Origin of the sequence: Peptostreptococcus porci (assembly GCF_009695815.1) — a bacterium.
Classification (GTDB): Bacteria; Bacillota; Clostridia; order Peptostreptococcales; family Peptostreptococcaceae; genus Peptostreptococcus; species Peptostreptococcus porci.
In genome coordinates, this window is sequence record NZ_VUNE01000003.1 from 1 (window position 1) to 115343 (window position 115343).

96 protein-coding genes, 8 tRNA genes, 1 rRNA gene, 1 riboswitch and 1 other annotated feature (1 of these 107 running past the window's edge) are annotated in these 115343 nt (G+C 32.9%); of the genes, 8 read left to right on the forward strand and 97 right to left on the reverse strand.

Features of this window, described 5'->3' with window-relative positions:
* Window positions 1-165: 165 nt before the first annotated feature.
* The 35 genes from FYJ71_RS05725 to purR all read right to left on the reverse strand — a co-directional run bounded on the left by FYJ71_RS05725 (window position 166) and on the right by purR (window position 31169).
* Window positions 166-242: transfer RNA gene (locus tag FYJ71_RS05725), tRNA-Pro, on the reverse strand.
* 7 nt (window positions 243-249) lie between these two features.
* Window positions 250-340 (reverse strand) — tRNA-Ser (locus FYJ71_RS05730).
* A gap of 56 nt (window positions 341-396) precedes the next feature.
* Window positions 397-485, reverse strand: a tRNA-Ser gene (locus FYJ71_RS05735).
* A gap of 4 nt (window positions 486-489) precedes the next feature.
* A tRNA-Lys gene (locus tag FYJ71_RS05740) sits at window positions 490-562 on the reverse strand.
* 17 nt (window positions 563-579) lie between these two features.
* Window positions 580-654: transfer RNA gene (locus tag FYJ71_RS05745), tRNA-Thr, on the reverse strand.
* Window positions 655-660: 6 nt separating this feature from the next.
* A tRNA-Val gene (locus FYJ71_RS05750) sits at window positions 661-736 on the reverse strand.
* Window positions 737-739: 3 nt separating this feature from the next.
* Window positions 740-811, reverse strand: a tRNA-Glu gene (locus FYJ71_RS05755).
* Window positions 812-824: 13 nt separating this feature from the next.
* Window positions 825-896, reverse strand: a tRNA-Asn gene (locus tag FYJ71_RS05760).
* Between the two features lie 3 nt (window positions 897-899).
* Window positions 900-1016 (reverse strand): 5S ribosomal RNA (gene rrf / locus FYJ71_RS05765).
* 268 nt (window positions 1017-1284) lie between these two features.
* A complete protein-coding gene (locus tag FYJ71_RS05770) occupies window positions 1285-1995 on the reverse strand; it encodes a LytR/AlgR family response regulator transcription factor (protein WP_154537862.1) in 711 nt (236 codons plus the stop codon).
* 24 nt (window positions 1996-2019) lie between these two features.
* Window positions 2020-3417, reverse strand: a complete 1398-nt coding sequence (locus tag FYJ71_RS05775) for a sensor histidine kinase (protein WP_154537863.1) — start codon at window positions 3415-3417, stop codon at window positions 2020-2022.
* Between the two features lie 225 nt (window positions 3418-3642).
* Window positions 3643-4947 (reverse strand): phosphomethylpyrimidine synthase ThiC, encoded by a 1305-nt coding sequence (gene thiC, locus FYJ71_RS05780; RefSeq protein ID WP_154537864.1) that lies wholly within the window; start codon window positions 4945-4947, stop codon window positions 3643-3645.
* A gap of 58 nt (window positions 4948-5005) precedes the next feature.
* Window positions 5006-6445, reverse strand: coding sequence for a hydroxyethylthiazole kinase (gene thiM, locus FYJ71_RS05785; protein WP_154537865.1), 1440 nt, complete (start codon window positions 6443-6445; stop codon window positions 5006-5008).
* A gap of 16 nt (window positions 6446-6461) precedes the next feature.
* The gene (gene thiD / locus FYJ71_RS05790; protein ID WP_154537866.1) at window positions 6462-7307 is read right to left on the reverse strand and encodes a bifunctional hydroxymethylpyrimidine kinase/phosphomethylpyrimidine kinase; all 846 of its coding nucleotides are present in this window, start codon (window positions 7305-7307) and stop codon (window positions 6462-6464) included.
* Between the two features lie 56 nt (window positions 7308-7363).
* A riboswitch (TPP riboswitch) is annotated at window positions 7364-7471 on the reverse strand.
* Between the two features lie 176 nt (window positions 7472-7647).
* Complete coding sequence (locus tag FYJ71_RS05795; protein WP_154537867.1) at window positions 7648-8601, reverse strand: ribose-phosphate diphosphokinase; 954 nt, start codon at window positions 8599-8601, stop codon at window positions 7648-7650.
* 90 nt (window positions 8602-8691) lie between these two features.
* Window positions 8692-10065 (reverse strand): bifunctional UDP-N-acetylglucosamine diphosphorylase/glucosamine-1-phosphate N-acetyltransferase GlmU, encoded by a 1374-nt coding sequence (glmU, locus tag FYJ71_RS05800; RefSeq protein WP_154537868.1) that lies wholly within the window; start codon window positions 10063-10065, stop codon window positions 8692-8694.
* Window positions 10066-10162: 97 nt separating this feature from the next.
* Window positions 10163-10807 carry a C39 family peptidase gene (locus FYJ71_RS05805; RefSeq protein ID WP_154537869.1) on the reverse strand — a complete coding sequence of 215 codons (645 nt, stop codon included), beginning with the start codon at window positions 10805-10807 and terminating at the stop codon, window positions 10163-10165.
* 228 nt (window positions 10808-11035) lie between these two features.
* Entirely contained in the window at window positions 11036-12655 is a 1620-nt protein-coding gene (groL, locus tag FYJ71_RS05810; RefSeq protein ID WP_154537870.1) for a chaperonin GroEL, read from the reverse strand.
* Between the two features lie 177 nt (window positions 12656-12832).
* The gene (locus FYJ71_RS05815; RefSeq protein WP_154537871.1) at window positions 12833-13114 is read right to left on the reverse strand and encodes a co-chaperone GroES; all 282 of its coding nucleotides are present in this window, start codon (window positions 13112-13114) and stop codon (window positions 12833-12835) included.
* Window positions 13115-13292: 178 nt separating this feature from the next.
* The gene (locus FYJ71_RS05820) at window positions 13293-14159 is read right to left on the reverse strand and encodes a DNA-3-methyladenine glycosylase family protein (RefSeq protein ID WP_334296327.1); all 867 of its coding nucleotides are present in this window, start codon (window positions 14157-14159) and stop codon (window positions 13293-13295) included.
* Between the two features lie 201 nt (window positions 14160-14360).
* Window positions 14361-14744, reverse strand: coding sequence for an Asp23/Gls24 family envelope stress response protein (locus FYJ71_RS05825; RefSeq protein ID WP_154537872.1), 384 nt, complete (start codon window positions 14742-14744; stop codon window positions 14361-14363).
* An 11-nt stretch (window positions 14745-14755) separates the two neighbouring features.
* Window positions 14756-15256, reverse strand: coding sequence for a DUF2273 domain-containing protein (locus FYJ71_RS05830; RefSeq protein ID WP_154537873.1), 501 nt, complete (start codon window positions 15254-15256; stop codon window positions 14756-14758).
* Window positions 15257-15269: 13 nt separating this feature from the next.
* On the reverse strand, window positions 15270-15857 hold the full coding sequence (gene amaP / locus FYJ71_RS05835) for an alkaline shock response membrane anchor protein AmaP (protein ID WP_154537874.1): 588 nt from the start codon (window positions 15855-15857) through the stop codon (window positions 15270-15272).
* A 156-nt stretch (window positions 15858-16013) separates the two neighbouring features.
* The gene (locus FYJ71_RS05840) at window positions 16014-17900 is read right to left on the reverse strand and encodes a hypothetical protein (protein ID WP_154537875.1); all 1887 of its coding nucleotides are present in this window, start codon (window positions 17898-17900) and stop codon (window positions 16014-16016) included.
* Between the two features lie 398 nt (window positions 17901-18298).
* On the reverse strand, window positions 18299-19396 hold the full coding sequence (locus FYJ71_RS10100) for a peptidylprolyl isomerase (protein ID WP_154537876.1): 1098 nt from the start codon (window positions 19394-19396) through the stop codon (window positions 18299-18301).
* An 18-nt stretch (window positions 19397-19414) separates the two neighbouring features.
* The gene (gene mfd / locus FYJ71_RS05850; RefSeq protein ID WP_321055985.1) at window positions 19415-22804 is read right to left on the reverse strand and encodes a transcription-repair coupling factor; all 3390 of its coding nucleotides are present in this window, start codon (window positions 22802-22804) and stop codon (window positions 19415-19417) included.
* A 12-nt stretch (window positions 22805-22816) separates the two neighbouring features.
* Window positions 22817-23377: an aminoacyl-tRNA hydrolase gene (gene pth, locus FYJ71_RS05855; RefSeq protein WP_154537877.1), complete on the reverse strand. Its 561-nt coding sequence runs from the start codon at window positions 23375-23377 to the stop codon at window positions 22817-22819.
* A 16-nt stretch (window positions 23378-23393) separates the two neighbouring features.
* Complete coding sequence (locus FYJ71_RS05860; RefSeq protein WP_154537878.1) at window positions 23394-24008, reverse strand: prepilin peptidase; 615 nt, start codon at window positions 24006-24008, stop codon at window positions 23394-23396.
* Window positions 24009-24024: 16 nt separating this feature from the next.
* Complete coding sequence (locus FYJ71_RS05865) at window positions 24025-25194, reverse strand: type IV pilus twitching motility protein PilT (RefSeq protein WP_154537879.1); 1170 nt, start codon at window positions 25192-25194, stop codon at window positions 24025-24027.
* 249 nt (window positions 25195-25443) lie between these two features.
* Window positions 25444-26004, reverse strand: a complete 561-nt coding sequence (locus tag FYJ71_RS05870; protein ID WP_154537880.1) for a hypothetical protein — start codon at window positions 26002-26004, stop codon at window positions 25444-25446.
* A gap of 125 nt (window positions 26005-26129) precedes the next feature.
* Window positions 26130-26726, reverse strand: coding sequence for a hypothetical protein (locus FYJ71_RS05875; RefSeq protein ID WP_154537881.1), 597 nt, complete (start codon window positions 26724-26726; stop codon window positions 26130-26132).
* Between the two features lie 455 nt (window positions 26727-27181).
* Entirely contained in the window at window positions 27182-28675 is a 1494-nt protein-coding gene (locus tag FYJ71_RS05880; RefSeq protein ID WP_154537882.1) for a collagen-like domain-containing protein, read from the reverse strand.
* Window positions 28676-29041: 366 nt separating this feature from the next.
* On the reverse strand, window positions 29042-29410 hold the full coding sequence (gene crcB / locus FYJ71_RS05885) for a fluoride efflux transporter CrcB (RefSeq protein ID WP_154537883.1): 369 nt from the start codon (window positions 29408-29410) through the stop codon (window positions 29042-29044).
* Between the two features lie 42 nt (window positions 29411-29452).
* A complete protein-coding gene (locus tag FYJ71_RS05890; RefSeq protein ID WP_235899086.1) occupies window positions 29453-30163 on the reverse strand; it encodes a pentapeptide repeat-containing protein in 711 nt (236 codons plus the stop codon).
* Window positions 30164-30341: 178 nt separating this feature from the next.
* Window positions 30342-31169, reverse strand: coding sequence for a pur operon repressor (purR, locus tag FYJ71_RS05895; protein WP_154537884.1), 828 nt, complete (start codon window positions 31167-31169; stop codon window positions 30342-30344).
* Between the two features lie 358 nt (window positions 31170-31527).
* Between purR and murC the strand changes: the two genes are divergently transcribed.
* On the forward strand, window positions 31528-32877 hold the full coding sequence (murC, locus tag FYJ71_RS05900; protein ID WP_154537885.1) for a UDP-N-acetylmuramate--L-alanine ligase: 1350 nt from the start codon (window positions 31528-31530) through the stop codon (window positions 32875-32877).
* A 297-nt stretch (window positions 32878-33174) separates the two neighbouring features.
* On the forward strand, window positions 33175-33405 hold the full coding sequence (locus tag FYJ71_RS05905; protein ID WP_154537886.1) for a hypothetical protein: 231 nt from the start codon (window positions 33175-33177) through the stop codon (window positions 33403-33405).
* 27 nt (window positions 33406-33432) lie between these two features.
* Here the strand turns inward: FYJ71_RS05905 and FYJ71_RS05910 are convergent, their stop codons facing one another.
* The 8 genes from FYJ71_RS05910 to FYJ71_RS05945 form a co-directional block, all read right to left on the reverse strand.
* A complete protein-coding gene (locus FYJ71_RS05910; protein WP_154537887.1) occupies window positions 33433-34413 on the reverse strand; it encodes a Gfo/Idh/MocA family protein in 981 nt (326 codons plus the stop codon).
* 33 nt (window positions 34414-34446) lie between these two features.
* Complete coding sequence (locus tag FYJ71_RS05915; RefSeq protein ID WP_154537888.1) at window positions 34447-35052, reverse strand: DUF4256 domain-containing protein; 606 nt, start codon at window positions 35050-35052, stop codon at window positions 34447-34449.
* 201 nt (window positions 35053-35253) lie between these two features.
* Complete coding sequence (locus FYJ71_RS05920; protein ID WP_154537889.1) at window positions 35254-36657, reverse strand: alanine/glycine:cation symporter family protein; 1404 nt, start codon at window positions 36655-36657, stop codon at window positions 35254-35256.
* A 576-nt stretch (window positions 36658-37233) separates the two neighbouring features.
* A complete protein-coding gene (locus FYJ71_RS05925; RefSeq protein ID WP_154537890.1) occupies window positions 37234-38547 on the reverse strand; it encodes an SPFH domain-containing protein in 1314 nt (437 codons plus the stop codon).
* Between the two features lie 49 nt (window positions 38548-38596).
* Window positions 38597-39454, reverse strand: coding sequence for a TPM domain-containing protein (locus tag FYJ71_RS05930; protein WP_154537891.1), 858 nt, complete (start codon window positions 39452-39454; stop codon window positions 38597-38599).
* 12 nt (window positions 39455-39466) lie between these two features.
* Window positions 39467-40627 (reverse strand): hypothetical protein, encoded by a 1161-nt coding sequence (locus FYJ71_RS05935; protein WP_154537892.1) that lies wholly within the window; start codon window positions 40625-40627, stop codon window positions 39467-39469.
* Between the two features lie 49 nt (window positions 40628-40676).
* Entirely contained in the window at window positions 40677-41375 is a 699-nt protein-coding gene (locus FYJ71_RS05940) for a YdeI/OmpD-associated family protein (RefSeq protein WP_154537893.1), read from the reverse strand.
* Between the two features lie 25 nt (window positions 41376-41400).
* Window positions 41401-41841: an NUDIX hydrolase gene (locus FYJ71_RS05945; protein ID WP_235899087.1), complete on the reverse strand. Its 441-nt coding sequence runs from the start codon at window positions 41839-41841 to the stop codon at window positions 41401-41403.
* A gap of 151 nt (window positions 41842-41992) precedes the next feature.
* Between FYJ71_RS05945 and FYJ71_RS05950 the strand changes: the two genes are divergently transcribed.
* Window positions 41993-43354 (forward strand): MATE family efflux transporter, encoded by a 1362-nt coding sequence (locus tag FYJ71_RS05950; protein ID WP_154537895.1) that lies wholly within the window; start codon window positions 41993-41995, stop codon window positions 43352-43354.
* Window positions 43355-43424: 70 nt separating this feature from the next.
* On the opposite strand, the gene FYJ71_RS05955 is transcribed toward FYJ71_RS05950, so the two are convergent.
* The 8 genes from FYJ71_RS05955 to FYJ71_RS05990 form a co-directional block, all read right to left on the reverse strand.
* Window positions 43425-47207: a phosphoribosylformylglycinamidine synthase gene (locus tag FYJ71_RS05955; protein ID WP_154537896.1), complete on the reverse strand. Its 3783-nt coding sequence runs from the start codon at window positions 47205-47207 to the stop codon at window positions 43425-43427.
* Window positions 47200-48459 (reverse strand): phosphoribosylamine--glycine ligase, encoded by a 1260-nt coding sequence (purD, locus tag FYJ71_RS05960; protein ID WP_154537897.1) that lies wholly within the window; start codon window positions 48457-48459, stop codon window positions 47200-47202. The genes FYJ71_RS05955 and purD overlap by 8 nt, the downstream gene beginning before the upstream one ends.
* Before the next feature lie 71 nt (window positions 48460-48530).
* A complete protein-coding gene (purH, locus tag FYJ71_RS05965) occupies window positions 48531-50063 on the reverse strand; it encodes a bifunctional phosphoribosylaminoimidazolecarboxamide formyltransferase/IMP cyclohydrolase (protein WP_154537898.1) in 1533 nt (510 codons plus the stop codon).
* A 74-nt stretch (window positions 50064-50137) separates the two neighbouring features.
* On the reverse strand, window positions 50138-50731 hold the full coding sequence (purN, locus tag FYJ71_RS05970; RefSeq protein WP_154537899.1) for a phosphoribosylglycinamide formyltransferase: 594 nt from the start codon (window positions 50729-50731) through the stop codon (window positions 50138-50140).
* Window positions 50732-50748: 17 nt separating this feature from the next.
* Window positions 50749-51831, reverse strand: coding sequence for a phosphoribosylformylglycinamidine cyclo-ligase (purM, locus tag FYJ71_RS05975; RefSeq protein ID WP_154537900.1), 1083 nt, complete (start codon window positions 51829-51831; stop codon window positions 50749-50751).
* 60 nt (window positions 51832-51891) lie between these two features.
* Window positions 51892-52368, reverse strand: a complete 477-nt coding sequence (gene purE, locus FYJ71_RS05980) for a 5-(carboxyamino)imidazole ribonucleotide mutase (RefSeq protein WP_154537901.1) — start codon at window positions 52366-52368, stop codon at window positions 51892-51894.
* A 235-nt stretch (window positions 52369-52603) separates the two neighbouring features.
* Window positions 52604-53626, reverse strand: a complete 1023-nt coding sequence (locus tag FYJ71_RS05985; RefSeq protein ID WP_195836906.1) for a cell wall-binding repeat-containing protein — start codon at window positions 53624-53626, stop codon at window positions 52604-52606.
* A gap of 136 nt (window positions 53627-53762) precedes the next feature.
* Window positions 53763-54170 carry a MarR family winged helix-turn-helix transcriptional regulator gene (locus FYJ71_RS05990; protein ID WP_154537903.1) on the reverse strand — a complete coding sequence of 136 codons (408 nt, stop codon included), beginning with the start codon at window positions 54168-54170 and terminating at the stop codon, window positions 53763-53765.
* A gap of 168 nt (window positions 54171-54338) precedes the next feature.
* On the opposite strand from FYJ71_RS05990, the gene yaaA reads away from it, so the two are divergent.
* Entirely contained in the window at window positions 54339-55160 is an 822-nt protein-coding gene (gene yaaA, locus FYJ71_RS05995) for a peroxide stress protein YaaA (RefSeq protein ID WP_154537904.1), read from the forward strand.
* 585 nt (window positions 55161-55745) lie between these two features.
* Here yaaA and FYJ71_RS06000 read toward each other — a convergent pair.
* The 3 genes from FYJ71_RS06000 to FYJ71_RS06010 are packed head-to-tail and all read right to left on the reverse strand — an operon-like array spanning window position 55746 to window position 57407.
* The gene (locus tag FYJ71_RS06000) at window positions 55746-55922 is read right to left on the reverse strand and encodes a hypothetical protein (RefSeq protein ID WP_154537905.1); all 177 of its coding nucleotides are present in this window, start codon (window positions 55920-55922) and stop codon (window positions 55746-55748) included.
* A gap of 22 nt (window positions 55923-55944) precedes the next feature.
* Window positions 55945-56121, reverse strand: coding sequence for a hypothetical protein (locus FYJ71_RS06005; RefSeq protein WP_154537906.1), 177 nt, complete (start codon window positions 56119-56121; stop codon window positions 55945-55947).
* Between the two features lie 32 nt (window positions 56122-56153).
* Complete coding sequence (locus FYJ71_RS06010) at window positions 56154-57407, reverse strand: radical SAM/SPASM domain-containing protein (RefSeq protein ID WP_154537907.1); 1254 nt, start codon at window positions 57405-57407, stop codon at window positions 56154-56156.
* Between the two features lie 165 nt (window positions 57408-57572).
* Between FYJ71_RS06010 and FYJ71_RS06015 the strand changes: the two genes are divergently transcribed.
* Window positions 57573-59255 (forward strand): ATP-binding cassette domain-containing protein, encoded by a 1683-nt coding sequence (locus tag FYJ71_RS06015; protein WP_195836907.1) that lies wholly within the window; start codon window positions 57573-57575, stop codon window positions 59253-59255.
* A 278-nt stretch (window positions 59256-59533) separates the two neighbouring features.
* On the opposite strand, the gene FYJ71_RS06020 is transcribed toward FYJ71_RS06015, so the two are convergent.
* From FYJ71_RS06020 to FYJ71_RS06120, 21 genes are all read right to left on the reverse strand, one after another.
* Entirely contained in the window at window positions 59534-60928 is a 1395-nt protein-coding gene (locus FYJ71_RS06020) for an SH3 domain-containing protein (RefSeq protein WP_195836908.1), read from the reverse strand.
* Between the two features lie 256 nt (window positions 60929-61184).
* Window positions 61185-62564, reverse strand: a complete 1380-nt coding sequence (argH, locus tag FYJ71_RS06025; protein WP_154537910.1) for an argininosuccinate lyase — start codon at window positions 62562-62564, stop codon at window positions 61185-61187.
* A gap of 16 nt (window positions 62565-62580) precedes the next feature.
* A complete protein-coding gene (locus FYJ71_RS06030; protein WP_154537911.1) occupies window positions 62581-63795 on the reverse strand; it encodes an argininosuccinate synthase in 1215 nt (404 codons plus the stop codon).
* A 228-nt stretch (window positions 63796-64023) separates the two neighbouring features.
* Window positions 64024-64896, reverse strand: a complete 873-nt coding sequence (locus FYJ71_RS06035) for a transporter substrate-binding domain-containing protein (RefSeq protein ID WP_195836909.1) — start codon at window positions 64894-64896, stop codon at window positions 64024-64026.
* A 265-nt stretch (window positions 64897-65161) separates the two neighbouring features.
* Window positions 65162-65367: a binding site (T-box leader), on the reverse strand.
* A gap of 115 nt (window positions 65368-65482) precedes the next feature.
* Window positions 65483-66823: a redoxin domain-containing protein gene (locus FYJ71_RS06040; RefSeq protein WP_235899088.1), complete on the reverse strand. Its 1341-nt coding sequence runs from the start codon at window positions 66821-66823 to the stop codon at window positions 65483-65485.
* The gene (locus FYJ71_RS06045; protein WP_154537912.1) at window positions 66805-67938 is read right to left on the reverse strand and encodes a tetratricopeptide repeat protein; all 1134 of its coding nucleotides are present in this window, start codon (window positions 67936-67938) and stop codon (window positions 66805-66807) included. The genes FYJ71_RS06040 and FYJ71_RS06045 overlap by 19 nt, the downstream gene beginning before the upstream one ends.
* Window positions 67939-67966: 28 nt before the next feature.
* Window positions 67967-69775 carry a B12-binding domain-containing radical SAM protein gene (locus FYJ71_RS06050; protein ID WP_154537913.1) on the reverse strand — a complete coding sequence of 603 codons (1809 nt, stop codon included), beginning with the start codon at window positions 69773-69775 and terminating at the stop codon, window positions 67967-67969.
* Between the two features lies 1 nt (window position 69776).
* Complete coding sequence (locus FYJ71_RS06055; protein ID WP_154537914.1) at window positions 69777-70748, reverse strand: hypothetical protein; 972 nt, start codon at window positions 70746-70748, stop codon at window positions 69777-69779.
* A gap of 166 nt (window positions 70749-70914) precedes the next feature.
* Window positions 70915-71337, reverse strand: coding sequence for a 3-hydroxyacyl-ACP dehydratase FabZ (gene fabZ / locus FYJ71_RS06060; RefSeq protein ID WP_154537915.1), 423 nt, complete (start codon window positions 71335-71337; stop codon window positions 70915-70917).
* Between the two features lie 79 nt (window positions 71338-71416).
* Window positions 71417-72652, reverse strand: a complete 1236-nt coding sequence (gene fabF / locus FYJ71_RS06065) for a beta-ketoacyl-ACP synthase II (RefSeq protein ID WP_154537916.1) — start codon at window positions 72650-72652, stop codon at window positions 71417-71419.
* Between the two features lie 26 nt (window positions 72653-72678).
* Window positions 72679-73428 carry a 3-oxoacyl-[acyl-carrier-protein] reductase gene (gene fabG / locus FYJ71_RS06070; protein WP_154537917.1) on the reverse strand — a complete coding sequence of 250 codons (750 nt, stop codon included), beginning with the start codon at window positions 73426-73428 and terminating at the stop codon, window positions 72679-72681.
* 12 nt (window positions 73429-73440) lie between these two features.
* The gene (locus FYJ71_RS06075; protein ID WP_154537918.1) at window positions 73441-74391 is read right to left on the reverse strand and encodes an ACP S-malonyltransferase; all 951 of its coding nucleotides are present in this window, start codon (window positions 74389-74391) and stop codon (window positions 73441-73443) included.
* Between the two features lie 21 nt (window positions 74392-74412).
* Window positions 74413-75357: an enoyl-[acyl-carrier-protein] reductase FabK gene (gene fabK, locus FYJ71_RS06080; RefSeq protein WP_154537919.1), complete on the reverse strand. Its 945-nt coding sequence runs from the start codon at window positions 75355-75357 to the stop codon at window positions 74413-74415.
* A 4-nt stretch (window positions 75358-75361) separates the two neighbouring features.
* The gene (locus FYJ71_RS06085) at window positions 75362-75589 is read right to left on the reverse strand and encodes an acyl carrier protein (RefSeq protein ID WP_154537920.1); all 228 of its coding nucleotides are present in this window, start codon (window positions 75587-75589) and stop codon (window positions 75362-75364) included.
* Between the two features lie 137 nt (window positions 75590-75726).
* Window positions 75727-76815: a beta-ketoacyl-ACP synthase 3 gene (locus FYJ71_RS06090; protein WP_154537921.1), complete on the reverse strand. Its 1089-nt coding sequence runs from the start codon at window positions 76813-76815 to the stop codon at window positions 75727-75729.
* A complete protein-coding gene (locus FYJ71_RS06095; protein ID WP_154537922.1) occupies window positions 76815-77354 on the reverse strand; it encodes a MarR family winged helix-turn-helix transcriptional regulator in 540 nt (179 codons plus the stop codon). The genes FYJ71_RS06090 and FYJ71_RS06095 overlap by 1 nt, the downstream gene beginning before the upstream one ends.
* Complete coding sequence (locus tag FYJ71_RS06100) at window positions 77323-78087, reverse strand: carboxyl transferase domain-containing protein (protein ID WP_328597750.1); 765 nt, start codon at window positions 78085-78087, stop codon at window positions 77323-77325. The genes FYJ71_RS06095 and FYJ71_RS06100 overlap by 32 nt, the downstream gene beginning before the upstream one ends.
* Window positions 78068-78913: an acetyl-CoA carboxylase, carboxyltransferase subunit beta gene (accD, locus tag FYJ71_RS06105; protein WP_154537923.1), complete on the reverse strand. Its 846-nt coding sequence runs from the start codon at window positions 78911-78913 to the stop codon at window positions 78068-78070. Before accD ends, FYJ71_RS06100 begins: the two co-directional genes overlap by 20 nt.
* Window positions 78913-80286, reverse strand: coding sequence for an acetyl-CoA carboxylase biotin carboxylase subunit (accC, locus tag FYJ71_RS06110; RefSeq protein ID WP_154537924.1), 1374 nt, complete (start codon window positions 80284-80286; stop codon window positions 78913-78915). Before accC ends, accD begins: the two co-directional genes overlap by 1 nt.
* Window positions 80283-80762 (reverse strand): acetyl-CoA carboxylase biotin carboxyl carrier protein, encoded by a 480-nt coding sequence (locus FYJ71_RS06115; RefSeq protein ID WP_154537925.1) that lies wholly within the window; start codon window positions 80760-80762, stop codon window positions 80283-80285. The genes accC and FYJ71_RS06115 overlap by 4 nt, the downstream gene beginning before the upstream one ends.
* Window positions 80763-81088: 326 nt before the next feature.
* Entirely contained in the window at window positions 81089-86575 is a 5487-nt protein-coding gene (locus FYJ71_RS06120; RefSeq protein ID WP_154537926.1) for a SpaA isopeptide-forming pilin-related protein, read from the reverse strand.
* Window positions 86576-86858: 283 nt separating this feature from the next.
* Here FYJ71_RS06120 and FYJ71_RS06125 point away from each other — a divergent pair, with 283 nt between their 5' ends.
* The gene (locus tag FYJ71_RS06125) at window positions 86859-88211 is read left to right on the forward strand and encodes a peptide MFS transporter (RefSeq protein ID WP_154537927.1); all 1353 of its coding nucleotides are present in this window, start codon (window positions 86859-86861) and stop codon (window positions 88209-88211) included.
* Between the two features lie 500 nt (window positions 88212-88711).
* On the opposite strand, the gene msrB is transcribed toward FYJ71_RS06125, so the two are convergent.
* The 12 genes from msrB to FYJ71_RS06185 form a co-directional block, all read right to left on the reverse strand.
* Entirely contained in the window at window positions 88712-89809 is a 1098-nt protein-coding gene (gene msrB / locus FYJ71_RS06130) for a peptide-methionine (R)-S-oxide reductase MsrB (RefSeq protein ID WP_154537928.1), read from the reverse strand.
* A 177-nt stretch (window positions 89810-89986) separates the two neighbouring features.
* Window positions 89987-90724, reverse strand: coding sequence for a TlpA family protein disulfide reductase (locus FYJ71_RS06135; protein ID WP_154537929.1), 738 nt, complete (start codon window positions 90722-90724; stop codon window positions 89987-89989).
* 289 nt (window positions 90725-91013) lie between these two features.
* Window positions 91014-92717, reverse strand: a complete 1704-nt coding sequence (locus FYJ71_RS06140) for a cache domain-containing sensor histidine kinase (protein WP_154537930.1) — start codon at window positions 92715-92717, stop codon at window positions 91014-91016.
* Window positions 92718-93473, reverse strand: coding sequence for a response regulator transcription factor (locus tag FYJ71_RS06145; protein ID WP_154537931.1), 756 nt, complete (start codon window positions 93471-93473; stop codon window positions 92718-92720).
* 68 nt (window positions 93474-93541) lie between these two features.
* Entirely contained in the window at window positions 93542-95635 is a 2094-nt protein-coding gene (locus FYJ71_RS06150) for a cell wall-binding repeat-containing protein (RefSeq protein ID WP_154537932.1), read from the reverse strand.
* Between the two features lie 193 nt (window positions 95636-95828).
* Window positions 95829-96593: a formate/nitrite transporter family protein gene (locus FYJ71_RS06155; RefSeq protein WP_235899089.1), complete on the reverse strand. Its 765-nt coding sequence runs from the start codon at window positions 96591-96593 to the stop codon at window positions 95829-95831.
* 127 nt (window positions 96594-96720) lie between these two features.
* Window positions 96721-97242: an isoprenylcysteine carboxyl methyltransferase family protein gene (locus FYJ71_RS06160; RefSeq protein WP_154537933.1), complete on the reverse strand. Its 522-nt coding sequence runs from the start codon at window positions 97240-97242 to the stop codon at window positions 96721-96723.
* Window positions 97243-97473: 231 nt separating this feature from the next.
* Window positions 97474-98865 carry an ABC transporter ATP-binding protein gene (locus FYJ71_RS06165; RefSeq protein WP_321055974.1) on the reverse strand — a complete coding sequence of 464 codons (1392 nt, stop codon included), beginning with the start codon at window positions 98863-98865 and terminating at the stop codon, window positions 97474-97476.
* On the reverse strand, window positions 98853-99542 hold the full coding sequence (locus FYJ71_RS06170) for an energy-coupling factor transporter transmembrane component T (RefSeq protein WP_154537934.1): 690 nt from the start codon (window positions 99540-99542) through the stop codon (window positions 98853-98855). The genes FYJ71_RS06165 and FYJ71_RS06170 overlap by 13 nt, the downstream gene beginning before the upstream one ends.
* Entirely contained in the window at window positions 99542-100126 is a 585-nt protein-coding gene (locus tag FYJ71_RS06175) for an MptD family putative ECF transporter S component (protein ID WP_154537935.1), read from the reverse strand. Before FYJ71_RS06175 ends, FYJ71_RS06170 begins: the two co-directional genes overlap by 1 nt.
* Before the next feature lie 18 nt (window positions 100127-100144).
* Window positions 100145-101869 (reverse strand): ABC transporter ATP-binding protein, encoded by a 1725-nt coding sequence (locus FYJ71_RS06180; protein WP_154537936.1) that lies wholly within the window; start codon window positions 101867-101869, stop codon window positions 100145-100147.
* Window positions 101862-103634 carry an ABC transporter ATP-binding protein gene (locus FYJ71_RS06185; RefSeq protein WP_331468042.1) on the reverse strand — a complete coding sequence of 591 codons (1773 nt, stop codon included), beginning with the start codon at window positions 103632-103634 and terminating at the stop codon, window positions 101862-101864. The genes FYJ71_RS06180 and FYJ71_RS06185 overlap by 8 nt, the downstream gene beginning before the upstream one ends.
* Before the next feature lie 271 nt (window positions 103635-103905).
* On the opposite strand from FYJ71_RS06185, the gene FYJ71_RS06190 reads away from it, so the two are divergent.
* Window positions 103906-104892 (forward strand): helix-turn-helix domain-containing protein, encoded by a 987-nt coding sequence (locus FYJ71_RS06190; protein ID WP_154537937.1) that lies wholly within the window; start codon window positions 103906-103908, stop codon window positions 104890-104892.
* 314 nt (window positions 104893-105206) lie between these two features.
* Here FYJ71_RS06190 and FYJ71_RS06195 read toward each other — a convergent pair whose 3' ends face one another.
* Entirely contained in the window at window positions 105207-106439 is a 1233-nt protein-coding gene (locus FYJ71_RS06195) for an acyl-CoA thioesterase/BAAT N-terminal domain-containing protein (RefSeq protein ID WP_154537938.1), read from the reverse strand.
* Window positions 106429-106863 (reverse strand): MarR family transcriptional regulator, encoded by a 435-nt coding sequence (locus tag FYJ71_RS06200; RefSeq protein WP_154537939.1) that lies wholly within the window; start codon window positions 106861-106863, stop codon window positions 106429-106431. The genes FYJ71_RS06195 and FYJ71_RS06200 overlap by 11 nt, the downstream gene beginning before the upstream one ends.
* 349 nt (window positions 106864-107212) lie before the next feature.
* Between FYJ71_RS06200 and FYJ71_RS06205 the strand changes: the two genes are divergently transcribed.
* Window positions 107213-107830, forward strand: coding sequence for a hypothetical protein (locus FYJ71_RS06205; protein WP_154537940.1), 618 nt, complete (start codon window positions 107213-107215; stop codon window positions 107828-107830).
* A 74-nt stretch (window positions 107831-107904) separates the two neighbouring features.
* Here FYJ71_RS06205 and FYJ71_RS06210 read toward each other — a convergent pair whose 3' ends face one another.
* From FYJ71_RS06210 to FYJ71_RS06250, 8 genes are all read right to left on the reverse strand, one after another.
* A complete protein-coding gene (locus tag FYJ71_RS06210; RefSeq protein WP_154537941.1) occupies window positions 107905-108768 on the reverse strand; it encodes an aldo/keto reductase in 864 nt (287 codons plus the stop codon).
* A 28-nt stretch (window positions 108769-108796) separates the two neighbouring features.
* A complete protein-coding gene (locus tag FYJ71_RS06215) occupies window positions 108797-109327 on the reverse strand; it encodes a flavodoxin (protein ID WP_154537942.1) in 531 nt (176 codons plus the stop codon).
* A gap of 20 nt (window positions 109328-109347) precedes the next feature.
* Window positions 109348-109737 carry a MerR family transcriptional regulator gene (locus FYJ71_RS06220; RefSeq protein WP_154537943.1) on the reverse strand — a complete coding sequence of 130 codons (390 nt, stop codon included), beginning with the start codon at window positions 109735-109737 and terminating at the stop codon, window positions 109348-109350.
* Between the two features lie 193 nt (window positions 109738-109930).
* A complete protein-coding gene (locus tag FYJ71_RS06225; protein ID WP_154537944.1) occupies window positions 109931-110602 on the reverse strand; it encodes a DUF4357 domain-containing protein in 672 nt (223 codons plus the stop codon).
* A gap of 294 nt (window positions 110603-110896) precedes the next feature.
* Window positions 110897-111502 (reverse strand): protein adenylyltransferase Fic, encoded by a 606-nt coding sequence (gene fic, locus FYJ71_RS06235; RefSeq protein WP_154537946.1) that lies wholly within the window; start codon window positions 111500-111502, stop codon window positions 110897-110899.
* 444 nt (window positions 111503-111946) lie between these two features.
* Window positions 111947-113125, reverse strand: coding sequence for a hypothetical protein (locus FYJ71_RS06240; RefSeq protein WP_235899090.1), 1179 nt, complete (start codon window positions 113123-113125; stop codon window positions 111947-111949).
* Window positions 113100-113807 (reverse strand): hypothetical protein, encoded by a 708-nt coding sequence (locus tag FYJ71_RS06245; protein WP_277087976.1) that lies wholly within the window; start codon window positions 113805-113807, stop codon window positions 113100-113102. The genes FYJ71_RS06240 and FYJ71_RS06245 overlap by 26 nt, the downstream gene beginning before the upstream one ends.
* Before the next feature lie 402 nt (window positions 113808-114209).
* A protein-coding gene (locus tag FYJ71_RS06250) for a DEAD/DEAH box helicase (protein WP_154537947.1) crosses the window boundary here: on the reverse strand, window positions 114210-115343 show its end. The gene runs 1401 nt beyond the window's last position; only the last 1134 of its 2535 coding nucleotides appear in the window; its start codon lies off the right edge, out of view; the stop codon is at window positions 114210-114212.

Genomic DNA, 115343 nt, shown 5'->3' on the forward strand with positions numbered 1-115343 from the left:
CTTGGTTTGTTTGTGGTTTAAATTTCTAACAAAACTTACATAGTCTTATTATTATTTAAACGATTAATCAATTTGCTCTTTTGAGCTTATTGAATTAACCTGCTGTTCAATTTTCAAAGTTCATTTTAACTGTCTATCGTTAAGTCGATAGTCAATTACATTAAATGGTCGAGGTGGAGGGACTCGAACCCCCGGCCCCATGGTCCCAAACCACGTGCGCTACCAAACTGCGCTACACCTCGTCCAAAGTGGCGGAGAAGGAGGGATTCGAACCCTCGCACCGGTTACCCAGCCTAATCCCTTAGCAGGGGATCCTCTTGAGCCTCTTGAGTACTTCTCCATGTATTATTGACAACATAAAACTCTTCCTATGGCATTACCCTAGAAAAAGTAAAATGGCGGAGAGGGTGGGATTCGAACCCACGGTGCCTTTCAGCATCACTGGTTTTCAAGACCAGCTCCTTAAACCACTCGGACACCTCTCCAAAATGATCTATCCGCGACTCGAACGCGGGACACCTTGATTAAAAGTCAAGTGCTCTACCGACTGAGCTAATAGACCATATTATAAATTTTTAGTGGAGCTGGTGATAGGAATCGAACCTACAACCTGCTGATTACAAGTCAGCTGCTCTACCGTTGAGCCACACCAGCAAAATATGGTGGGAGTAACAGGGCTCGAACCTGTGACCCCCTGCTTGTAAGGCAGATGCTCTCCCAGCTGAGCTATACTCCCATATGACTCCTAGGGGAATCGAACCCCTGTTACCGCCGTGAAAGGGCGGTGTCTTAACCGCTTGACCAAGGAGCCAAGAAATCAAAAGCTCCAAGGGTGGGGCTCGAACCCACAGCCTACCGGTTAACAGCCGGTTGCTCCACCATTGAGCTACCTTGGAATAACGTGGCTATTTCTTATTCTCCCAGGCAGCTTCCCACCAAGTACCTTCAGCGCTAAAGAGCTTAACTTCTGTGTTCGGAATGGGAACAGGTGTATCCTCCTCGCTATAATAACCACATTATTTGCTTTTGTTTTTGTTTTCTTTTGTCCCTCATCAAGGACAAGTATTATATTATCATAGTTGAATTTATTCGTCAACACTTTTTCTATTTTTTTTTGTTATTTTTTTTATTTTTTTATTTTTTCGAACTAGAACCTATTATTTCGCAATAATAATATGCCTTATTCAGCGAACAATAGAATTATTATTTATTAAAAACAGTCATATAATTTATTTTTTTATTTTTTAATTGCACTCAAAATTATTCGGAAAATATGTAAAAAACCTATAACGATAGCATATATTTTTTATACATTTCCTTGAATTCCTTTTTCCTTCTTCTAGAAATCGGCAGTTCATCTCCATTTTTCATCATCACAGATTCATTCTTCACACATATAACGTGCGAATAATTAATCATCAATCCTCTGTATATTTCAAAAAAAATCTTATTATCAAACTCAAAAGGAAACTCTGTCATATACCTATATCTCGTATGATACAAATGCTTGTCAGTATGAATGTATAGATAACCACCGATCCTCTCGACATAATGAATATCATTTATAGTCATAGGTATATCACCATTATGAGTTTTAATAAGACGATTATCTGTATATATTTCGATAACATCCATCAACCTATTCATAACTACTGGTAGCTCCTTTTCTAGGTTTGATTTTCTTACAAAAGCAAAGGTATTAATGTCAAACACCTCATATACTCTTTCACTCTTATTAGTTACAAATATGAAAATCCCATTTTTATCCATTATTCTGACCTTTGTAGCCAACTCAATCCCATCATCAGCTCCCAACTCTATATCAAAAAAGTAAATACTATACTCATTATACTCTAGTGACTTTGTAAATTCTCTTGCTGATTCATATGAAAAAATCTCAATTTCCAAATTTTTTTTCGAAAAAAACAAATTCAGCTCACCAGCAATCAAATCAATAAAGTTTCTATCATCTTCACAAACGGCAATTTTAAGCATACCTCCACCACCATTAAAGAATTTCTATATATTAAAATACATTGATACCCTATACTCACTTCCATCCTTACTAACATCAATATCACCGAAATTTTTCTCCACTATCTCTTCGACTATTCGGCAACCATATCCTCTACGTATATTCTCCTTATTTGAGTAGTTTCTTTCGATACCATCAATATGTTTATTTTTTTCATCATATGTATTTACTATATTATACACCAAGCTACTCCCCTTTGGAAACATCTCAATATTAATATATGGATTATCAACATGCGAGCAAGCCTCAATTGAATTATCGATGGTATTAAACAATATTGCACTCAATTCGTATTGATCAATTTTTATCCTATTGGGAACAGTTGCTTTGATATCATATTTGATTCCAAATTTTTCCATATCATCAATTTTTTCATTTAGTATGATATCCACTATTTCGTTGCCACTTCTAATTTTAACAGGCAGAGTATTTCCAGTATTTTTAAGAGGTTTAATATATTCCCGAATTTTTGCAGAGCTACTACCGCTTCCATCTTCTTTTTTCGACAAAACATCGATTACCTTCATATGATTACTGATATCATGGCTTATCTTGGATACTTGCTCACTATGAGAAATTATTTTGTCCAAATAATTATCAGCATATTTCCTCATGTGATTTTCCACTTCTTTTTCATATAAATTCTTGTACAGATTATTTGCTTTCAGATAAAAATAAAAGTTCAAAAGCACTAAAAAGATTATACCTATTATAAGTATTATTCCATTATCGCTCATAGCATTATAAAATATCGAGTCCGCCTCGTCACCAATCTTTTTTAAACTAGAGTACGGAATTACATTTTTCAAGCTTTCAATCTTTCCTATCAATAATATGATAACAACATATATTGTTATCAGTATCTTTTCATCAATAGAGTCAAAATATAATCCATTACTATGTCTCCATTTGGATACATATCTATACATCAAATAAGTTACAGCCATAGGGATGATGGCAAATTCAACAAATAACTGTAAAACTGTGCACAAATCACTCTGAAAAGCTTTCAACCCAAATCTCACCGTCATTTTAATGCTACAAAAGACAACTATCATATAGGATACCTTTAAAACTAACGCATAGATTAAAGATAACAATTCACAATAGCTGACTCTATATCTCTTTTTCACGTAAAAATATATTAATGCCAAAAGCATAAAATCACTATATCCGAAAAAGCCATATATGTTTAATATCAATGAAATATGTATTTGACAAAAAACAGTATATATCATAAATATCAAAGAAAATGAAATAACATCTACAATTACATCCTTCTTTTTTCCTGCCTCACCTTTCAAGAAAAATATCATCATTAATCCTGTAATAATCTCTGATATATAAAAATGAATACCCTCAGAAATCAAATTGCCTATCATAATAATTCCACCTCACTGCCTTTACATTTCTTTTTTATATTTTCATATCAATATTTGCTTTGTATTTTCATAAAAACCCTTGTTTTATGCTTTCACTGCAATCTTTATTTTCTAATATACCATAGAATTGACGATATTTATATAAAGTGTGACAAAAGGTAGTAATATTGATATTAAAGGTACCACATTAGGTAATTTAACCTCTGTGATACCTTTGGCTGTAATCTAGTCTCTTAAAATATTTAAATCCTCTCCAGACATTATTTTTTTCATAGTTCTCATCGAGCACATTTTTCCACACATAGTACAAGTGTCTTCATGCTCTGGCGTAGATTCTTTTCTGTATCTTCTGGCTTTTTCCTCATCAATGGCTAGTGAAAACATAGTTTCCCAATCTATATCAGCCCTTGCCTTTGACATTTTGTCATCCCAATCTCTGGCATAAGGAACTTTCTTTGCAATATCGGCTGCATGGGCAGCAATTTTCGTAGCAATGATACCTTCCTTCATATCTTCCAAATCAGGTAGTCTTAGATGCTCTGCAGGTGTCACATAGCATAGAAAATCAACTCCTGCACTTGCAGCAATTGCACCACCAATCGCAGAGGTTATATGATCGTAACCAGGTGCAATATCAGTTACCAAAGGTCCTAACACATAAAATGGAGCCCCATGACAAAGTCTTTTCTGTAGCTTTACATTTGCCTCAATTTCATCAATAGCCATATGACCAGGACCTTCAATCATCACCTGTACATTTCTTTCCCAAGCTCTCAGAGTCAATTCTCCCAAAGTTATCAATTCTTTTATCTGTGCTGCATCAGTTGCATCTTTTGTACATCCTGGTCTCAAAGCATCTCCCAGACTTAAAGTTAAATCATATTCCTCACAGATATCCAAAAGCTCATCATATCTTTCATAGAATGGATTTTCTGCATTATTTAACTCCATCCATGCGTACATTAGAGACCCACCTCTTGAAACAATATTTGTCAATCTCTTATTTCTTTTGAAAACCTCCATCGCTTCCCTATTCATTCCGGCATGAATAGTTACGAAGTCCACCCCATCTTTTGCGTGCTTTCTGACAACCTCTAGGAATTCATCTGAAGTGATGTCTTTAAGCTCTTTATCATAGAAACCTATGGCATCATAAACGGGAACAGTTCCTATCATAGCAGTGGACATTGCTATCAGCTTCTTTCTAAATTCCTCTGTCTTACCAAAGGAACTCAAATCCATAATCGCTTCTACCTTCATATCAATAGCTTTTTTTACCTTTTCGAGTTCTTTATCCACATCTGGGCAATCTCTGGAAATCCCCAAATTCACATTGACTTTTGTACTCAATCCATTTCCTACGCCCTCCGCCATCAAGCTCTTATGATTGATATTTGCAGGAATTGCTATTTCCCCTTTTGCAACTCTCTCCATTAATATATCAGGATTCATGAACTCCTTTTCTGCCACCCTCTTCATTTCAGGTGTCAATATCCCTTTTTTCGCTGCTTCCATCTGTGTTTTATACATTTTCTATTCGTGCAAATAAAATTGCACTTCCTCCTTATTATTTATTTTAAGCTGGCATTTAGTAATTAGCCTTTATAATTTTTACAAACTCTTCCGTTCTCATCTTGCAATCGTCGTTATTCAAAATATCCGAAATTATGCAGACCCCATCAGCACCTTTTTTCAAAATTTTATCCACATTTTCCATATTTATTCCACCGATAGCCAAAACAGGAATATGAACATTTCCTATTATTTTTTCAACCTCTTCATCAGAAATGATCGAAGTATCCGATTTTGTGATAGTATTATAAACCGCACCCATACCAATATAATCAGCTCCTTTATCTTGAGCTATCTTTGCCTCTTCATATGACTTAGCCGAAATGCCTATGATTTTATTATGTCCAATCAGCCTTCTTGCGATTTCTATTGGCATATCACTCTGACCAATATGTATACCATCAGAATCAACTGCCAAAGCAATATCTATTCTGTCATTAACGATAAACAACGCATTGTACTTTTCGCATAGTCCTTTTATTCTCAACGCCCTCTCGTAGAATCTACCAGTATCCATTTCTTTTTCTCTTAACTGGACGACCTTTGCACCACCCTTAAGAGCATCTTCCACACAGCAATAAAAATCCTTACCCAAACACGCCTTTTCATCTGTTACAAGATACATACTATATTTTGACTCAATACACTGAAAATTAATCTTTCCATATTTTTCAACCTTCTGTGCATTCAGCTCGAAAATATTATCCATAAGCCTTTGCCTATATGTACCTATGGGAACACCATCCTCCAATGCCATCTCTCCACACAAGCTCATAGAAACAACTCCACAAATAGCACTTACCAGAGGATTTTTTGTCGCCCCCAAAAAGCTTCCGCATAAAGATGCAATCATACATCCAGTACCTGTAATATACGCCAATTTATCAGATTGATTTTCTACAGTGACCACTATACTTCCATCAGTGATAATATCGATCTTTCCAGTAACAGCACATACACAGTTATACTTATTTGCTACTTTTATGGCTGCATCTTTCGCCAATAAGCTATCCAGCTCCGAATCCACCCCTTTGGTTTTGACGTTTTCACCAGATAAATATAGTATTTCTGAAGCATTGCCCTTGATTATACTCGGATGAACCTCTTTTAAAAAATCAAACACCGAATCATTTCTGTATTTTGTAGCACCAGCTCCGACTGGGTCAAAGACAATTCCAATATTTTTTTCATTGGCTATCCTTCCTGCCTTTGTCATAGTTGCCAAGCTTTCTTTTCCAATCCCACCAAAGTTTATCACCAAAGAATCAGAAATAGATGTCATCTGATCAGCTTCCTCAAACGAATCACCCATCACAGGGGAAGCACCAATAGCAAGGGTAACATTTGCACAATCGTTGATAGTCACGTAGTTTGTGATCTGCTCAACTAACGGCTTTTTCATCCTGACTGACGAGAACGCTTCTAGAATATCCTTTTTCAACCTATCAATTTTCATTTCACACCTCCAAATATCAAATATTTGATTCTGAAACTAGCTCTAATTTCAGCAAATCATAAATTTCTCCCATCGGATTTGTAGGCCCATTTCCATGACCTATATTCAATGAGTGTTTTATAGCATTTGTAACAAAAACCTTAGACACAGCAACTGCCTCTTCAAGAGAAAAACCTTTTGCCAAATATGATGCAATTGCCGAAGACAACGTACAACCAGTTCCATGAGTATTCTTTGTTTCTATTCTTTGATTATCAAGCCTGATAACGCTCATATCTTTTTTTATGAGAACATCACATGGCTCATCGTCCAAGTGCCCCCCTTTTACTAAAACACTACATCCAAATCGCTTGACAATTTCTCTACCAATACATTCCATTCCCTCAACAGAATTGATATCAGCTATCTTGTTTCCAGTCATCATTTCGTAAATACACTTTGCTTCAGATAAATTTGGCGTTATCAACTCCGCCATATTAAACAGCTTCTCTTGTAATGATTTTTTTGCTTTATCATCTATCAAATCGTGTCCAGAGGTCGAAACCATTACAGGATCCACGACAATATGCTCAACACCCCATTTTTTTATGTTTTTATATACGGATTCGATAATTTCCAAGCTCGATAGCATACCAATTTTAATAGCATCCACTCTAATATCATCATAGATTGCATTCAATTGCTCGACGACCATCTTCTGTGAAACGTTTTCTACATAGTTCACACCCATCGTATTTTGAGCTGTCAGTGCTGTTATAACGCTCATACCATACACTCCACAAGAAGCAAATGTCTTTAAGTCTGTTTGAATACCGGCACCTCCACTACAATCAGAGCCGGCTATTGTAAGCACATTTTTCATCAGTTTTCTCCTCTTTTTTTAAATTGCATAAAAAAAATGTACCCTAAAATGGATACATAATATGCGCTATATAATTCCTACGCTGGCATTATCCAGATCAAGTCAAAAGGTCAAGGCTCAACATCCTTTTCTCAGCCGATTTATCAGCTCCCTTAAAATATTCAATTTCTATTTAGATTTCTATCTAAGTATATATTATCACAAATACGAATCTATATCTACATAAATTTGCGAATTTCGTATATTCATCAAATTTTCTTAGAAAAAAAGAAAGTCACCACACACATAAGGTGAGTGTAGCGACTCTCTATCTTTTTAATGGAAAGCATCTGTACTCAAATTAAAACAATTTGCTCACTGAATCACAAGTATAAATTCTATTGATTGCATCAGCAAAAATGTCTGCAACAGACATAACCTTTATTTTGTCTATTCTCTTTTCTTCAGGTAATTCGATAGTATCTAACACTATAAGCTCCTTAATATCAGAGCTTTCGATTCTCTCAATTGCAGGACCTGACAAAACGCCATGAGTACAACATGCATACACGTCCTTTGCACCGAATTTCTTTAGTGCAGAAGCGGCATTAACTATTGTTCCTGCAGTATCTATCATATCGTCAAGCAAGATTACATTCTTTCCTTCTACTTCACCAATGATATTCATGACTTCACTTACATTTGGCTTCGGTCTTCTCTTGTCGATTATTGCAATTGGAACTTCCTTGCTAATATTGTTTGCAAATTTTCTAGATCTAGTAACACTACCCAAATCAGGAGAAACTACTACCAAATCATCGATATCCAAATGCTTGAAATAATCAGCCAATATTTTTCCACCCAATAGGTGATCGACCGGAATATCAAAGTATCCCTGAATCTGACCAGCATGTAAATCCATTGTCAAAACTCTGTCTGCTCCAGCAGCCGTAATCAAGTTTGCAACCAATTTCGCAGTGATTGGATCTCTTGCCTTTGCCTTTCTATCTTGTCTTGCGTAACCATAGTACGGAATAACCGCTGCCACAGAACCAACAGAAGCTCTCTTCAAAGCATCAATTAATATCAACAATTCCATCAAATTATTGTTAACAGGGCTATTTGTAGACTGTATAACAAAAACATCGCAACCTCTTATTGTTTCATTGATAGTAACAGCTATCTCACCATCACTAAAAGTATCAACCTGACAGTCAACCAATTCTGTTCCTAAACGCTCTGCTATCTTTGTAGCCAACTCTTTTGAAGCGTTTCCAGCAATAAGCTTCATCTTATGGCTATTGTAACGAGTCATAAACACAAACCTCCTAAAATATATTAAAAATACAACTGTAGTAATTCATTTTTTGCATTTTAATTATACCACAAAATTTAGAATTAATCATTATTTTTCACTATCAATTTCCCTTTTTTTCTGCACCCAGCCTTCTTTGATAACCTGTCTTTGCCTTGCAATTCCAAGAGATCCAGCAGGTATATCATCGGTTATTGTAGAGCCGGTTGCTATAAAAGCATCCTTTTTCACAACTACAGGAGCTACCAAATTCGAATTAGAACCGATAAATGCATCATCCTCAACAACAGATTTGAACTTATTCTTTCCGTCGTAGTTTACGAACACCACACCACAACCGACATTTACTCTTTCACCTACTTGTGCATCTCCTATGTACGATAGATGTGATGCTTTTGAGCCATCCCCAAAACTTGCATTTTTGACTTCGACAAAGTCGCCAATCTTACATTCGTTACCAATATTTGAGTTCGGTCTTAAATACGCATAAGGTCCCACATTTGTATCTTCTCCTACAATTGATTTAATCACCTCAGATTTTTTTACGGTAGTCCTGTCGCCAATTGTCGAATCAGATATACCAGTTTGAGGTCCGATTACACAGTTCGACCCAATGACTGTTTTCCCAGAAATCATACATCCTGGAAGAATTACAGTATCAGCACCAATATCTACTCCCGCATCAATATATGTAGAATCTGTATCGATAATAGTTACACCATTTATCATATGCTGTTCATTGATCCTTCTTCTCATTATTCTTTCTGCATCAGAAAGCTGTACTCTCGAATTAACTCCCATCAATTCTTCAATAGTCGCTCCCAAATAGGCATCTGCTCTTCCTCCCATATTTCTAATAATTTCTATAGTATCTGGCAGGTAGTATTCGCCCTGTGCATTATTATTTCCGACATATTGTAGAGAATCTTTTAAAAACGCTCCATTAAAGCAATATATACCCGAATTTATTTCTCTGACAGATTTCTCTTGCTCTGAAGCATCTTTTTGCTCCACTATTTTCATAAATTCATTGCTCGAATCTCTGATTACTCTTCCGTATCCAGTTGGATCATCTACTTCAGTAGTAAGAACTGTTACAGCATTGTCGTTTTGATCATGATGCTTAAAAAACTCGACCAATGTTTCTTCACTTATCAATGGTGTATCTCCACAGAGAACAACCACTGTGTCTGCATCATCAATATAGTCATTCGCCATCATCACTGCATGAGCCGTTCCAAGCTGCTCCTCTTGGATTGCAATCTTAACATCATCGCTTAAAACCTCTTTGACAGCATCAATTCCATGTCCCAAAATAACTATCGTTTCATCAACACCAGCAGATTTTGATGTATCTATTACGTGATTTACCATTTCTTTACCACAAACCTTGTGTACAACCTTTGGATAAGTTGATTTCATTCTAGTTCCTTTTCCAGCCGCAAGTATTATAGACTTTTTCATATTTCCTCCAAAAAAGTATTATTATTTTATATATCAATATTAAACCTTTTAATTAAAACATTTGTATTAATCAATATACGCTATATCCTATATTATATCATATTACGACTGCTCTTTGCCCCATTTGATAATATAATTTTGTAAATTGAAGTACACTGATCTCTCTTTTACCTTTAATCGGATCTACAACTTTAACTTTTCCCATATTGGTACCCTCTACAACAATGCAATGAAGATTTGAATACAGTCTATTTTCCTTACCGTTTTGATCGATATATTTACCGCTTCCAAATTCCGGAGCCTTATCGTCCAAAGTGTACCAAACCGCTACCGGCTTTTTCCATATCACTACATTTGACAGCACTCCAAGTATTGACATTCCAGTTTTGTCTTTTGCATTTGTCGATACTCCCATCTTTTTGAAATATTCATTTGCTGCATCTGTAATCGGTGACGCATAGCAATAATATCCATTTTTATACGGACTTCCTATATATGCCTTGTTAGGATCTGCATTTGTAAATCCAGTTTTTTTCAAAAAACTGTCCATATTTTCTTTTGATACGTTATAACCATTGTAATTCATCAACATAGTGAGCGATGTTATCTCACAACCATTCGGCATATTTGGATATTGCCCTATGTAATTTACATTTAACTGTCTATTTGGAACTGTAAAATATATTGATATTGCTATCAACAAAACCAGTCCAATTTTTAAAATATTTCCTATAGTTTTCATAGTTCTTATCCTCTCTAGTATTTTCCATTATTATTATTGGATTTAATTCGAGTATTTCAACAGTATAGATTATTATCATTAATTAAAGCATAACAAAATAAGGACAGATACTACCTTAATTAGGTAAAATCTGTCCAAAAACAATCTATATTCAAATGCAATCACAATTTAAACGAAGCCACGAAATTCTACAACTTCACTTATCGATATATATACAGCTTCATTTGACTACATCATTCCAGGCATTCCACCAGGCATTGGCATATCATCATTTCCTGGTAAATCTGCTATCGCTGCTTCTGTAGTTAAGAATACACTAGCAATAGATGCCGCATTTTGTAAAGCACTTCTGCTCACCTTTGTAGGGTCGACAATTCCAGCCTCTATCATATCAACATATTTTTCATTTAGAGCATCAAATCCAACATTCGCTTCGGAATTAATCACGTTTTGTATTATTACAGATCCTTCCAAACCAGCATTATGAGCAATCTGTCTCAAAGGCTCTTCCAATGCTCTTCTGATAATCTTCGCTCCCAATTTTTCTTCACCATCTAGTGAATCGACCAAATCATCAACGGCTGGAATAACACTTACAAACGCAGTACCACCACCAGAAACAATACCTTCCTGAACAGCTGCTTTTGTCGCATTTAAAGCATCTTCAATTCTCAACTTTCTTTCCTTCATTTCCACTTCTGTAGCTGCACCAACTTTTACCACTGCAACCCCTCCAGAAAGCTTCGCCAATCTTTCAGAAAGTTTTTCTCTATCAAAATCTGAAGTTGTATCTTCAATTTGACGTCTAATTTGACTAATTCTATTCTTAATATCTAGCTTATTACCGAATCCACCAACTATTGTAGTAGTTTCTTTATTTACCTTTACTGTCTGTGCTCTACCCAACATTGTTAAATCGACATCTTTTAATTCAAATCCAAGCTCAGTTGATATAAATCTACCACCTGTCAGAATAGAAATATCCTCTAACATTGCTTTTCTTCTATCACCAAAAGCAGGTGCTTTAACAGCCACTACATCAAATGTACCTCTTAGCTTATTCACTACCAAAGTAGATAATGCTTCACCCTCAAGATCCTCAGATATTATAAGTAGCTTTCCACCAGACTGAACAAGCTCTTCAAGTAATGGCAGAATTTCCTGTATATTGCTTATCTTTTTATCAGTTATCAAAATATATGGATTTTCAAGAACTGCTTCCATCTTTTCCACGTCAGAAACCATATACGCAGACACAAATCCTCTGTCAAACTGCATACCTTCAACTGCTTCCAACTCAGTTACCATTGATTTTGACTCTTCAATTGTAATAACACCGTCTTTTCCAACGATTTCCATAGCTTCAGCTATCAATTTACCTACTTCTTCATCGCCAGCAGAAATAGAACCAACTTGAGAAATCTCTTCTCTTGTGTTAATTTCCTTTGAATTTTTCTTCAATTCATTTACTGCAACTTCAACAGCCTTATTTATTCCTTTTCTCAACAATATAGGGTTTGATCCAGCAGTTACATTTTTTAATCCTTCTCTAATAATAGCCTGAGCAAGAACTGTGGCAGTAGTAGTACCATCACCTGCAACATCATTTGTCTTTGTGGCAACTTCCTTTACAAGCTGAGCACCCATATTTTCAAATTTATCCTCAAGCTCTATCTCTCTTGCAATGGTAACACCGTCGTTCGTAATCAACGGAGCTCCGAATTTCTTATCAAGAATTACGTTTCTTCCCTTTGGTCCAAGAGTAACTTTAACAGTATCTGCCAATTTGTTTACACCATTCTCAAGTGCAAGTCTTGCATCCTTTGAAAACTTTATTTCCTTTGCCATTTATACCACTCCCTTTTTATCAAATTTGTTCTTAATTACATTATTTTACTGTATATTTTTAGTATATTTTTTATTTACTACACTTTTCATAATTAGTATAGTTGTACTATACATAATAAATCATTTTATCAGATTGTTCTTATATATTGTTCTCAGCATATTTTTCTCAATATATTTTTAGCAGATTACTCCTACTACATCTTCTTGTTTCAAAACAATGAACTCTTCATTATCTAATTTTACTTCTGTACCTGCATATTTATTGTATATTACCTTGTCACCAACGGACAATTCCATTTGAACTTCTTTTCCATCAACTATTCCTGATCCGACGGCTACTACCTCTGCAAACTGTGGAACCTCTTTAGCTGCACCAGTCAATATTATTCCGCTAGCAGTCTTTTCCTCTGCTTCGACCTTTTTCAAAACTACTCTGTCACCCAATGGCTTAATCTTCATAGCAATTTACCTCCAATTTCTAGATCGCAATACTTAAATCTCAACGACCATTTTAATGTGATATTTATACTTATTATTAATTTTTATTATTAGCACTCTATAACTTCAACTGCTAATAGTATATTCTTACAACCTTAACTTTTTCTTAAAATTTTGATATATATCAATATGTATTAATCTACTTTCCTAGGTCTAATTCCCTCATATAATAGAACAGATATTGCTGTGCAAATCCCGCATTTTCACCAAACAGATTCATACCATAGCTTCTCATTTTTGGCAAACTCATCTCATCAGCACCATAAAATTCCTGCATAACTCTTTTTACCCATACATCTACTGGAAAAGAGTTGTATTTTCTATATCCAAACAAGGCTATACAATCGGCAACCTTAGCTCCAACGCCTTTAAACTTCATCAACTCCTTGTGACATATATCTGACTCAAAATCATAAAACTCATTAATATCCACACCATTGACTACATCATTTGTAGTAGAAAAAATATACTTATCTCTAAATCCAGTCTTGCAATCTCTCAAATCATCAATGCTAGCCTTTGACAATTCTTCCGGAGTAGGGAACGCATAATATTTTTTCCCCCTAAATTCACCTATCTCCCTACCGTATCGCTCTGAAATATTGGCTATGGCTCTCTGAATCATCGGAATTCTATTGTTTGAAGAAATAATAAATGAAATCAACATTTCCCAACAGTCCTGCTGTAAAATTCTTATCCCCCAGCCAAAATCGACTGCCTTGTTTAAGTTTTCATCAAAACCAGACAATTCATATTTTAGCTTTGAGTAATCTCTTCCTAGATCAAAATAGTCAAACCAAATATTTTTAAAATCCTCTATATTAGTATTTTCAAATACAATATCATCACCAGCATTGCTTACATTAATTACTTTACCCTTTGCAACGCCCGTATATGATCCATCATCTTCTCTTATCCATCTAAAGCATTGACCGCAATCGAAAATATGCTGAGGTAAAAAATCTTTTACATCCTTCAAAATAATCTTATTTCCTTCAATTATCAGCTTATAATCGTCAAGTTTCAAATCATTTCCTCTTAAATCTGCGTTTATCTTAACCTCTGACTTATCTTTCAATTTTGACACAAAATCACCCCTATTTTAATATATTTGAACAAAGTTCTACATCTAAGTATATACCAATTTTAGCATAAACCAAAACAAAGCAACCATACAAATTTGCACAGTTGCTTTATTTTTTCAAAACTATTTATCAGATAATTCTTTGAACGTTTCAGAATTTACGACATCTTCAATTTTTGCATTTACTTCAACAACCTTCAAACCTGTCATAGTGAAAACTTGGTCTGTAATAAGTGCCTTTACCTCTGCATACTTTTCTCTGGCATTTTTACCAAATTCCAAAACCAATCTCAGATCTACAGCAACTTCAGTTTCCCCTACCTCAACGTTAATACCCAGACTTCCGCTAGATTTTCCTACAAGGGAAAATCCACCACCACTTTTGACTATCGCAACACCTTCGACATTTTTCACAGCCATATCAACTATCTTTGAAATAACCTGACCGTCAAAAGTCAATTTTCCATTGTCTATTACCTCAACTACAGTGTTCTCATTATTTTCCATAAATAATCCTCCTACCTAAACTTTCTCACCACAATTTCTATTAATCTCATCAATCTCGAATTTCCGTCAAAATATTGACCGACAATATTTGAAGCTAGAACGACTACAAAAATAAGTAAAGATTTCTTAAAACCAATCAACAATATCAATATTGAAAAAATAATTCCTATAAATGTCCACTTAAAGGTGTTTGGTTTTCCTCCGTATGACTTCATTACAAACTCGTCAATCACCCAATCTGAAATATCATCCTTATCATATTTCTTTCTATTAGAATTGTTTCTAAAGCTTTCTTCTCCAAAATCAGTGCTATAGCCAGAATCGAAATCTACATCATCTCTATCAATTTTTCTGTATACTTCCTCAAAATACTCATCATCTAAATCATTCGGATTCTCTATAGTATCCTTATTGTCAAAGGAAGTGTTACTGTTTTCAAAAATCACCTTACTCTTGAAAGTCGGCTTGGACGATTCGTCAAAATCAACAATATGATAGTTTTCATCAAACAATATTTTCACCCCCTTAATTTATAGTCCTACTCCTACCTTTATTATCAATGCCATTTTCAGCTTTGTTTTCAACCTCAAAAACCTTTATATTTACCTCATCGACTGCTATTCCAAGAAAGCTTTCCAGCTCATTGTTTACATCGTCCTGCAATACACTACAAAACTCCCCAAGATTAACGTCGACAAGCAAATTTTTATCTATACCGCAATTTACAGTGACATATATATTTTGCTTTCCATCCTTTGTTTTCAATTCTATTGTAGAATCTACTTGGAAAACCTCGTCATGTGAACCTACAGCTCCTTGCACGACGTTTTTCACAGCATCAACCGATACTTCAAGAGATGTATCGCCATCATTCAGTTGAATAAACTTTGCCAATTGTTTCTTTTTTATGGAACTCATCATTTTCACAATTATAAAAATTAATGAAATCACTGATAAAACCGTTACAATTCCATATAAATACTCACTTAACGTTGGAAAACTCTCATAAATCACGCCATAAACTGTATCAAATGAAACTACATTCAAAAGCAGTATTGTCAATATTATTATTAAATAACAAATTATATCAATAGCTCTCTTAAATCGTGTCATAAAACACCACCTATTCTTATTCAAATACACTAATTACAGTATAACACGATATCATTTGTATCGTAAAGAATTATATACGAAAAAAGCCATAGGAATTATCCTAAAGCTTTTTTCTTCTGTTAAATTAATATTATTTTATCTTTGTGTATTTTACGCTTATTTATCATTTTTCTTGAATAGTATAAGAGCTGCTCCCACTAAACTACTCAATCCCATTAATGACGTAGCAATTGAATGTTGAATACCCATCTGAGGAAGCATCTTCTTTTTAATATTCTTTGGTGCTTCGTTCGTCTTGTCCGACATTCTGTTTTTATTATTTTCCTTCTTTGGTGCTTCATTCATTTTATTCTTGTTTGAGTCACCTTTTTTGTTCATATCATCCTTTTGAGGAGACTTCATTTCAGGTTTCTTCATCTCAGGATTGTTATTTTCAGGTTTCTTGTTTTCTGTCTTTTCCTTGCTGTCAGACTTTGGTTCTATAACTCTAGGCTTTAGACTATCTTTATTAGCATTTGGTGCCATTACCTTTGGCTTTTCATTTTTCTTTTCCTCTATTTTTGGCTTATTTTCCTTTGGCATTTTTGCTTCTGGTTTCTTTTCTACCTTTGGCTTATTTGTCTCAGGCATTTTTGCTTCAGGCTTCTTTTCAATTTTCTTTTCTACCTCCGGCTTCTTTTCCTTTGGCGATTTTGGTTCTGCCTTTGGTTTCACAGGAGGTTTATCTTCCTTATCTTTCTTTGGTGCTTCTGGATTACTTGGCTTTTCAGGATCTTTTGGTTTTTCTGGTTCTACCATTGGACTCTGAGGATTATTTTTAATTCCATCCCATGAGAAAGGACCATCCTTATCAACTGAAAGTCCATCTAACAGCTCTCTAACTGTTTTATCATAATCAGCTTCAGAAAGATAATCAATACCGCTAATTAACAATTTAATAATGTTGTTCTTAGTTGTTTCATCAAGCCCATCTATTCTATCTCTAAGGATATTAGAAACTTCATCTCTATTATTTCTTACCTTGCTTATTTTTTCTTTGATTTCCATCCTATTTTTCCAGTATTTACCTCGTTCTTCTGGTGCAGATTCATCAGATTTTTCATTTTCCATTTCTTTATTAGACTTAGGATTATTATTCTTTTCTTTTTCTTTTCTTGCCAATTCATCTTGTTGTTTTGCTTTTTCTAATATTGAATTCAGATTTCTTTCAAGGTCTTCCAAATTAATTTTTCCCACTTTATCTCCTTCAATATTGTCTTTAACAGCTTGTCTTTTTTCCTCTGGCAAATCCTTAAGTTCTTCTAACTTTTTCAAAGCATCATCTATTAGTTTTTCTTTTTTTTCTTTTCTAGCTGATTCATCTTGTTGTTTTGCTAATTCTAATATCGAATTTAGATTGTTTTTAAGTTTTTCCAAGCTAATTGTTCCGACTCCATCACCTTCAATATTAGTTTTAACAGTTTTTCTTTTTTCCTCTGGCAAGTCCTTTAGTTCTTCTAACTTTTTCAAAGCATCATCTATTAGTTTTTTCTTTTCTTCGCTGTCATTAATCTTTTCACCTGTCATCTTTTCTTTCAAAGGTTCAAGTTTTATCTTATCTGTCTCTTTATCACTATTTATTGTTACACCACCATTACTCAATGGATTTCTTGAATCAAAAGTATTCCCTTGAATACTTAACTTATCTGAGCTATTATCTTCTGTTGTCGCTGAATTACTTTCTGAACCAGTATTGCTAGTAAGCGCCTCTGGTTTCGGACTTTCTTCCTTATTTCTCGAAAGTGAGCTTACAGTAATCGAATTTGTACTTATCGGACTTGTACTTACAGAACTACTTTCACCCACACTTGTAGAACCACCACTCATAGTTGTTGTATCTACACTATTACTACTTGTAATATTAACATCTTTTTCTTCCGCTCTCACTGAGTTTGTAATTCCAATGCTTCCTACTACCGCTGCTGTTATTATTACAGTTGTTGCAGTTCTCTTAATATTGTTACTTAATCTGCTCTCGTTGCTCTTTCTTTCCTTTCTAGTCATAATCATTACCCCACTTCAAAATCATAATTACATTTGCATTTCAATTTAAAAAATCATTAAATTATTTCGTTACCATTATTATCTTATACTAGAGTAATAGTAAACTAAATTAAAGTCAAGCGATTTAAGAGAACCTTACGCTTTATTAATCCATTCTTAAACTTATCTTAATAATTTCTTTAATAATAAAGATTTTCTTAAAAATCTAGCCACATTTTCCTAACTATTCAACTTCCAAATATTTACAATATAGAAAACGTTCTACCTTTATTTTCCACAAAAATTATAACAACATAAAAGCATAAAAAAAGAACTCACAATATCCGTATTTCTTGCCATTAGAATATGCGAGTCCTTTTCATCAAAATCAACACAAATGTGATTTCGTTTTTATTTTATTATTTATCTTCAGATTTCTTTTCAGTTGTACTGCTATCAGTTGACTTACTGTCAGTTGATTTGCTGTCAGTTGATTTAGAATCAGTTGTAGATTTGTCATCACTAGTAGTTGATTTCTTCACTTCTACAAACTTAATATCTTTTATCTTATCTTCATATTTTTCTACTGTAGAGCTTTCCTGAATCTTCTTTATTAATTCTTGTGCCTTTGTCTGTGTCAATTCTGACTTAAGTTCATCCTTGACATCATTATACTTTGAAGTCACTTTTTTGTTCACTTTGATTATATGGTAACCGTATTGAGATGCTACTGGCTTTGAAATTTCGCCTTCCTTTAGAGAAAATGCCACGTCTTCAAATTCTTTTACCATTTTACCCTTACCAAATTCTCCAAGACTTCCACCATTTTGAGCTGATCCTGGATCTGCTGAATTTGCCTTTGCTAGCTTTGCAAAATCAGCACCATTTTTCAACTGGTTGTATAATTCATCTGCTTTCTTCTTAACCTCTGCCTTTTTCTCTTCTGTCATAGGTTTTCCACTAGCATCAGTAGTCGAAAGAAGTATATGAGATGCATCTACTTTTTCTTTGTTCTTTTCATAGTATTCTTTTAGTTCTGTTTCTGTTGGCTCAGCTTTTTTAGCAACATAATTACTAAATGCTGTCATTATTGCAGCCTGCTCTCCATATTTCTTTAGTGCCTCTTCAGTCAAACCATCCTTGTCAAATGACGCTTTTTTTGTCTTGTCTGCTAAAGTTTTTTTCAAGTTATCATTGAATTGCTTCAACTGAGCTTCGTCTGCCTTTATGTTATTTTTTTCAGCATAATTTAAAACAATTCTACTTTGAACCATCTGGTTAAGTACATTTGCTTTAATTGAATTTTGGAAATCTGGGTTTTGCTTTTCAACCTGCTCCCATACCTTATCTCCATATTGCTGTTCCATTGCCCATTTGTTGAATTTTAGATTTTCTTCAAACTCCTGCTTAGTTATAGGCTTTCCATCTACTAATGCAACAGCGTCTTTTGTACTTGAACAAGCAACTGATGCAAATCCAATTGCAACGGCTGTTACTACTGATAATAATTTTTTCACTTACTTTCCTCCTGTAATTTATTTATTTTTTTGTTTATTATATAATCCTTCTAATATGGCTTCTAACTCTGATACAATTTCATTACCCATTATTTCTTTTGTTTCGTATTTTGTTAGCGGATTTAGAAAGATAATATTCTTTGCCTGCTTTACTTTTTCTATTTTCAATCTCTTACATAGAGATTTGATATATGCGATATTTAATAAAGTCTGTGTTTCCTTTGGAATATCAGAGAACCTATCCTCCAGTTCCTCCTGAACATCATACATATCTTCCTTTGAATCGATTGCAGCAATTTTTTTATACATCTCCAATTTCACAATTTCATCTTCAATGTATGTTGAAGGAATATAGGCACTAACATTAAGGTCAATTTCAACATCGACTTTTTCCTCAATATCTTCTCCCTTGATTTTTGAAATTGCATCATTTAGCATTTTAACATATAGTTCATAACCAATAACAGCCATATGTCCATGCTGTTGCGATCCCAAAACATCTCCAGCCCCTCTGATTTCCAAATCTCTCATAGCAATCTTAAATCCTGATCCAAATTCAGTAAATTCTTTGATGGCTTTTAATCTTTTTTCTGAAACCTCACTCAAAACCTTATTTTTTTCGTACATCAAGTACGCATAACCCTGCCTTGTACTTCTACCTACTCTACCTCTCAACTGATATAATTGTGAAAGACCCATTTTATCGGCATCATAAATAATCATTGTATTGGCATTCGCTATATCCATACCAGTTTCAATTATCGTAGTGCACACTAATACATCAAACTCCTTTGACAAGAATGACAGTATTGTATTTTCAAGCTGATTTGATGACATTCTTCCATGGGCAACCCCAACCTTCGCATCAGGAACAAGCCTTCTTATTCTCGAAGCCAATTCCTCAATTCCTTCAACTCTATTATATACAAAGAATACCTGCCCACCTCTTGCCAGTTCTCTATGAATTTCATCTTGGATAATACTGTCCTTCGCTTCTGTAACATATGTCATTACAGGGTATCTTTCCAACGGTGGCTCCTCCAAAATACTCATATCACGAATACCACTCAATGACATATGCAGTGTCCTTGGTATCGGAGTTGCAGACAAGGTCAACACATCGACATTCTCCTTTATCTTTTTGAGAGTTTCCTTGTGCCTAACACCAAATCTCTGTTCTTCATCAATAACGACCAAGCCTAGCTTTGGCATATCCAAATCCTTCGAAACTAATCTATGTGTGCCTATCAGAACATCTACAAGCCCCTTGTTGGCATCCTCAATTATATCTTTCTGTTGTTTTGGTGTTCTAAATCTACTCAAAACCTCAACTCTTATTGGATATTCTTCAAATCTTTCTGAAAATGTGTTAAAGTGCTGCTGTGCCAATATTGTAGTAGGAACCAAAATTGCAACTTGCTTTCCATCCATGACGGCTTTAAATGCAGAACGTATGGCTATTTCAGTCTTTCCATAACCAACATCTCCACAAACCAATCTATCCATAACTCTTGACGATTCCATATCCTTTTTGGTTTCCTTGATTGCTTTTAGCTGGTCATCAGTCTCCTGAAATGGAAATTTATCTTCAAATTCCTTTTGCCAAACTGTATCCTTGGAAAACTTGTATCCTTTACGATTTTCCCTTTTGGCATATAGTTCGACCAATTCCTTGGTCATATCATCAATTTGCTTTTTAACCTTTGTCTTCGCCTTTGTCCACTCATGGCTTCCAAGCTTATTGAGCTTAACTTTCTCGACATCACTACCGATATATTTCTGAATCTTGTCCATTTGGTCGATCGGCACATACAAATTGTCGCCACCTTGGTAAACAACCTTCAAATAATCTTTTTTGATGTTGTTTACGCTCAACTGTTCAATTCCAGTGTATTTACCAATACCACTGTTTTCGTGTACAACATAGTCACCAATTTTTAACTCAAGGAATGATTCAATCTTTTTCGCATTTTCTTTTTTCTTTTTCTTCTTTGTTCCAGATTTATTCACACCAATTATTTCTTTATCAGTGATAATCTGAAATTTTACATTCGTATACTGGAAGCCTTGACGAATATTAGAGCTGACAACAACAATTTGAGATGTCTTAATTTCCATCTTCTTCGTACTTGAAAAGATAGCTTCAATTCCATTTTCATTAAGTATAGATGTGAGTTTTTTTGCTCTATCAGTGCTTCCAGTGGCAATAATCATCTTGTACCCAGAATGTCTCAGCCTTTTTAATTCCTCTACAAAGTAGTCAATTCTTCCACCATAGCTTGGCAATTCTCTGCTGTCTGTGTCGAATGAATACTTGATATTTAATCCGCTATTTTGCTTCGATAAAAGTGAATTAAATATCACCTTTCTTTCACCTGCATAATAGAATATATCATCAAGCGAGTACATCAGCTTTCCTTGAGATTTCACAGCCAAGCCTCTTTCTAGATTCAAGGTATAGTTTTCTCTGAACTCAGATAATATATTTTTAGTTCTTTCTCTAAACCTATTGATATCATCAATAAAAATAATAGAATCATCAGTTAAATACTCAAAAATACTTTCATCTTGACCCTCATAAAGATAGTCTATGTAATTTTCCACGCCGTCGAAGTATTCTTTATTCTCAATTTTTTCAGCATTTCTATATACGTCTGAATCAGTCAAATCAGTGAACTCTTTTCGCAGCTTTTCTACTGCTTCAGACACGTCTTCTGGATAAATAAAATCTCTTGAAGGCGTTATTTTTAGGGATTTCATCTTTTCTATGGATTTTTGAGAAAAAACATCAAACTGTCTAATAGAATCAATCTCATCATCAAAAAACTCCATTCTAATAGGAAAATCATAATTTAATGTGAAAACATCGAAAATTCCACCCCTCACGCTAAATTGTCCAAACCCCTCAACCTTTGAAACACGCTTATATCCTAAATATACCAATTTTTTCATCAATTCTTCTATATTTACAGATTGACCTTCTCTCAAACTGAATATATTATCAGTTAACATTTTCTTAGGTATATACTTTCTAGAAACTGCTTCAACATATGTTACTACAATGATTTTGTCACCATTCAACATACTCATATATGTTTTTAATTTTCTAGCATCTGCCTTTCTATCTCTGGCATCAAGACTATAAAAAAGAATATCATTCGACGATAAAAAATCAATCTTTCCCTTTAAATAAACGTTTAGCTCATCGAAAATATTTTTTGCTTCATACTCTGTATTGGCAACATACAAAATCGGTTTATTTGTGTTTTTAAAGATGGAGTACACAAAATGAGATTTTGAAGCTGGAACTAGCCCATTGACTTGAACATTTCCCACATCATCCAATGATTCGATAAATTCCATGTATTTTTTGCTATTTTTTAAAGGATCAACCAAAACATCTTCCACTCTTATCACACCCTAACCATTGTAAATATTCATAGCCTTGTCTATATCAGAATTGATTATCTCATCAATCGTATCCGCAGCCTTTTCAATTACAGAATCCATATCCATCTGTTTATCTTTAGGAACTCTAGACAAAACAAAATCTGCCAAATCCCTTCCTTCTTCTGGCTTTGAAACACCAATCCTTATCCTAGGAAAATCCTGTCTTCCCAAGCACTTAATTATTGATTTCATACCGTTATGAGATCCTGCACTCCCTTTTTTTCTTATTCTTAGTTTTCCAATATCCAAATCTATATCATCATACAACACAATCACATTTTCAATATCGACCTTATAGAATTGGACAGCACTCAAAACAGCCTCTCCACTCAAATTCATATATGTTTGAGGTTTTATGAGAACAACCTTTTCAGCTCCGATTCTACCTTCACCGATCAATGATTTGTGTTTTATCTTTGTAACACTGATATTATGTCTTTTTGACAAAAAATCTATAGCATCAAATCCAGCGTTATGCCTTGTATGTTCATACTTTTTACCCGAATTTCCAAGCCCTATAATTATATACATATTTTCTTAATCCTTCCTAAATCGAAATTATTACGATAGCTGCAATAGAAATAAACGGAGTGAATGAAATCATTCCATCTCCGCAATCATTTTTAACAAGTTTCGGAATACAATAAATAGCTGCAATTACAAAAGACAGGAAAAACACAATGACTGCTTCTTTAATGTCGAAAAAGCTACCGACAAGTATAAAATACAGCACATCACCCATCCCAATCGATTTTGAAGCCAAATATAGTATTGACGTAATCACAAAAAGAGTGGACATTCCACTAAAAATCGAAATAAAATACTCCACATCCGAAAATCTATTAAATATAATTATCGCCATCTCTATTATTATAGCACTAATAATGTCTTCATCGTACACATTTTTTTCGAATGCATCAATTAATGTTATCAAGATTGCGAAAGGAATAAAAAATACCAGCCTATATAAGGACAAAATATCATCCATGTAAACGACAGACGCAAAAACAGACATATTTAACAAAATAAACAAGCTTACCTTTTGATTTAACGTCAATGTATAGCCTCTAAGGCACATTTTTTTGTATATATAAATCACAAAAAGTATTGATGTTATCGAAAAATATTCCATACCCAATATGGTAGAAGTCGTAATTTCCATGCAATTAACACCTCTTCTACAATTGATGAATATTATATCTATTTTTAATCAGCTTATCATCAATACAATTTGACAAAACCGACTCCATTGATATTTTCTTTTCTTCATAGAGCTTGATTAAATAATTATCCATTGTCGTCATACCCTTTGATCCATTGGTCAAAATATAATTTGACAATTGGCTAAGTCGACCCTCTCTTATCATATTAGAAGAGGATTTATCATTAAGCATTACCTCAAAAACCCCTATTCTACCAAGCCTTACATCTAATCTCGAGCTTTTCTTTCCATCTTCTATTTTTATTAGCTGTTGCGAAACGATTCCCTTTAAAACCAAAGAAAGTTGTGTTCTTGCAATTTCTTTTTCCCTCGAATCGTACAAGTCCATAATTCTCTCTATAGTTGCAACGACTCCCAATGTGTGAAGCGTACAAATACATAGATGACCTGTTTCAGCCGCTCGCATCGCAATATTCAGACTTTCTCTGTCTCTAATTTCTCCAATTACTATAACATCAGGATCTTGTCTTAATGAAGATTTAAGAGCCTGGCTAAAGCATGATGAATCCTCTCCTATCTCTCTTTGACTTATGATTGATTTTTTATTAGAAAAAACAAACTCAATAGGATCTTCAATCATAATAATATGTTTTTTTAGTGTAAGATTTATCTGTTCAACCATGGCTGCCAGAGTCGTACTTTTCCCGGATCCTGTGGGTCCTGTTATCAAAACTAACCCACTTTTAAATTTGCACATTTTTTTTAATATAGGTGGAAGTTTCAGCTCGTCAATTGATTTTATTCTACCATGAATTTTTCTTAATACTATGCCAAATCGTCCACATGTCAAAAACAGATTTCCCCTATATCTGTATTTTCCAAGTTCAAATGCAAAATCCAACTCATTCACCTTATCGATACTGTCAAAAATAGATTTCCTGCCAATTTTTTCAAAGAAATCCTTTATATCTTCTTTATCGACAAAACAATCTGTTTTTTCAATTTCTCCATGAATTCTACAATAAATAAATCCATTTTCTTTTATATGTATATCGGAAAAATCACAAATGCTTGAATTTGACGACTCTCTTACCTCATATTGCTCCAAAGAATAATTATCAATAAATTCATCTCCCTCTAACATAGATAGTTCATGTCTTAATATAAAATCAGAAATTTTATTCACAATATCACCGCTTTCGACAAAAATATTCGCCTGTATACTTTGATAAGTCAGGCTCAAAATATTATAGGCAAATTTGACGAGGTAATACCATGATATGAGCAATTTTCTTGAAATAGTTTCCAATAGAAACTGTAGCCACAAAAAAGAAAAATCGACTCCTGAGATATTACCTTTCAAAAATTAGAGGCAGTATCTAATGTTTTAAGTAACCACAAAGAGCCGATTTTGATATATAAAGTTTTCCTTGAATTATCTTATTGGAGTCGGAGTATCCTCCAATTTATCCCATGTCAAATCCCCTTGCTCTATCGAAATTTTATCAATTATCGTCTGAACATTGGCATAAAAATTTGGATTATTTTTGTTTGTGATTACATCTTCAATAAGCTTTTTTGTATCAGCATCGATACGCCCTTTCATACCATTTTTGAATATTTCTAATACATCCTCACTATTTTTTGCATATCTTAACCTTCTTCTAATTTCATCTCTACCGGTATCCTGTAAATATTTAATTCTCTCTTCGATTTTTTTATTAAAATTATCTACATAATCTTTGTATTCCGGTTTTTCAGGATTCTTTAATCTTAATTTTCCGTTTAATATATCGATTGACTCTCCTTTTATTACCACAGAATCCTTGTCGAAATCATATCTATAGTCTGTCCTGTTGTATTGACTTCCATTTCCAGAATATTCGGCTTTTACAATATTAGATACTCCCATTCCACCAACTACAGTAGTCGCCATCATAAAAACCAAGGCATTTTTCTTTACTTTCCTCTTAAAATCTAAATTTTTGTTGTTCATTTTAAAAAACCCCTTTCTATTTTTTTACAGGTAATATTCTATACCGTCCAACAATAACATCTATATTATTTAATTATATTACTTTTTTTGTTTACGAAATTCAACAATTTGCTTTCAAAAACAGCCTATTTTATAAATATAACACCACCACTGTTGTTTTCCATTGTACGGAAGCCTTCTGCTTTGCTTTTTTCTACCTTGATAATCTCATTTTTATCCATACTTTGAGGTCTATCTATAGATTCATTATTAATAAAATCGTTATCATTTTTAAAACTAACAGGTCCTCCAGATGGTTTTAAATATACTTCTCCCTGTTTATCATTTATACCACTATTCAAGAAACCATTTTCTCCATCACTATAGAAAGATTCGCCAACTATTTTTTCATCTCCACCTTTTTTCATATAATTACCTTTTCCAGTCGGAGCTTCAAGTTTTTTTAATTTCCACACATTCACATTGGAATTTTTATTGCCATTTTCTATTTTAATGCCACCTTTTATTCCATATTGATCTATCTCTATGTTATCACCTTCGATTTTAAAAGAACCGCCATTATCTACCTTGCCCTCTATTTCAGTTGCTACAACACCGTTGTTTTCAGCTTTGGCATTGCTGCCCATCCCTACAGCACCAACGATAGCTGTGGCTAACATAATAGTCATAACGCTTCCCTTTAATATCCTCGAAATCTTATCATTCTTACTTAGTTTCTTCATTTCATTTAACCCCTCTTTCTATGACTTTTTTTGATATACCTTATTATCTTTTGCAATTACCCTTTTTGCTATTGATATTTATCATTATATAAAGCCTTTTTGAAAAAGTCCATACATTTTAGAAAGTCTTACGCATTATTAATAAATACTTTATAATAAATTAATATTTATTATTTTTATCTATGTTTTTTATACGTTTTTATTTATATTTTTTTCATTTTTCAGATGTTAAAAATGAAAGTTTTTGATATCTCAATAATAGTAAAACATCGAGGATTTCAAACCACCATTTGGAAGAATAACCTCGATGTTCTATCTATTTTATGTAAATGTAAGTATAATTTGTATTGTGAATTATTGATGTGTGGGAATTATCAAATAGATTATACCCACTGTGGTATTTTCTTATTGTTTAGGATTGTCTGAATCTTTTATTAGTAAATTGCAACCTTTTACTATCTAACTTTTGCAGATAAATATAGCATAATACTTCCTAGAAACCCATTAATCCCAAATGAAGGTCTAGTGTGACTCATTCTTGGAAGGCATCTTCTTCCACTATTCATTGATAAAAATATAATTCTTGGATTTTGTCTTCTGCATGGATCGCATATTCTTCTGCAGTGGTTTCTTTTTTCGTATATTGATCTATATTCATCAGAATCTCTTTCGATAAGAGGTTTGATACTTTCTAAATCCCAACCACCTCTAGGATAGTTATTTTTTGTGGAGTTATTGTTTATTTCATTATTTCCTGAATTTCCACCTTCAATTCCCTCAAGTCCATTATTTTTTCCTCCAAGTCCTCTTTCTCCTGCCTGGTTTGTTTCTCCTTTTAATCCTGGTAATCTTCCAGTTATTCCTCCAAGTCCTTTTTCTCCTGCCTGGTTTGTTTCTCCCTTTAGTCCTGGTAATCCTCCAGTTATTCCTCCAAGTCCTCTTTCTCCTGCCTGGTTTGTTTCTCCCTTTAGTCCTGGTAATCCTCCAGTTATTCCTCCAAGTCCTCTTTCTCCTGGCTGGTTTGTTTCTCCTTTTAATCCTGGTAATCTTCCAGTTATTCCTCCAAGTCCTTTTTCTCCTGCCTGGTTTGTTTCTCCTTTTAATCCTGGTAATCTTCCAGTTATTCCTCCAAGTCCTCTTTCTCCTGGCTGGTTTGTTTCTCCTTTTAATCCTGGTAATCCTCCAGTTATTCCTCCAAGTCCTCTTTCTCCTGGCTGGTTTGTTTCTCCTTTTAGTCCTGGTAATCCTCCAGTTATTCCTCCAAGTCCTCTTTCTCCTGGCTGGTTTGTTTCTCCTTTTAGTCCTGGTAATCCTCCAGTTATTCCTCCTAATAGTGGGTTGTCTTCTATTATTCTTTCCACTATAGTTCTCTCAATTCTTTCTACTATAGTTCTTACTCTTTCAGTTCTACTTCCGAATCTATTTATTTTTTCCCCTATGATATAGGATCTATCATTCTTTGTAAACAAATCTCTCTTTTCTTCTTTTATTGTTTCTTTAACTACATCATCCTTATTTTCCTTTTCGCTACCTGGCTTATTAGTTCTATTTTCCATTGTTATAAATGGTGAAGCTGGACTATGTTCAACCTTAAACTCATCATTTCTTGGTTCCTTATCTAGAGATTCTTTTTCTACAGTTTCTCTATTTATTTTTTCTCCACTTCCTAATTCTACTCCAAAATTATTATTTCTAGTTCTTGAAGTATTACCATTTTGGCTTTCAGTACTTATCCCATAGTTACCATTACTTCCACTATCAGAAACTGTTGCTTTTCCATTACCAATAGTGATTTCAGTTCCCTTCAATGACAAATCCTCTCCACTATCTGCACTTACTAAAGTACTACTTAACCCAACAGCTCCTATAACTGTTGCAGCCATCATTATTGTTGTAGCTCTTCTCTTCAAGATGCTACTCACATTATCCCTCTTGCTTAATCTCTTCATTTTTTTAACCCCTCTTTTCTATACTGTTTTCTCGTATTCACTTTATTATATTTTGCAAATACCTTTATTTCTTTTGACATAAATCATTATATAAGGGGTTTTTTAAAAAGTCTATAGGTTTTATAAAGTCTTTTGTATTTTTAATAAAACCTTTAAAATTCTTTAATATTGTTTTTAATAATATTTATCATTTTATTCTTTTTGATTAAAAAAGAAGCGTTATTCCTATATATTTCTATATTTTTTACGGAATAACGCCCATTTTTACTATTTTTAATTAATTTTTTAAATTTCTAATCATATTAATTTTATAAACTGTTAACTTATTTAAATTTAATTTTATTAAGTTTATCACAGTGGCATAATTTACAAGTTTTTAAATAGATTTTCTCCCAATACTACTGCCGTCACGCCGATAACCACACTCAATGTCACATAAATAATGGCAACTCCAACCCTATCATTTTTCAACAATTCCTGTGTTTCAAGTGCAAATGTCGAAAAAGTGGTAAATCCTCCACATAATCCAACTTTAAGAAATAGAATTGCTTTTGAATTCACATTATACTTTATTGCAATCGAAGACAAAGCACCAATGATAAATGCACCCAAAATATTTATGATAAATGTCTTTAGAGGAAATCCACTGTCTGTATTTACATACATCAAACCTATTAAGTATCTTAATACAGAACCAAGAAAACCTCCCAATCCTACTAGTAAACACTCTATCAAATCAATTTTCCTCCTGATTTCACACGAACTAATTTCTCAATTTTACATATATCCCAAAGCCTCCTCAAAGGTCATCCAAAAATGAATCCCATGAGAAGAATCCAACCACCTATCTTCATGATAAGAATCTGCATATACCATCTCTCCAAGCCTATAAATAAAGTTCTCATCTACAAAAGATACGGCTTCATCAAAGCATATTTTCCGCTCAATATCTGTGATTTCAACCACCTTCGCCTTATCACATCTACAAGCTGTAGTGGTCGATGAGCATCGCTTCGCATCCTTTGGAATCAACAGCTTTACCATTCTGTCATTGAAGCATTTTTTATATCCGAAAAAATAACCTTTCTTCGGGCAATGTATATCAAAATGTATTGTATTTTCGGTGTATTTCAATCCATCCAACTTTGCTCCTACCAGTAATGCCTCAGTAAAATCAACACCATCACAATATGTATTTTCCATATTACAGCCTCTTAAATCCACGCCAAAAAGGCTAGCAAAATCTAGCCTAGCTTCTTTTAGATTTGAATCTGTGAATTTTGAATGGTTGAATATGGTTTTGGACATATTACATCTTTCGAAATTAACGTTTTTGAAATCTGACCAAGAAAAATCAATTCCACTCAAATCCATATCGGATAAGTCTTCATCTTCAATAATAATCTCATTAAAAAAGTAGAGATCTTTTGCGCAATTCTTCCTATTTGCCAACATTTCAATCAGTTCGTTTTTAGATACTTTTTTCATATAATCGCCTCTATATATTCTCAATTCACCATTTACGCTTACCAATTGGTCATAATAATATTAATGGTATTAGTGTTAGTATATTAATAGTACTACTTATTATATTACTCGTTGAATAATAATATGCTTTTTTCCTCTTAACATTAGCCTCTAAATCTATTAGAATTTTTTAAATATATTAATCTCTATACTCGTGATTAAAAGTCTTTAAATTTGGATGAACAATAATCTTATCACCATCTGTATCCAATTCAAGAAGTGAAATATAGTTTGACACTAATTTGTTTTCTGGCTTCATTGTAGAAATAAACACTCCAGTTCCCACAACCTCTGCTTCAAACTCCTTCATCAGCTCTGTCATACCCTTTATAGTTCCGCCTCCACGCATAAAGTCATCGATTATTATAACCTTACTACCTGCTTTTAAAGCTTTACTTGGCAGACTCATCGTCTCTATCTTAGAGGATGATCCCGTAACGTATGTCATACTTATTGTAGGACCTTCAGAAACTTTTGTGTTTTTTCTTATTATAACCAATGGTAGATTCATTGCTTTTGCAGTCATAAGTGCCATTGGAATACCTTTTGTTTCCATAGTAACCACACAATCTACCTCTGAATAATCTATATTTGAAGCAAATATCTCGCCAATTTTGTATACTACATTTGGATCGTAAATTAAGTCAATCAAATATAAAAAGCCACCAGATAATATTCTTCCTTCTTCTTTTATCCTGTCACACAATTGACACAGAAATTCCTCATTCTCTTCTTTTGATGTCTTTGGAATATACTTAACTCCTCCTGCTGCACCTGAAATGGTAACAACCCTTCCCAATTGCAACTTTTCAAATACATTCTTTACCACTATTAAATCCTCACTGATGGTTGATTTTGCAGCATTGAACTGTGATGTAAAAAAGCTAAGTGTGAAAATCTTATTTGGATTATCCGATAGTATTTTTACAATAGCTCCTATTCTTTCATTACGCTTAAATTTATTCATTTCTCCTCCCAATATTTCCCAATAAATACATAAATTGTTAATTCTTTTTTTGATATTATTTAAATTAATTATTTTTCTTTCTATAAAAATAAACAAAGATCTGTTCTTTATGTTATAATATATTCTGTAAACGATTTAATATTATTCTTTGTTTTGTGTTTCAGAAAACTTGTTTTTTGGCTGAATGCCCATTTGATATAACGATCAAATGTATCAGGCAAACATATCAATCAAAACATTTCTGAACATTTATTAATTATAACATATTAAACGTTCATATTGTATACTTTTTAGCGAATTTTTCAAATTTTATTTTGCTTTTTAATTCGCATAAAATAATATGAGAGGTGGATAGTATATGAATATACATTTTATTGGAATTGGTGGAATTAATATGAGTGCATTGGCTGAAATATGTATCAACAAAGGCTATAATGTATCTGGATCTGATATGCAGGAGTCATACCTAGTTGATAATTTAAGAAGCTTGGGAGCTAAGATAACAATCGGCCAGAAAAAAGAAAATATCACAGACGATATAAATCTTGTTGTTTATACCGCCGCAATATCTAATGAAAATGAGGAATTTTTAGCTGCAAAGGAAAAAAACATTCTAATGATAAATAGGGCAGCTTTTCTGGGTCAGATAATGAGAGAGTACAAAAATTCTATTGCAGTTTCAGGTACTCACGGAAAAACCACAACTACTAGTATGCTTTCGACAATTTTTAATTATGCTGAAAAGGACCCGACTATCCTTGTTGGTGGTAATCTTAGCACAATAGGTGGAAATGTTAGAATTGGATCATCTGAAAACTTCATAACTGAGGCTTGTGAATATGTGGATAGTTTTTTAAATTTCAATCCATTTATTTCCATTGTGTTAAACATTGAAGAGGACCATCTAGACTATTTTTCAGGAATAGAGGAAATAAAGGCTTCTTTTAATAAATTTGGAAAATTACTTCCAGAAGATGGATATTTCATAGTCAATGGAGATAACGAAAACACAAAGGATATCATGTATGATGTAGGTGCTACAATAATAAAATTTGGACAAAAAGACGATAATGACGCAATAATCTCTGAGATAAGATATGATGAGGACGGCTTTGCAATGTTCAATCTGAACTACAAAGGAGTAAATTTAGGTACTTTTGATTTATCAGTATATGGTCTTCACAACGTTTACAATGCAACTGCAGCCATTATTGCATCTATTGTATCAAATATTGAGGTTGATGTAATAAAGAAAGCAATCAAAGAATACAATGGTGTTGGCAGAAGATTTGAAAAAAAGGGATATTTCAAAAACACTTTGGTAGTTGACGATTATGCCCACCATCCAACAGAAGTGAAGGCTACTTTATCTGCGGCTAAAACTTTAAAGAAAAATAAGCTGTGGGTTGTGTTCCAACCTCATACTTATTCACGAACAAAGGCATTGCTAAAGGAATTTGCAGAGGCATTTTATTCGGCTGATAAGGTAATTATTACGGATATCTATGCAGCCAGAGAAAAAAATCCTGGAGATATTAGCTCTAAGGATTTGGTTGAAAAACTCTACCACAACAATGTGGACGTGACATATATCCCTACTTTTGAAGAAATCGAAAGCTATCTTAGGGAAAACCTAGAAGATGATGATTTGATAATAACTTGTGGTGCTGGTCCAATTTATAAAGTTGGAGAATCCCTTTTAAAGTAATTAAATTAGAATATAATAAGATATATTGATGCATATTGATATATATTGATGCGTATTGATATGTAATAAAATTAATTATAATTTGGAATAAAATATAACAAAACCCGTAGGAAACTTGCAAACCTAGTCTTACGGGTTTCTATTTTTATAAATTTAATTCAAAGTAGATATCGGCTCTTTCATATGAAAAAATATATAATAGCAACTTTAGTTGCAAATATAAAACAAATTATTCTTGAATTATTGTCAAAACTGTCGTAATATCAGAGTATATAATTTTTTTATTGGAGAAAAGACATGAAATATAACTTATACGACTATATTACAGATGAAGATGACAACTCAATAGATAACTACATAAGAAAAACAGTCATAGAAAAAGATATTTCCATAACTGTTCTTTCATGTGCATTAAATATATCAGATAAAGAAATGTTTGATATCCTTATATCTCAAGATATTTTAGAAAAACTTGACTGTATGCAGTATGGCGAATTTCTGAGAGTTCTAGAAATATATGATCTTTAACCTATAATATTTAGTAAACAATTGACACTACTGCTCTTCCGGATAATATAATCCCCATTCTTTTCTAAGGTCTGTCATTATCTTCATAACATCAAAAGTATGGTCTAATTTCATCATATTTTTTGAATTTTTTATCGACATTTCCATATTCTCTATTTCATACTTCAAAGCATATTCTGAATTACCAAGCTCAATTTTTTCTATGGAAGAGTCCTCTGTATATGTTATTGTTGCCTTATCACTTCTAGGATAATCATATATCTCTATATATCCTTTTTCAAAAACAATCACCACCCTTTTAGGTTGCTTTGAATGTAGGGAAATAGTAATATTTGCCAGTTCATCCTTATCATTCTTCAAAATTATACTAGCATTTTCATCCACTCCAGATTCAGCTTTCTTTACAAATGATTTCATCTCAATATTTGAAAAGTCCATAAAATTTCGAGTTAGCGAAAGTGCATACACACCAATATCAAGTAATGCACCTCCTGCAGTATCCATACTGAAAAACCTATTTTTCATATCGTATTCTTTAAAGCTACCGAAGTTTGCCTGAATTAAACTTAGCTTTCCAAGATTTCCAGTATTTATCAATTCCTCTAGCTTCTGATACAAAGGCATATGATAAATGGTCATAGCCTCTGCCAATATCAAATTTTTCGACTTCGCTATTTCAATCGCTTCTGATAATTCATTCGAATTAAGTGTAATTGCCTTTTCACAAAGTACATGTTTTCCATTTTTCAGTGCGTTCCTTATATATTCTATATGCTTATTATGTGGAGTAGAAATGTAAACTACCTCTATCTTTTCATCGTTAAGCAACTCAATTTCATTGTTGTAAACTCTATCAATATTATATTTTTCGGCAAATTTTTTTGCACTCTCCGATGTTCTATTGTACACTCCATATATATTATTTCCACATTTCTGCATTGCTACAGCAAATTCATTTGCTATTGTACCACATCCGATGACACCCCATGTATATCTTGATTTATTCATTTAATTGTCCTCCGTAAACCAATATTATAATCGCTAAACCAAATAAATCCCTCTAAAGCCTCTGCTTGCATAATATGATTCAGCTCCATTGTGATAAATAAATACCGTATCATACCTTTTATCGCCAAAAAGTGATCCACCTAGTTCTCTAATACCTTTTGGGGTTAAAATCCAACTAGAACTCTTATAATCATAGTCACCTGTCTTCTGAAGTTGCCTATACTCGTCTTCAGAAAGCATTTTTATTCCAAGAAATTCAGCCATTGTTATTGCATCGTTACGTGGTTTATTCTTTTTTCTAGACTCCCATGCCTGAGCATCATAACACAAGCTTCTTCTACCACTTGGACTCTCCTTTGAGCAGTCACAGAAGATATATTTATCACTTTCTTTGTCGTATCCAATAACATCAGGCTCTCCCCCAGTAATTTCCATATTGGAAAGTACTCTTATATTATCCTCATTCTGGTTTAATCTAATCTCAATTTCTGACCATGCAATATCTTTGTGTCTTTGTGAATTCTCCATAAATCTTTTTCTTAATATTGTTATCAGCTCGTCTCTTTCTAGCTTATCAATTACGAACTCCATTCTCTCAACTATTTCAGCACTTTCTGTTGTATCTTTTTTGGCTTTCATACAATTCACCTCCATAAATCTATTATACCCTATACAAACAAAAATACCGCTAACAATAACATTGATAGCAGCATTTTTGATGGCCATTTTTTTATTTGTAAATTATAAAATTTGAAAATCTCCTAACATCTTTTAATAATCCGAAAAAACCATAATTTTTTCAGATTTTCACGACCATTTCAAATTCACCTTTATAAAAAATTATTTTTGTGGTCTATATCTTTCAGGAAGAGCAGAAATATACTCAGCTTCAGATTGTCTTATTCTATCAGGGTCTTTAAAGAAGTCTTGCACCATCGTTATGACAACTTTAGAAAGTAATACCAAGCCTACTAAGTTCGGAATAGCCATCAATCCATTTAGAGTATCAGATATGCTCCAGATTGCCTGCAATCCACCAACCGAACCAACAAATACTAAAGGAATATAAACTATTCTATAGAATTTTACTGCTTCTTTGCCAAAGATGTATTGAGTACATTTTTCCCCATAGTATGACCATCCCAGTATGGTTGAGAATGCAAATAACGCCAAGCCGATAGTTACTATGTATTGCCCACCATTAAAGCCAGCTTTGAATGCAGATGATGTAAGGGCAGCGCCTTGAAGACCTGAATTCCATACTCCAGTCACTAACACTACAAGAGCAGTCATCGTACATATTACAATTGTATCCATAAATACTTCGAATACTCCCCACATACCTTGTCTAACTGGATGATCAGTAGTTGCAGCGGCATGAGCTATAGGAGCACTACCAAGACCTGCCTCATTGGTAAACACACCTCTCGCAATACCATTTCTCATTGCCATCATCAAAGTTGAACCTGCAAATCCACCTGCTGCAGCATGACCTGTAAATGCAGATCCAAATATCAATCCAAATGCGTTTGGAATTTGTCCTATATTCATTATAATTATTGCCAATGCCCCTACTATATAAAATAATGCCATAAATGGAACCAATTTTTCAGTAACTGAACCAATTCTTTTTATTCCACCTAAAATAACTATTCCTGTCAACACTGCCAATATGATTCCAACAACTCTTGAATCAACTCCAAAACTAGCATTTGTTACTTGTGCAATTGAGTTCGACTGAGTCATATTTCCTATACCAAATGAAGCCAATGCTCCAAAAAGTGCAAACAATTTCGCCAAAGTTTTATTTCCCAGACCTCTTTCAATGTAGTACATAGGACCACCGGAAAAAGATCCCTTATCATCTTTAACTCTGTAAGTAACTGACAGAATAACTTCAGAAAATTTTGTGGACATTCCCAATAATGCCGATAACCACATCCAAAATACTGCACCAGGACCTCCAACAGATATTGCCAATGCAACACCAGCAATATTACCAGTACCTACTGTGGCTGCCAAAGCTGTAGAAACCGCCTGAAAAGCAGTAACCTCTCCATCCCCATCAGATCCTTTTTTAAATATGTTAAGAAAAGTGCTTTTCATAACATATCCGAATTTTGACAATACAATAAATTTTGTTTTGATACCAAGAAGTAATCCTGTACCTAACAGTAAAATAAGCATAGGCCAACCCCAAACGATATTACCGATAAACGAATTTACCTCCAAAATTGTCTTCATACCAAAAGCCTCCTTAAAAATATTAACCATTTTTGATAATTATTAGTAATTTGCTGTTGAAAATTAAAAAAATATCAAAAATATGATTAAAAAATAATTCACACTGATATATTATTACTTTGGTGTGAATTTAATGTGAAGTTCAAAAAATTATTATATTCTTACTAATCTATAAATTATTAAAGATTCAATATGGAGATATTTTTTACCATTTTTCTCATATAATTCTGATTAAATCGTGATTAGTACTTAATTATCAAATAAAAATATATTTATTTTTTTTATATTAAATAATGTTAATAATAATTCAAAAGACGATTGTTGGAATAAATAATAAAAAATGAATTATTATTTTAAATCAAAAATCGTCTTTTTAAAGCATATATTAACTTATTTCTATGTGAATCGTATTCGAAATTTTAAATCTAAGCGTTTAAATTACACTTCATATGTATTTCTTATGTATATTAGTATCTGTATTTTTGCATATTATAATTTAAAAGCCTATTTTTTCAAATACTTTTTGAAAATCTATTTTTATAGATTACTTCATTTGAGTTCTACATTTTTTGTAGGTTACTTCATCGGAGTTCCACATTCTGGGCAAAATTTCGGAGCAGACTCTGAATTTTCTACCTTCCATCCGCAGTTTTTACATTCAAAATTTCCAGCTTCTGGCTTTTTATCTCCACATTCTGAACAGAATTTTCCTGTATTTGAAGCTCCACACTTCGCACAAGTCCATCCAATATCCTGTCTCTTTGCTCCACATTCTGTACAGAATTTACCTGTAGCATTATTTCCACATGAACATAGCCAAAAATCTGATCCCACACTATTCACATGAGCTTGAGAATTTTGTTCCATTTGTTTCTGTTGCTGAGCTTGACCCATTCCATACAAATCCTGTGCGTTGATTCCACCAGCATTTTGAGCCATACCAAGTCCCATAAATCCTGTCATAGCGCCACCCTGATTTGATGCTGCAGCCCTCATTGCATCAGCCTGAGCAGTAGTCAGTGTAGCTGCTGCCATAGTAGGGTCCTTCATTACTGCAGTTCTCTGAAGAGTCTTTATCATATCTTCATCTTCTTTGCTTGCAACCACAGAGTTAACTCCAAAAGAAACTATTTTTATACCTCTAAGCTCTGTCCACTTTTTGCTTAAAACTTCATTTAATGCATCAGCCAACTCTACTGTATGTCCAGGTAGAGAGCTATACCTAATTCCCATATCTGAAATCTTTGAAAATGCCGGTTGTAAAGCAGTCAACAATTCACTCTTTAATTGAGCATCTATTTGGTCTCTTTCGAATGCTTCACCAACATTTCCAACTACGTTCGTGTAGAAAAGTAATGGATCTACTATTTTATATGAATAAACACCATTACATCTAATTGATATATCGACGTCCAAACCTATATTTTTATCAACCACTCTGAATGGAACAGGATTTGGAGTTCCATATTTATTATCTACTATTTCCTTCGTATTGATATAGTAAACTCTCTGATCTTTACCAGTATCTCCGCCAAAACCAAACCTTGAAATCATAGTTGAGAAAGTGTTTCTTACACTGTCTTCCAAATTTCCAGAAAAAATACTAGGCTCAGTCGAGCTATCAAATGTAAAATTACCTGGCTCTGCGGACATTTCTACTATTTTCCCCTGCTCAACTATAATCATACATTGACCATCTGCTACAGCTATTCCACTTCCGTTGGAAATAATATTATCATTTCCATGTTTATTTGATGATCTTGAAGTTGTTTGCTTTGCACCCCTTACAACTAGTGTTTCCGAATTCATTGAATCACAATAAAAAAACTCTTTCCATTGATCCGCCAAAGTTCCTGATACTGCACCGATTCCAGCTTTAATTAATCCCATATTTTACCTCCTGTGTTAATATCTAATCTAATCATATTTTCTATAACCTTTAAAAACTACCCGAGCTACCTCCACTTATTCCTCCTGATGAATTTCCATGAGTGCTACTACCTCCGTCTTCATCATCCATTCTTCTATTTCTAACCAAGCCTGATCTAATATAGTTCTCACTTACTACTCTAGCATTGCTTTGGTCCCTTTTCAAATAGTTTGATGCTGTTGTCTGCTTTCTTACAGATTTCATTTGTTGTATTAAGCAAAATGCTATCAACCCAGTTGGAACTATAGCCACACCAAGAGTGTATGCAATGCTCAATAGAATATTTCTCTTCTTTCTTGGCAGGGTCGATTTATCATAAGGTTTACCTTGAGTGTACTTTTCATAAAAATCAATTACATAATCACCAAATTTTGAAAATGCACCAGAAAAATCATCATCTTTTAAATAAGGTAATACATTATCCATAATATAAGCTTGACCAGCATCCGTAAATGCATCGATCGTTTTTCCATTTGTAGATATAGCCCATTTTCTATCCTCGACAGCTATCAAAAATACCAATCCATTTCTATCATTATCCTCGCCATATCCGTTCTTATAGAAAAAATCATCCGCATATTCTGTTGCACTTCTATCATTTAGCGTATTCACTGCAACAAATATGACATCAGCTCCGTACTTTTTCTTCGCATCATTGGATATTTTCTCCAATTTGCCCTTGACTTCACTACCCATAACATCGGCTTTGTCAAACACCCGTGGCTTGGATGCCAGTTCTGAACTCCCTTGTGAATAATCTTCTTCTGCAAAAACAGCCATTGGCAATAGCATTACTATCAACATAGCCAGAGTTGCAATTTTTTTAACTAATCTTGTATAAGCGTTGTCACTAATAAATTCTCTCATATACACTCCCCCTTATCTCAAAAAAATCAATGCACCAATTATAAAAAAAATGATGAATGAAATTATTGAAATGATAGAAAGCTTCTTTTTGTCTATTGGAAGATCTCCAACAAATTTTCCAGTTTGACCATTCATCGCAAAAATATATTTATTTTTATTCCAAGTGGTATTTAGTATCCACACTGGCATCATAGCATACTTTAAATTTTTATCAGTAACCTCGATATTATGATATTTTGGAGAAACTGAATCATATCCTACGACTGAATTTCTCAATTCATCCAAAAGCGAGTTTTCAGCTCTAAACTTGACAGTCGATTCCACTTCATCACTACTTACATCATATTTATCTGACAAAAATCCAGAAAGATAAATCGATTGGAAGTCGACCTTATCATCGTAATTAAAAGGCTCTATCGATTCCATCAATGTATCGTCTAATTTGGATGAACCGTCCGCCGGTATTGAATCAAAGACACACCTTCCCTCTGTTACGACATCATAAAAATCTGTTTTTATATAATCGTACTCAGAATCGGAATAATAACTAACTATTTCAGCATCGAATACTGCACTCCCTTGAACGCCATAATCGTAAATCCAATAGGGTACATAGATACCTTTTATTTCATCAATATGGTTTTCGTCCTTAAATACTTTTGGTAAAAGTATTTTGTTTTTGTAATGTTCAACCAAAGCCTTTTTAGCTGCCTTTTTGTCTATTTTAAAAGGGATGATAAAATCCGGCTTTAACTGGTTAGATACTCTCCCCGTAAACACAATTTCACTATCACAATACGGACATTTTGTTGCAACAGTATTTTCATCACAAAGTAGCTCAGCTGCACAGGAATTACAAGTATACAAATCAAATTCCTTGTCTATATATTTATCGCCATCTGATTCATCTGTATAGTCTCCAAATGCCCCCTCATCACGACTGCCATTATCAAACATACTCCCAGCACCACTCCGAGAAGTATCATCATTCAATGATTTTCCGCCATCTTCACCATAAGTTACTGCATCATTTTTAAATTCCTCAGACTTATCAGCGAATTCGTCAACTTCAAATTCCGTACCACAATACGGACAAGAAACCTTCTGTTTTTTTGCATCAAATACAACCGATGCCCCACAAGCCGGACACTTGTGTTCCAAAATTCCACTCATAATTACACCTCCTAAAAAAATATATTATGAATTTAATAATATATTTTTTTTATTTATCTTTTTTCTTACTTAAATATAATTGCTTTGTTTTGAAGCCCTCACTAAGTATCTTCACCATTTCATTCTTTCTTTTTTCTATTGTTACTTCAGTTCTTGCAGAGAAAATATACCTAGCCCAATCTTTTTTGTATCCCGGAGCTAATGATTTATAAAATTCAAGTTGCAAAGGATACTCTCTCAAAAATTCTTCTATTTTATCCACAAAATCAACATAATCATCCACTCTTTGAGAAGGTAAATTTTTTGATTTTTTTGTGATTTTTGAATCATATTTTAGACCAATTAGAGTATAGTTTTCATCTAAAGCCACCATCTTATTAAATTTATATTCTGTATTTTTGACAAAACCAGAATCTTCATCTACCTCTAAATAAGGAAATATGCTATCTCTTCCAATCGGGTCGTGATTCAATTTATTTTTGTTTTTTGGATATATTAAATATATTTGACCATTTTTATTGAGAATACTTTTGTTTTTTATTTTCATTATTACATTTTTCATTGCTTCCAAGTTGTATACATAGGAAATTATTAAATCCGAGATTTCAATTTTATTATCAACATTTTCCAAATCAAAATGTGAAATTTCATCCATTCCATCAAAGGGAGTAATTTCCTTTGGTTTATTTATTAAAATAATTTTGTTGAATTTGTCAATTTTCAATTTTTTGTATAGTGTATTATCCATATAATTATTCCCAACCTTAAATTTATTATTGTTCCACAAATTCTAACGTGTGACTTATTAAATCATCATTGTTGTAGTTTAGTACAAGATTAAAGACTGGTGTTTCCTTCATTATCAATTTCAAGAATATCTTATCGCCTTCCCATAGGTTTAGATCAAATATTCTTTTCTTATCGATCCACTTCAGATCACCTTCGTCACAAATGGTCATTTCTCCATCAAAATCATCACAGGTGTATAAATGCATATACTCTGAAGGATTCTCATTATAATTAAATACCACGATACCTCTGAACCTACAGTAGTTTGGTGTATATCCTGTTTCTTCCTTTATTTCTCTTATTATTCCTTCAATCGGTGTTTCTCCACTTTCCAATTTTCCACCGACACCAATCCATTTACCTTTGTTTACGTCATTTTCCTTTTTAGTTCTATGCAACATTAAAAACTTATCATCCTTTTCCATGTAACACAAAGTCATTTTCAATATTATCACCTCTCTTTATTTTACCATCAATTTAGTTACGAACACCACAAAAATTTTTATCAAAATGACTTAAAAATAGTGTATAATACACTTATTAAAACATTTTAATACATTTTATGGAGAATAATCTATGAATTCAAAAATATCTTTACCCAAAACTTCAGCTAAAAACAAAATGGAGGTTATGCCAATTCTTCCATTGATATTAAATATGTCAATACCGCCTCTGTGTTCGATGTTCCTTCAGTACACATACAACTTTGTAGATTGCATTTTCGTGTCGTGGATTAGCGAGGATGCCTTGACTGCAGTATCTCTCTCATTTCCTATAACAACACTTATGCTGGCTATGTCGATAGGTATTGGAGTTGGAATCAACGTATTGATTTCAAAAAACTTGGGAGGTAAAAATTTTGACGAGGCAAATTCAGTTGTTACACATGGATTATTAATCTCCTCAGTATTAGGCATAGTATTAAATTTAATAATACTCCTAATGATAAAGCCATATTTTAAAGCTATAATTCAAGATTATTCTATATATTCTTTGGCGATAAGATATATGACAATCTGTGCATTTTTACAAGCTCCGAATATGATACACATAGCAATTCAGAAAATAATTCAAGGAACTGGAAATATGATTGCACCCATGCTATTTCAAATGGCTGGAGTATTGCTAAATTTTGTTCTAGATCCAATACTAATATTTGGATTTGGTCCTTTTCCAAAAATGGGAATTGAAGGTGCTGCAGTATCAACTGTGCTCGGATACACCCTTTCGATGATTTTGGCATTTTATGTTCTTATCTTTACAAATCAAAAAGTAAGGATTAAACTAAAAGATTTCAAGATAAATTTGGAAATATTTAAAAACATTGTTATTTTAGGATTGCCATCTTTCATTATGAATGCACTTGGAGCATTTATGGTTACATTTGCGAATATGTTCCTGATAGTGTATTCAACAACTGCCGTTGCATTTTTTGGTGCATATTTTAAGGCTCAGCAAGTTGTAGTTATGACTGTAAACGGCCTAATTCAGGGATGCATCCCAATCATGAGTTTCAACTATGGAGCAAAAAATAAAGATAGGTTACTGGATACTTTTAAAAAAGGAACAATAATTGCAGTATTTTTAATGACATTGGGGGCATTATTATTGGCAGTTTTTCCTAGACAAGTCCTTAAAATATTTATGGCATCTGATTCCATGATGGAATTGGGAGTTCCTGCGCTTAGAATAATGGTTTGTAGTTATATTTTCAATGGAATATCTACTATGTTTGCATCTCTAATGCAATCGGTAGGTCAAATAAAATATAGTATATACATTAACCTATCACGACAGTTAGTCATACTTATTCCATTTATGTGGATATTTACTAGATTTTGGGGAATTACTGGTGTATGGGTTGCGTTTCCAATTACCGAAATTATTACGTTATTATTTTGCTGGCATATATACAAAAAACAAGAGCGGTGGATATAATATCCACCAATCCTGCTTTTAATAAAATAATCAAAGGTAATATGAAATTTATAAAAATTTGTTGTGTGCATTATTTAAAATATTTTACTCCGGATTCAAACAGCTTCTGATCCTTTTCACCAATAATATTTTTCATCACGTATTTTCCAATTCTCTCTGAATGGCCCATTTTACCAAGAATTCTTCCATCAACTGATGTAATACCTTCCACAGCAAAATAAGATCCATTTGGATTATGATCTATATCATAAGTAGCATTACCTTCATAGTCAACGTACTGAGTAGCTATCTGTCCATTCTCAATCAGAGACTTCATCACTTCCTCACTGGCAACGAATTTTCCCTCACCATGAGAAATAACTATTGAATGAATATCTCCGACTTCATTTGAAGCCAACCAAGGAGACTTATTTGATGATATTCTAGTCTTCACTACCTTCGCCTGATGTCTGCCGATATTATTATATGTCAATGTAGGCATATCAGCTGAAGGTGTCTTTATTTCACCATATGGCACTAGCCCAAGCTTTATTAATGCCTGGAATCCATTGCAAATACCTATCATCAGACCATCTCTATTATTAAGCAAATTCATTATAGCTTCTTCTATTTTTGGATTTCTAAACACTGTAGCTATAAATTTTGCAGATCCATCTGGTTCATCACCAGCTGAAAATCCTCCTGGTATCATAACTATTTGACTCTTATTTATCTCATCAACCATCATATCTATAGAAGCTTCAATATCGGCATAACTCATGTTTCTAAATACTCCAATATGAGCATCGCCTCCAGCCCTTCTAAATGCTCTGGCCGAATCATATTCACAGTTAGTTCCAGGAAATGCAGGTATGAATATTCTAGGCTTTACTATACTCAAAGAAGATTTTGATACTTCTCCAATTCTATGATAGCTTATATTTTCAATATCAGAGTTTATAATCTTTTTTGCTTTTGTTGGGAATATTGGTTCAAGTACTTCCTCTGATACCTTATTAAGTCTTTCTATATCAACTTCTTCTCCAAATATTTCAATAATCGGCAATTCGATTGTCTTTCCAAGAACCACATAGTTTGATCCATCAAGCTGAGCTAAATCGGCATCTTCTATTTCAACTATAATGCTTCCATATGATTGCTTGAATAGCTCGTCTTTATCGTCGAACAGGTCTGCCACTCCATCATCAAAGCTAAAACCTATTCTATTACCAAAAGCCATTTTTACCAATGCCTCACCGATTCCACCGTAGCCCAAGGCATAAGAAGTCAATATTTTTTTATTTTCAATTGCCCTGTGTATTACTTCAAAGTTTTTCTTTAATAAATCAAAGTCTGGAAAAGCATAATCTTTCTGTCCAGCTTCTATTAATACTACTGTACTTCCAACTTTCTTGAATTCTTGAGTAACTATATTTCCTGCATCTTGTGTAGTAACAGCAAATGAAACCAATGTAGGTGGAACATCGATGTCCTTGTATGTACCACTCATACTATCTTTACCACCGATAGCTGGAATTTCAAAATTCATCTGTGCATAGTATGCTCCCAGTAATGCAGAGAATGGTTTACCCCAACGTACCTTGTCTTTTCCTAGCTTTTCAAAATACTCTTGGAAGGTTAATCTGGCTTTTGAATAATCTCCACCAAGAGCAACAAGCTTTGCCACTGATTCTACAACTGCATTCATCGCACCATGGAATGTGGACCATTTCCCAATTTTGGGATTATATCCAAATGTCATTATTGAAGATGTATTTGTTTCCGCATCCAAAACTGGAATCTTTGCAACCATACCGTTTGTAGGCGTCGATTGATATTTACCACCAAAAGGCATAACAACAGTATTACCACCTATTGAGTTATCAAATTTTTCAACCATACCTCTTTGAGAGCATACATTTAAATCTCTCATCGCCGCTTCAAATTTATCCTGAACATCATCGTAAGAGCTTGTAACTGATGTCAAATCAACATAGGCTGATTCTTCAGGTATTTGAGCTACTTCAATATCAGTTTCTTGCTTCGCCCCATTTGTATCCAAGAAGGATCTCTTAATATTTACAATGTCTTTTCCATTCCACGTCATCCTCAGATATCCTGTATCAGTCACAGTTGCAACATGAGTTGCTTGCAAGTTTTCAAATCCTGCCAGCTCGATAAATCTGTCCATATTCTCCACGTCTATAGCAACTGCCATTCTTTCTTGAGATTCTGAGATAGCCAGCTCTGTACCGTCCAAACCATCATACTTCTTAGGTACCAAATCAAGATTTATATCCAAACTTTCTGCAATTTCTCCAATAGCAACGGATACACCACCAGCACCAAAATCGTTACATCTCTTGATCATCTTTACTGCTTCAGCGTTTCTGAAAAATCTCTGAATTTTTCTTTCATTTGGAGCATCTCCCTTTTGAACCTCTGCAGATGAAGTTGTAATACTTTCCTCAGAATGCTCTTTTGATGATCCAGTTGCACCACCACATCCATCTCTACCAGTCTTTCCACCAAGTAGGATAATTACATCTCCTGCCTCTGGTCTTTTTCTGATTACATTTTCCTTTGGAGCTGCTGCTATAACTGCGCCGACCTCCATTCTCTTCGCAACAAAATTCTCATCGTAAACCTCTACAACTTGTCCAGCAGGCAATCCTATTTGGTTTCCATAAGAGCTATATCCATTTGCAGCTTCTGTAGTTATTTTCTTTTGCATTAACTTTCCAGGAAGTGTGTCTTCAAGTGAAGTTCTCGGATCTGCAGATCCAGTTACTCTCATTGCTTGATATACATAGCTTCTGCCTGACAATGGATCTCTGATAGCCCCACCAAGACAAGTTGCCGCACCACCGAACGGTTCTATTTCTGTCGGATGATTGTGTGTTTCATTCTTAAACATCAAAAGATATTCTTCATTTTTACCATCAATTTCAACATCAATATTTATGCTACAAGCATTAATTTCTTCGCTTTCGTCTAAATCTTGAAGCTTACCTTCCTTCTTTAGCTTTTTCATTGCAACAGTTGCCAAATCCATTAGGCAAATATCCTTTTCTCTGTCGCCGTACACATATTTTCTATCTTCAAGATATTTATCATATGTTTCTTTTATCACATCAGTAAATCTACCTTCTGGTATTTCAACAGATGACAATTTAGTCATAAATGTAGTATGTCTGCAGTGATCTGACCAATATGTATCCAAAACTTTTATTTCAGTTATTGTTGGATCTCTCTTTTCATCATTTCCAAAATACGATTGAACACATTTTAAGTCATCAAGAGTCATCGCCAATCCATACTTTTCAAGAAATTCCGATAACCCATTTTCATCCAATTTAGAAAACCCGTCTATGGTTTCAACTTCTTCGGGCCTTTCATAAGTCATTTCCAATGTTTCAGGCTTTTCCAATAAAGCTTCTCTGCTATCTACAGCATTGATTAAATATTTTTTTATTTTACAGAATTCATCATCAGAAATTCCCTTCTCAATAATTATTACTCTTGAAGAGTTAATATTTGGTCTCTTTCCATCATTTACGATTTCAGCACACATTGAAGCCCAGTCAGCTCTTTGATCATATTGTCCAGGAAGGTACTCAATTGCAAATATTCTTTCATCTCTAATATCAGGAATTTCTTCATAATACACATTATCCAAATTCGGTTCTGATAGAATAGTTTCTGCAACCTTTCTATAGGCATTTTCGCCGATATTTTCTATATCATATCTATTAATGACTCTTACCTTACCAACTTTTATATGGAGATTATCCGAAATATCGTTCCTCATTGCTTGAGATTCCAGATCAAATCCATCTTTCTTTTCTACAAAAACTCTCTTAACATTACTCATAATCTATTCCGATGTCCTTTCTAAAATGCATTCCCTCAAAGTTGATTTTTCCAATGTTTGCATATACGTTTTTAGATGCCAATTCTACAGTTGCCCCCTTTGAGCAAACTCCGAGAACTCTACCACCATTCGTAACTATATTTTCATCATACCTTTTTGTTCCACTGTGGAATATCACAATACTGTCATCCACATCATTTAATCCAGTTATGACCTTTCCCTTTTCGTAATCCTCGGGATAACCACCAGATGCAAGAACAACACAAGCTGCAGCTTCTTGAGAATACTTTATTTCAACTTCTGAAAGTCTATCTTCAGTTATCGCCATCATTATTTCACTTAGGTCTGTTTCCAATCTCAACAAAACTGATTGAGTCTCTGGATCTCCAAATCTACAATTGTATTCCAATACCTTTTCGCCATTTTCTGTTATCATCAAGCCCACAAAAAGTATACCTCTAAATTCGAGACCATCTTTTTGGAAGCCTTCTAGTGACTTTATCAAAACCTCATTATATACTTTTTCAGCTAGCTCTTTACTGTATATAGTGCTTGGGGAAAAAGTACCCATTCCTCCTGTATTCGGTCCAGTTTCCTTCTCAAATACTTTTTTGTGGTCCTTTGCACTCTCCATTGGAACGATTGTATTTTTGTCAACAAAGGCAAGTATAGATGTTTCAATTCCAGTCAAATACTCTTCAATCACAACAAGATTTCCTGAATCACCAAATTTCTTATCTCTCATAATCATATTTAGAGTATCTATTGCATCTTCTCTACTCGTTGGAATTACTACACCCTTACCAGCTGCCAAGCCGTCTGCTTTTATCACCACTGGATATCCAAAACTGTCAATTTCCTCAATTGCTTTATCAATATCTGTATATTCCTTATATTTTGCAGTAGGTATACCATGTCTAACCATAAATTTCTTTGAGAACAGCTTGCTTCCTTCCAACCTGGAACAGCTTTTGTCTGGACCGAAAACTCTCAGCCCTCTTTTTGAAAACTCATCAGATATACCCATCACCAAAGGAACTTCCGGACCAACAACAGTTAAATCAATATTATGCTCATGGGCAAAATCTGCCAATTGCTCTATTTCCGTATCTTTAATATCAACACATTCTGCAACTGATTCAATCCCTGCATTACCAGGTGCACAGTAAATTTTTTCCACCTGTTTTTCCTGTGATAATTTCCAACAAATTGCATGCTCTCTTCCACCGCCACCTACGACCAATATCTTCATAAGAAACCTCCGATCCATTAAATATACGATTAGTGTTATTTTCTAAAAAACTAAGTCAATTTTTTGCGATTTTAGTGTTTAAAATGTCTTGTTCCTGTAAATACCATAGTGATTCCCAATTCATCACAAGCCTTGATTGAATCCTCATCTCTTATTGAACCACCTGGCTGTACAATAGCTCCAATACCATATTCTGCTGCCAATCTCACACAATCATCAAATGGGAAAAATGCATCTGATGCTAGTACTGCACCCTCAAAACTCTTTTCGTCCTTGTTGTTGACAATCGCATTGCTCAACGCCCATATTCTTGATGTCTGCCCACAACCCATTGCAAGAGTTTGACCATCCTTTACTATAGCAATCGCATTTGATTTTAAATTTTTCACGACCTTCATTCCAAAATCCATGTCGTTTATTTCAGCTTCTGTAGGCTGCTTTGCAGTTACTACTTCAAACTTCTCTGTTAAAACAGTATCTTTATCCTGAAGAAGTAGCTTTCCATCAAGATATTTCATATCGAACGGTTGTTTACTTTCTTCAATTTTTTTAAGTCTAAGAACTCTAAGATTCTTCTTTGTTTTCAATATTTCCAATGCTTCAGGCTCAAAATCATATGCAACAATTATCTCCAAAAAGATTGACTTTAACATTTCTGCCGTTTCTTTATCGACAGTTGAAGTTATTCCTACAATCCCTCCGAAAATTGATACTTTATCAGATTCAAAACACTTTGTATATGCCTCCAATGAATCTTTTCCTAGCCCAACACCGCAAGCATTTGCGTGCTTAATAGCTACGGCACAAACTTTATCTGAATCCCTAAACTCTCTCATAAATTCAAGACACCCGGCTAAATCATTGATATTGTTAAATGACAGCTCTTTTCCATTCAATTGCTCATAATTTAATATTGGATTTTGTGCATTCGGTTGTTTATACAAAAATCCTCTCTGATGACCGTTTTCTCCATATCTTAACTCTGTTTCTTTCTCGAAAGTCATATTTAGTATCTCAGGGTATTTATCTCCTACAACACCGGCGAAATATGAAGATATCAATGCATCATATCTTGCTGTCGTAGAAAATGCCTTATATGCAAGTTTTCTTCTATCTTCCAGAGATAATCCACCATTTTCTAATTTTTCTACTACCATTGAATAATCATCTATGTCCACAATTACCGTAACATCCTTGTAGTTCTTTGATGCCGATCTTATCATTGAAGGACCGCCGATATCAATATTTTCAACTATTTCTTCCTGAGATTTGCCACTCTTAACTGCGCCTTCAAAATCATAAAGACTCACTACAACTATATCAATTGGATTGATATTCAATTCCTCAACAGTATCGACATGAGTTTGAATATCCCTTCTATAAAGGATTCCACCATGAACATATGGGTTTAGAGTCTTTACTCTACCATCTAAGATTTCAGGAAAATTTGTAACCTCTTCTACTTGAATAACATTCACACCGTTTTCATATAGTTTTTTATAAGTATTTCCTGTAGATATTATTTCATATCCAAGCTTATTTAATTTTTGACCAAATTCTACTACACCTGTCTTATCTGTAACACTGATTAAAGCTCTTTTCATTGTATCCAACCTTTCCATATCTTATTAGTTAAATAGACAAAATTCCTGAATGTTATTATCGCTTGCTCTTATCGTTAATCCTGAACAAATACCGTTCTTCCGATAACCTTTACCTTGTCATCACAAATCTTTTTCACTGACTCTTTTAGTATTTGATGCTCTACCTTCAATACTCTATTTTGTAAATCCTCTGCTGTATCAGTAGGCAAAACTTCAACAGTTTTTTGAATTATTATTGGACCAGTATCGGCATTTTCATCCACAAAATGCACTGTCGCTCCACTTACCTTCACCCCATATTTAATTGCAGCTTCATGAACTCTCAAACCATAATACCCAACTCCACAAAACGAGGGTATCAATGATGGGTGTATATTGATAATTTTATTTTCAAAAGAGTTCGTAAATTTCTCGCTAAGAATTTTTAAAAATCCTGCTAGCACTACTAGATCTATATTTCTTTCCTCTAACACTCTAATTATTTCTTCTTCATCATTTGAATAAACAGCTTCTATATTATGTTTTTTCGCCCGTTCTAATCCAAAGGCATCCTTTTTATTTGAAATAACTACTGCTATTTCTCCGTTTATTTCCCTTTGCTCAACTGCATCAATCAGCGATTGTAAATTAGTTCCACCACCAGAAACGAGTACTCCAATTTTCTTCATTGTAAAATCCTTTCCGACTATTTTTCTAAAAACTCTACTCCATCGTGCAAATCAGTTACTTTACCAATTATATAAGCTCTATCTTGCATTAAATTTTTATATTTGTCATCCACGTATTTTACATTTTCACTTTCCCTACTATTAATAAAGTCTACCAGTCTATCAGCATCTCTTTCGTCAACTATCATTACCAAGCCTATGCCCATATTAAAGCTCTTATGAAGCTCTCTTGTTTCAACCGCATTAAAGCTTTCAATAAGCTTGAAAATTTCAGGCTTGTCCCAAGAATTAATATTGATATCAAGACCAAGCCCCTTTGGAATTACTCTGACAATATTTTCAACCAGACCTCCACCTGTAATATGAGCAATGGCTTTTACTTCACTATTTCTTATAGAGTCTAATGCTAAATTTACATAAATTTTTGTAGGAGTCAACAATGCTTCGCCAAGACTCATTCCAAGAGAATCTACATGCTCACTCAAATCCATCTTATACTCATCTAAAAAGATCTTTCTAACAAATGAAAATCCATTACTATGAACACCACTTGAAGAAATACCGATTAATACATCACCTTTTTTTACATTTTGTCCGCTTAAAATTTTGCTCTTGTCTGCAATTCCTATAGAAAATCCAGCCAAATCGTAATCTTCTTCAGCATACATACCTGGCATTTCTGCAGTCTCTCCACCGATTAATGCACATCCACTGATTTTACATCCGTCAGCTATTCCTCCGACAACCTTTTCTATATGCTCTGGTACTAGTTTACCAAGAGCGATGTAATCCAAGAAAAACAATGGCTTTGCTCCCTGACAAATCAAATCATTTACGCACATAGCAACCAGATCGATACCTACAGTTTCATGTTTGTCCATCATCTGAGCTATCTTCAGCTTCGTTCCAACTCCATCAGTTGATGCCAATAATACAGGTTCTTCATATCCCATAAATTCCTTTATAGAATACAAACCACTGAAATTTCCAAGATCTCCAATTACATTTGAATCATATGTAGACTTAATCTTCCCTTTAATTAAATCTACAGCTCTATTTCCCTCATCAATATCTACACCTGAACTCTTGTAAGTCAACATAAATTTCTCCTTAAAACTAATAACATTTCGAAAAACTAATAATACTTCAAATACAATAAACTAATTATTTAAAGACTTGTCGTCATCCAATACCTTTTGTGCAATTTCAATCCTGTACTTCTTTAATTGTTCTTTTATTTCTGGATATTTTATGGAACCGATTTGAAGAGCCATCAAGGCTGCATTTAAACCTGAATCTATAGTGACAGTTGCAACCGGAATGCCTCCTGGCATCTGAACCATAGATAAAAGAGAATCCAAGCCGTCCATAGTGGATGATTTGATTGGGAGTCCAACTACTGGAATTAATGTTTGTGCCGCTACAACACCTGGCAGATGAGCAGCCTTTCCTGCTGCTGCTACAATCACATCTACATTTCCCTCAATTTCTTCAAGGAATGTCGATAATTCAACTGGAGTTCTATGTGCCGAAAGAACTCTGACAACTACATCAACTCCCATTGATTTAATCAATTCGATACCACTTTCCAATTTGGGAAGATCTGATTTTGACCCCATAATTACCGCAATTTTCATATTAACTCTCCTTTAAAAAATACGAATAATGGTAAATAATTCATATTATATACACCATTTATATACTAAACATTCTATTATATACGAACTTTATAATAAAATAATAACTTAATATACAGATTTTTTCAATAGTTTTTTGCCAAAAATCAAAAAAGTAGGCAAAATTTTTGCCTACTTTTTGAATTATGTTATTTTATATTATTATTTATAAAATTTTACTTATACACCATTTATACTATTTTGATGGATAAAGCATTTTTTGAACAGTTTTGTCAGATACAGAATTATGACCACCTACAACTAACGCAGCACCACATTTTTCTATATCCCAAGAATCCGAGTTTTCAGACTTAGGTAGTGCGGCAAGGAATTCTTTCATATCCGAATTATCTCTATCATCAGAAATAGGAAGAACTATCGCCGTTCTAGGTTTTACCAAATTTATTCCACTTACAGAATCAGGAAATCTTCTACCATCGACAAATACTATATTCAAATATCCTTTTGCTTGTCTAGCAACCTCTTTTCCAGTATCATATCTATCATTTCCAAATAGCCTTTTTCCTCCGTCTTGAGCAACACTATCTACTCCACCAACAGTATAAACAGTTGTCAATCCATTTTGGCTATATGGCTTTGAACCGTCAACCAATCTCAATCCCAAATTTTCTAAATTACAAAGACCTGATGCAGATAGAGCGTCTGGAAATTTTCTTCCGTCTGCAACTACTACTCTACTCAAGCCTGACATTTTAATAGTCGCCATATTTCTATCGTATGCATTGCTGTTTCCAATTCTAACGACATTTGCTTTTGGCATATATTTTTTTATATAGTTTTCAGTAGATTTATATATTTCTTTTTCACTACCTAACAAATAGACTGTCTTACTTTTATAATAATCTCTCATAAGTCCTATGTTTGCATAGTCTGGTTTGATCAAGAGCAATCTTGCATTAAAAGCCTTACACAAATTGTATGCGCTCAATCCATCTTGAAAACTATCTTGATTTACTAAAACTGTTGGAACACCTTCACCTTCTTTTAATTGGAATACTGAATCTTTATCTTTATGTGGATTTAAAGAATTTGCAGTATATTCTGCAGTTTTTATCCTATCTCTACCATAGAACCTCTTCCATCCACCTTCAAAACCACCATGCGTACCATACTCTTGCCATAACGCAAGAGATGTTCCCACTGAACAAATAGTCAGCATCCCTGCAAGAGCTAAAGTTAACGTTTTTCTAAATTTCATGTCAATATCTCCTTTTATATTATAATATAACATGATTTTATATTGAAAATACGCTAATTGTCAACAATAAAACTAAAACATTTTAATATTTTAAAGTAATAACATAATCGCTTTAAAATAATAATATTATCACTAGTTAAGATCCAATCTTCTTTAATAGCCTAAGCAATTCTTCCTTTTCATAGTCTTCCAATATCTCAAGCTGTTCTACTATCAGTTTTTCGTTCATAGGATACACTTTTTTAATGATATCTCTTCCTTTTTCAGTCAGACTCAAAATGTTACTTCTCTTGTCGTTTGAATCCTTTCTTTTGGTGATAAATCCATTTTTTACCAAATTTCCAACAACAACCGGAATGGTACCGTCTGTACTCAATATTGAATCCTTTACGCTACCAACAGACATATCCCCCTTGTGATATAATGCTTCCAAAACTGCGAATTGACTTAATGTTAGTCCATTTTGCTTGCATAAAAAAGATGTCTTTCTATTAATTTTATTTACAGTCCTATTTAGACCTATTATTAATTTCAATTCAATCATACATAACCTCTCACTTTTTTAGACCTTTACAACATCTCTATTTATGATATCATATTAATGTAAAAAATTAAAATAAATAATTGATAAAATGTGTGATTTTATAAAAAATTAATAAAAGTTTTATAATTAATTAATAGTTATAGGTATTATAAGAAAGAGAGGGACAATATGATCACAATAATTTCTCCTGCAAAGGGATTCAATAGCTTTGACTATCACGACTACAATATAATAAAAAAAGAAGACGTATCGCTTCCTCATTTTCTGGAAAACGCAAAAGAAATAGTAGGCAATTTAAAAAGCTTAGATATTGATGATATATGCAAGTTGATGAAGACAAATATGGAAATAGGGTCATTAAATTACGAAAGATACAAAGATTTCAAATTTGACAAGAATGGAATACCAGCAATACTGGCATATGAGGGTATGCAGTACACAGCAATTAAGGCTTCAGATTTAAATCGAAACGAGCTATTTTATGCTAACGACCATATCAGAATATTATCTGGTCTTTACGGAATATTAAGCCCACTAGATTCAATATATCCATATCGTTTGGAAATGGCTACAAGGCTAGCAATAAATAAAACAAAAAATCTTTATGAATATTGGAATAATCATATTTTCGAGAAAATTAAAAATGATTTAAAATCACACGACGACAAGATAATCTTAAATCTGGCATCTGATGAATATTCAAGGGTGATAAAAAAATATTTGGATAATGAAGCTACATTCGTTACTTGCTCGTTTAAAGCAATAAAAAACAATAAATTGACCACCCATTCAACAATTTCCAAACCAGCGAGAGGAAAAATGGTTAATTATATCATTAAAAACAGAGCAGATGATATTGAAACAATAAAAAAATTTAACTATGATGGATTTTCGTTCCATAGTGAAATTGTATCAAAAAATGAAAAAATCATAGAGCTAATATTTGTAAAGGATGTAACTATTAAGCCATTTTCTTTAATACAGCGATAGAGGTGCGTAAAAATATGCTACAGTTCAAATGAACTTAAACTGTAGCATAAAGAGTAAAATTATTTTTACTTTAACTTTTCAACACTATTTGACAAAGATGTATTTCAATATGTGATTTTACATCTTTAATTTCTATTTATTCTTAAATACTAATGACATCATACTGTTATTTTTGTGCTATAATAATGGACGCTACAAAATACAAAATTGATTTAAAATCAAGTTTTAAAAACATAATACTCATAAAAAAATCACCACTATACTGAGTATTAATAAAAAATATATTTAGCAAAGACATCAACATAAACAATATACTTATATATTTTAGAATAGCATCATTACTTAATCTGTTTTTTATACATATGCTGTTATAAAAAATAAAAAATAGTATTAGTATTGATGTAACCACAATTATTTCTATCAGTTGAACGATTGGTAAAAATAAACTAGTTATGTCCGATTTAATAATATTATCGATGATAATATAGCATCTATACCCTATATTTAGTATGCCTACAACAATAAACATTATCAAAAATACGCTTATAATAAAATTTTTAGTTCTAAATATTTTAATCATAACAACTACTTCCCATTATAATGTACACATTCTTTTCCATGAAATAGGCAAAACCTCGTCCCCAAACATGCAAATGCAAAACATAAAGACTTACAAGGACCCTTTCTATTCAAGCAAATATTAAAAACACAAGCTGATGCTGGTTTTATTTCGTCTTTTTTTGTTTCTTTTATCCACTCCAACTTAATATCTCCTCTCGAAAAACTAACTACCTGCTTGCACAAGACAAGTCAATGATTTACAAGGCTTTCCATTTATTCTAAGAACACAAAAAAATGGATTGTTCATCCTACAACCAGTCCTTTTACAGCGACAATTACTTAGACATCCTGGTGTTAACATCAACTCAATTGAATCATTTGGTTTTTTAATCCAATGCATCAATATCCCCCCTCTTAATTCTAAATTTATAATTACAAAAAAGTAGTCAATAACTCTTTATAATTATTTTTGTTACTATCACATATTTTTTTATTCTTCCTTATTACTGAATACGGACAACCATTTAGACATATGGGAAAAACGCTACAATTAATGCATTCTTCATCTCTAAATGGATCATACGATAACCATTTGTATAATTTGTCACTTTCGACCACTCCATCTTTAATGTTACCAATTTTATATTCTTTCCTACCTATATCATTCCAACACTTATATAAATCTCCCAATGGATCAATTAGTAAAGAGTGTGGTGAAACTGCACCACATAAATAAGGATTTCTTTCTTCAAAAATATCATCACCATTCTTCAGTAACATTCTCTTTAAAAAATCTTTCTGCTTTAATGTGAAATCATTTTCATCATAGTTAATATATAAATCATCGCTATTTGGCAACGACATATTGATATCATCTACAGGAGCTAGATAAATATGTACATTATCAAGAATGCCCTCTTTTTCAAGATATTCCATCAAGTTATCTATGTAGCCAATATTTGTTTTATCAACATTAACTCTTAGACTAATGTGTGCATCTTTACATAAATGAGTTATATTTTCGATTATTGCACGAAAAGTTTTCCCTCCATCAAATCTAAATCGTCTTTTATCATGTATAAATTCTGGACCATCTATTGTTATCTGTATATTAAGTATATTTAATTCTTTTAACTTGTCTCTGACACATCCATCTAACAGATATCCATTCGTGACTATAGAGTTATTTATTGTAAGTCCATCTTTTCGTATACCTTTTATTATTTTTTCAATTGTATCTATTTCCAACAAAGGTTCACCTCCATACCAACATATGTTGATAACATCAGTATTTTGAGAATTAATAAAATCTATAACATTTTTTACTACTTCATCTGACATATCTTCATATTTTATGCCTTTTTCGTAACAATATGGACACCTAAAATTACAATTTGTCGTTGGGGCAATTGTTAGTGATATTTCATTCTTGCTATATCTAGAATAGTACGACTCGAATTTGAGTTTATTTAACTGTTCACCATATTCTGTTTCAATAAAATTCCCTCTTAATAACTCATCATATAATAAAGCATGTTTATTATTAGAATCATACGCATCCTTTTCTATGCCATTCAGCACAGAAAACTCCTCTTGATTCAGTGATATTATTCCTCCAGAAAAAGTATTGTAAACAATAACTTTATTTTTACTATTCTGAATTATATTATATTTTGATTGATACATAACTTTTATCTCCTAATAATACTCTATTTAATTGTTATTATACATCAAATAATTATCTTTTTCAATAGCAGAATTTTCATTATTTAATATTTATTTGCAAATATTCTAGTATCTTATTTAAAATTATGTTATTATAGTATAAAAATCTAGTGAGGTATGTGTATTATGAAAAATATAGTAAATTCAATAAAAATTATATTTAGTATTTCTAAATTTTATTTATTTTTAGTGATTTCTTCAGCATTTTTTAGCAGTGTTTTACAGGTTACCATGGTTTACTCTGTAAAAATAATAATAGATGGACTTCAAAATGGAGATTCTAGTTTTTTATATAGTATTATTATATTTGTTTTTAGTATATCTATTTTACTTCCTTTCTCTAATTCTTTTTTCTCTGATAGAACAATACCTATTTTGAGCAATAAAATAGATCAGTTCATAATAAAAAAAATATACCTAAAATACCTTAACATAGACCTTAATTTTTTTTCTACTTCCAATAATTATGATTTATATTATTATGCGATAAATAATATAAATGTAATAAAAGAAATAGGTTCATCGATAGGTAACATTCTGACTAATAGTTTAAGCTTACTTGGTATAATAGGATTGTTTATTTTATATGACTTTAAACTAATATTCATAGTCCTATTTGGCTCAATAATTTCGTTTATCTTATCATTGATTAAAGAAAAACTAAATTTTAATTTAGAATTTAAAAATATTCCGTACATACGCAAATTGGAATATATAAACAGGATTTTCTATTTATCTGACTATTCTAAGGAAATAAGAAATAATTATTCAGATAGTTTTTTAAATTTGTACGATTCTTCATACAAAAAATTATATGATAATATAAAAAAATCATCTAAACTAATTATACCAACAAGTTTTTTCATTGATTTTTTCAAAATTAATACATTTCTTTTGATTATATATTTACTTGGAAGTGGTGTTGTAGAAAAGAAAATTTCTATTGGCGTATTTTCTATGTCTATTTCTGGATGTCAGCAGATGTATTCTATACTAGAATCGTTATTTATGACTTTTCCAACCCTATACTCTATGTCAATAAAAATTGAAAAAATCAAAAAACTCTTTAGTATTGATAATATAGAAAAAAATAATTTTAATGTTGAAAAAATAAACAAAATAAGTCTAAAAAATGTGTCTTTTAAATACAATGACAACAGTAATGTGTATACACTAAAAAATATTTCTTTGGATATAACTGAAGACATCAGAAAAATTGCAATAATTGGTAAAAATGGATGTGGAAAAAGTACTCTATTAAATATAATCTCTGGTTTATATAAGCAAACCGATGGACAAATTTATTACAATGATATAAGTAATGAATACGTAAACTTATCATTTATAAGAAAACATTTTTACATAGTATTTCAAGATTATAAATTTTTTTCAATGAGTATTAAAGATAATATTTTACTATCAGTATCTAATAAAAAAACAGATATTGAAAAAAATATATTAAACGCTTTGAAAATTGTTGGCTTGTATGACAAAATAACTTGTTTAAAATATGGACTAGACACAGTAATTTCAAATGAGTTCGAAGATGAGGGAGAGAATTTTTCTCAAGGAGAATTGCAAAGGCTTGCTATTGCTAAAGCAATTATATCAGATAAAGAAATTATAGTACTAGATGAACCTTTTAGCTTTGGTGACAGTGAATATCAGAAAAATATATCAAATATACTTGATGTGTTGTCAAAAGAAAAGAAAATCATCGTAGTAACGCATAATCAAGATATCATTAGTTATTTCGATAAAGTATATAAACTTGATGGTAATAATTTATGTATAAATACGACTATGTAGTTTATTTTTTATAAAATAATATTATAGGATTAGAATGATAAAAACGAAAAATTGAGAATATAGATTTTTTTTCAAGTCTATGTAACTTTTTCTGTAAACTCGCCTTCTGTGGCTAATCTGCCGATTAGGCAGTTAAAAATTAAAAAGTTAATTATTGGGAAGGTTGGAGAAAATCCAACCTTCCTTTTATAAGATTACTTATTTTTTACATGCTCTCGCATTTAAATGAGTTTACCGTTTTTTCATCAAAGTTTATCATAAAATAGCTCTGGCTATTATTATTTTATAGAGCCATTAATAGTGTTATATGAAATCCAACCAGTCGCTCCATCATAATTTATCTTGCACCACATTCGTTCTGGGCTTTCAATATATGTGTCGATTACATAAACTGTTGTTCCAGACAATAAAGTTCTGACAATTGCCGAATTTTTTGATGGTTTTTCTCTCATATTCGTATTCTTAGCCTTAACAGTCTGATTAGTATTTTTTACTTTCTTTGCTAATTCCTCGTTGGCAGGTTCAACTTTAATCACAGCCTGTGAATTTGTACTCCCATCTAATATTTTGGCACTACTTGTTCCTGGTTCTCCCAAAGGTAAACTAGTATCAGAAGGCCAATAAGTATCGTCTGTATCTATACTTATCTTGATGTTTTTTCCACTCTCGTTGTAGTTTACGTTGCCATTAGATGCTGATAAGCGAATCATTTTTACCAATCCAGATCTCTTACCTCTATTATCACCAGTTTTAATATTTAGACTCTGAGGTTTTGATAACACAAAGATAATATATTTTTCATCAGTTACAAAACCCCCTGAATTTGGATCGCTTTTCCCTTGTAATTCTAGAACTCCATCATAAGTAAGAACTTTTATTGTTCCATCCAAAACCACTCTCCCTGATTTTTCTTCGGCTGCAATCTGTTCATTTAGCTTATTTGATCCAGACGTTGTTTTAGAGTTGTCACCATCCTTACTTTTATCTGAAGTGTTAGATACTGCTTTGCTTTCCAATGCCTTTGCTTCAATGGTTTTTTCGGCTAATTTTGAAAGTTCACTCCTGTCACTTATATCGACCCACTTTATTTCTTTTGTGTTTTCGTTAGAAGGCATATTATCATATTTCCCTTCCCAAACAGTCTCAGTGTTTAATGAATTATCCTTTATTTTAATGTTCATAACAACCGAATCTCCAGTCCCAGACGTAAGTTCCTCATAATATAATCCCATAGCATCATCATTTGTCCTTACCTCACCTCTAAAGCCCCCAGCGCCGGCAACTCCATATCCGATGACTTCAATTGGTTCGATTAGTTTATCTCCTTTTGGATCGTAAGAAAAAACTCTAAATCTGCCAACTATAGATTCTGGTTTTTTATATACTAACATTTGAGAAATATCATTACCATCCATTTTTACAATGGCATATTTATATTCCCTGCCTGTTTCCCCATTATCATCAAAATCATAAGTCGTAATCTTATCCAACACTTCATTATAAAGTTTTGCAGATTTTTCATTTACAGTTTCTTCTTTTACAGATTCCTTTTTTTGAACAGCTTTGTTTTCTGTTTGTTTTTTAGCAGAACATCCTACTATAGTTAAACTAAAGGTTGCAATAAGTAGAACTAGCGAAAACTTAACGAACTTTTTTGACCTAAAAAATAACATAATAATTTCCTCCATTTTAATGCTTTATGATTTCATTTTATTATATTATGTTATATGTGTAAAGATACATTTTTAAAATAATTGATAGTGTCAACTTTTTATGGAGTTTTTTCATCCTAATTACCATAATAGTCAATTTTCCAAGTTCATCTTGGGTATCTTCTGCAGTCTCTTTCAAAACGCTAAGTATCGTAGTGATATTTTCTTTCTTGTTTACTTATCAATAATAGATTTAAAAATATTAAAGTAAATGGTTCTATTTATCCACTAAAAAAGTATTCATAATATCAATATGCTTTTTAACATATTCACCACTTGGTCCACCTACAATATTTCTTTTTCTGATACAAGAGAGCACACTTATTTCACCATATACGTCTTCTTCAATCAAATCACAATATTTTTTGTATTCGTTTATTGAAATTTCTTCCAGAGTTATATCTTTATAAATACAATCTAGAACAATTTCACCAGTTATCTTATGAGCATCTCTAAATGCAACGCCTTTCTTGACCAAGTAGTCCGCCAAATCCGTCGCATTTGTAAATCCACCACTAGCTGCTTTATACATATTATCATTTTTAATTTTCATTGTTTTTATCATAGGAATGATGATCGTTAGACACTTTATCCAAGTCTCGACACCGTCAAATAAACACTCTTTATCTTCTTGCATATCCTTGTTATAAGCCAGTGGAATTCCCTTCATTGTAGTTAACAGAGATAATAAATCTCCATATACACGTCCAGTTTTTCCCCTTATTAATTCTGCTGCATCCGGATTTTTCTTTTGAGGCATCATTGAGCTACCTGTGCTATATGCGTCATCTATTTCTACAAACCCAAATTCCTGACTTGACCACAATATTAGCTCCTCGCACAATCTACTCAAATGCATCATACCTACACTTGCATTGCTCAATAAGTCAATTGCGTAGTCCCTATCGCTTACTCCGTCAAGTGAATTAAGTGTCGGACTAGAAAACCCTAGTAATTCTGTTGTATATTGCCTATCTATTTCAAATGTAGTTCCAGCCAAAGCACCACTTCCAAGAGGATTTGTATCATGTATATCCAACCATGATGATAATTTCAAATAATCTCTTTTTGCCATTTCTGCATATGCCATTAAATGATGTGCTAGAGTTATGGGTTGTGCTCTTTGAAGATGAGTGTACCCAGGCATTACGGTATCGATATTATCTTCTGACACTTTAATCAAAGTTTTAATCCATTGCTTTAACAACTCTTGAATATTTATTACCGCATCTCTTGAATATAGCTTTAAATCTAGGGCAATCTGGTCATTTCTACTTCTAGCAGTATGAAGCTTTTTTCCAGTTTCACCAATCTTGTTTGTCAAAAGCACTTCTATATTCATGTGAATATCTTCATTTTTTGTAGAAAACTCCACTTTTCCACTCTCAATTTCACATTCTATTTCCATAAGTGCATCTACTATTTCCTTACATTCCTTGTCTGATATTATTCCAGATTTTGCCAGCATTGTGGCATGAGCCTTACTACCGACAATATCAAAATGATATAGCTTTTTATCAAAACCTATCGATGAGTTAAAATCCTCCATCAATGAGTCAGTATTTTTTTCAAATCTTCCTCCCCACAACTTTTCCATAATAATCTCCTTTTATTTAGAATAAATCTATTCCATTTTTTATCTTCATCTTTGCATTCATTTTTAGTGGCAAGCCGAATAAATTGATAAATCCTTCTGCGTCCATTTGGTTATATACATTATCTTCACCAAAGGTAACTAATTCTTCACTATATAGAGAATATGGTGATTCAACTCCAACAGAATAACAGTTACCCTTGTACAACTTCATCTTTACATCTCCTGTGCAAGTCTGCTGCGTACTTTCAATAAATGCGTTTAGTGCCTCTCTCAATGGTGTATACCACATTCCATCGTAAACCAATTCAGAATACTTAATGGCAACCTGATTTTTATATGACATTGTCGCTCTATCCAATACCAAGCTTTCTAAAACAGTATGTGCCTCCATCAATAAAGTTCCACCAGGAGTTTCGTACACACCTCTCGATTTCATTCCAACCAATCTATTTTCAACTATATCAAGAATACCCACTCCGTTTTTTGCTGCAATCTCATTAGCTTTTTCTAGTAACGCCAATGGTTCCATCTTTTCTCCGTTTATCGCCACAGGATTTCCTTTTTCAAAACTGATAGTTACATATTCGGCAACATTCGGCGCATTTTCTGGATTTGTACAAATCAAGCAAAGATCATCAATTGGTTGGTTTGCAGGGTTTTCCAAATCTCCACCCTCATGGCTTAGATGGAACACGTTTCTGTCCATGCTATATGGTCTTTTCTTAGTTACTGGGACCTCAATACCATGAGCATTTGCGTAATCTATTGCATCTTCCCTAGACTTAATATCCCAAACCCTCCAAGGAGCAATTATTTTTGTATCTGGTCTAAGTGCCTTTATAGATAATTCAAATCTAACCTGATCATTTCCCTTACCTGTTGCTCCATGGCAAATATAGTCGGCATTTTCTTTCATGGCAACCTTCACCAATTCTTTTGAAATTAGAGGTCGAGCTGCCGATGTTCCCAGTAGATATTTTCCTTCGTATTTTGCTCCAGATTTAATCATAGTCCAAACGTAGTCCTTTGCAAATTCTTCCTTTGCATCAACTATGTAACACTTACTTGCACCACTTTTTATCGCCTTATCGTAAACTATATCTAATTCATCACCTTGTCCTACATCTACACAAGTTGCTATAACTTCGCAACCTTCATAATTTTCCTTTAACCATGGTATTATTACTGATGTATCCAAACCACCTGAGTATGCTAAAACTATTTTTGTCATTTTATTTCTCTCCTATCTCTTTTAATATCCCATACAGCTAAATATTGTTTTTGAAGCTTCATTTTATAACTCTATTTGCTATTTATTTCAACTCTATTTGCAATTTACTTCAATTCTATTTGCTATTTATTTCAACTTTATTTACAATTTATTTCAACTGTATTCGCTATTTATTTCAACTATATTTACCGTTTGTTTCAACTCTATTTGTCAATCTGTTTTTTGATTCTATTTCTCAGCGTTCTGCTGACCTGCGATATCAATATTTTTATTTAATATCTTGTCATATTCACCACTATCATGTAGCTCTTTAATCAATGAGTTTACTTCTTTTAGTAATTCCTCATTATTTCCTTTTTTTAATGCTATTGCAGCAGTTTCTCCTGCATCAGAGGATGATAAGCCTTTAATATCCAAGACCTTAATACCTTCAAATTGCTTTTCATTGATTTTTGCAACTGTAGAACTTGCAATTACTGCCTCAATGTTTCCATTTTTCAAATCTGATACCAAATCAGGAATATTTAATAATGATTTCGTGTTAGGAACCTTTAGCTTTTCCACTGCTAATATTTCTTGGGTACTTCCCTTCTGAACACCTATCTTTAATTGCTTTAAATCGCCAGCTGTTTCAGCCTTCTTATTAAAATCAGCTTTTACAATAAGTGAGTTTGTCCCTGTGAAATACACGTCAGAAAAATCAATTGTTTTCTTTCTTTCGTCAGTTGGTGTCATACCTGTTATCGCCATATCGATTTTGTCAGATACCAAAGCAGGAATCAATGAATCAAAATCCATTGTTTTTATTTCTAGCTTTACACCGAGTTTTTCTGCTACTTTGTTTGCTAGATCTATATCTGCACCTACAACCTCACTTTTTCCATCAGTTGATTTAATAAACTCAAAGGGTGGATATCCAGGAGCAGTACCTACTACCAATGTTCCTTTCGCTTTTATGCTTTCAAGAGTGCTTTTAGAAGTTGTCTGTGTGTCTGAATCGCTGGCATCTTTTTTACTACATCCTATTGCAGCTATTGAAACAGCAGCAACTAATAAAGCTACTATCATTTTTTTTGTAATTTTTTTATTAAATAATTTCATATTCTCAACCTCCATATTATTATCTTCATTTTCATCATTATTTTCATTTTCATATACTACTCGCATCTAATGACAAGTATAAAAAAAATCTCTTGGAAAATATCCAAGAGACGATTAATCGCGGTACCACTCCTGTTGATAGTATAACTCAAATTATAACTTGGAAAATCAATAATTTCCGGAATATTATTGACGAATATTTTATCATTCATATCACAGCGATTGCAATTGTGATTTCGATAAAAAAAGTCTCTTGGCCATATGACCAAGAGACGAAAATTCCGCGTTACCACTCTATTTGATAGAACTACTATCCACTCAAACCCTTAAGGCGGGAAACCTGCCAGAATACTAAAATTTCCTCTAGCAACCTCCAAAGCTCTCTTCACTTCAGACTTCAGTATTGGACTCACACCATACTCCAACTCGCTTAAAATCCATCTGAGCTACTCTCTTTTTCATCGGCTTCTATATCTTGTTTGATTGATGTTTTTTATTATACTTAGATAAAAAAAGAATGTCAATAACTTTTTAGTATTTTTTTTTGAAAAATTCAAAAAACATTAAACTAAATAATGTTGTTTTTCTAATTATTTGGCTTTCCAGTCAACACCTCTCGCAAAGCACTTTCCATAATTTCTTTTGTCATCATCCCAGCAATATGACCATAAATATTTCCATCTTTGTCCACGAAAATTGTCGTTGGTAACGAATAAATGCCATATTTGCCAAATATTTTTCCATCACTGTCCATTAAAACGTTGTATGTTATTTCGTTATCTTTTATAAACTGCTTCACTCCGTCTATATCCATCTCTCTACCTTGACTTGGCGCTACTACTCCTAATATCACAATGTCTTTTTTGTTATATCCCTTTTCCTCGTAAATTTTTTGAATATCAGGAATCTCTTTTTTACAAGGTGGACACCAAGTAGCAAAGAAGTTTATAAATACAACTTTTCCCTTAAAATCATTCTTTATGTTAATTGTATTTCCATTTTGATCCTTTAGTTCAATATCAATCGGCTCCACATTTGCTTGATTGCTGTCGGCTCCTTTATCACTATCGGAACTATCGCTACTCGATCCACTACTGTCCTCAGTATCAGTATTTTTATTTGAAGAGCTTGCTCTATCATCAACTGAGCTTTCCTGTTGAGTTTGGTCGTTAAATAATGCTCCAAACTTTTCGAATTTACCGAGAATCAGCAAGGCACCCATTATCACCAAAATGATACCTCCGACTTTGACGATTTTGTTTAAAGCTGACTGCCTTCCCTTAATAAAGCTCAGTGTTTCATTCGTAAAAATCCCCAAAATTAAAAATGGTATCAGAAATCCTAGTGAATATAATAAAATATATATGTTACCGACACTAGAGCTAGATGCATTACTTGCCATTAGTAATACAGATGCCAGAGCCGGACCAACGCATGGCGTCCACGCAAAACTAAAGCCAAATCCCATAATGAAAGCCATTATTGGATTCATTTTTTTGTCGCCTATTCCCTTACTTACGCCAAAATTTCTATCAAGCAGACTAAATTTCAATACGCCAAGCTGTTTTAAGCCAAGTAGTATTATAATAATACCACTTACAATTGAGAAAGTTCTTCCTTGCTCTCTTATAACATTGCCCAAACTTGAAAAACCAAGTCCCAAGATAAAAAATGTTGTGGATATTCCAAGAACAAAGAAAAATGTATGAAGCATTATTTTATTTCTGTTTTTTAGTTTACTGCTACCGTCTTGCACTTCTCCAGCCAAATAACTCATATACAGTGGAATCAATGGTATCACACAAGGAGAGAAAAAAGAAATCACACCTTCCAAAAATACCATCAAAAAATTAATGTTATTACCCAAATTAAATGTTCCTATAAAATCACACCCTTTTTCTCTATTTTTTACAATTGTTTCATGCAAGCAATCGTAACCTCGTCTAACGGATCAATTTCATATGCCCTTTCAATATAGTATTTCGCTTCGTCATAATCTCCTATCTGAAGGTATGCCATTCCAAGATTACAAAGAATTTCTGGATCATCTTTTTTGAGCTTTGATGCCTTAGTCAAATACTCAATTGTTCCATTGAGATTTCCTTCCTCTGCCAAACACAAAGCCATCTCAACCAAAGTATCAACCTGAGTTGGTCTGATTATCAATATTTTTTCCAAATATCTCTTTGCATTTCCCATTTCTCCAAGGGATTTATAAGCCAAGCTGATTATAAACAATAAATTCCACCAGTCCGGATTTTCTTCTTCAAGTGGCAATAGCAATTCCAAACCTTCCTCTGCCCTCCCCTGAAAAACTAAATTATACCCTTTTTCATAATTCACTTTATAATCAATTTTTTCTAGATTGTCCCTAATTTCAAACACTAGACTTTCTTCCAATCCAAGATCCAATGCTTTCTCCCAAACCAATTTTGACTTAATAAACTGCTTCTGGTTTAGATAATGAAATCCTAGTTGATAATAGGCAAGCGCAAATGAATCGTCAATATCGATTATTTTTTCAAGACTACTCAATGCTTCCATCAAGAAATCATTCATCGCTATCAGATCTTCATCTTTTTGATACCTAGTTGAAATTTCCTGACATATTATCGAATATTGATACAATGCCATAATATCTTCTTGTGATCTTCTCAGATACGATTTTATATAAGCCAGTGCATCTGTAATTTCTCCATTGTTAAACGATATATTAGAAATATACCCCAAATATGAAAGAATATCAAAATTTGTTTTTACAGAAAACGCATTAATAAATTTATCATATTCTTCATTATACACAAATTCACTATCAATACCCTGTAAAAACAACATAGCATCGACAATTGACATCATATTAAGCTCCTCTTGAGCCTTGTTTTCTTGTATTGATTTTACCAATACATTACTTTTCATAGGGACCTTCAAACCCTCATACGGTACATTATAGCCGTCCAGTCCCATTTCACTATTATTATTTATAGTTATAAAGACTAATTCCTCAGATTTGTCCAATATATATTTTTCAATTCTATCTCTCATATTCTTCCTTTCATACTTTATGCCAAGTCTAAAGCTTTACTCTATACGTTTTCGATTTTTCAAATATTTTATCTATATCGTAAAAGAACAGCACAGATGTTTGAATTTCACAAATTTCATCAAAACATACTTTCTCAAGCTCCCCATTGAGCTTTAATTTGTCTAATTTTTCCTTTATGCCTATGACATCGTATTTAAATTCCTCAAAATGGATATGCTTGACAATGTTTTTAGCTGGTGTTCCAAAATACTTCGGCACGTATTTTCTTTGATTTTCCTCGTTTTGCAAAAATTTATGTCCCTTGTCTTTGTAGTCCTGAACATCAATCCTATCAAAAAATGATGGTATTGTCGATTGTTTTCCCATAGAAAGGTAATCAAATTTTACAAGCTCCTTAAAAACAATAAATTCCTCACGTTCTGAAATTATTTTTTTTGCAAAACCTAATAATACTTCATAAAGCTTGTTTTTGCCCAAAGAAATATCAAAATATCCATTTTCGTCAAAAAAAACCGAGAACTGTTCATAAAAAACGAATGGTCTATCATAATATCTAGCTATAATATAATCAATGGATACATTGAAATTTCCTGAATTATAGTATATTTCTAGAATTTCCTCTATGTCTTTAAGCTTCAATATCTCATCATAAGCTATAAACTTATTGGATAATATTTCATAGGGCGGATAATCCTTATATTCATAACCAAATGCATCAGAGCTATTTCTCAAACCAGTCCCCTTTATCATCTTTAAAAATCCAAGCTGAAGGCATTCTGGATACAAGCCATACACATCATCAAATGACAATCCGAATCTATCATAATCTTCAAACGGAAGCCCTGCAATCAAATCCAAATGCTGATGAATATTTTTATATGATGATATTCTTCTTACAACCTTTGTCAATTTTTCAAAATCATCAGTTCTTCCCACTGCTACAAGGGATTGCTCATTCGTGGACTGAACGCCGATTTCAAATTGAAAAAGTCCTGGCTTACAATCTCTCAAAAACGTTAGCATCTCCTCATCTAGCAAATGAGCTGTAACTTCAAAATGATACGAAGTCTTTCCGTTATCGTTCTCCATCAAAAATTTCATTATATCTATTGCTATCTTCTTATTTGCATTGAAAGTTCTATCAATAAACTTGATCTGTGACACTTTGGCATCAATCAAGCTTTTCAAATCTGACTTTATTCTTTCTGTACTGAAATATCTCAATCCCTTCAGAGTCGATGACAGACAAAACTGGCAGTCGAATGGACAACCTCTTGATGACTCAAAATACACTATTTTATTTTCATATTCACTAACATCAATATTTCTATATGGACTAGGAATATCGTCTAGATTTTCGATTAGTGGCATGGATTCATTAGCAATCACACATCCATTTTTTTTGTAACAAATTCCTCTTACACTTTCGATATCTTTATTTTTGATGAAGTGTAAAATCAAGTCTCTATAAATAACTTCACCCTCGCCAAACAAAATAAAATCAGCAAAATCGTACTCTTCAATCAAATTTAGGTAATCATAACTCACTTCTGGACCACCAAGACATATAACTATTTCAGGCTTCACTTTTTTTATGTTGTTGCAGATTTTTTTTATATCTTCAATATTCCAAATATACGTTGAGAAAACTATCATATCAACATTCATCTTCACTATGTCTTTCATAATATAGTCTATTGAATTGTTTATAGTGTACTCTCTCAGCATCACCGAATAATCATCTCCCTCGAGATATTTAGAATATTCCCTAATATATCTAATTGCCAAATTTGTATGAATAAATTTGGAATTTAACGTTGTCAATAGTACCTTCATTTTACCTCACCTCAAACGAGAATGTATATTCACCGGATTTTGAATCCACGATAATACTACATACATTTCCTTCAATTTTTTTTGAAATGACCCTTATAGAGTTTAACACTGGATCATTTACTACATCCCCCACATTTTTTTCTAGCAGATGTTTAGGATTTGACCTCACAGAATACTGCTTCGATTGTATTGCAAAATCTCTAATCCTTAATATATATTCAGCCATTTTTTCTATAAAAGGATTTTCACTCACACCCTCACTATACTTCAAAAATATCTTTCTCATATCAGTATTATCGCTGTTAAATAATTCGGATATTAATCTCGAAAAAATATTTTTTCCTATCTGTTCTACGCCAAGAATATCTTGTATCTCAATAAATATACTTTCCTTGTCGACCTCTACTGAACCAATTTTTTCATTTAAGATATTCGTTATACTGTAGAAATTATTGATATACTTTATTTTTTTTCTTTGGAAAGAAATAAATTCTTTCTTATTTAGGTTAATAGGATTTAACTCCAACAAGCCATCCTTTAATCTATCCAATAGCTCAATAATATCCTCAATCGAATTAACATTAATAGTCTTTCTTTTTAAAGCTTCACGAAACATAAAATCGTAAATAAAAACATCCATCATATATCCATATTTCTTTTCATTACACTTGTAAAATTTCGTGATTTTATCAGACAAATCCTCTAACACTTCAAAATATGCATCAAAGCTTTTTGACACAAGCACCAAGGGTATAAAAAAATCCAGTAAGTAGTCATTTTTTTGAGAACTATAGTATCTCATATATACGAGTTCATCAAATAATCGTTCATTATCAATCATTATTCTTTTATTTTTCGCATCACAAAATAACACTTTTGAACAAATAAGTGCCAAATACCATTCTTCACTTCCTATTTTCTGAAACAAAGATCCGTAAGCTCTTTTTATAAACTCGTCGTTGTTTTTTTCCATGACTTAATCTTACCCTTCCTAAAATTCTGATATTAAATATTTTACCACAAATTGCATAAAAATAGGGAAACTCGAAAACTATTATTTAATAATTCTCAAGATTCCCGTAAATATCTACAGAACTTCTGTTACATATATTTTTTTATTTATCCAATATATATTTTATTTATCCAATAAAAAAGCTTATTTCAGCTTCGACACAAAGCTCTCCATCAGAAAGTATTTTTCCTTTTCCAATTCCATAATTTTTTCTCATCTTCACTATTTCAACAAAAATATCCAATCTATCTCCTGGATAGACCGATTTTCTAAATTTTGCTTCTTTTATACCTGAGAAAAAAGCTATTTTACCTTTGTGTTCCTCCATTGATAGTATTGAAACTGCACCTGCCTGTGCCATCGCCTCTATTTGTAATACACCAGGCATTACATTATGATCTGGGAAGTGTCCCTGAAACCATGGCTCCGTTGCCGTCACGCTCTTAATCGCATGAACACTTTTTCCAACCTCCATTTCAACAACTCTATCTATCAGCAAAAATGGATATCTATGTGGAATTATGGCCTTAATTTCTTCAATATTCAACATACTTGTCCTCTTTTCCTATTACCTTTTCTTACTTTTTATGCTCGCAATTAATTTTCATATTCTTGCTAATAATAAAAACTTACTTAGTATATTTTTTGAAAAGTAAAGATGAATTATGTCCACCAAATCCTAATGAATTTGATAATGCATATTCTATTGCCTCAAACCTCGTACCTTCAGTCACATAGTCCAAGTCACATTCTTCATCTTTTACCGCATAGTTGATAGTAGAAGGTATGAACCCTTTATTTAATGCAAGAGCACAAATACTCGCTTCAATGGCACCTGCTGCTCCCAACATATGCCCAGTCATACTTTTTGTAGATGAAACTGCAATATTTTTTGAGTGTTCTCCAAATAACTTTTTTATTGCAAGTGTTTCAGAAACATCATTGAGAGGAGTGCTCGTACCATGTGCATTCACATAATCAATATCATCAATTGATGCTCCTGATTCTTCAATCGCAAACTTCATTGAATGCATGGCACCCTCGCCATCTGGATTTGGTGCAGTAATGTGATATGCATCACTTGTTTGACCAAAGCCAACAACTTCACATATGATATTTGCATTTCTTTTTAGTGCACTCTCAAGTGATTCCAACAACATAATCGCAGAACCTTCGCCCATAACGAAGCCACTTCTTTCCTTGTCAAAAGGTATCGATGCCCTATTTTTGTCTGTTGAGAAACTAGTTGCACTCATTGCTTCAAAACCAAGTATTCCCAAATCACAAATTGATGCCTCACACCCACCAGCGAAAACGGCATCCTGATATCCATTTTTCACCAATCTAAATGCGTAGCCTATTGAATCGGTACCTGTCGCACAGGCCGTTACATTAGAAGTACACACTCCCCTAGATCCAAGCTCAATCGAAACGTGTCCAGCTGCCATATTTACAATTGCCTTTGGAATAAAGTGTGAAGAAATTTTTCTAGGTCCTTTTTCAATGAATTTTTTATGTTCATCTTGAATAGTCGAAAGTCCCCCAATTCCACTTCCAACAACAACCCCAGTTTTATATCTATTCTCATCATCTATAATATATCCACTGTTTTTTTGAGCTTGCTTCGCCGCAGCAATTGCAAATTGAACAAATCTATCTTTTTTCTTATGTCCTTCAATTCCAAACTCCTTTGGTTCAAAATCTTTGACCTCTGCAGCAAGCTTCGTTTTGTAGGATGATGTATCAATCAAAGTAATCTCATCAATCCCATTTTTACAGTCGATTATATTCTTGAGAAAATCTTCAATGTTGTTACCAATTGGACTAATCACACCAATACCAGTAATTACAACTCTTCTATCCATATATACCCCTCATAATATCAAAAAATTTATATCGAGGACAATCCACCGTCAACGCTTATAACTTGACCAGTAATGTATCGCCCTGTATCCTCAGCCAAAAAGTATACCAAATTCGCAATATCCTCTGGCTTTCCAGCTTCCTTTAGCGGAACAAGTCCTATTATTCTTTCTCTAATATCCTCTGGTATTACGTCGGTCATATCAGTTTTTATGATTCCGGGAGCTATGGCATTTACAGTCACTCCATATCCTCCAAGCTCAACTGCCAAAGATCTTGTGAAACCAATCACCCCTGCTTTTGAAGCAGAGTAGTTTACTTGACCCATATTTCCAACTAATCCAGCAAGCGATGATAAATTGATTATCCTACCAGATTTTTGCTTCATCATTTTATTTGCAACCTGTTTAGTGCAGTTAAAAATACCCTTTAAATTTGTATCGATAACAGCATCAAAATCATCTTCCTTCATTCGGATAAATAATTTATCTCTTGTGATACCTGCATTATTCACCAAAACGTCTATATTGCCATATTCATTTTGAATTTTTGAAATCGCATCTTTCGTTTGATCATAATCCTTTACATCAAATTTTATACAAAATGCCTCAATTCCTTTATCCTTCAATTCTTTAACCAATTCATTTGCTTTGTCGTCAGAGCTGACATAACTAAAGCCTACTGTATAGCCTTCAATCCCTAGTTTTTCAACTATGGCTCTTCCAATTCCTCTGGATCCACCAGTCACTAAAGCAATCTTTTTATTATTCTTATCCATACGACCTCCCTACTAGAAAATATTAATATTCTCCCTCAAATTATTTATATCATCTAAAGTTTGTACATTGAAAACCTGACAAGATTTGTCTATTTTTTTGATAAATCCACTCAAACTTTTACCTGGTCCAATTTCTACAAAGGTATCTATTCCCCTCATAATCAATTTTTTTGCACAAGACTCAAAAAGAACTGGTGAATACATCTGTTTTTTCAATGTATCGACTATTTCTTCATCGCCATTCATATCCATATACGAATTTGTATTGAAATTAGAATAAACGTCGTATTGTATCTTACCAAAATTGGTATTTTTTAAGTAATCCTCGAATTTTTCTGCAGATTCAAGCAATATTTCTGTGTGAAATGGACCTTCAACATCAAGTCTCACAACTCTTTTTATCCCTCTTTCGCCACACTTTGACTCAAATCTCTCAATCGCCTCAAAATCACCGCCTACAACTACTTGGCTAGGAGAGTTCAGATTGCATACAGAAAGAAGACCTCCACATTTGACATCGTCGATTATCGACTGAATTGTCTCTATATCAGACTTCATAACAGCAACCATTGTTCCTTTTCCCGATGCACCTTCACTCATTATCTGACCTCTAATATCCACTAGCTTTATACCATCTTCTAGGTTAAACAGCCCTGCACAGCACAATGCACTGTATTCACCCAAACTTAATCCAATAGATGCTTCAATATCGAAAATATCCATTGATTTTAACTTACCATACAGCAAAACGCTATTTAAAAATATTGCCAGCTGTGCATATCTAGTTTTAGATAGGTCATCCAATCTTCCTTCAATAATTTTTCTCGCAGTTTCTTCACCTACCAATGACCCTAAATTTGAAACAGTATCACTACCTTCAATGTTTGAATCAAATATGTCTTTTCCCATTTCCTCATATTGTGAGCCTTGTCCTGGAAAAAGAATGGCAACCTTTTTTTTCATATTCTACCTCTTTTTAGCAAATTACAATGATTCGACTACAGCTCTATAATGCTCTACCAAATCTTGAATAATATCTTTACAAGTCTCTCTCTTTTTCACCAATCCAGCTATCTGTCCTGCCATGACGGATCCATTGTCCACATCACCATCTACTACAGCCAACCTAAGACTTCCAGCACCAAACTTTTCAAGTTCTTCAACTGATGCATTGTTGTCTTCAAGAGATTTGAACTTTTTCGCAAATTTGTTTTTTATTACTCTAACAGGATGACCTGTCGTTGCACCTGTTACCGTTGTTGAAGTATCTTTTGCATCTAATACCTTTTTTTTGTACCCCTCAGATACATTACACTCATCTGCAACTAAAAATCTCGTTCCCAACTGAATACCAGAAGCTCCAAGACAAAATGCTGCTGCAGCTCCTCTACCATCGGCTATTCCTCCAGCAGCAATTACTGGAATATCAACTGCATCGACTATTTGAGGAATTAAAGACATGGTATTGGTTACTCCTATATGTCCACCTGCTTCTGCACCTTCTGCAACCAGAGCTATAACTCCATCATTTCTGACCATTCTTATTGCTTGAGATACAGATGGAACAACAGGAATTATCTTAACACCATTTTCATTTAACTTTTTAAAATACTTTCCTGGATTACCAGCTCCTGTAATTACAATCTTGACACCTTCCTCAATTACGGCATCTACTACATCCTCTACAAAAGGGCTCAGCAACATTATGTTTACCGCAAAAGGTTTGTCCGTCAGAGATTTGGTTTTTCTAATTTGATCGACCACCCACTCTTTTGGAGCATTTCCTGCCGCTATCACTCCTAGTCCACCAGCATTTGACACTGAAGAAGCTAAATCACAGTCGGCAATCCAAGCCATACCACCTTGAATAATCGGATATTCTATTTCAAGTAAATCACAGATTACTCTTCCAAACCCATTTTTTTTCATAACTTTAGCCCTTTATCTTTTCAATGTACGCAGCTATCAATGCTGGTGTTCTAAGAGATTCAATAGCATCATCTTCAACTTCTATATCAAATTCGTCCTCAATCTCTGTCATAATGTCCATAACATCTAGAGAATCAGCTTCCAAATCCTCCTGTATATCACTATCTGCTTTTATCTCATCTAAATCCAAATCCAATTGCTCTGCCAATATTTCTCTTATCTTTTCAACCATTTTTCTAAATTCCTTTCAATTTCATTTTATTATTTTTAATATTACTATTTAATATATCTATCATTGTAAATAATATATCTAATAAACTATTTAATAGACCTATCATATTATTTAATACATCTAGTTATTTAATACATCTAGCAAATCTTAAACAAGGTACCGCCAAATGTTAACCCACCACCGAATGCTAGTGATATTATATATTGTCCTTTATTCGACTCAAGGTCAAACTCTCTTACAAATTCATCCAATGCTATCGGAACACTTGCAGCAGATGTATTTCCATACTTATCCAAATTCATAAACCACTTATCTATTTCAATCTCGCTTTTCTCAGAAAGTGTCTGCACAATCCTTCTATTAGCCTGATGAGGTATTATACCTACCACGTCATCTTTACTTATGTTGGAATTCATTAATAGCCTATCTATAACTCTTATACCTACATCTGTTGCAAATTTATAAATCTGCCTACCATTCATCTTTATATAGTCAGAAAAAGTGTCGTTTTCCAAATCATACGAATCTCTAGACTTGACAGATAGATATTTTTTTTCATCATACCTGCCTGAAACAAATGAACCTACTATTTCCAAACCAAAGCATTTGTTTTCTGCCTTTTGTTTTATCGAATCAGTACAACATTCACTATCTACAAATGTTTCTGCACGGTTTTTTTCGCAATATTCTGATATTATTTTAGATTTCTCCAAGCGGATTTCTTCATTTTCCAATAAAGCACAGCCTGCTCCATCGCCAAATAAAATACAAGTCGATCTATCTTCCCAATCTACATACTTTGACAGTCTTTCGGCACCGATCACCAATCCATATCGTATGTTCATTGTTTTCATCAGGCTTTCTACAACGGCGATCGAGTAAATAAAACCACTACAAGCAGCATTTAAATCAAAACAGAAGCACTCCTCAATGCCAAGTCGTCCAGCTATTGTATGTGCTGACGATGGAACAAGTGAGTCTGAAGAAATACTTGCAAAAACAATTATTCCAATCTCATTTTTATCAATACCAGATTGTTCTAAGGTTTTCTTCGCTGCATTAAATGCAATTTCTTCAGTAGTTTCATTACGTGATATATGTCTGGTGTTTATTCCAGTTCTCTCAACTATCCATTCGTTATTGGTATCCACCATTTCCGACAACATAAAGTTGTCTAATATTTCATCAGAAGTATGACTTCCAGTAGAAATAATTTTTATTCCCATTACTCCCTCCCATACTCTTTTATGAAAAAGTTGTTGATGTTTTGTAGAGCTCTAACCAGTGCCTTGTCCTCGTCGATTTTCAGATCCGCCATGGCATGATCAATCATCTCCTCGTGGAAATTTTTATGGATTTTCTCAACAAGCTCACCCTTTCTAGTCAAACTAGCCACGACAACTCGCCTATCCTTAGGATCCTTTGTCCTTTGAGCGTAACCCTTCTTTTCAAGCTTAGACATTGTTGTAGTCAAAGTACCCATAGTAATATCTAGAGATTCCGCAACCTCAGACATCGTTTTATTTCCATCTAGTCCAATCGCCTCTATCGCATGAATTTCCGTCATTGTGAGATCTTTTATTCCCCTTTTTTTCAAGGATCGCTCCTCAATAGTAAGAATATTATTAAACAGCTCAACAATTATCTCATTCAACAACCTTCTACTTTCATCATATGAGAAACTAAAGTCCTCATTATCTATATTTTTATTGTCAACATTCGTCATATCTATTTTATCCTCCAAGTATTTTTCTATACTTATCATATCTTTTTTTCAGGATTTTTTCCATAGAAATCGATGTGGTTTTTTGGAGGTATTGCAGTATTTCATTCTTTAAATGATATTTCTGCCCACCATCTTCTTTGATAATTTTTTCGATAAATCCATCTTCCATCAGATCACTACTAGTCATTCGCATAAGATCTGCTGCCTCATCTCTTCTGTTTGGATCTTTCCATAGAATACTAGAAAAGCCTTCAGGAGATAAAATAGAATATACACTGTTTTCAAGCATCCATATTTCATCAGTAACACTCAACGCCAGAGCTCCACCGCTCCCACCTTCTCCGATTATTATCGACAAAGTTGGTATATTCAGCTTTGAAAACTCATAAATACAATTTGCAATGGCACTTGATTGACCTCTTTCTTCAGCTTCGATGCCACAACCTGCTCCAGGTGTATCGATCAAAGTTATTAAAGGCAAATCGAATTTTTCAGCGTACTTCGCCAGCCTTATCACCTTTCGATATCCCTCAGGATTAGGCATTCCAAAATTTCTGTCCTTTTGCTGAGAAATTACCATCACAGAAAAATCTTCAATTTTTCCAATTCCACCAATGATCGTTGAGTCATCCGAAAAAAGTCGGTCACCATGAAACTCAATAAATGGATTGAATATATATCTAATATAATCCAAAGATTTTAATCTGTCTGGACTCCTTGAAGTCCTGACAATGTCCATAGCTTTCAATCTATCACCTCTTTTTCCTAACATTTAAATGAATTGATAAAATATCCGAAAGTGTTTCCCTCAAAACATTTCTTTCGACAACCATATCTATCAATCCATGCTTCAACAGAAATTCTGCTCTTTGAAATCCTTCAGGTAGTTTTGTCCTAGTAACTTGTTCAATTACTCTTTGTCCAGCAAATCCAATCAATGCATTTTTTTCTGCTATTATGATGTCACCCAAGCTCGCAAAACTAGCACTGACTCCACCAGTTGTCGGATCAGTCATTACCGATATGTACAAAAGACCCTTTTCACTGTGTCTTGCAATTGCCTGAGAAGTTTTCGCCATCTGCATCAGAGAAAACATCCCCTCTTGCATTCTAGCTCCACCGGAAGCAGTGAAAATAATAAGAGGTATTTTCTTCTTTATCGATAACTCAACGGCTTTCGTTATTTTTTCACCAACTGTACTCCCCATGCTTCCCATCATAAATTGAGTATCCATCACAGCAATAACAACCCTATTTCCATCTATTTTTCCAACACCGCAGACGACAGCTTCATCTTGATTTAACACTTTTCTCAGCACGAGCTGCTTTTCTTTGTATTTTGGAAATTTCAATGGATCTCTGATATTTTTATCCCTAAAATACTCTACAAAAGAGCCTTTATCTAATATCTGTTTCAACCTCTCTCTAGCATTCATTTTCAAGTATTTGCCACAAGTTGGGCATATCTTCAAATTTTCAGACAGGTCATTTTTGAAAATCATATTAGAACATTCCGGACATTTTATTAAAACATCAGGTTGAATATTAATATTTGATGCTGGTTTATATTTTTTCTTTTTGAAATGCTCCAAAATCATCAGTCAACACCCCCACCGATAATACTTTCAATCCTGTCATCACTTAAAAAATTCGTCGAAAAATCATTTGACAAGAAATTCTTGTCAGTCAGTATCTTCTTGTTGAAATTTATATTTGTTTTTACACCCTCAATTACAAATTCGTCCAATGCCCTAAGCATAATATTTATAGAATCCTCTCTGTCCTTTCCAAATGATATTATCTTTGCAAGCATAGAATCATAAAATGGAAGAACATTGTATCCCTGGTATATTGAACTATCAATTCTCACGCCATAGCCACCTGGCAAATTTAAAGCCTCTATAACGCCAGAGCTCGGCAAAAATCCATTTTCTGAATCATAAGCATTTATTCTACATTCCAAAGAATGACCCTTTATCTTGATATCCTCTTGAGTGAATTCAAGCTTGTTTCCCGATGCTATATTAATCTGCTCTTTGACAATATCAATACCAGTAATCATTTCAGTTACTGGATGCTCGACCTGAATTCTTGTATTCATTTCCATAAAGTATATTTTGCCATCACTTGATACCAAGTATTCAATCGTACCTGCATTGGTGTATCCAACAGCCTTCGCCGCTCTTATAGAAATATCATAGAGTTCTTCTAATAAGGCTTGACTAATTGCTGTCGGAGGAGCCTCCTCGATTACTTTTTGGTGATTCATCTGAATCGTACAATCTCTACCCGATAGATGAACTACATTTCCAAGCTCATCTGCCAAGATTTGCACCTCGATATGTCTTGGAGATTCGATATACTTTTCAATATACAGTCCACCATCTCCAAAGGCATTTTCTGCCTCTTTTTTTGCCGACTGAAAAGACAGATTGAAATCTCCTTCGTCTTTTACAACTCTCATGCCCTTACCACCGCCACCTGATCTTGCCTTTATTATAACTGGATAGCCAATATTTCTCGCCTCTACCTTTGCAGCTTCCAAGCTATCGACTACTCCATCAGAGCCAGGAACGACTGGAATACCAGCTTCCTTCATGATTTTTTTGGAAATATCTTTATTTCCCATCTTTTCCATGACTTTACTGGTTGGTCCAATAAATTTTATATTATATATCTCACACATTTTTGCGAAGCTACTATTTTCTGATAGAAAGCCAAAACCAGGATGAATAGCATCCGCACCAGTGACTATTGCTGCATTTAGTATTTGAACCTTATTTAAATAACTTTCCTTTGCATTTCTAGGACCAATGCATATCGATTCATCTGCTATTCTCGTATGAAGAGATTCTCTATCCACATCAGAAAAAATCGCAACGCTTTTTATTCCCATGTCCTTTAGCGTTCTAATAATCCTCACAGCAATTTCGCCTCTATTTGCTACTAGGACTTTATTAAACTTTCTCATTTTATCACCTTAACATCAAATAAATCCTGTCCAAATTCAACTATTTCTTCATTTTCAACATTTATCGATAATATTTCACAGTCGAAAGGTGCCTTTATTTCATTCATCAGCTTCATTGACTCAATGATGCAAACGACATCCCCCTTCTTCACAACCTTACCAACGTGTACAAAAGCATCTTCATCTGGTGAAGGTTTATCATAAAATGTACCGATAATATTTGCCTTAATATTTTCGCAATCGCAATTTATTTCATCATCACTTTCAGATGACTCATTGCTTTCCACAGGCAAGTTATTATTCTTAACGGATTTATTTTTATTATCAAAATTTTTGCTATCAATATCTAGCTTGTCATCATACTGTTCATAATTCTTTACTAGAAGTATTCTCTCATCCTTACTTGAATACTCTAGTTCTCTCAAGCCTTTTGAATTTATTATATCTGCAAGTTCAGAAATAAATTTAGTATCCATTTTATATCCTCTCAATAATTTATTTTGATATTCAAAATATCACAGGTTTATTATAAGACTTATTTTGGTACTTGTCAATATTTATTTTGATACTCAAAATAAATATTTTCTTATTTGTCAACACATATGTTACACTAATAAGATTTTTTCCAAATATACATTTTTGATATTCAAAATAAATATTCCTTCCACTCAAAAAATCCTCCATGGTAATTGTACTATTTTACCATAGAGGATTTATTTCTTTGCCTGGCTTCTTGTGCATATTCATAAAAAGCATCAATCAAGAAAACAATTATGCATAGCGTCTGCTTCTACGCTTAATATTAATTTTTTGATTTTCTTCTTAGCTTCATCGACATAACTGCTGTTCCCATCAACAAAATACCAGTCGACAAATAAAGCAATGTACCGATTCCTCCAGTATATGGAAAAATCCCCTTCTTGTTTTCAACCGCAATCTCTACTATATCAGTATCAGCCGATTGAATTACCTTTAAATGATTTTTGTAAACAAACTGTTCATCAACTTCATACTCGCTATTGCTTCCATCTTTGAGCTTTGCCGGAATTATTATGTCACCTGAATCCTTTATATAGAATGGTATTTCCGTATTTATTAGTAAATAACCCTTTGGTGCCCTTTCTTCCTTCAAATGATAAAGCCCTGCTTTGAATTTCTTTCCTCCATTGTCGAAAGTAAATTCACCGCCCACAAGATTAGCAACCTGATTGTTGTACATTCTTTTATCGCTGTCAAGTATTGAAAACCTTGATATATCTTCATAATTTGAACCAGCTATAGGCATTCCTTTTTCATCAACTTTTCTTATCTTAAGTCTTATTGGCCTATCTTCTCTTTCATTTTTTACCTTTAAAGTAATTTTATTCCCAGATAGATTTGTGTAGTCTACAATTATCTTTTCATTTATCGCCACACCGGTGAATGTCGTATAGCCACCACTTTCACCAATGGTTGAACCCGTTGTGTTGCCAACAACCTTCCATGCTGTCGTATTCTTCATTTGAGGCATGGAATGAACCTGCTGTGTCTCTACTAGGTCAAGTAAAATAGGCTCAACTTTTTTGTATCCAGTAGGACTTTCCGTTTCAACAAGTGCATAACGTCCAAGTTTATTTGCTAGCTGAGTGAGCTCAACTCTACCAGAATTCAATGTAAACTCTTGAACAGGAGAAATTGTTCTCAAATCATTTTCTGATACAGAAGTTATATTATCTCCAACCTTATAAAGCTTAAATCTTGCATTATAGCTTAAACCATCATTGTTATTAGAAATAACAGTCGATGTTTCGGCATCAACTTTTTCTAAAGCTATTGATGGGTTTTGTATATTTCCTATAAAAGCTATATTGTCCTCAGTATCTTGTTTTTGCATTTGAGGTGTCATTTCCTTAATTAGCTTATACTCCAAGCCTTCGACTTTTATTTCCTTAACTCCAAACCACACATCCTGCCTAACTTCATTGTTTTTAAAGCGTATATACCTCGCCAAAAGATTTAAGTTTGCTTCATTCACATTATTTACTGGTTTGGTTACGCCTTTTGTAGTATCAGTTTCTATATAATTTTTATACTCTTTCCAATTAGTACCATCTGATGAATACTCCAGAGAGAATTTGTTAAATCTATCCGCGTCATTTTCAGGTGCCCCTTGTAAAAAGCTAATACTTTTTATGTCATGTAGTCGTCTCAAATCCACACCTACATATGAGCCCACAGGAATATCATTTCCTTGATTATTGAAGTTATGAAAAACAACCGCAGTAGTATTATTTCCATCTAAGGCATCTGCAATTGAACCTGATGTAATATTGCTTAAATCCGAAGATTTAATTATATCTTTGTTTGTAATATTTTTACTCATTTCACTATTGGACTTTGAATAAAGATATACCTTTCCTACACCATCAACCACAACCTTATAACTGACTGTATCGACCACATATCCATTTGGTGCCTTTGTTTCTTCTAGTGTATATACACCCTCAGTCAGATTTTCGAATACAAATTTTTCATTGAAATTCTTTTCAATTTCAACTGCGGAAAAGCTTGCATCGTTATCCTTTGTAAGCTTGAATTTGACTTTTTCAGTGATTCCATGTGTTCCAGTCTCTTCAATTCCCTTAATACGCTTTGAAAATACTAATCTTGACATTATTTTTTCATTTTTGATTTTTATTTCAATCGTATTTGTACCTGTAACATTCGTGCCGTATGCATCGACAATACCGTCATCCGATGTGTTGATATACACCTTACCATCGTTGCTAATTGTAATCGGAATTAAGCTATTTACCATCTTATATCCGTTTGGAGGAGTCACCTCTTTAATATAATATTTCCCCGCCTCAAATTTATTTCCTCCATTATTGAAAATAAATTCACCATTATTTAAATTTGCGACCTGTCCGTTAATTGTATTTCCATTTGAATCAACAATCGCAAACCTTGACGTTACGGTAATTTTACGACCAGTTTTGCTGTCAATTTTAACAATCTTAATATTAAACTTCGGCTTTGAGTTTTTGATAACATGCTTGTCAGAAAGCATATCTACTCTTTCACTGCCCTTAAAGACTTCAAACTCTATCTTCTTTGTTGCCTGATTCAATGTACCGACAACTCTATAATCTTGTGCATCTCTTTCATAAGACTCTGGAGCAACATCTTCTCTTAGATAATACGTTCCCGCTGTCAAATTATTAAAGATTGCAATCCCATCACTGTCGGTTTCAGTGGACGATTGTATTATTGTATCTTTTGATTCATTCAAAAGCGAAAATTTGGCACCACCAAGTGACAAGCTTTTATTTTCATTCATTTTTTTTATGTAAAACCCACCTCTAACTAACGTATTAGTTATGCTATAATCAGTTGTCGACGAAATATAGCTAGCCGGTGGATCAATTTCTTTTACAGAATAGTCTATTTTTCTATTGCTTGAATCGTACTTTGGCAATTGACTAAATTGATATTTCCAATTGTTGTCATCATTTAATGTAAGTCTACTTGAATTTCCATTTGGATAAACATATGGACTTCCATTTGCGTAAAGCTGAACTTCTATTGATTTCGGTCTAATACCTTCATCATCACCAATCCACGTCTTTGCCCCACGAACAATAACCTCCGGAGAACAAATCTCTCTATCTCCACCGGTCATATCGGCAAATGTGGAAGTCGGTAAATTTTGTATTTTAATTCCGTTATCTCCGTCAAGTTTTTGAGCTTCAAATTTAACTGTACTATCTGTATTTCTATTTGGTAATTTACCTCTATCAGGTTGTGAACTGACTATTCTCGCAAGCCTTTTTGTAATATTTCCTGTAGCTCTGTCTTTAACTACGGAAGTAAACCAAATTTGTCCGAATGCGTAAGTCATCCCTTCAATTGACGTATCTCTGTTGTTTGCATCCCAAAAACTGTTAAATTCTCCGGGTACTCTTAGCGAACCCACATTTATCGGTTCAGAATAAGTTCCTTCTCCCGCATCTATTACTTTTCCGTTTGAATCCAAAGGTCCGTTATACTTTAATAAATAAAAATTAAAATCATCTCTAAGCGGAGCTGTCAGCTCACCACGATAAAATAAATTTCCGTGACCTGAATATAATATATCTCCGTTAGGATACTGAATAATATCTCCGTCAGATACAGGAGTCTTTGCATTTATACTTGTATTAACCGTATGCTTTGCATATATTATTTTTGCCGGTTGAATCGTACCTCCATAAGCTACATTATTTGATAAGATGTCACTTATACGATACATATAGATATTAGGATCGGCAAGTACCTTTGCAAATAGATATTTTCCATCTACACTTGTTTCTAAAGAATTCAATTTTCTAAAGTCTTTATGTACAAATATATTTTGTCCGTTATCATTCAACCACTTACCGCTATCGTCACTTCCGTCTCCGGTTTTTTCTCTTATTCCGCCTAATCTAACCACATTTACAACTGCTCCATTTTCTCCTCTAGTAGGATCCATGATAGCAAGCTCACCTCTTCTATTCGCACCGAAAAGATATCCCTTTGTTCTATCATAAGCTATACCATAGCCAAATGTAGGATCCAAGTATGTTGGAAAATTTATCTGCTTTTTTATATCAACACCATTTTCCATCATAAATGCCGAATTTTCACCAGAAAACCAAATTAATCCCTTACTGGGATCAATAATACATTGTCCCGTCATACTGCCCTCATAATTGGATATTTTCCAATTGTTTTTTGAGACCTCCTGATACTCGGCATACCAGCCTTCAACAACATCTTCCTTTACAGAATAATTATACGCAATATGCTGGGAATCATATTTTGGCAAATCTGTAAATTTCTTCGTTTGAGTTCCGTCATTTGAATAAAGTGTGTAATGCTGCCCATTCCCATATACATTTCCATTTTGCATTAAACGCACGATTACTCTCTGATTTGAGCTTGGTTTGTCCACCCATTCTTTTGTGAACGAGAACGAAACTTTTTCTTCATTTGGATTGATTAAATTGTTTGGTACATAAATAGTTACAGGACGTCCGATTGAGAAGTTTATTTTATTTGATATTATATGACGACCATCAGTAGTCAGCTGTTCGAGAATATAATCTCTATCGGTTGATAGCGGCAATTGCATTTCAAGCATTCCATTTGAGTTAGATATTTCAAACTCTCTTGAAGATCCGTCTGGATGAATTAATCTAAACTTCGAACCAGATATCCTTACACTCAAATCTCCAGCTTCATGATTTACAATTGTTACCAAATTTGTTTGCTTTTTAGGCAAATACATAGAAATAGTCTTGTTATTAGTTAACTGATCCAGCTTGATATCACCCTCTACATTTGCACCAGAATATTCGTAGTCATAAGGAGATTCTATTATTTTTGCTGAATAGGTTCTGTCTTTTGAAAAATTTTTAAATGTGATAGATCCATTTGAATCGGTACTCCCCACAAATGAATTCCCCAAGTCATCAGTAATCAGTAGCTTTACATTTGGAATGACCTTACTATTATCGTTTTTATCATAGACATTTATAAATAATTTCCCATATGTGTTCACATCATAAGGCTCATTCAAAAAAGTCACATTCGCATACTCGGCATATCCCTTAGTGCTTGGCTTTGGAATTTCGAAGTTAGCCTCATTTGGAGATGCCATAAATCCCTCTGGACTACTGATTTGAGTAATTGTATAATTTCCATATGTCAGTCCACTCAACGTGGCAATTCCATCAGAATTTGTGGTTATCTCTTTTCTTACCCCATTAACACTCGTAACTAAAAAAGATGCCCCAACTACAGGAGTCTCTCCATCAAAATTTGAACGAACTTTTAGTTTCAACGTTGTGCTCGTTCTTCCGCCTTCATCTATGTTGACAGTTGTCGTGCTATTGTGCTTAATATTTGATACTACTACTGTTGCATTATTATTGCCGCTTGCAAGCTTAACCGTAGTATTCGTGTTCGGTAACTTGTACGTCTCTGAGGTTGTTCTCTGAATAATTTCGTATTCTCCATCATCCAGTCCTGAGAAAATACAGTTACCGGTCGTGTCTGTTACATTCTCTAAAGAAAAGGAAGGATCATCCAATTTCCTAAGCTCAAACTTGGCATTAGGTATTGAAACATCTGTAACCGTTCCATCCCTATACTCTCTTAGTTGCACTGTAATCGTCCCACTTCCCAACGCAAAAACACTTGCGAAGCACGTATTCAGTATAGAAAAAACAAGCAACAAAGAAATAAACATATTTAACAATTTATTTTGTTTTCTTTTTTTAAACAAATTTTCCCCTCACTCTCTTTTATCACATTTTTTGCAACGTATTTTAATAATATTTTTTTTATAAAAATGTAACATTTTTAAACACGTATTATTTGTTTTTATATTAATTTCATTATAACTATACCATACAAAAGACTAAAAAATCAATATATTATTGATTTTTCTTAACAAAACCTTTATAATTTTTTATGTAAATATCAACTGACAAATAATATACAATTTCTAAACACAGTATTAGAAAAAAACAAAAAAATTTAAAATTTTAAGGGGGATTTTTATTATTATGGAAACAAGTAAAAAAAGGTACCCAACCGCTTTTTGGGTCTGTAGTGCTTCAGAGATTTTTGAACGTCTTGCATACTATCTTGGTCGTTCACTTATTCTTATTTTTATTACCACAGCTGTATTAGAGGGTGGATTGGGTCTTTCGGATAAAGTGGGAGCCAATATGCAAGCCAATATGACAGCGTTTTCATACTTAGGTGCAGTATTTGGTGGATTCGTAGTTGACAGATTTATCGGTGCAAAATACACTACTCCAGTAGGAATGGTCATAACAGGGATAGGCTATTATATTGGCTCTATTGCCACAGGTGCACAACATATATACCTGATGATACTAACTGTTAGTATCGGGCTAGGGCTATTCAAAAATGGTCCGATAATTGGACGTGTAATAACTGATAAATCTCAAATGGATTCGGCTTTTTCAATAAGATACACACTTGTAAATGTCGGCGCTTTGATAGGTACATTTGCAGTTGGAATACTATACAAGGATGTGTTTGCAAAGAATGGAGTACTTGGCTTTGCTCCTTGCTTTAAGCTTGCTGCTCTTTCAATGATACTAGGGGCTATTTGGTATGTATTTGTCTGTTGGAAGCATTTAGGCACTATTGGTAGTAAACCATTTAAGCTGGAAAAAACTGCTGAAGAGCTAGAAATGGAAAAGAAAGAACACCTAGAGGATCAGATAAAAAGACCGCTTACGACAATAGAAAAAAAGAGAATCGGAGCTATTATATTAGCTTCTGCATTCTCAATAATATTCTGGATATTCTGGTATCTTGCATATCTTCCAGTATACTATTATTGGGCAGAAAATATGAATTGGGTCGTAGCTGGTTATACAGTGCCTGCGACTTGGTTTGATGCCGCCAATTCATTATTCTGTATTATTCTTGGACCTGTTATGGCCATGCTATGGAATCATTTGGCTGCTAGACCTCAAGGAGATATGAGTTTATTTAGAAAAACTGGTCTTGGTATTGGTATTATAGGGCTTGGATATCTATTCTATGCTGCTATTGACATTATGAGAGGCGATGCAAAAGCAAGTGTTCTATTGTTGATTGTATTTGCATTGCTATTAACTCTTGGAGAAATGTTCTTCTCTCCTCTTGGACATTCATTCATAAGTAAATATTCTCCAAGTAAGTACTTGGGACTAATGATGTCAATGTGGGGTATTGCCACATTCTTCGCAGCAAAGCTATATGGTTATGCATATGGTTTTCTATTTGGTGGAACATTCAAATTTACAAATGCGTGTTTTATAGTTGCAGGAATTGCCTTTGCTTCTGCAATCATACTATTTACGCTTGACAAGAGACTATCCGCATTAGTAGAAGATTAATCATTTAAAAAGTTCAGTTAATATTTTCATTTATACTGAGGTGATTTATTGGTTGCTTTTCGTAACCATAGATCACCTCTTTCTAAAGTTGCCAATTTAATAAAATTAACTCTATTTCATTATTTTATTAAAAAAGGTATTATTCTTTGACCATAATGTATGATATAATCTATACATATTAGGGGAAAAGGATGTGATAATTTTGAGTTTTCTTTTCAAAGGTGATTTATAAGCAACCCTTGAGTAGCCTTGGATTTACAAAAAAATCATTATTAAAGGATTACCTTAAAGGGTGGTTATATTATGATATATTTATTAAGGGTAAAAAAAGGATTACCGATAAACTAGATTTTTAGTTTTTTATGTTTTAATTATTCGTTAATAAAATTAATTTAACTTATTGTATATAATAAAGTGAAAATACGAAAATAAGCTACAGTATCAGATATTTTGAAATAACTGAATACTGTAGCTTGTATTTTTTTATAGATTTGTTAGAGCTATACTCTCGATAATAAATATCCGTACCCTTCTTTTTCCATTTTATCCTTAGGTATGAATCTAATTGACAAGCTGTTTATGCAAAATCTCAAGCCACCTTTATCTTTTGGCCCATCTTCAAATACGTGCCCCAAATGAGAATTTCCTATTCTGCTTTTTACCTCTATTCTTTTCATGTTGAAGCTGTTGTCTTCCTGAAAATTTACCACCTCTGAGCTTATTGGCTTTGTAAAACTAGGCCAACCACACCCTGAATTATATTTATCTTTTGAGGAAAATAATGGCTCTCCTGTGGCAATATCTACATATATCCCGTCTCCGAATGAATCCCAATACTTATTCGAAAATGCCTGTTCAGTTTTGCCTTCTTGAGTTACAGCATATTCATCCTTTGTCAATTTTCTCTTCAATTCTTCCTTTGATGGTTTTGGGTATTTATTTTTATCTATCAGAGGATTATTTGCCATAGAAACATCAATATGGCAATAACCATTCGGATTCTTCTTTAAATAATCCTGATGATATTCTTCTGCCAATACATAATGCTTCAATGGCTCTACCTGAACAACTATCTTTTTATTGATCTCTTTCTCTTTTTCGTCTATAACCGATTTTATAGTTTCAAGCTCTTTCTCGCTTGTGTAATATATTCCAGTTCTGTATTGCTCTCCTGTATCATTACCTTGCTTATTTACACTTGTAGGGTCTATAACTCTAAAATAATATAGAAGTATTTCTCTTAAGCTTATAACGTTTGAATCATATGATATATGAACTGTTTCAGCATGACCAGTGCTATGAATCAAACTGTAGTTTGTCGTTTTAACTCTACCATTTGCATATCCAACAGTTACATCCTGCACGCCATTTATTCTAGAGAAATATTCTTCTAATCCCCAGAAACATCCACCAGCGAGGTAAATTTCCTTTATCTTTTTTTCTTTTCCCATATATGTACCTTTTCCAACTTCATTAGACTGTATTAATTGTTTGGTTTTATGCTTTACTCCATCTACCTTTGTATTGCTCAAAGATATATATACAAATGCCACAGCCATAACCAAGGTTGCCATCACAACAAAAATCTTTCTATCCATACTAACATCATCTCTTTTCTAAATATAACATATCGAATTTATACTTCTGCTATAAATTTACTATCACCCAATTTCTGACCTATATTATTGTAGTTTTTTTCATTATTTTATATTATTTAATTATTTTGTACTATTTAATTATTTTATACTTCTCATCATTATTTTATATGCTTGTCGTTATTTTATACTGTTCATCGTTTCTATGATTTTGCTATCATCCATATGTCCAGCATGGAAATTCGCCAACGATCCATCAGAGCCTATAAATATTGAATCTGGATAACCCTTTATTCCCAACGATTTCACAAAATTCTCTCCATTTGTATCCATCAATGTCTTAATATTTTTTAAGCCAAGACCATTATACCAAGATTTGAAATCTTTCTCATTTCTTTCATTTAAGTAACCTGGAGCCACAACAGATACAATCTCAAATCCATTATTCTTTGCCGCCAGCTTATCTAAATTAGGAAGTGATGATGTACAAATTGAACACCAAGATGCCCATAATTTCACATAAACCTTCTTCCCTTTATAGTCAGATAGTTTCACTTCCTTGCCATTCAAATCCTTTAATTTAAAATCAACTTTTTTTTTATCATTCATCATCTTTTTGTCGTCTTTGTCCATCATTTTCTTGTCGTCTTTATCCATCATCTTCTTGTCATCTTTGTCCATCATTTTCTTGTCGTCTTTGTCCATCATCTTTTTGTCGTCTTTATCCATCATCTTCTTGTCATCTTTGTCCATCATCTTCTTGTCGTCTTTGTCCATCATTTTTTCATTCTTTGTAGATGAACTATTCGCATCTGTTCCACCTTTAGTTTCAGATTTTGCTGTACATCCGCTAAGTACCGCAACACAAGCCATAGCAATCGCTACTTTCTTTAAATTCTTCTTTTCCATTAATTTCATAAAATTACCCCCATTTTTTTCTTATTTTATCTGTGAATTCACTGAAATTTTGCTATCAGCAGCCTCACCTGCAAGCACTAACAGCTGTCACATGATAATTATTAATATATTGATGTTTATCCTATGACTCTATTATATGTTTACTTACAAAAAAAAATAATAGAATTTATTACGCAAAAACTTGAATATTTTACGATATTTAAATTCTATTACTAAAAACTACTATCTCGTTTTTCAATTTATTATTATTTCTATCAAAATCGCTTCATATAAAATAAGCGGCTATAAATTATTTACTAATCGGAAAATACATTGTTATAGATGTAAATTCTCCCGGTTCGGACTCTATCTCCATCCTATAGGAATCACCGAAGTGAAGATGTAGTCTTTTATCTACATTGATTATTCCAACGCCCCCCAATCTACTGAAAAATTCTTTCTTGGTCATTTTGGTTGGTAAACCTACTCCATTGTCATATATCCTAACGCATATATGTTCGCCTAAAAGGTCTACTGAGATATCTACTGTTCCACCATCTGGAATACTTTTTATGCCATGATAAATTGCATTTTCAACAATTGGCTGAAGCACTAGCTTCGGTAACATAAAATCACTACAATCAATATTTTCACTTATATTATAGTTTAATTTGCTTCCATATCTTTTCTTTTGTATAAATAGATATTGTCTTACATGGTCTATTTCATCGTGAAGTGAAATTATCTCGTTTCCATAGTTCAAGGATAATCTGAAAAATTTGGCAAGTGATTTTGTCAATTCAACAACACTTTCACTATCATTGAATTCAGCCATCCATATTATTGTATCAAGAGTATTATACAAAAAATGAGGATTAATTTGACTAGATTGAGTTTTGAGTTCATATTCCCTAATGTCTTGCTCTCTATCCTTTATCTCTACCATTAATTTTTCCATTTTGTCGAGCATCATATTAAAATGCCTCTCCAAGTCTTGCAATTCGATCGAACCATCTTCCTTCGCCCTGATGTTTTTCTCTCCTTTTTCTATCCTATCCATAGTATTCTGCAAATCTTTTATAGGTCGAATCAGCCTTTTTATTGCAAAAAAAGTTCCTATCGACGCAAAAATTGCCGACAATATCACTATTAAAATAAAGGAATGCAGTAAGCTCCTATTTATCAGCTTCAATTCATCAAGACTAGTGACACAGGTTATTTTCCAGTTCAAATTTTTCATATAATGGTGCTTGACAAACTGCGAGTTCTTTTTATAGTATCCATCCTTTGAATTGGCAATTTTAATCATCTCTCGTCTATTTTCATCAGATGTGAAAACCTCCTTATTGGGGTGATACACAGCCTGACCACTTTCATCTGTGATAAATGCGTATCCTGACTTTCCTAGGTTCAAACGTTTAAGATAGTTTTCTATCGCATGGTAATCAATATCCAGCCTTACAACTCCTAGATTATTTTTTTTCTCATCGACGACCTCCTGAGTTACAGAAATAACCCAATTGTCTTCATTTTTCGAGAATTCTGCCTTTCTTGCAGATGTAAGTATTGGCATTGCATTTTGCATAACAGCCTGCTTATACCAATTTTCCTTCATCATATCACTTGAAGTTCTCATCTCTATTGAATTTTCATTGGATACAATCCTTCCATCCCTTGTTATAAGAACTGCCGACACCAAATTGGGATCAGTATCAATTATCGTCTTAATTAATGACAGAACTTTGTCCTTACCAGCTTCGGATTTACTATAAATGTAATCCTTTATTGTGTTATTTGTGGAAATAACATTTGCAGTAGTTTTTAACTTTTCGGTATAGTCAGTTATATACTCAGCACTTTTTTTAATTGAATCAACGGTGTTCATTTCGGCACTGTTGACTATTATATCCGAACTTATATTATAATTCAGCATACTCACGACAAACAGCATAATTGTGACCGCTGAAAAAAAATAAAGTGTCATCTGAAAGATCAAGGACCTATTTTTTAACAACTACTGCACCCCCTTTTGATATTGTCTAGGGGTCATACCCACATATTGCTTAAAACGGGAGGAAAAATAATTAACATCCTCATATCCAACCTGCTCGGCTATCTCATATATCTTTAGGTCTGTTGTCAACAACAGGATTTTTGCCCTGTATATTCTGTTCTTTGTCAAATAATCTTGAAAGCTCATCCCAAGATGCTTTTTTATAAATGTGCTCAGATAATTGGTGCTAAACCCCATCTGGTTTGCAAGATCTTTCAATGAAAAATCTGAGCAATAAATTTTCTGATTGATAATACACAGTAATTCGTCACTCTCACTTGATCCACAAGGATTTTGCTCATTTTCAGAAATAAGCTCATAGACTGCTTTTTCACGTCTTTCCTGGTTTAATTTATTCGTAATATTAATAAGAATATTTTCCACATCTTTTTTTGATATAGGCTTTAAAACGTAGTCATCAGCGCCTAACTTTAATGCAGATACAGCATAATCAAAATAATCATATCCTGTCAAAAAAACTATGTGTGTATCCTTATCAAGCTCTTTAACTTTTTTTGCGAGAGTTATTCCGTCCATATGAGGCATATTGATGTCGGATAGTATGATATCTGGTCTTTGCTTTACAATTATATCCCAAGCCACTTCTCCGTTCTCAGCCTCATATACACTTCCAATACCCATCTTATCAAAATCAATAAGAGACGATATCCCCTTTCTCACCAATTCCTCATCCTCGATAATCAATAATGTATACATAAACTCCCCCTATTTTCTACACTACAAGACTTATCTTATAATACACCCTATCCATAAATTAATAAATACTACTTTGTCAGTAGGTTTACAATGTAATCAGGCACATATCTCTGCCCACCTACAGCTACAAGGCTCGTTATACTCGATTTTTTAATATAATCCGAAACTGACCTCGATACTTTAGAGCTTGGTGTTAACAATATTGGTGCATCATATTTTGCTCCAACTGGACCAATAACCAAAGCATCTGCAAAAATCTCACCTGACGCCAAAAAGGCCTTTTTTGATTCTGGAAATTTGCTTTTTGCAATTGCAACAGACGTAGAATATCTATCATCGCCAGAAATTCTTTCTAGTACACCTGTAATATTTTTTTCTGTTGCCTTTGAAATTGTATTTTCTCCACCAACAATATATGTTCCCGTTATTTTCAAATCCGACATTGCAGTTCTAACTGCAGGCGATATGTCATTCTTCTTTACTAATAAAATCGGATATCCATTTTTCGCTGCAAATGAACTAATAGATAGTGCATCTGGAAAAACCTCACCCGACGCTATTACAGCTTTATTTTTTATCCCTGTAATTCCAACGACTCTCCTAGCAACCTTGTCCGATGTTTCATATCTGTCAACACCACTGACTCTTTCAATATTTGAATCGAAAGCATTTAGCTCTGATTTTACAGCATCTGAAACAGAATTGGGACCTCCAACTATTATTATGTCCTTTACTCCCAATCTAGTAATCTCATCCTTTAAATTATCACTCAATTTTTCTTGATTTGTCAATAGAATTGGTGCATTCAACTGCTTAGACAAAACTGTCGCCGTCATTGAATCTGGAAATAAATCATGCCTAGCAATAATTACCGTTTCTGATTTCCCAAAATATTTTTTTGAAATTTCTATAGCAGTCTGTATTCTATCTGTACCACTTACCCTATCAGTAGAAGTAGGCGTATTTTGTATTGTTTCCTTTGAAAATGGCACATGCTTATTGGTAAAAGTAAACTCATAATTTTCAACAATCGTTTCATCACCATATGCCTTCGTATAGTATTTTTTTGTATTTGAAATTGCTGAAGTATAGTACTTGTAATTATCTGCTACTACTGTATATACTATCCTCGATCCATCTTTGTTATATATTGGTAAAACACCAAATGTTTCCTTCGATCCCTCTATAGATTTGATGGATATTTTTTTACCTGTGTCTTTTCCATCAGCAAATAGCCTTACCTCAAATCTTTCTGGTCTAACATTATCAACATTATTCTTATCATCCCAAATACTGTCGACTGATACATTGAGATGTCTTGCAGCAGCAATGGCAGAAGGCTCAGTTATCGGAAGGCTTGAGTTATGTGTATTATCATTGGAAGTCGGCTTGTAAGTTGCAGTAACCTCAAAAATTATTTTATTACCAGCTTCAACATTTTTTGTGGAAACCTCATAACCATCAATACTAATTTTAATTTCATATTTTTCCGCAGTTAAATCACCACTATCTTTCTTAAAATTAATGCTCTTGCTCCAATAATTCTCAGTATCTCCAGTACCTTTTTTCAATTGCGCAACATAAACAGTTTCTGGAGTATCTTTCTCTTTTACTCGAAAATCTACTACACTTGGACGTTTTCCAGCACTATTATTAGAATCATTCCATAATAGCTTGATATCTGCATCTTGTGTTGTCGTTTGGTTGGCACTATAAACGTAAATTGATGTGGACGATCCCAATCTAGTGTACATAACATCATAGTTTTCACCTGAAGAATCGTCTATCATTGCATAATAATAGTTAAAGGTACCATCCGAGTTTTGTTTTTCAAGCCCATCAAAGCTGTACAACATTGTCGATGACGGCACAGTCACTTTTTTTATTAGGGTTCCATCGTTGACATCATCCGGTTGATATCCATCCAAGGTCGGTACTATTTTCTTATATAGTTTCAAGGTCACGTTTTCTGGTTTTTTTACCTTATTTGACCATTGAATTATTACCTGCTGTTGAAATTTATTTCCTGAATTTGGAGCACTACTCACTGCACTTCCATAATCGTTTGCATCAACTGCATACGAATTAAAAGCTCCATTAACTCCAAATACAGATGTTCCCATCAATACAGCCGTTAAAATTGAAATAGATTGTCTCTTCATTTTTCGCTCCTCTTGTTACATTTGTTACATTTTTCTTAAATTTTTAAAGGTGAAAATATATAAACAAATGTTTAATACTTTCACCTTTTGTGTCTTGCTTTATTATTATATCCAGCATTGGCATATAATAAACAAAAAAAATATTAATTTTATCAAATACAAATCAAATCGATCACTCTCAGATTAAAAAATCCTACTTCTTCAAAAAATAGAATGTTCCACCCACAAAAATGGCACCTCCAACAACATTTCCAAGAGTTGCAATAATAAGTGCGTATAGTGCTTTACCAATACTGATTGAGGTTATTGATTTTTCTAAAAGAGCAACTGAGAATACAGTCATATTCGCAATGCTATGTTCAAATCCAATTATTACAAACGCAAACAAGCACATAATTGTGAGTAATATTTTTGCACTATCCTCTTTTGCTCTACCTGTTACAACCAATGTCAAGCATACTAGAAAATTACATAATATACCTCTGGCAAATAATTGTACTGGCGGGATAGAAGCTTTTGCCAATGCCATTTTTGCAAAAAATTCCATCAATACCCCTTCAGACACAAGCCCAGTAAGCACAAATATGATAGATAATAAAATAGCTCCTAGAAAATTCCCAAACCAACTTAAACACCAAACAGAAATCATATCCGATGTGCTTATTTTTTTATCTAATTTACCAATGCTCATAACATAGTTACTACCCGTAAACAGCTCTGTATTCGTAAAAATAACCAAAGTAAGAGCGATACAAAAAGTAATAGCCATAACAAGTTTGGCATACAGTGATCCAGCCCCATAAAATAGAGAAGCCGATGCAAATGAAGTCAATACTCCTATACCTATAAAACAACCTGCCAACATTGAAGAGACAAAAAATTTCGCCCTATATTCTCTGCAGGATGTAGCTTTATTTAATGCATTATTGCCTACATTTTCAATCATTTCGTTGTACATAACTACCTCCTTTTTAACAATAATCTTTTCTATTATAACATATTTTTATAATAAATTTCATAAAAAAAGCCATAGACAAGTTCAAACTCGACTTGCCTATGACAACTTAAATCAAAAACTCACAAAATTAATATGTTCCATTTGGTATTATTATTTCGGCTAGAATTTTTTCCTCTTCCTTAATCCTTCTATACAATACAATTGCATATAATGGCATTATGACAATTGCAGTGTACTTTGCATGGCAAAGCAATGCCAAACCAACCAATTCTGGAATGATATTTAAAAAATAATTTGGATGCTTCACAGTTCTAAACAACCAGTGATTATTAAACTTATGATTTTTCACTAGCATCAGCTTTACTGTCCAAATGCCTTCTAAAAGATGGACAACCGTATTTAACATGAATATTGAGAAACCTAACAACACTAATCCAATAATTCCTATCGTGTCTATCTTTGTACCATTAATAAAATGCTCAACTACACATGATGCATAAAACAGAATATGCAAAATAGTAATATATTTTGTATTTTTAACACCGAACTCTTTTCCACCCTCTTGGAGAATTCTCTTTTCATTTGCTCTTGAAATCTTCAAGAAGTACAGTCTAATAATAAAAATTACTGCTACTATTATACCTATCATCGATTACCAACTCCTCTCGAAGATAATTATAATATAAATGGTAAACCATGTCCTGTGAATTAATACAATATTAATATTTCTTTAATATACTTTTAGTATTTTTAGAAAATCTTTATATTTGCAATTTATATAACCCATTTATATTGTCACCTTAATTCTAATTTTACAAGCAATCTTGCATTTGCGATATAGATTCCAATCACAATCACGATAGCATTACTATCATTTTAATCAATAAATGCTGTATTCTTCCATATTCACAACTTCATCGACTGTCATATTTAAAAATTCCTGATCGTGAGAAATAATAAAAACTATATTATCCTTTCTTTTCATTTCCTTTACAATCCTCGAAATTTTGACCATATTTTTATAATCCATTCCACTCGTTGGTTCGTCAAAAAAAATAAGCTTGGATTTTTTACATAAAACAGATGCGATTGCAACCCTTTGTTTTTGTCCTCCAGACAAGCTCATTGGGTGTTTTTCTTTTAGCTCCAATAATCCGAGGCAATTTAATACATTATCAACTTCAGATTGAGTTATACCTGAAGTTCCAAGTATTACTTCTTTCTCTACGGTATTTGAGAAAAGCTGGTGATTAACATCCTGCATAACAAATGCCGATAGCTTTAAGCGCTCTTTTTTAGACAGTCTTTTTCCAAACAGATAAATCTCATCCTTGCATTTTTTCTCCAAGCCGAGAAAACATCGTGCAAATGAAGATTTTCCACACCCATTTTTACCGATAATACCATAAATTTTCCCAAAATCGAAGGAGATGTCCTTCAATTCAAGGCTCCGAAATTGTCCGATTTCAAATGAGAGATTTTTAATCGTTAATTCTTTCTTTTCACTATTTTCCCCCTTACATCTCACATTCAAATTTGTTTTTATTAGAGCACGTATTCCCAATTCTTCAAGCATACCTCCAGACAGACTCAAAAACTCTTCTTTTTCATATTGTTTGATTAGTTCTCCGTTTTTTATTACGAATACACGATCAACTATCCCCATCAGATAATACACTCTATGCTCAGCCAAAATCAATGTAATTCCGAGTTTTTTTAACATACTCAGCATATTACTCAGAACATCAATGTACGTTTCATCTAAATTTGAAGACGGCTCATCCAAGACTATTATTTTGCATCCCGAAATATATGAAGCTGCAACGCACAGAATTTGTTTTTCTCCACCAGAAAGCTTAAAAATACTACGATTCAAGAGATGTTTAATCGGAAAATGTACCAGCATATCGCTCATACGTTCATCCATTTCCTCTCTGGACAGACCTATGTTCTCAAGATAAAATAGTAGCTCCAAAGTTGTATTCACATTGAAAAAGTGAGTCTTTGGATTTTGAAAAACACTTGATATCAGCATTGATATCTGAACAATGTCCATATTATTTACAATTTTATCAAATACTTTAACATCACCTAAAAACTCTGCCCCATCATATTTGGTCGCCAAGCCATTAATAGAGTTAATAATTGAAGACTTACCGCTTCCGCTCTCACCAGTAAATAGTATGCATTCGCCCTCTCTAATTGTACAATTAATTCCTTTCAAAATGGTATCATCACCATATTTAAGGTAAATATTATCTATTTCAACCACATTCTACCTCCAATCACTAAAATCAATATCGTTACAGCGTATACAATGTCAGCTACATTTATAAAAACCTCTGTATAACGCTTTCTTGTAGGATTTGAAATACATCTCGTCTCTGCAGCTCTTGAAATGTCATCGGCTATATTTGAAGAAATAACCAATAATGGCACAAAAACGTACTCCAAATAACGAACCGGATTTTTTGTTTGTATTCCTCTTACTTTCATCGCCCATTTTATGTTTCGCCTTTCCTCTCTAAAGGATGGAAAATATCTAAAAATAATTGCGATTGGAATAGATACACAATTTGGAACCTTAAGCTTGTCCAAAGAAGCCAGTATGCTACCGACATCAGATGTTTTTATTAAAAATTTTCCAGCTATAAAGGGCATATAAAACATCCTTAAAACAAATAAAAGAGAAATAAGCATTTTCAACACTATCGGAAATTTCTCGATTTTCATGAAACTAGGCATAAAAAACAAAACAGAAAAAAATACAATATTTATTACTGCGTCTTTTTTAAGTCCATTCAAATAAAAAAACAAGCTTAATACTATTATTGTCATCCATTCAAAATATGGATCAATAGGGTGTAGCACTGTAAATCCTAAAATCCCCACAACGATAAACTTCGTTATGGGGTTTGGATTTATTTTTCCGTCAAAATAGGTAAACATTATATTATACCTGCTCTTTCAAAGTGTTTTTTTAGCAGGATTTTGCCTAAGTAGCCGCCGACTAGTCCACCTATAATGGCACCTAAATAAACAAACGCCATATTTTGATATGTAATCAGCTTTTCTAATGCTGTCGTATACTCCTTTCCCATTATCATACACATTTCAATATACCTATCCTTTGCCAAAAGCATCTGCATTAGAGATCCGCAAATCCATGTATTAAATATCGCAAAAGATATAAGGTTATATTTCAAGGATTTATAATCACCCATTTTTCTAACAAACTCGGCAACAAGCATTACAATAATAGCATGAACCAATGGCACATATGTGTGTCCCATAGCAACCATAATAATCGGAGAAATCATTCCAAGTATGAAAATTGCTCCTTTCTTTTGAACCTTTGCCATGAAAAGCATAATTACTGTACCTGATATTATTCCTAACAAAGCTGGATATACGAGGAACAGAATTGGAACTACTCCAATCATTCCCACTGAAAACATCACAACAAAATATATTACGCTAAATACCCCAATAGTCACTAGGTCTTTAATTTTTAATGTATTGTACTTCTCCATATCATCCCCCCATTAAAATTACTTTGAAGATCTGTCTAGCATTTTTCTGTATACAGAAGAACGACTCAACAGCTCGTCATCAGATCCAAAATCCTCTATTTTACCTTCTTTTAGAAGAACAATTTTATCTGCATTTCTTATCGTTCTCATTCTATGAGCAATTACGATTACCGTCTTATCCTTGATTAGCTCTGATAATGCTTCTTGAATCAAACTTTCATTCTCAACATCAAGAGATGCAGTAGCTTCATCCATTAAAATAATCGGTGCATCTTTTAACAACGCTCTTGCAATAGATATTCTCTGTCGCTCGCCACCCGAAAGTCGCTCGCCATTTTCCCCGATTATTGTATCAATTCCATCTGGCATTCTCTCTAAGAACTCATTACATCTTGATGCCATAACTGCACGATTAATATCATCCTCTGTCGCATCCTTTTTACCAATTTTTATATTATCCTTGATGCTTGAATTAAATAAAACAACGTCTTGGAAAACAATAGAAAAATTCTTTAGAAGTATCTCTGGATCAACCTTGCTTATATCCTCTCCACCAAGTAAAATTTTACCTTTATCAATATCCCAGAATCTTGCCGCAAGCTTGGCAATGGTACTTTTACCACTACCTGATTCTCCAATCAGTGCTGTTACTTCTCCCTGCTTTGCAGTAAAACTCACTCCATTTATCACTGAATAATCATCATATCCAAAATATACATCCTGAAATTCTATATCATAATTTTTAGGATTCATTTCTGTTTTTCCCTCTTGAATCTGCATGGTTTTAATTTCCTTCATTCGGGCTACGACAGAATCAAGAGTAGAAATCATGGCCATAAATACAATAATTCCCTCAATTGGAAGATAAACGCTCACTGATATCATCAAAAAAATCACATACACAAGTATATTTATTTCTCCGGCAATAAACATATTCGCACCTACAACGGCTACAGACACTATCCCCAATTTCAATAAAATATTTGCAAATCCTGTTGATACACTCGAAACAAACTCCACATTCATTTTTTCTTTGGTAGAATCGGATAATTTCCCATAAAACCTATTAAGCGATTCTTTCTCCAAATTATATGACTTTATTTCCTCAATCTGTTCAATACTCTCTTGCAAATTATCGAATACTTCTCTATTTTTAACTACCCATTTATTCGCAGCTTTTTTTTGCATTCTCTTTGCAGTAAAGGATATAATAAGTGAAATAGGTATTACCCAAAGTGTTGCTACTCCAAGCTTAAAGTTATATGCCAGCAACATTATTGAAATCACGAGGGTTGATATCGTCGTTGCATAGATATGAGGAACAGAATGTGAAAATATCTCCTCATAAAGTGTTATATCACCCATCATTGTTGATGCTATATCTGTCAAATCTCTTTTTCCAAAATATGATAGTGGCAGCTTTTTTAATCTGTTCGCTATATCCACTCTTATATTGGAGCTTTCCATATAGACGTTTGTATACAGTCTAGTATAATCCCATCTAGCAACAATAAACATAACAAGAACCATTGTGACAATTATTACCAAATAGTTATTAAAGGTTAGCTCTCTTGCAGTTTTTATCCCTTCAATACTTCCAAGATATTGACTTAAAAACATAAATGCAATAATGGTTGGAAACAGCTTTGTGAAATTCAATATAGTTCTCGAAAAAATCGCCTTTGAAAGATTATTTGCCCCTTTTTCTGACATAGCATACTTACTCATAAAATATTTATTCATGTTTGCCTCCTATCTTCCAGTTTACAGATCTTTGATATTCATCCCAAAGCTCCTTGTATACACCATTTTTGTCCAATAAACTGCTATGATTTCCTTCTTCAACAATTTTACCGCCTTTTACCACCAAAATTTTATCTGCTTCTATTACAGTGGAAAGTCTATGGGCAATCATAAGAGTCGTCTTGTTTTTTGACAGTCTTTTAAAGGATTCCTGTATAATATGTTCGTTTTCTGGGTCAGCAAATGCAGTAGCCTCATCTAATATCAAAAGCTGTGCATTTTTTAAGAATGCTCTTGCTATAGAAAGTCTTTGAGATTCTCCACCAGAAAAATAAGTTCCCTTTGTGCCATAAACTGTATCAATTCCGTATTTCAGGCTTTCTATAATTTCCTGTGAGCCTGAATTTACAAGAGCATCTTCTATTTCCTCATCTGTTGCGTTAGGATTGCCTATTAAAAGATTCTCTCTAATACTCATCTTGAAAAGTCTTGAATTTTGAAATACAAACGATATTTTATTCATAAGTTCATCTTTTTTGTATTCCTTTATATTAACTCCACCAATAAAAATTTCTCCATCATCAGGATCGTAAAATCTTGCTGCAAGTCTGGCTATAGTCGTTTTGCCTCCGCCAGAAGTTCCGACAAGAGCAACAGTCTCTCCTTTGTTAACTGTAAAGGACACATTATCCAAAACCTTTTCATTTCCATACGAAAACGAAACATTCTTGAACTCAAGACCAACTTCATCGCTTGATTTATTGCCATATTCCATGCTTTCATAATCCAATAAATCATCAATTTTATTTAATGCTGATTCTGCAAAATATGTGTACTGTGCTATTACGGCAGATCTCATGATAAAGGTTCCAAATGCTGGTCCAATCAGAAAATAAATTATAGAGTTTCCCAAAGCCAATCTAATATCACCTCCGTTAGATATCAAGAGAATTGCCACAGGTACCAAAAAGAATGCGGTAGAAGTCGCCAACGCTTCATATAAAGACATCTTGTTTCTATATGCCATCGTCATTTTGAGGCATACCTTGGTAACTTTTTCAATAAGAGCATATAATTTTTCGAAGCTTTCTACACTTTGTGCAAACGCCTTGACTACAGGAATTCCTCTCACATACTCGACAGTTTCAGCCGACAAAGCAGACAACCCACCAAAATATTCGTCTTTCAACTGTTTCATTTCTTTTGTCATCATTGTACTCATAAGTACTATTCCGACCAGAACTGGAATTAGACTCGCTATACCGAGCCTCCAATCAAAAACTAAAAAGAAAATAAGAAGCACAATTGGTGTAACCACAGTCATTGCCATATCTGGTAACTGATGCGCCAAAAAAGAGTGCGTCTCAGCTGCTCCACTAACTATCACATTTCTAATTTTGCCACTCTCTTTATTCACGAAATATCCAAGAGGTTTGTTTATCAATCTCTCTACATTGATTTTTATGATATTATCTTCAACCTCAAACGCAAATTTATGCGATACCATCAGAGCCCCCAAATATAAAATTAGACCAACCACAGCAAATCCTGCCCCGATAGTTGCATTTTCTTTAATAAAATCAATATCCAATTCACGCCTCAAGATTATACTGCTTATTATCCTGTGAATAAATATCATCGGCATCAGAAGCATAATTCCAGAAATGGCTGATAATCCCATTGCAATATAAAGCATAAATCCTTTTTCACCGGAATAATACATCAATCTCTTTAAAACCGGCACTTTTTTATCTTTTCCCTTCAATTCCACACACTCCTTTTTTATATTTTTTAAAACGAAAGAAATAATATCCTTATTAGACTAAACATTGTAAAATAAAGATTTTCATTCTCATTTAATATATGTTTTATTGTATCATTTTTAATAATATGTTACAATTAATGAAAGCAAAGTCGGTCCAATAGGGATAATGTCTAATCGGGATAATTAGAAAATGTGGAAATATAATAAGGATAAATATTAATAATATAGAAACAAATAAAAAAATTGATATAAATAGAATAAGGAGAAAGGTATGAACAGCTATTATGAATTTGTAAAAAATTATTTAGGAGTTAATGAATGTGAAAAAAGTATTAAATATTGCGATATCGGGCATACATTTTGTATCTCCAATGATACAATGGAAGGAATATATTGGTTTTACGAAACAGAAAATTTCATTGTCAACATTCATGATTTTTTTATAAAAAAAGAGATGCTAAACTCTAACTACTCTAACTTGAATAAATTCATTTCTTTTTGTAGTTCTTACATCATAACTGCTAATGGAGAAAGCTTCAATCCCTACCAAACACTTTCGTCCAATTCACTTTATATCTTGGATGTAGATAATTTGGACAAAAACTACCGCTTTTTACTTCATGCTAATTCTCTGTATCTGAGTGTGGGTATTAATTTCAAAAAACAAATGGTAGATAATTACCTAACTTCGATAAAAAGAGAAAAAAATGTGTCATATTCTGATATTTTTTTAAATACTAATGCCTTTATAACAAATTCCATAGAGCCTCTTGCAAAGGATATATTGAGTTGCAAAATGAAATCTCCTGCAGCAAATATATTCTTTGATGCCAAGGCAAAAGAATGGATTAGCATTATTATCGATGCTTTCTTAAATAAAAAAGAGCTAAGTATATCCATTGAAGACGACAAGGCTTTGGAAAATGTTGCAAACTACCTCGATGATCATTATGCATTGGATGTATCTCAGGAAATACTGGAAAGCATTTCAATGATGAGCGGAACAAAGCTAAAGAAATTATTTAAGCAAAAATACCAATCAAGCATTACAGAATACACTCAGAGAAGACGTGTAAATATTGCAGAAACTTTGATTCTCAATTCTTCATTGAAAATACGAGATATTTCAGAAGCAGTCGGATATTCTTCACATAGCAAGTTCAGTGCTTGCTTTAAAAAATACAAGGGTGTCTATCCTAGTGAGATTAAAAAAAATGTAAAAAAAATATCCTCTCCTTGCAAATGCAAGGAGAAATAAAAGAAAAAATCATATGCCCATAAAAACAGAAAAACATTATTTTTTTTATTTTGTGTGTGGATTTATTTCTTCAAACTAGTCTTCTATGGATTTTTTTAGAAAAATCTTGCCAAGATTAGCTTATTCTACTGGGAAACACGCTTCTTTGTTTATTTAATTTTTGTATGTAGTATTTAAATCTTCTATAACGTTTGTTATATATGCTATCTTAACATCGGAAGAAAACTTAAAGATATGATATTGGTTCAGCCTATATAACACAAATATAGATGATTTGATATATAAAGTTAAACCAGTTTACAAACCTATCTTTATTATATGTTTTTTAAATGATTAATAAACCAAGATAGAGTGTTCTCCCACGACAATACAGCCTCATCATATATTTTGTCTGTTTTATATCTTTTATAGCGCGGATTTGGCAAATAGGAAATAGTGTTCATATGCCCTAACTCTGTTGTTAGTACAATACTCTTTTCATATGATTTTGCTTTTGCCATAATGTTAATTGATGCACTATAAGAATCCCATATCTCATCTTTCGTTGAAGCGATTAGTAAAAGAGGACATGTAACATTCTCTATGTCCATAACTCCAAAATCATCAATACTTGATTTCTTAATCAGCCTATTTATAATAAACTCCTTTATTTTAAATGGCTTATAAGAGATCTCTTTTTCACTATATGTCCAAGAAGAATGTTTAGAATTTCTTTTCCTTCTCAGTCCTTCATAAACTCTATCACTTGGAGAATTTAAAACAGCACATTTAATGCCACCATATCTAGTTAGAAACAATAGACTATATTCTGCACCTTTTGATCTACCATAAATTCCAATCTTTGTTGAATCAACAAAAGTCAATTTTTGCAGATACTTGAGTGCTTCTTCAAGGTTTTCAAGTGGTATTCTATCTAAACTTGATTTTTGGTTATTCATTCCGAAATAACTAATAGCTAGTGTCACAAAACCCTGATTTGATAACATCATTGCAATATTTTGTGCTTTTTCAATTCCTCCTTCACTACCAGATAATACTATAATAGCTGGCTTTTTATTTTTGTCCTCATCATAAAACAATCTTCCTTGCCAACCATCTCTCAGTATATCATAGTAATTTATATTATATTTTTTATAGAATCTATTAAAAGTTGTTTTAGCAAGTAACTTTCCATTCGATAAAACTGAAATTCTAAAACTTACAACATCATTTAAGGGTAAATTTTTAAGTTCACTAATATGCTTTTTATTAACTATAGTTACAGCCTTGAGAGATTCAAACAGTCCCATAGCTCTAATACCTTCATAATCCCCACCCTTAGATGGCGAGTTTTTAAGAGATACTATTCCATTTGAATCGCTAAGAAAAATAGCTTCAGATTGCCATAATGTGTTCTCTGACCAATTCATAGGAGCATTAATATTATAAAAACAATTTGTTTCTAAAATAACTTTGATTTCTTCGAATTTTTTTAATTCCTGGATGCGTATATTCATCTTCGAATCCATCATTTTATTAGTATCTTCAATTATAATTTTACATCTCATCGCAAGCCTCCCAAGTGTCTATGATATCGGACATTAGTTCACTCAATTGTTCGAAAAAAACACAATCATATTTTTTAAAAATTATTCTCAAATCATTTTCTATTTTTTTATGTTCTTCATCATGTTTAATACATACTATTTTTCCTTTAGATGTTAACTCAAGCACAAAACTTTTCATGTTGACCTTTTTCTTTTTGACACAATCTTTTTTTTCTAGCAGATTAACTAATTGTGTGATAGCACTTCGACTTACATTCAGTTTTCTAGCATATTCAATAAGAGTGTAATTTGGGTTTTGCTCAGCTAATTTCAATAAATGTACCTCTGATAAATTCAAATCAAAAATTCTATGTTGTTTGTGTTCCAGACCGAGATATGCTTTTATGAGGTTTTGAAAATCGTATAAAATTTTTTCATAGTTCATTTGATCACTCCCTTTATGTTAATATGCTTAACAAAATATCATATTCATAAAAAATTGTCAACTATATACTCTTAAACTATGATTTATAAATTGTAGTGCTACACATTAATATGAGAAAAAATTGAAAAAAGAGAGTATCAAATTAGGCAGTTTTTCAATCAATTTTCTATATATGTTTGCAAATATTTTGAAAAATGATTTTTTTATGGTATTATTAATATTAAGAATGAAACAACACTATTAAGTTGGTTATTTTTATTATTAAGATCATTAACCCTAATTCTTACACAGAATGTTTTTTATTTTATTATTACTAACAATTTTATTGTTTTGAAAGGATGATTTTATTATGGAAGAAATATTGCTTTCAGTAAAAAATATACTAAAAGACGAAGAAGAAATTCTCTCAGCTCACGTATCTTCAAATGAAAATACCTCCTATATATCTATTTTTAAAAAAATTGACTTATTCCTTACCATAAGAATCAGTAACCACAAAAAAATAAATTCATATTATAGCAACAAATCTTTTAATCCTTTAGACAATAATCTTTTGCAAAAAATTGGAACATATCTAAATGATTCGTCATGGTATAAATTTAATTATAAAGATTATTTTACAATCAAATTATTGGGCGAACTTAAAAAAAGAAAAAAAGCTATTTATATAGATAATACGATGAATATTTTTTATAATTCTTCTACAAAATTGGTTTTTTATATGTATGCACATAGTGGTAGAAACAAAAAGGATATGTATTTACTTGATGATTCTTTTCAATCTTCATTAAGGAAACTTTATGCTGAGGGTATAATAAACAATTATAAGATTAGTGACGAGGAAATATCAATCCACGTAACAAAACTTGGCAATAGACTAGTTGAGAAATTTGAAGATAAATATCAACAACAATTTGAAAATGATATATCAAGAATTAAATTTTATAAAGTAGAATTTCCTATATAGAGAAAGGCTGGTTTTCCACCAGCCTTACAAATAAAGTCTTAATTTTTAAACTGTCAAATTAAATTGGCAGTTATCTATAGCTTCCCACCGAAAACAGGGAAAAATCCATGTTCACCATAATCCTTTATAGTTTCAATACTCTTTAATATTTCCATATCTTCTTCTGATATTTCAAATTCTACGTTAGCATTATTCTCCATATGCTTAGGATTTGCCGTTTTAGGAAGAGTAATCATCCCAAGCTGCAAATCATATCTAATACAAAGCTGTGGTATCGAAACTCCATACTTCTCAGCCATGTCAGCAATTTTTTTGTTCTTTAGTGCCTCGCCATGAGCTACTGGAGAATATGCTTCCATGACAATCCCCTTATTTTGACAATATTCAATCAAATCCATAGGTGTATTAGAAATATGGCAAAGCACCTGATTTACCATTGGTTTTATTTCTGCCACATCCCACAGATTATCAATATCCTCTTTTAAAAAGTTAGAAACTCCAATTGCTCTAATCTTTCCTTCCTTATAGGCATCGGTCAATGCTCTCCAAGCCTCTCTATTTCCAGTAATATATCTATCATTTGACTGATTTACTTCCGTCCATGGTTGTGGACTATGTATAATCATCATATCAATATAATCCAATCCCATTTTATTAAGTGTATCTTCTATCCCCTTCATTGCTGAGTCATAATCCTTGTGCTCAGCTGCTACTTTTGAAGTTATAAAAATTTCCTCTCTGGCGATTCCTGACTTTCTAATACCTTCTCCCACACCACGCTCGTTACCATAAGCCTGTGCTGTATCAATGTGTCTATATCCGATTTCAATTGCCGAGCAAACGGCATCGGATACAGCTTTATCATCAATCAACCAAGTACCAAGAGCAAGCTGCGGAACCTCCACACCATTTGATAGCCTTACTTTTTCATTAAACATTTTTGGTCCCTCCATTTCTTTGTTTAAATTATCTTGTTTTTTTATTCTCATTAAGTTTAAGCCAATTTTCGATTTCTTTATCTGAATTTTCGACTTCACTTCCAATTAATGATAGTCCCTTTTCCACCTTTGAATTTGGACATAACTTCCTTATGTCGTTTTCACTAATACCCATTCCACTTCCTTCATTTGTACAGATTGGAAGTATAGTCTTTCCAGAAAAATCAAATGCATCTAAAAATGTAAATACCGCCATCGGCATAGTTCCCCAATAATTCGGATATGCAAGTATCAGAGTATCATATTCATCAACGCTATCTGGAATTGAAACAAGCTCAGGTCTTTTATCTTCAAATTTGTGAATCTTGGCCTCTTCAATACAGGCTTTATATTCCTTTGAATAGGGTGTCTTCATTTCAATTTTAAATATATCAGCCTCCATCATTTCAGCTATTTTATTTACAACAATTTCCGTATTTCCAACTTCAATATATCTTATTGCTCCACCAAAGTAATTCTCATCTGCTCTTGAAAAATAAGCAATTAATTTTTTTGTCATATAAAACACCTCCTCTGGCATTATTTAGCGTTTTTAGGATCCCACACAAGAATACCTGTTTTTACTGCGTCCTCGTATCTCGATATCTTGTAATTTAATCTATCCATAGTGGACTGAAACTTATCAAGCTGTTTTTGTACTTCCACCCTTGCCTCAACAAGAAGATTCTTTCTTGCTTCTATAGTTGAATCTCCCAATTGAAATAATCTTACATACTCTATAAGCATTTCTATTGGTACACCAGCACTTCTCATGCAAACGGCATTTTCCACCCAGTTGATATCTTCCTCAGAAAAATCACGTATACCGCCCTTTGTCCTTCTAACTTCTGGAATAACGCCAACACGCTCATAATATCTCAATGTATCTGGTGTGATTCCAAATTTTTCACAAACCTCTTTTATCGTCATATATGTTCACCTTCCAAAAATAATATTATTTTTTGCTAATTCGAATCTTATGCACTAATTATACTCCTTGGAGTGAACTCTAAGTCAATATGTTTTTTTGATATTTTTGTTTTTTGCATGAAAAAAGCACTTTAAAAAATCGTTAAAGTGCTTAATTTAGGGCTTTTGTGCACCCCCTTTATCAAATTTATATTTATTTATCTCTGTATATTTCTATTGGATTACCATTTGAATCCTTCCATTCCAACCATCCATTATTTGATTTCCCAATAACTACCCAGCCTGCACTGGATGGATTCATACACACAAGATCTTCCTGTAATATATTATTTTTTATTTTCGCATTTCTTCTTACAGATGGAATATATCCTTTACCTGTATTTCCACATTTACTTCCTCTTTTCAACGTAAAGATTCCGTCTTTAACAATAGCATTTCCATTTACCCTACCAAATCCTCTTATGTTACGTCTTAAAACATATTCTCCATCTGGTATAAATCCATCACAAGTTTTGAGTTTGATTTCCTCTGTAGATTCTTTAAATACTTCTTTTTTACTCTTATCTTTTGGATAAACTTGATTTCCGTCTAATGATGCTAGCAAAGATTTTGCTATTTCAATATCTAGTGCAAACAATTCTGTGTTTGAAATTCTGCTTTTGCTAAAAATATCGTGAATAAGTTTTTCTTTTTCATCATAACCTTCCACCTCAATCGCAAACACTCTTTTTAATCCTGTAATATTCGCATATCCATTGCTTTCTAAAAATCTCATTCTGTTTTCAAATTGATCATTCCCAGTTTTCCCAATTTTTATAAGACCAGAAACGACAGTATCCATTAAATATATTATTCCTCTTGCCATAACAACTCCTACTGAATATTTTTGATTATGAATATATATTTATAACTTACATTATATATTAAATTATACTTTTTTTCTTTTAACTTCTCAATTGATTCTATAACATTACTTGCTATTAATCAGTCCGTAGATGTTGTGATGTCTTGAACATCTTGGCACTTCTATATTGAGCTTCTCGTACACATCTGTTTACAGACTTCTGAAAGAATTTTGTATGTAATTTTTATCATCAGTAATGATATAATTTCGGTTAGAAGCACCATTTCTCCTACACACATACCGATCGATGCAAAATTACAAATCACTGGTCTTAAATGTAAAATAGCCTTCATAATAATAGCTGTGATCAATGCCTTTCATATAAATTTCACGATCATTGATTTTTTCCGTCAGTGCTTGCTTTAATATATATTTAATTTCAATATCTTTAACAGGACTTCGTTCCATAGCAGAAAGGTAGTCCTCTTTATCTACACTACTCCAATCTACTACTCGATCTAGTTCCTTTTTTAAAATCAAATCAAGCCAAATTCTTATACTTCTGCCATTTCCCTCTCGAAAAGGATGTGCAACATTCATTTCCACATATTTTTCTATAATTTCATCATATGTTGACTGTGGCATTTTTTCGATATTTTCAATAGCTGCTCGCAAATACATAACCGGAGCAAAACGGAAATTACCTTTTGCAATATTAACAGTTCTTATTTCTCCAGCAAAATCATAAATCGACTCGAACAAGTATTTGTGTATTTCAGCAAGTGATTTAAAAGTTCCAGGTTTAAGATTATTCAAATATCCACTTTCAAAAAGTTCTATTGCTCTTTTCTTACTTATTTTCTCTTCAATCTTGGCTAATTCCACCGAATCAATAATACCAAGTTTATTCTCTAATGTCATAGTAATCCCCCTTTCTATAAATTTTATGATATATGATAAACAATAATTTAGAACAACAAACAACAGCTCTTTATAAGGATTGTTTTTTTATTTCACTCCATTTTCAATAAAACTATTACTTTCTTTTCGGTATCGTTCAAACCGACAAAATATTCTGATCAATAACACTGTCAAAATCAAAAATAAAAGTCTTTTCTTGGTCGAATTAAGATACTATTTATTTTGCAGTTGTGTATCGTTTACTCATCACAATGCGCCTATAATAAAATAATTATATCATGTTTACAATATTTATAAAATATGAACCGATATTATATATTGTCATATTTTGATATTTCAATCCACAAAAAAAGGGTTGTATTATATTTATTTTCTACCTTTGAAAAAAAGCAAATATTCTTAACTCATCTGTTCAAGATAGCCTAAATTAAGATTATTTTTTTATTATATTCCGCTCATCATATCAAGTATATAATCAATCCATAATTTATTCTCAATATTCCTCTTTTCATCTACATTGCAAACGGTTATATTATTTGTTTTTTCTATTATTAGTCGTTCTATGGTTTCTTCTTTTGAGGTGTTTCTACCTATTATTATTACTTTTTTATCATCATCATTAACCAATGTTCTTATAATACCGTTAATATGCTCATCGTCTTTATTAAATCCGAATCCTACTATAACAATATAATCGACTTCTTTCCAGTCTCTATATAAATCTACATATTCACAAGATTTGAAAATAGAAGTCATAGGTTTTGTTCCACTTTGAGTAAACAGTAATGGAACAATAAATTTGCCGTCCATATTCTCTTTTGTATCTATTTTGTTTAAATGTGGATCATACCATTGAGCTACGGAACCATTTAAATAAGTAATCTCTTCATTAAGTTTTTCTATAATTATCTTGTTATAATTTGTTGTAGCAATCTTAGCGACTTTTAGCTTTAATTTATCAATACTATCCTTCAAATCATCATAATATCCTGTATTAGCTATACTAGATGGAAGATTCTGCTTTATATAATTTTTGACAGTCAATAAAAATATAGATATCTTACAAAACTTTGCCCATTCATTTTTAGGACAATACAAATAATGCCAATTGGAATCAATTAAAGATTTATAATCTAATACCGATGAAAAAATATCTTCTAGTATACATTTTGCAAAATATACTATTTTTGACTGATCATCTAAAGAATCTATATTTTCACTTTTAAAATTGTCGTATAAATACTCTACTCCAATCACACCTGCAGATTGATAATTTAACCTTAGCACTTCTCCTATATCATCAAGTAAATCAATATCTTCATCTTTTTTATCAAATATATTATCATTAATATTTTTCACAAGGCATGATCCTAATGCTCCGATTTGTAACTGTAAAATTGATACGATAATCTTTTTGAGTTCAAATTGCAAATCATCTCTCAAATTTTTATTCTTATATATTAATAAAAGAGCAGAAAAGTAATGACTTTTGAATATCTCATTTCCTCTATTTAATGCATTATTAAAAGATATAACAGAACTAAGTTGACAATTACTAACTTGTCTATTTAATAAGTTTATAAGTTCATTTATATTTTCAAAAAGCATTCCATAAAAATACAAAAATAAATACACACCCCCATGCATTACTTGTAAATTCTTTTGCCAAAAGCATTCCATATATAATTATAAAAATGCTAATCATCTCAATTATCCCTTCAAATGAAACACCAACAACCCCATGAATTAATATGCACATAACAGAACAAAAAATCGCTCCCCAATTTAGCCATCTGTAATTTGTTGGGTATCGTCTGTTTATCTTTTCGCTTATTACTACATAATTAAAGCCCTCAAAAAATCCCCAAGCAGTCGCTGTAATGAGCATACCGATTACATTTATAGGGAAATCACTTGCCAGAACTTCTTTTGTTGTTAAAACGGTCTGAAACGGTAGATAGCTATTGCTCTGACCTAGAGTATAAGAAAATATTATATTGGGGATAAAGCACAGAACACAAAATAGTATAGACAAAAACATCCCCTTCATCTTTAATCCATAGGAAATGAAGTGCTCTTTTCTTAAAATGGAAACAATTGTAATTCCAAACCCTGCAAGTCCATACTGAAAAAATGCAGCCAACAAAACACGAGATAAAATAGGAAATTCATCGTTTTTTATGATTCCATAAATCTCTTTTTGAAATACAATAAATATCCCAAGGATTATGAATGAAACAATCATAATAATCCAAAGGTCTATATCAAGCCTCTTTTGGTTTTCATCTAGTTTTATTTTATCCACTCTATAATTTCCTCCAAATTATTACTCTAAATTATCTTCCATAAATTCCGGTTTGTCACCCACTATTTTCACAAAAGCCTCCCACCAAAACGATGGAAGGCTTTCTAAACAATTCACCTAAATTCAACAACTCCCTTTGGAACTCACTTTTTCAATTTTTTAGTATCAAAACAGTATCACCCAAGAGTTTTTTACACTGTTCAATCGCTAAAACTCACTGTTTTCAAGAGTTTGTAACAGTAACATTTTGCTTCTGTTATTCCCACTCGATATGTCCATTGATGTCATTTTGTATAAATAGCATAAAATCAAGGTTTTTATTATTGGATTTAGCCTCATTATCTGTTTTATTTCTGTTTATTAGATTTTTTGCAAGCATTTTGCAAGCACAAAACCATTTTATCATTTTATAAAATTCAACTGAACCTGTATCCAATACGGGAAACTATCATAATTTTGTTTAATTATTTCTCTTATGTTTTCTTCTAACAATTCACTTTTTTCATTTTCTTTAAAATCCGAAAAAATTTCTTCAAACAAATAAAGTGATGTCTCACGTGGGATTCCCATTTCAATCATCGTTCTTGTAATACTATCAATTGCACCTGATTGCATACAAACCAAAAAACAACTATCTGGATTTTTTATATCATATATGGGTTTTAATAACAAAGGCAGGTTAAAAGATATTGTTTGTTGCAATAACTCAATCGTTTCATCAATTTTTTCTGAACCTCCATCACCTTTATATCTATCAGTCTTAAATATCTCACATAGCTTTGTTCCATTAGCCCACTGCAAACCAAGAGAAACCATTATACTTCTTTTCTGCCCGCTCTGGTATTCAGAAGGTATATATTTTTTATACATAAATGCTGTTTCTTCTTTATCTCTCAGCCATTTAAGTATTTTGTCTATTTTATTTTTTGCACCTTTTTCATACGGTGTCTGAGGAACAATTAAATCAAAATCTGTATAAATTTTTTCTAAAACAAACGGATCCCAATATCGATTTTTGTAACAAACTTGCTTTGGTATAGTTAAGTTTTCAAGTTTCAAGATTATTGCAGCAACCTGTTTTTGTGTGAGTTTTATTCCTACATTATCCATTCTATATTTTGAATCTTTGCCATATCTTAAAATTGACTGTCTTATATACGATATTATATATCCATACTTTTTCATGGTTTCATCCACAACTTTATCATTCTTAAGAGCATCTTCAATTTCCCATTTATACTCTTGAAATTTTTGTTCATAACCAGTCAATAGTTCTTTACTCTCATCCTCAAATAATTCTATTTGCTCATAACCTTCTGTTTCTGCGAATGCATCCTCGTCCATTACAAAAGTTCTTCCCACATAATCTTTTAATAATCTGCCCGCTCTACCACGAAGATTAGCCATTTCATAATTCGTTAATTCTACCGCCTCTGAAGTTTTCTTAACATATAAATGTGGATTCCTAATAAATATATTTTGTGCAGGCAAATTTACCCCTTGAAGCAACGTAGTAGTGCATACAATATTAGATAC

Bases quoted from the DNA above. Each gene is read 5' to 3' on its own strand.
- FYJ71_RS05770 (WP_154537862.1), bottom strand. From the start codon at position 1,995: ATGCTTAAAATTGCCGTTTGTGAAGATGATAGAAACTTTATTGATTTG.
- FYJ71_RS05775 (WP_154537863.1), bottom strand. From the start codon at position 3,417: ATGATAGGCAATTTGATTTCTGAGGGTATTCATTTTTATATATCAGAG.
- thiC (WP_154537864.1), bottom strand. From the start codon at position 4,947: ATGTATAAAACACAGATGGAAGCAGCGAAAAAAGGGATATTGACACCT.
- thiM (WP_154537865.1), bottom strand. From the start codon at position 6,445: ATGAAAATTGATAGGTTGAAAAAGGATATTCTAGAAGCGTTCTCGTCA.
- thiD (WP_154537866.1), bottom strand. From the start codon at position 7,307: ATGAAAAATGTGCTTACAATAGCCGGCTCTGATTGTAGTGGAGGTGCC.
- FYJ71_RS05795 (WP_154537867.1), bottom strand. From the start codon at position 8,601: ATGACTCGTTACAATAGCCATAAGATGAAGCTTATTGCTGGAAACGCT.
- glmU (WP_154537868.1), bottom strand. From the start codon at position 10,065: ATGAAAAAGTCTATAATACTTGCGGCTGGAAAAGGAACTAGAATGAAA.
- FYJ71_RS05805 (WP_154537869.1), bottom strand. From the start codon at position 10,807: ATGAAAACTATAGGAAATATTTTAAAAATTGGACTGGTTTTGTTGATA.
- groL (WP_154537870.1), bottom strand. From the start codon at position 12,655: ATGGCAAAGGAAATAAAGTTTTCAAAGGATGCAAGACTTGCACTTGAG.
- FYJ71_RS05815 (WP_154537871.1), bottom strand. From the start codon at position 13,114: ATGAAGATTAAGCCATTGGGTGACAGAGTAGTTTTGAAAAAGGTCGAA.
- FYJ71_RS05825 (WP_154537872.1), bottom strand. From the start codon at position 14,744: ATGGAAAATAATGAGAACACTGTAGTTGAGGTAATAGACAATGGAAAA.
- amaP (WP_154537874.1), bottom strand. From the start codon at position 15,857: ATGACACGATTTAAGAGAGCTATTGATATAATTTGTTATTTAATAATA.
- FYJ71_RS05840 (WP_154537875.1), bottom strand. From the start codon at position 17,900: ATGACTAGAAAGGAAAGAAAGAGCAACGAGAGCAGATTAAGTAACAAT.
- pth (WP_154537877.1), bottom strand. From the start codon at position 23,377: ATGTATATAATTATAGGGCTTGGAAATTCGGGTAAAAAGTATGAACAT.
- FYJ71_RS05860 (WP_154537878.1), bottom strand. From the start codon at position 24,008: ATGGAAATTACGACTTCTACCATATTGGGTATGGAATATTTTTCGATA.
- FYJ71_RS05870 (WP_154537880.1), bottom strand. From the start codon at position 26,004: ATGAACAACAAAAATTTAGATTTTAAGAGGAAAGTAAAGAAAAATGCC.
- FYJ71_RS05875 (WP_154537881.1), bottom strand. From the start codon at position 26,726: ATGAAGAAACTAAGTAAGAATGATAAGATTTCGAGGATATTAAAGGGA.
- FYJ71_RS05880 (WP_154537882.1), bottom strand. From the start codon at position 28,675: ATGAAGAGATTAAGCAAGAGGGATAATGTGAGTAGCATCTTGAAGAGA.
- FYJ71_RS05890 (WP_235899086.1), bottom strand. From the start codon at position 30,163: ATGAAAAAAGTATCTAAAAACGAACTGATTGAAATGTTGGCAAATAGG.
- purR (WP_154537884.1), bottom strand. From the start codon at position 31,169: ATGAATAAATTTAAGCGTAATGAAAGAATAGGAGCTATTGTAAAAATA.
- murC (WP_154537885.1), top strand. From the start codon at position 31,528: ATGAATATACATTTTATTGGAATTGGTGGAATTAATATGAGTGCATTG.
- FYJ71_RS05905 (WP_154537886.1), top strand. From the start codon at position 33,175: ATGAAATATAACTTATACGACTATATTACAGATGAAGATGACAACTCA.
- FYJ71_RS05910 (WP_154537887.1), bottom strand. From the start codon at position 34,413: ATGAATAAATCAAGATATACATGGGGTGTCATCGGATGTGGTACAATA.
- FYJ71_RS05915 (WP_154537888.1), bottom strand. From the start codon at position 35,052: ATGAAAGCCAAAAAAGATACAACAGAAAGTGCTGAAATAGTTGAGAGA.
- FYJ71_RS05920 (WP_154537889.1), bottom strand. From the start codon at position 36,657: ATGAAGACAATTTTGGAGGTAAATTCGTTTATCGGTAATATCGTTTGG.
- FYJ71_RS05925 (WP_154537890.1), bottom strand. From the start codon at position 38,547: ATGGGATTAATTAAAGCTGGAATCGGTGCAGTATCAGGAACTTTGGCG.
- FYJ71_RS05930 (WP_154537891.1), bottom strand. From the start codon at position 39,454: ATGAGAGAATTTATTAGTGACAACGCTTATACAAGATTAGTTAAAAAA.
- FYJ71_RS05935 (WP_154537892.1), bottom strand. From the start codon at position 40,627: ATGAGTGGAATTTTGGAACACAAGTGTCCGGCTTGTGGGGCATCGGTT.
- FYJ71_RS05940 (WP_154537893.1), bottom strand. From the start codon at position 41,375: ATGGATAATACACTATACAAAAAATTGAAAATTGACAAATTCAACAAA.
- FYJ71_RS05945 (WP_235899087.1), bottom strand. From the start codon at position 41,841: ATGGAAAAGGATGATAAGTTTTTAATGTTGCATAGAACTAAAAAGGAA.
- FYJ71_RS05950 (WP_154537895.1), top strand. From the start codon at position 41,993: ATGAATTCAAAAATATCTTTACCCAAAACTTCAGCTAAAAACAAAATG.
- FYJ71_RS05955 (WP_154537896.1), bottom strand. From the start codon at position 47,207: ATGAGTAATGTTAAGAGAGTTTTTGTAGAAAAGAAAGATGGATTTGAT.
- purD (WP_154537897.1), bottom strand. From the start codon at position 48,459: ATGAAGATATTGGTCGTAGGTGGCGGTGGAAGAGAGCATGCAATTTGT.
- purH (WP_154537898.1), bottom strand. From the start codon at position 50,063: ATGAAAAGAGCTTTAATCAGTGTTACAGATAAGACAGGTGTAGTAGAA.
- purN (WP_154537899.1), bottom strand. From the start codon at position 50,731: ATGAAGAAAATTGGAGTACTCGTTTCTGGTGGTGGAACTAATTTACAA.
- purM (WP_154537900.1), bottom strand. From the start codon at position 51,831: ATGTTGACTTACAAGAGTTCAGGTGTAGATATTGATGAGGGAAATAGA.
- purE (WP_154537901.1), bottom strand. From the start codon at position 52,368: ATGAAAATTGCGGTAATTATGGGGTCAAAATCAGATCTTCCCAAATTG.
- FYJ71_RS05985 (WP_195836906.1), bottom strand. From the start codon at position 53,626: ATGAAATTTAGAAAAACGTTAACTTTAGCTCTTGCAGGGATGCTGACT.
- FYJ71_RS05990 (WP_154537903.1), bottom strand. From the start codon at position 54,170: ATGATTGAATTGAAATTAATAATAGGTCTAAATAGGACTGTAAATAAA.
- yaaA (WP_154537904.1), top strand. From the start codon at position 54,339: ATGATCACAATAATTTCTCCTGCAAAGGGATTCAATAGCTTTGACTAT.
- FYJ71_RS06005 (WP_154537906.1), bottom strand. From the start codon at position 56,121: ATGCATTGGATTAAAAAACCAAATGATTCAATTGAGTTGATGTTAACA.
- FYJ71_RS06010 (WP_154537907.1), bottom strand. From the start codon at position 57,407: ATGTATCAATCAAAATATAATATAATTCAGAATAGTAAAAATAAAGTT.
- FYJ71_RS06015 (WP_195836907.1), top strand. From the start codon at position 57,573: ATGAAAAATATAGTAAATTCAATAAAAATTATATTTAGTATTTCTAAA.
- FYJ71_RS06020 (WP_195836908.1), bottom strand. From the start codon at position 60,928: ATGTTATTTTTTAGGTCAAAAAAGTTCGTTAAGTTTTCGCTAGTTCTA.
- argH (WP_154537910.1), bottom strand. From the start codon at position 62,564: ATGGAAAAGTTGTGGGGAGGAAGATTTGAAAAAAATACTGACTCATTG.
- FYJ71_RS06030 (WP_154537911.1), bottom strand. From the start codon at position 63,795: ATGACAAAAATAGTTTTAGCATACTCAGGTGGTTTGGATACATCAGTA.
- FYJ71_RS06035 (WP_195836909.1), bottom strand. From the start codon at position 64,896: ATGAAATTATTTAATAAAAAAATTACAAAAAAAATGATAGTAGCTTTA.
- FYJ71_RS06045 (WP_154537912.1), bottom strand. From the start codon at position 67,938: ATGAGAGATAGAATTGAAAAATATATATTGGACAAATCTGAGGAATTA.
- FYJ71_RS06050 (WP_154537913.1), bottom strand. From the start codon at position 69,775: ATGAAGGTACTATTGACAACGTTAAATTCCAAATTTATTCATACAAAT.
- FYJ71_RS06055 (WP_154537914.1), bottom strand. From the start codon at position 70,748: ATGGAAAAAAACAACGACGAGTTTATAAAAAGAGCTTACGGATCTTTG.
- fabZ (WP_154537915.1), bottom strand. From the start codon at position 71,337: ATGTTGAATATTGAAGAAATTAAGGCCATAATTCCACATAGATATCCA.
- fabF (WP_154537916.1), bottom strand. From the start codon at position 72,652: ATGGATAGAAGAGTTGTAATTACTGGTATTGGTGTGATTAGTCCAATT.
- fabG (WP_154537917.1), bottom strand. From the start codon at position 73,428: ATGGATAAGAATAATAAAAAGATTGCTTTAGTGACTGGTGGATCCAGA.
- FYJ71_RS06075 (WP_154537918.1), bottom strand. From the start codon at position 74,391: ATGAAAAAAAAGGTTGCCATTCTTTTTCCAGGACAAGGCTCACAATAT.
- fabK (WP_154537919.1), bottom strand. From the start codon at position 75,357: ATGAAAAAAAATGGGTTTGGAAGAGTAATCTGTGATTTACTTGAAATA.
- FYJ71_RS06085 (WP_154537920.1), bottom strand. From the start codon at position 75,589: ATGGTTGAAAAGATAAGAGAAATATTGGCAGAGCAATTGGATTTGGAT.
- FYJ71_RS06090 (WP_154537921.1), bottom strand. From the start codon at position 76,815: ATGGGAATAAAAATTATTTCTACTGGAAGTCATACTTCTGATGAAATA.
- FYJ71_RS06095 (WP_154537922.1), bottom strand. From the start codon at position 77,354: ATGATAAGTATAGAAAAATACTTGGAGGATAAAATAGATATGACGAAT.
- FYJ71_RS06100 (WP_328597750.1), bottom strand. From the start codon at position 78,087: ATGTTAGGAAAAAGAGGTGATAGATTGAAAGCTATGGACATTGTCAGG.
- accD (WP_154537923.1), bottom strand. From the start codon at position 78,913: ATGATTTTGGAGCATTTCAAAAAGAAAAAATATAAACCAGCATCAAAT.
- accC (WP_154537924.1), bottom strand. From the start codon at position 80,286: ATGAGAAAGTTTAATAAAGTCCTAGTAGCAAATAGAGGCGAAATTGCT.
- FYJ71_RS06115 (WP_154537925.1), bottom strand. From the start codon at position 80,762: ATGGATACTAAATTTATTTCTGAACTTGCAGATATAATAAATTCAAAA.
- FYJ71_RS06125 (WP_154537927.1), top strand. From the start codon at position 86,859: ATGGAAACAAGTAAAAAAAGGTACCCAACCGCTTTTTGGGTCTGTAGT.
- msrB (WP_154537928.1), bottom strand. From the start codon at position 89,809: ATGGATAGAAAGATTTTTGTTGTGATGGCAACCTTGGTTATGGCTGTG.
- FYJ71_RS06135 (WP_154537929.1), bottom strand. From the start codon at position 90,724: ATGAAATTAATGGAAAAGAAGAATTTAAAGAAAGTAGCGATTGCTATG.
- FYJ71_RS06145 (WP_154537931.1), bottom strand. From the start codon at position 93,473: ATGTATACATTATTGATTATCGAGGATGAGGAATTGGTGAGAAAGGGG.
- FYJ71_RS06150 (WP_154537932.1), bottom strand. From the start codon at position 95,635: ATGAAGAGACAATCTATTTCAATTTTAACGGCTGTATTGATGGGAACA.
- FYJ71_RS06155 (WP_235899089.1), bottom strand. From the start codon at position 96,593: ATGTACAACGAAATGATTGAAAATGTAGGCAATAATGCATTAAATAAA.
- FYJ71_RS06160 (WP_154537933.1), bottom strand. From the start codon at position 97,242: ATGATAGGTATAATAGTAGCAGTAATTTTTATTATTAGACTGTACTTC.
- FYJ71_RS06170 (WP_154537934.1), bottom strand. From the start codon at position 99,542: ATGTTTACCTATTTTGACGGAAAAATAAATCCAAACCCCATAACGAAG.
- FYJ71_RS06175 (WP_154537935.1), bottom strand. From the start codon at position 100,126: ATGGAGAAGTACAATACATTAAAAATTAAAGACCTAGTGACTATTGGG.
- FYJ71_RS06180 (WP_154537936.1), bottom strand. From the start codon at position 101,869: ATGAATAAATATTTTATGAGTAAGTATGCTATGTCAGAAAAAGGGGCA.
- FYJ71_RS06190 (WP_154537937.1), top strand. From the start codon at position 103,906: ATGAACAGCTATTATGAATTTGTAAAAAATTATTTAGGAGTTAATGAA.
- FYJ71_RS06195 (WP_154537938.1), bottom strand. From the start codon at position 106,439: ATGAGATGTAAAATTATAATTGAAGATACTAATAAAATGATGGATTCG.
- FYJ71_RS06200 (WP_154537939.1), bottom strand. From the start codon at position 106,863: ATGAACTATGAAAAAATTTTATACGATTTTCAAAACCTCATAAAAGCA.
- FYJ71_RS06205 (WP_154537940.1), top strand. From the start codon at position 107,213: ATGGAAGAAATATTGCTTTCAGTAAAAAATATACTAAAAGACGAAGAA.
- FYJ71_RS06210 (WP_154537941.1), bottom strand. From the start codon at position 108,768: ATGTTTAATGAAAAAGTAAGGCTATCAAATGGTGTGGAGGTTCCGCAG.
- FYJ71_RS06215 (WP_154537942.1), bottom strand. From the start codon at position 109,327: ATGACAAAAAAATTAATTGCTTATTTTTCAAGAGCAGATGAGAATTAC.
- FYJ71_RS06220 (WP_154537943.1), bottom strand. From the start codon at position 109,737: ATGACGATAAAAGAGGTTTGTGAAAAATTTGGAATCACACCAGATACA.
- FYJ71_RS06225 (WP_154537944.1), bottom strand. From the start codon at position 110,602: ATGGCAAGAGGAATAATATATTTAATGGATACTGTCGTTTCTGGTCTT.
- fic (WP_154537946.1), bottom strand. From the start codon at position 111,502: ATGACATTAGAGAATAAACTTGGTATTATTGATTCGGTGGAATTAGCC.